The organism is Microbacterium sp. NPDC087591 (assembly GCF_044743625.1).
Taxonomy (GTDB): domain Bacteria; phylum Actinomycetota; class Actinomycetes; order Actinomycetales; family Microbacteriaceae; genus Microbacterium.
Genome location: NZ_JBIUWU010000003.1, coordinates 392,920 through 505,736 on the forward strand (window position 1 = coordinate 392,920; position 112,817 = coordinate 505,736).

The following is a 112,817-nucleotide window of genomic DNA, read 5'->3' on the forward strand; positions in this document are numbered from 1 at the left end:
CGCCGGCCAACTGATCCGGGCTGCCGGGAAGGGACCCCGGCGGGCTCGCCGGGAAGGGACCCCGGCACCTCGACCTCTCGCAGGCGGGGAGGCCCGCGAGAAGGCGAGAAGGGGCGTCGGTGATGCTGTTCACCGGCGCCCCTTCTGTGCGCCCTAGACTAGAAGGCGCGGGCCTCTAGCTCAGTTGGCAGAGCATCGGACTTTTAATCCGCGGGTCGTGGGTTCGAGCCCCACGGGGCCCACCGCATACCGCGCACCGATCGGCGGTCCCCGGAGCGCGCTCCGGGTCACGCGTGAGGATCTCGCGCTTTATCACCCTCGTCGCGCGCTGGCCACCCCCTTCACGGAGTGCGGCTCTCGCGGGAGAGTCTGAGCATCCACTCTCCCCTCCTGAAAGGACGACGATCATGGCGACTCTCACCGGAAACCGCGTGGCATTCCTGGCGACCGACGGCTTCGAGGACAGCGAGCTGACGAGCCCGTGGGAGGCGGTGACCGCCGCGGGCGCGAGCGCGACGCTGATCGCACCGGCGGCGGGGAGCATCACGGGCAAGAACGGGCACGAGCAGACGGTCGACCTCATCTCCGGCGACACGAGCGCCGACGAGTTCGAGGCGCTCGTACTCCCGGGCGGCGTCGTGAACGCCGACCATCTGCGCCTCGACGAGGCATCCGTCGCCCTGGCGAAGGAGTTCTTCGCTCAGCACAAGCCCGTCGGAGTCATCTGCCACGGAGCCTGGATCCTCATCGAGGCCGGCGTCGTCGACGGACGTACGCTCACCAGCTACCCCAGCCTGAAGACCGACCTGCGCAACGCCGGCGCGACCTGGGTCGACGAGGAGGTCGTCGTCGACGCGGGGCTCGTCTCGAGCCGTACCCCCGACGATCTGCCCGCATTCAACGCGAAGGTCGTCGAGGAGATCGGCGAGGGCAAGCACGCGGGACAATCCGCCTGACCAACTCGTCTCCGGTCGCACGGATGGCCCCCTCGGCTGAGGCGGGGCCAATCTGCGACCGGATGCGGGGGGCTCAGGCTCCGCGCGCCCGATGACGCCGCACCGCCGCGCGATTCGCGCAGCGCACCGAACAGAAGCGTTGGCGGCCGTTCCGCGTCACATCGGCCACCACGTTCGTGCACGGAGACGCCTCGCAGCGGCCCAGCCGGCTCATCCCCCGCGTCACCAGATGCAGCGAGGTGCCCAGGTTGATGATCGCCCGCAGCACGAAGGGCAGCGACTGCACGTCATCGCGGTAGTGCAGGTGCCAGCCTTCGCCGTCGTGGTTCGTGAGTCTCGGGTACGCGGCCGCTTCGGCGAGCTGTGCGTTGAGCAGCGCCGCGCGCGCGTCGTGGTCGGGCTCGTCGACGATCGCGAGCCAGTCATCGATGACCGCACGGATCCGCGCGTGATCATCCGGAGCCGGCGGGAAGGTCATCGTCATGCCCATATCGAGGGTGCGCTGCTCGATCGCCGCGCGATCCTCCGGCCAGTCGTTGGCGAGGGATGCCGCCAGCAGCACGGCGTATTCGCCGTAAGGGTTGAGATGCATAAGGCCATTACATCACGCTGGATGCATGACCTCGTCGCACACCCTCCCGATCCCCCGCCTCCCCTCGCCGACGGCGACGCACGAGCACGCCTGGCTCGTGGAGTCGCGTCACCGCACCAGCGAGGGATGCCTGCTCTACGTGCGCTGCGCCGACTGCGGCAGCCGTCGACTGGACGTACAGGCGCATCCCCAGCAGCCTCCCACCGCCCTCAGCCGCACGATCGGCGAGAAGCCCGGCGCCTAGGCCCTAGGCGGTCAGCTCGGCGAGCGTGCGTACCGTCCTCAGATTCCGCGCCGTCCCGGCCACTCCGAGCGCCCGGTCGAGCACGGCCTTGGTGAGCTTGGTCGAGTGCACCCCGCCTTCGCCGTAGTTGATCCAGAGATCCTCGCCCACGAGCGCGATCTCCTCTCGCGGCGCCAGCCGCTCGCGCAGCGCATCCACCGCACCGTCCGCAGGCGGCCCTTCGAGGAACATCGCGTGCAGCAGCTTCTCGACCGGCTCTGCGAAGGGATGAGCAGCGAGGGTCGCCACCAGCGCCCGGTGCGTACGGAGGATCACCGGGGTGTCCACCCCGAACTCCGCAGCGATCAGCTTCCGAACCCGGTCGCAGGCCGCCACGGGGTCGTCAGGATGAGCGCAGATGATGTTCCCGCTCGCGATGTAGGTCGACACGTCCTCGACCGCACCATCCGTCGTCAACGCCTCACGCAACTCCGCCATCGGCACACGGTTGCGCCCGCTGACGTTCACGGCCCGCAGCAGCAGGACGCTGCGGGTCACGCCCGGGCGCTCTCGACCAGCTCCGCACCTGCATGCGCGAGCTCGGCTAGTGCCGCCGCGCTCGACTCGGCTCCGACACCTGCGATCAGATCTGTGAGGATCCGCACGCGCACACCGTGCGACACGGCATCCAACGCGGTCGCCCGCACGCAGTGATCCGTCGCGATGCCCACGACGTCGACATCCAGCGCACCGGAGGCCGTCAGCACGGCACCCACCGTCTCGTCCGCGTCGGTGACGCCCTCGAACATCGAGTAGGCGGGTCTTCCCTGCCCCTTGCGCACGTGATGGGTCACAGCACCGGTCTCGAGCAGCGGGTCGTACTCCGCTCCGTCGGTTCCCGCCACGCAGTGCGCAGGCCACGTGTCCACGAAATCCGCCGCGTCCGCGAAGTGCCCGCCGTTGTCGCCCTCCGGATCGTGCCAGTCACGGGAAGCGATGATCACGCCGTAGTCACCCGCGTGGGCGGAGAGGTACGCGGTGATCGCGGACGCCACGGCATCGCCGCCGGCAACAGCCAGCGCGCCACCCTCGGTGAAGTCGTTCTGGACATCGACGATGAGAAGTGCTCTGCTCATGATCTGAGCGTACGCCGCCGGAACGGGAAAGGCCCCGTGATGTTCTTCGCATCACGGGGCCTGTCGGAGCCGCTTGTCAGAATCGAACTGACGACCTTTTCATTACGAGTGAAATGCTCTGCCGACTGAGCTAAAGCGGCGTGCGACGGACGAACCGGCGCGATCACCGATATTACCCTGTCTCGCCCCCGCTCGCGAATCGAGGCAGACTCACTCGCAGCGCAGCCCGTCTTCGGGCACCACGTCATCGAGCAGGAACGCCTCGACGGCGTCGTCGACGCAGACGTTGCCCTTGTTGTAACCGGTGTGCCCTTCGCCGACGCGCGTGATGAGCACGCCTTCCTCGAGCTGGTCCGCGAGCGACTCCGACCACTCGTACGGGGTCGCCGGATCGTTCGTGGTGCCGACGACCAGAATCGGCCCTGCGCCCTCGGCTGCGATCTTGCCGCGCGTGCCGGTGGGCGGGTACGGCCACACCTCGCATGAGTCCGGGCCATCCCAGTACGGGGCGATGGTGGGTGCGCCCGCGGCGATCTTCGCCCTGGTCGCGGCTTCGGCATCGGGATCGTCCTCGACCGGATAGTCCATGCAGTTGTACGCGCGGAACGCCTCGGAGGAGTTGTCGATGTACGTTCCGCCTTCTCGGCTGTTGTAGAAGTCGGCGAGCAGGAACATCGTGGCCGGGTCGCCCTGCAACGCCTCGTCCAGCCCCTGGGTGAGGTAGCTCCAGCTGTCCTGCGAGTAGAGCGCTGCGATGATTCCGGTCATCATCGAGTCCGCACCCATCCGACGCCCGTCACCGTTCGCAAGCGGAGTGCGGTCGGCGCTCGCGAGCAGCGCGCCGAGGTCGGCCATGGCCTGGTCGACCGTGCCGTTGAACGGACATTCGCCCGAATCGAGGCAGTCCTGCATGTAAGCCCGCAGCGCCGATTCGAAGCCGAGGGCCTGGGTCGCGCCGACCTCGAGACCGGGCACGGACGGGTCGATCGCGCCGTCGAGCACCAGGCGACCGGCCTTCTCCGGGTACAGCTGCGCGTAGGTCGCCCCGAGGAACGTGCCGTACGAGTAGCCCAGGTAGTTGAGCTGCGTGTCGCCCAGCACGGCGCGGATGAGGTCCATGTCGCGTGCGGCGTTGATCGTGGTGATGAACGGCAGGATGCCGTCGCTGTTGGCTTCGCAGGCCTCTGCGAACGCCTTGTGCTTGTCGAGCAGTTCGGCTTCCCACTCCGCCGTCCCCCGTGCTGCGGTCGGGATGCCGTAGAGGTAGTCGTCCATCTCGGCCGCATCGAAGCAGGTCACCGCGGTGGAGGATCCGACGCCGCGCGGATCGAAGCCGATCACGTCGTAGTTCTCGATCAGATCGGCACCGACCGCATAGTCGAGGCTGTTGAGGATCAGGTCGACGCCGCTCGCGCCCGGCCCTCCCGGGTTGGTCAACAGCGAACCGATCGCCGTGCCCTCCGCCTGGTGGCGCACCACCGACAGCGTGATCTCGCCTGCGCCCGGGTTCTCCCAGTCGAGCGGCGCCGTGACATCCGTGCAGTCGAAGCCCGTGCCGCACGCGGTCCAGCTCAGCGTCTGCGAGTAGTACGGCAGTAGATCCGCTGCGACGCCATCGGTGTCGGGGGCGTTGGTCGCCGAGGGTTTCGGATCCGTCTGCTCGGGGATCATCGAGTACAGACACCCGGAGAGAGCGACGGATGCCGCGGCGAGCCCGGCGATGATCGCAGCGGCGCGGCGGAAGCGGGAAGTCGGTCTGTTGTTCACGGTGTCCTCCCGCTCGCGATGGTCACGAGCAAGCTCTCCAGGGCCAGCAGCGGGGCGACGTTGCGCTCCAGCGCCTGCCGCGTCTCGGCAAGGTGGTCAAGTACGACAAGAGTACGGGTCTCGGGCCAGGCCGCCGCGAGGGCGCTGAGCTCCGGCAAGAGCTCGCGGTTGATCAGCTCATCGCCCTGTCCGAACTGCAGCATCACGACGTCACGGAACATCGACTGCAGATCGGTGAGCACCCGGTCGATGCCGTCGCGCAGACTGCGAGTCGCGCGCTTCTTCTGGTCATCCTCGAGCGCAGAGAGCTGCGAGCGCAGCGCCGGCGGGACGGCCTGCCCTTCGGCGACACCGACCATGCGCAGCAAGGATGCGCGCTCCTGCGCATCCCGCTCCGCCGTGAGCGCCTTCGCGTCTTCGGTGGCTGCCTGGATGATGCGGCCGGCCACCTCGACGGCGTCGCCGACGCCGCGGACGCCGATCACGGAGCGCAGCGTCTCATCCCGGCGTCGACGCGCGCCCTCGTCGGTGGCGAGGCGCTGGGCCATGCCGATATGCCGCTGCGCGTGCCGGGCGGCCTGTTCCGCGACGGCCTCATCGACTCCGGTGCGCAGGGTGATCAGTCGGGAGACATCCGCCACATCGGGTTCACGCAGCCGCAGCGACCGCACGCGCGAGCGGATGGTGGGCAGCAGATCGGCCTCGCTCGGCGCGCACAGGATCCAGACCGTGTTCTCCGGCGGCTCCTCGAGAGCCTTCAGCAGCACGTTGGAGGTGCGCTCGACCATGCGATCGGCGTCTTCCACCACGATCACCCGGTAGCGACCGGCCGAGGGGGCGAAGTAGGAGCGTTCGACGAGCGCGCGGGCCTCGGCGATCGTGATGATGACCTTGTCGGTGCGCAGAGCCGTGACGTCGGGATGCGTGCCGGCGAGCACCTGGCGCATCGCCGCCTCATCGTCCGGTCGGTCCGCGATGAGCGCAGCGGCGAAGGCGTAGGCGAGGGTCGAGCGCCCGGAGCCGGGAGGGCCTGTGATCAACCACGCGTGCGACAACGCCGCGGGATCGGATGCCGCTCCGCGCAGCGTCTCGACGGCTGCGTCCTGTCCCCAGACATCGCCCCAGGGAAAAGGGAGCGCGGCGGTGTGGGGCATGCACTCAGCCTAGACGGGAGCACCGACGCTCGTGGCGCGCGCCGTGGTCACGTGCAGAAGCCGGACTCAGCGTGGCGCGAGCAACGCCACGACCCTGGCCCGCACCAGCGCCGCGATCTCCTCCGTGGATGCCGCAGCATCGAGCACCAGGAAGCGCTCGGGCTCTGCGGCCGCGAGCGCGAGATAGGCGTCACGGACGCGTCCGTGGAACTCCGCCTTCTCCGCCTCCAGGCGGTCGAACGGCTTGTCGGCCGAGTCCAGACGTGTACGGGCCGTCGCCGGGTCCAGGTCGAGGAGGACCGTGAGGTCGGGCAGCGCGCCCTCTGCGGCCCACAGCGACAGGTCGCGGATCTCGGTGGCGTCGAGCACGCGCCCGGCCCCCTGATACGCGACGGAGGAGTCGAGGTAGCGGTCCTGCAGCACGACGTCGCCTCGCGCGAGCGCCGGGCGGACGACAGTCGCGACGTGATGCGCGCGGTCGGCCGCGTACAGGAGGGCCTCAGCGCGCGGGGCGATGTCGCCGCGGTGGTGCAGCACGATGTCGCGGATCAGCTGACCGACCTCGGACCCGCCCGGTTCGCGCGTGCGGACGACCGTGTGCCCCTCATCGATCAGCCAGTCGGCCAACAGGTTCGACTGCGTGGTCTTTCCCGAGCCGTCTCCGCCTTCGAGAGTGATCCACGCACCGTGACCTGAGGTCACGAGTCCGCCTTCGCGCCCGCAGCCTCGGCTTCACGCTTGGCCGCATTCGCCGCCCGCGTCGCCGCTGCCTTCTTCGCCGCCGCAGATCGTGCAGCCGACTTCGCCGCGTCGGCCGGAGCCTTCGCCTTCGTGGCCGTCGTCTTCTTCGCAGGAGCCTTCTTCGCCGGGGCTTTCTTCGCAGGGGCCTTCTTCGCCGGGGCCTTCTTCGCCGCGCCGCGCTTGGGCGCGGGGCCCTTGGCGCGCTTGTCGGCGAGCATCTGCACGGCGATCTCGAACGTGATGTCCTCGACCTTCTGGCCGCGCGGAATGGTCACGTTCGTCTCACTGTCGGTGACGTAGGCACCGAAGCGACCGTCGCGGATCCGGATCAGCTTGCCGCTGACCGGATCAGCGTCGAACTCCGCGAGCGCGCTCGACGCCCGGCGTGCGCCATACTTCGGCTGCGCGTAGATCTCGAGCGCCTGTTCCAGGGTCACGTCGAAGATCTGCGACTCGCTCTCGAGTGAGCGCGAGTCGGCGCCCTTCTTCAGGTACGGACCGAAGCGGCCGTTCTGCGCGGTGATCTCCTCACCCGACTCGGGGTCGGTGCCGACGACACGAGGCAGGCTCAACAGCTGCAGGGCGGTCTCGAGCTCGAGAGTGTCGACCGACATGGATCGGAACAGGGACGCGGTGCGGGGCTTGGGCGCCGTCTCCTTCTTCGCGCCGCGCTTGGGCTTGGGCGCCTCGACGACCTCTCCCGTGCTCTCATCGACAGCGGCGTCTTCGGACACCGGGTCGTTCTCCTGCACGTAGGGGCCGAACCGACCGTCCTTCACGACGACGATCTTGCCGTTCTCGGGGTTCTCCCCCAGCACACGGTCGCCGGCGACCGGGGCGTCGATGAGCTCCTGCGCCTTCTCCGCGGTGAGCTCATCGGGAGCGAGGTCTTCGGGGACGTTGACGATGCGCGGCTTGGCCTCGGGGTTCTCGGGGTCCGAGACCTCGAGGTACGGCCCGTACTTGCCGAAGCGGAGAGTCGCTGTGTCGGTGATGGGCGTCGAGTTGAGAGCACGCGCATCGATCTCGCCGAGGTTGTCGACCACCTGGCGCAGACCGACGTGCGAGTCCGAACCGAAGTAGAAGGACTTCAGCCATTCGACGCGGTTCTGCTCACCGCGGGCGATGGTGTCGAGGTCGTCTTCCAGCGCGGCCGTGAAGTCGTAGTCCACGAGGTCGGCGAAGTGCTCCTCGAGCAGACGCACCACGCTGAACGCGAGCCACGTCGGCACGAGCGCCTGTCCGCGTTTGACGGCGTACCCGCGGTCGAGGATCGTCTCGGGGATCGAGGCGAACGTCGAGGGACGTCCGATGCCCTTCTCCTCGAGCACCTTCACGAGCGAGGCCTCGGTGTAACGCGGCTTCGGGGTCGTGCGGTGTCCCTTGGCCTCGGCCTCCTTGACGGAGAGCTCGTCGCCCACGGCGACGGCGGGAAGCGACTGGTTCTCGGCGGCATCGGCGTCGCCGCGCTTCTCGTCGCGGCCCTCTTCGTAGGCCTCGAGGAACCCCTTGAACGTGTAGACGGTGCCTGAGGCCGTGAACTCGGCCTTCCGGCCCGCTGCATCCACGGCGATCGTGACCGTGGTGGTCTCGTACTTCGCGTCGGACATCTGGCTGGCGACCGTACGCTTCCAGATGAGGTCGTACAGACGCTGCTCATCGCGGTCCAGCTCGGACGCCAGCGACGCGGGAGTGCGGAAGTTGTCGCCCGACGGGCGGATCGCCTCGTGGGCCTCCTGCGCGTTCTTGCTCTTCGACTTGTACACGCGCGGCTTGAGCGGCACGGCGCTGTCACCGTAGAGAGCCACGGCCTGACTCCGTGCCGCCTGCACCGCCTGGGTGCTCAGCGACGTCGAGTCGGTACGCATATAGGTGATGTAGCCCTTTTCGTACAGGCGCTGGGCGACGCCCATGGCCTGCTTGGCCCCCATCGAGAGCTTGCGACCGGCCTCCTGCTGCATCGTCGAGGTCGTGAACGGCGCGTAGGGACTGCGCGTTCCCGGCTTCGCCTCGACCTTGGTGACCGTGCCGGCACCCACCGCGTCCACCGCCCGGGCGAGCGCGGTGGCCTGAGCCTCGTCGAGGATGACGACGGCCTTCTTGAGCTTTCCGCTGTCGTCGAAGTCCGTACCGCGGGCGAGCTGACCGCCGTCGACACGGACGAGGCGGATCTTGAACGAGGTGCCGGTCGCCGCGGCCGCGGCATCGACGTCCCAGTACTCGGCGGACGTGAAGGCCATGCGCTCGCGCTCGCGGTCGACGATCAGGCGGGTCGCGGCGGACTGCACGCGTCCGGCCGAGATGCCGGTCTTGACCTTGTACCAGAGGACCGGCGAGACGTCCCAGCCGTAGAGACGGTCGAGGATGCGGCGGGTCTCCTGGGCATCGACCAGATCGTGATCGAGCTCGCGGGTGTTGCCGACGGCCGCCTGGATCGCGTCCTTGGTGATCTCGTGGAAGACCATGCGCTTGACCGGGACCTTCGGCTTCAGCGTCTCCAGCAGGTGCCAGGCGATCGCCTCGCCTTCGCGGTCCTCATCAGTGGCGAGCAGGAGCTCGTCGGCGGTCTTGAGCGCACGCTTGAGTTCGGCGACGGTCTTCGTCTTGCGGTCGGACACGACGTAGTACGGGTCGAAGCCGTTGTCGATGTCGATCGAGTACTTCCCGTATGCCTGCTTGTCGGCAGCCGGAATGTCCTTCTTGTCGGCGAGGTCGCGGATGTGGCCGACCGAGCTGAGCACCTCGTAGCCGTCGCCGAGGTATCCCTGAATAGACCGCATCTTCGTCGGGGACTCGACGATGACGAGCTTCTTGCCTTCAGCCAAGGGTGCGTCCTTTCTTCGAAGCACACCATACACACCACTGTGCGGGGTTGTTCACAGTCAGCGCCTGCTTGTTCGCGGGATCGGTGCTTCGCGCAGCCGTCAGTTCACCTCGGGTGGCCCAGCGCGGGCTCGGGAGACGGCAACGAGTCCAGCGTACGCCGCCTGTACCTCCACGATCGCCACGAAGTCCGTGATCGTGCACCGCGTCACCGTCGCACCGGCAGCCGATGCGACTCGCGCGGCGACCGCGCAGGGCTCTTCCACGACCGGCACCGCACCGCTCGCGGCGTCTGCGGCGGCGAGCGCCGCGGCGTCGGCCGCACCGGCTGCGCGTTGAGCGGTGACGGCGGCTCCCCCGACGACGGCGAGGCCGAGGGTGAGAGCCGCGACCGCCCCGAGCAGACCGGCCGCGACGGCCGACCCCGCCATCAGCCGCCCCCGTCGAGCGCGCAGCTCCTGGCGGTCAGCGGCAGCTGGATCACCCCGCCGATCTCGGCGTACGCACTCGTCGTGGCGCAGACCAGCGCGTCACCGCGCGACGATGACAGCCGCGCGCCCGACACTGCGCCGCTGACGACCCGCGCTGCCGCGTCGTCCTCTTCACCGCGACCGAGCATTCGCGCGGCGTCGGCTGCCGCATCCTGCAGGGCGACCTGTCTCGCCGCCGCCCCCAGAGCTCCGACGCCGAGCGCGAGCGTGAGCACCACGACGGGAAGGGCGACGGCGAGTTCGGCGGCCACGGATCCGCGTTCCTTCTCTTCTCGCGGATGCACAGTGCGCCGCTGTCGCCGCGCGCGGCGCAGCGCCCTGGTCACGACACGGTGAGCGCTCGGCGGACGAGATCGGTGAGGATTCCTCTCACCTCGTCCGAGCGCATGATGACGACCAGCAGACCGGCGAAGGCCACGGCGGCCATCGTCGTGATGGCATATTCGGCCGTCGCCGCGCCGGTGTCATCACCGAACAGCTCGGCCGCACGCCGGCGATCCAATCGGGGAAGAACGGTCATGGTGTTCCTTCTTTCTCTGGGGATGCGTGTGCATCGGGTGGTGGTTCACAGGGGAAGCGGTGTCGAACCGAGGACGCTGAGCAACAGCGGAGCGACGCCGAGCAGGAGGAAGGCGGGCAGCGTGCACGTGCCGAGCGGGAGGAGCAGCCGGGTCGACAGACGTGCGGCGCGCAACCGCCCGTGCACCCGGCACGCATGACGCTCCTGTGCGGCCGATGCGCGCAGAAGCTCCGCGGCCGGGACGCCCGCGGCCCTCGAGAGATCGAGGACTGATCGGATCCGGTTCTCCGAATCGTCCCCGGAGACCGAGCTCGCCGCGACCAGGCGGAGGGCGCGATCGATCGATGCTCCACCGGAGACCGCGATGGCCACGAGCTCGGCACTCATACCCGGGATCCCCGGGCGCGGTGATGCGCGCCTGAGCAGCCGACGAGTCCACAGTCGCGCGACGCCGACCAGGCAGAGACCCATGGCGACGCACATCGTGGCCATCGGGTTGCGTACGACGATGCCGACCGTGTCGAACCCGAGGGCGAATCCGAGGAGGAGACCGGCCAGCGGCATCCACAGCAGCAGTCTCGCCGTCCCCGCGGGCTCGGCGAGAGCGATGCGCACGTCGTCGGCGGCTGATGCCGCATCCCTCACGGTCTCCGCGATCATGCGCAGCACCTCGGCGAGCGGCGCACCGACGGTGGTGGCGATCTCCCAGGCCGCAGCGAGATCGACCCACGCGCCGCCTTCGGCTTCGATCGCCGCGAGCAACGGCATGCCCGCATCGAGGCGCGCGGCCACGGAACGCGCGTGCACGTCACCCGTGTCGGCGAGGTGCCGCCATGCCGCGACAGGAGCCGCACCGGCCTGGAGGAGGACGGCGAGAGTCTGCACAGAGGTCGCCGCGTCGACAGCCGTCGCGCCGTCCCCCGACGCCGTGGAGGCTCGCCGGATGCTGATCACCACGGCCGCACCTCCTCGATCGCCAGACGGTCGCCCTTCATCTCGAAGACGCCCGCCTGAGCGATCCGCCGCACGCCGTCGGGCGTCCGCGCGAGGTGCAGCACGATCGTGAACGCGCTGACGACCTGACGGGCGAGCGCCGTGGCATCCATCCCCGCGAGCGCTCCGAGTGCCTCGAGCCGCGCCGGCACGTCACGCAGGCCGCTCGCGTGGAGCGTGCCGGCTCCCCCGTCATGACCGGTGTTGAGAGCGCTGAGGAGTTCGCGTACCTCTTCTCCTCGGCATTCGCCCACGACCAGTCGATCCGGCCGCATCCGCAACGACTCCCGCACGAGCCGAGCGAGGCTGATCTCCCCCGCGCCCTCGAGATTCGCCTGTCTCGCCTCGAGCGCCACGTGGTGCGGGTGCCGAGGACGGAGTTCCGCGACGTCTTCGATCGTCACGATGCGTTCTCGCGGCGGCGCCTCCGAGAGCAGCGCGGAGAGCAGCGTCGTCTTGCCTGTGCCCGTGCCTCCGGTGATGAGGATGTTGGCTCTGCTGTCGACCAGCCCGTGCAGCCATCGCTGCTGACGCTGATCGACCGTCCCCCTTGCGGCGAGCGCTTCGAGGTCGGCGGCGTGCACGCGCGGGATCCGTATCGACAACGCCGTGCCGGCTGTGGCGATGGGCGCCAGCACCGCGTGCACTCGGATGCCGGAGGCGAGGCGCACATCGACGCAGGCGGCCTGGTCGTCGAGGTGCCGCCCGCCGAGCCCGACGAGGGCCACCGCGAGGTCACGCACCTCACGCTCCGAAGCGCTCCACCCGACGATCTGCTCCGCCCCGTGCCCCTTGTCGACGAAGAGGCCCCGTGCTCCGTTGACGAAGATGTCGGTGACGGTGTCGTCGGCGCAGTACTCGGCGAGCGATCCGAACGCCTCGTCCACCTGGAGCTCCGGTGCGGACGAGAGCGGGTCCGCGGCGGATGCGGGACCCCAGAGACGGGGCTGGATGACGAAGGAATCGGCCATGCCCCGACGCTAGGAGCCGGCACCCGCTCCGCGATGCCGAGATCGCGCGGCGTGTGCAGAACTCCGTGGGACGGTGCCCGGTGCAGAACCGTTCGCGGCCTCGGCCGTCTGCCGAGAAGCGTTCGGAGCGGAGACGGAGAAGGGCGGCATCTCACGGGGGGAATGAGATGCCGCCCACGGCGCTCCACGATCGGGGGAATCGGGGCACGCCAAGGCCGGAATGAGTATTCGGCTGTCGTCGAGTGTACGCAAGGCGACGGTCCTGACAAAACCCGCGGTACTACCTACTTTCGGCAGTATGCGATGTCGGGGGGCGGGACTAGATTCGCCCTGACTTGATCGTGCCCCCTCACGACCATGCCCTGACGCAAAGGAGCGCCTGCTGATGAGCAGCCAGATCGACCATCTTCTCGACGAGACGCGAAAGTTCCCGCCGTCCGAGGAGTTCGTGGCCCAGTCCATCTCCTCTCCGGAGCTGTACGAACGCGCCGCCGCCGACCGCGAAGCCTTCTGGGGAGAGCAGTCACGCGAGCTGCTGCATTGGCACAAGCCGTTCAGCCGGGTGCTGGACTGGTCTGCACCGCCTTTCGCGAAGTGGTTCGACGACGGCGAGCTGAATGTCGCCTACAACTGCCTCGACCGCCACGTCGAGGCGGGCAACGGCGACCGCGTGGCTCTGCACTGGGAGGGCGAGCCCGGCGACTCCCGCACGATCACGTACGCCGAGCTGACCGACGAGGTCAAGCGCGTCGCGAATGTGCTCACCGACCTCGGCATCGGCCACGGAGACCGCGTCGCGATCTACCTGCCGATGATCCCCGAGGCCATCGCCTCGATGCTCGCGGTGGCGCGTCTCGGTGCCATCCACTCCGTGGTCTTCGGCGGGTTCAGCGCAGACAGCCTGCGCGCCCGCATCGACGACGCCGGCGCCAAGGTCGTCATCACGGCGGACGGCGGCTATCGCAAGGGTCGCGTCTCGGCCCTGAAGCCCGCCGTCGACCAGGCTCTCGGTGATCGTGGAGACGGCGAGCAGCAGACCGTCGAGCACGTGCTGGTCGTGCAGCGCGGCGGCAACGAGGTCGACTGGGTCGACGGTCGCGACGTGTGGTGGCATGAGGCCGTCCCCGCCGCATCCGCCGAGCACGTCGCCGAGGCGTTCCCCTCCGAGAACCCGCTGTACATCCTGTACACCTCGGGCACGACGGGAAAGCCCAAGGGCATCCTGCACACCTCCGGCGGATACCTCACTCAGGCCGCGTACTCGCACAAGTACGTGTTCGATCTGCACCCCGAGACCGACGTCTTCTGGTGCACCGCCGACATCGGCTGGGTGACGGGACACTCGTACGTGGCGTACGGCCCTCTCGCGAACGGCGCGACGCAGGTGCTCTACGAAGGCACGCCGGACGCGCCGCACCCGGGTCGCTGGTGGGAGATCATCGAGAAGTACAAGGTCTCGATCTTCTACACGGCGCCGACCGCCATCCGCTCGTTCATGAAGATCGGCCGCGCGGTGCCGCAGAAGTTCGACCTGTCATCGCTGCGCCTGCTCGGATCGGTGGGCGAGCCCATCAATCCCGAGGCGTGGATGTGGTACCGCGAGGTGATCGGCGGGAACAAGGCCCCGATCGTGGACACCTGGTGGCAGACCGAGACCGGCGCCATCATGGTCTCCGCCCTCCCCGGCGTGACCGCGACCAAGCCGGGGTCCGCGCAGGTGCCGCTGCCCGGCATCTCGATCGACGTGGTCGACGAGCAGGGGGTCGAGGTCGGCAACGGCAACGGCGGACTCCTCGTGATCACCGAACCCTGGCCGAGCATGCTGCGCGGCATCTGGGGCGACCCCGAGCGCTACAAGGAGACGTACTGGGAGAAGTTCGAGGACCAGGGGTACTACTTCGCCGGCGACGGGGCGCGTCTCGACGAGGACGGCGACCTGTGGCTGCTCGGACGCGTGGACGACGTCATGAACGTCTCTGGTCACCGCCTGTCCACGGCCGAGATCGAGTCGTCGCTGGTCGCGCACGAGGCCACGGCGGAGGCCGCGGTGGTCGGCGCCTCCGATGAGACCACGGGCCAGGCGGTGGTCGCCTTCGTGATCATCAAGGAGAGCTACCTCGCCGCGCACGATCCGGCGGGCCTCGCCCAGCAGCTCCGGCTCTGGGTCGGCGAGCAGATCGGAGCGATCGCTCGCCCCCGCGACGTCTACATCGTCGGCGAGCTGCCCAAGACGCGCTCGGGAAAGATCATGCGCCGCCTGCTGCGCGATGTGGCGGAAGGTCGCGAGGTCGGCGATACCACCACACTCGCCGACACGGCCGTGATGAGCATCATCTCCGCCCAGGTGAAGTAGATCGCACACGCGAACGGCCCCTTCCGGATCCGGACGGGGCCGTTCGCCGTCAGGCGAGGATGCCGTCAGGCCAGGATGCCGTCAGGCCAGGATGCCGTCAGGCCAGGATGAAGACGACGTCGACCTCGACCGGGCTGTCCAGCGGGAGAACCGCGACGCCGACCGCCGCGCGAGCGTGACGACCGGAATCGCCGAAGATCTCGCCGAGCACTTCGCTGGCGCCGTTGATGACTCCCGGCTGACCGGAGAACGTCGGCTCCGAGGCCACGAAGCCCCCGAGGCGCAGCACACCCGCGATGCGGTCGACGCCGCCGACCACATCCGCCGCGGCCGCGAGGGCGTTCAGCGCGCACGTGCGGGCGTAAGCCTTCGCGTCATCCGCGGAGACGTCCGCGCCGACCTTGCCGGTCGCAGGCAGAGCGCCGTCGACGAACGGCAGCTGCCCCGACGTGTAGACCAGGCCGCCGTGGCTGACCGCCGGCACATAGGCCGCGACGGGAGCCGCCACGGCAGGGAGCTCGATGCCGAGCTCGGCGAGACGGGCACTGACGGTCATGCCGCACCGCCTTCGAACTGGCGAGCGGCTTCGGCAGCGGCAGCGAGACCCGAGTTGTTCGAGCCGTCCTGCGTGACCGGACGCTTGAAGTAGGCGACGAGGCCGCCCTCAGGCCCCTGGACGACCTGCACGAGCTCCCAGCCCTGCTTGCCCCAGTTGTTGAGGATGGCCGCCGTGTTGTGGATCAGCAGCGGCGTGGTGACGTACTCCCACGTGGTCATGGCACTCCTATCGATTCGGCGTCACCGCACCGAATCGGGCGTGCGCTCGTCAAAGCCGGTATTCAGGGAACTCCCCTACGATCAGCGTATGCCTCAAAAGAATCGCACGGTGAACGGCGTGCTCGGCGGCCTCCTCGGGGTCGTCGGTCTGAGCGCCGTCGCCGGTCTCCTCGTCACCGCCAGCGTCACGCCCGTCCTCGCGATGACGGGCGTCGCCGGAACCCAGGCGCTGACGTTGTTCGAGAAGCTCCCGGAGAAGCTGAACCCGATCACGCCGATGGAGCAGTCGACGATCTACGCGACAGGGCCCGACGGCAACGAGGTCGTGCTGGCCTCGTTCTATGAGCAGAACCGCGTCCCCGTGACCTACGAGCAGATCGCGCCGGTGCTGTACGACGCGATCCTCTCCAGCGAGGACAAGAACTTCTACAGCCACGGTGGTGTGAACCTCGGCGCCACGGTGAGCGCCGTGATCGACAACCTCAAGGGCACCTCGTCCCGCGGCGCGTCGACGATCAGCCAGCAGTTCGTCAAGAACGTGCTGATCCAGGAATGCGAGCAGGACGTCGACACGAGCTCCGAGACCTACTCCGAAGACCTCCAGGCGTGCTGGGAGAATGCCACCCAGGCGAAGGGCACCGACGGCATCGAGCGCAAGCTCCAGGAGATGCGTTACGCGATCCAGATCGAGAAGGACTACTCGAAGAACGACATCCTTCTCGGCTACCTCAACATCGCGAACTTCGGCGGCACCGTCTATGGCATCGAGGCCGCAGCGCGTTACTACTTCACCACCTCCGCCTCGAAACTCACGGTCGCCCAGGCTGCGACCCTCGCGGGGATCGTGCAGAACCCGAACACGTACCGCATCGACAAGGTCGGTGGCACCTACACGGACAAGGCCGGCGTCGCGCACAACAGCGCCGAGGACGGCTATGCCGACACCAAGGACCGTCGACACTACGTGCTGGGCCGTATGCTCGCGAACGGCAAGATCACCCAGGCGCAGTACGACGAGGCCGATGCCTCACCCATCGAACCCCTGATCCAGCAGCCGACACAGGGGTGCGCGGCAGCCGGTCACAGCGCCTACTTCTGCCAGTACGCGAAGTCGATCGTCGAGAACGACGAGGCCTTCGGAACGACGCCCCAGGAACGTCGCGACCTGCTCCGCCGCGGCGGACTGAAGATCTACACGTCGCTGGATCTGCGCATCCAGCAGCCCGCCGCGCAGGCCATGGTCGAGATCGTCCCGTCGAACTTCGACAATGACAACTTCGGAGCCGCCGGTGTCTCGATCGAGGTCGGCACGGGGCGCATCCTCTCGATCACCCAGAACACGAACTTCACGGAGACACCCACCGAGGACCTCGGACAGACGTCTCTGGTGTTCGCCGGAGACATGAAGAACGGCGATTCCGGCGGGTTCCAGGTGGGCTCCACCTACAAGCTCTTCACCCTCATCGACTGGCTCGAGAAGGGGCACTCGGTCAACGAGGTGCTCAACGGCCGGGTTCAGACGAACATGAAGTTCACCGCAGCAGCCTGCGGCGGCGGCACGATGGTCGCCAACACCAAGGAGATCGGAAACTTCGGCGGCGGCCAGGGATCCACCGACTCGGTGATGAACTTCACGAGGAACTCGCTCAACAGCGGGTACTTCGCGATGGCCTCCAAGCTCGACATCTGCGAGATCAACAAGGTCGCCGACCGCATGGGCGTGACTCTCGCTGACGGAACCAAGACGACGGACGAGAACGTGCCGTACGACGTGCTCGGCCCGAAGAACATCTCGCCGATCGCGATGGCGAACGCCTACGCGACCGTCGCCAGCGGCGGCACCTACTGCACCCCGCGCGCGATCGATCGCGTCGTCGGCCCCGACGGTACGGAGCGTCAGCTGCCCAAGACGAGCTGCACCCCCGGCGTCATCTCGCCAGAGGTCGCCGCCACTGCGGCCTATGCGCTGCAGGGCGTCATGAACGGCGGCACCGGGCGCACGGCGAACCCGTATGACGGAGTTCCCGTCATCGGAAAGACGGGTACCCACGACCGGTGGTCGACCATGATGATCGAATCGAGCACCGAGGTCGCCACGGCCGTCTGGGCGGGCCGCTCGAAGGGGCACTCGAACATCTTCAACGTGTGGGCCAACGGCTACCGGCTCAACGAGATGCGCTATCCGCTCGCGAAGGCGGCTCAGGCCGCCGCGAACGCGGCCTATGGCGGAACCGCCTTCCCGCAGCCCGACAACAACCTGACCCGTCGAGTGCTCACGAACGTTCCGGACGTCGTGGGAAAGACGATCGATGAGGCGACCGCGGAGCTGCAGGCCGCAGGTTTCTCCGTCTCGGTCGGAGCACCGGCAGATAGCGACAAGGCGACCAACATCGTCGTGGCGCAGGATCCGTCCGGCCAGACGGCAGGCGGCGGCACCGTCACGATCACGCCCAGCAACGGCCAAGGGACGACGGTGCCCGATGTCGCCGGGAAGGAACCGTCGGACGCCCAGAAGCAGCTGCTGGGGGCGGGCTTCACGTCCGTCGACTTCGGCGGATCCTGCGCCGCTCCTGACGCGAAGGTGAAGGCGACGGAGCCGGCCGGAGGGTCGGCAGCGAACAAGTCCACCAAGATCTCGGTGTCGTGCTGACGTCGACCAGGTCGCCCGCTCATCCGGCCCTCATCGCGCTCGGCGCGGTGGGGGCCGCGGGCGTCGCCGCGGCCGTCTGGGGCATCGGCATCGAACGCTACCTGTTCACGGTGCGTGAGGTGACCGCGCCCGCCCTCGCGCCCGGATCATCACCGCTCCGGGTGCTGCACATCTCGGACGCGCATATGGCGCCCTGGCAGCACCGCAAGCAGGACTGGCTGGCGTCGCTCGCGCAACTCGAGCCCGACCTGATCGTGAACACCGGCGACAACCTCGGGCATACGGATGGTCTCATCGGGGTCCGCCGCGCGTTCGAGCCATTCGCCGGAATCCCCGGGGTGTTCGTCCACGGTTCGAACGACATCAACGGACCTGCCCCGCGCAACCCGCTGCGATACTTCTCCGGCCCCTCGCGTCGTCACCGGTCGCCCAGCTTTCTGGACACGGATGCCATGGATGACTTCTTCACCGCCGAGCTGGGCTGGACAGACCTCAACAACGCCGCCGGTCGCCTCTCCGTCGCCGGCCAGACGATCGACCTGTTCGGCGTGAGCGATGCGCACCGCAACTGGGACGAGCTCGAGGTCCTTCCCCACGCACTCGCCGAGCTCGGCCCCCGAGAGGCGGGCACCTCCGTCCTCGGCGTCACCCACGCGCCGTACCAGCGCGTGCTCAACGCGTTCACGGATCTGGGTGCGGACGCGATCTTCGGCGGGCACACGCATGGCGGCCAGGTCTGCATCCCCGGTTTCGGCGCGATCGTTGCGAACTGCGACATCCCGTTGAAGCAGGCCAAAGGACTGAGCACCTGGTCGCACGATGGGCGCACCGTCCCGTTGAACGTCAGCGCGGGATGCGGACACTCCATCTACGCCCCCGTGCGCTTCGCGTGCCGCCCCGAGGCGACGCTCCTGACGCTGACCGCCCGCCCCTGATCCTGGCCTCGATTCGGCGCCAGGGACATTTCCCTGTAGACTCGGAGGGTTGCAAACGGGGTGTGGCGCAGCTTGGTAGCGCGCTTCGTTCGGGACGAAGAGGTCGCAGGTTCAAATCCTGTCACCCCGACCAGTAACACCGGAAGGCCGCCCCACAGGGGCGGCCTTCTCTGTACCGGGACGGCCGACGAAAGGGAAAGCATGGGCCCGTTGCTCTCCTCCCGTCGGCGCGTACGCGTCTGGGCTCTGGCCCTCGGCATCCCGTTCTTCGTCGGCCTGGCGATCCTGACCCTGACCCCGGCGCGCATCGAACGATCGATGCCCAACCTTCTCGACCTGGTGCTCGAGGGTGCGCACCGACTCGGCTGGGCGTCGCTCGACTTCACCAGCCTCGAGATCATCGCGAACGTGCTCGTGTTCGTCCCCGTCGGCGTCTTCGCCTTCCTCTTCATGCCCCGTCGGATCTGGCCGCTCGCGCTGCTCGTGGGACCGGCGATCTCCGGCGTGATCGAGGTGGCCCAGCGTGTGGCCCTCCCTCACCGCACCGCGACCCTGAGCGATCTCGTCGCGAACTCGGCTGGCGCGACCGTCGGGGTGCTTCTCGCCTTCGTCTGCGCTCTGGTGTTCGCACCACGACCGTCATCACAGGGTGCCGCACAGCATCCGTCTCCTACGCTGGAAGCATCATGACCACGCCTGCTCTCGTCGCCTTCGACCTCGATGACACTCTCGCTCCCTCGAAGGGCGCGATCGATCCGCGGATCGCGAGCCTGTTGCGCGCGCTGCTGCGCTCCGTCGAGGTCGCCATCATCTCCGGCGGCAACGAGACGCAGTTCCGCACCCAGGTGATCGCCCAGCTGGGTGACGCCGATGCCGCCGATCTCGCACGACTGCACCTGCTGCCCACCTGCGGCACCCGCTACCTCCGCCACGACGGCGTCGAGTTCGCGCCGGTGTACGCCCACGACCTCAGCGACGAGCAGAAGGCGGCCGCGCTGACCGCGTTGCGCGAAGAGGCGGAGCGCCTGGGCCTGTGGGAATCCGAGCCCTGGGGCGAGATCCTCGAGGACCGCGGCTCGCAGATCACCTTCTCCGCGCTCGGACAGCGCGCACCCCGCGATGCGAAGCACGACTGGGACCCCAGCGGCGCCAAGCGCGCCTCCCTGCGAGACGCCGTCGCCGCCCGCCTGCCCGGCCTCGAGGTCCGCTCCGGCGGGTCGACCTCGATCGACATCACCCAGGAGGGGATCGACAAGGCGTTCGGCATGCGTGAGCTCGCCGAACGCACCGGGATCCCGCTGACCTCGATGCTGTTCTACGGCGACCGGTTGGACGAGGGCGGCAACGACTACCCGGTTCTCGCGATGGGGGTGCCCTCCGTCGCCGTCGAGGGCTGGGAAGACACCGCCGACAAGCTCGACGCGCTGCTGAAGACGCTCTGAGTCGCCGCCCCACCGCCTACGGGCCCTAGCATGGCGTCATGGATGCCCTGCTGATCGTCATCATCGTCGCCGCGGTCGCCAGTCTCGGATGCTGGGTGCTGTCGCTGATCACCCGCGACACGTCATGGGTGGACCGTGCGTGGTCGATCGTCCCGGTGGTCTACGTGTGGATCTTCGTCGGTGGAGCATTCGCGAACGGGGACGGCTCGGCCCGGGTGGTGCTGATGGGCCTCCTCGCCACCGCCTGGGGCGCGCGCCTGACGTTCAATTTCGCGCGCAAGGGAGGCTACTCCGGCGTGGAGGACTACCGCTGGGCCATCCTGCGGGGTCGCATGCGCCCGTGGCAGTTCCAGATCTTCAACGTGCTCTTCATCATCGGCTACCAGATGACGCTGCTCGTGCTGATCACGCTCCCCGCCGCCGTCGCCGCGCAGCATCCGTCCGGCCTGACCGCGTGGGATGTCGTGTTCGCGCTCGCGTTCCTGGCGTTCCTCACGGGAGAGACCGTCGCCGACCAGCAGCAGTGGAACTTCCATCAGCGCAAGAAGCGCGCCGGCGGGACGCTCTCCCCCGGTTTCGCGACCGCCGGTCTGTTCCGCGTCAGCCGCCACCCCAACTTCTTCTTCGAACAGGCGCAGTGGTGGGCCTTCTACGCGATCGGGGCGACCGCGGCCGTGTCGACGGGCAGCGGGGTGATCGGTGGGGCTCTGAACCCGAGCATCGTGGGCGCGGTGCTGTTGACCGGGCTGTTCATCGGTTCGACGATCTTCACCGAGTCGATCACGGCGTCGAAGTACCCCGCCTATGCCGACTACCGGCGCACCACGTCGATGCTCATCCCATGGCCTCCACGCACCCGCGCGGCCGCTCCCCAGTCCTGAGACCGGTCGAAGCGGCCGCACAGGCGGCGCGCGAGGGGATCAGCGGGCGTTCACCTCGGTCGCGGCACGCGAGACCGGCACCAGACGCGTGAGCTGCGTCACGTGCGAGGGCTCGAGCTCGGCGAGCGATGCCACGCCGAGCAGTCGCATGGTGCGCTCGATCTCGGTGCGCAGGATCGCGATGGTGCGATCCACGCCCTGTCGTCCGCCCGCCATCAGACCGTAGAGGTACGCGCGGCCGATGAGCGTGAAGTCGGCTCCGAGCGCGACGGCCGCCACGATGTCGGCACCGTTCATGATGCCGGTGTCGATCATCACCGTGAAGTCGTCTCCGACGGCCTGTCGCACCTCGGGCAGCAGGTGGAAGGGGATCGGCGCACGATCCAGCTGACGCCCGCCGTGGTTCGACAGCACGATGCCGTCGACACCGGCGTCGCGCAGTCGGACGGAGTCCTCGACGTTCTGCACGCCCTTGATGATGAGCTTCCCTGGCCAGATGTCGCGGATCACGGCGAGGTCGTCGTAGCTGATGGTCGGGTCCATCGCCGCATCCAGCAGCTCGCCGACCGTGCCGCCGGTGGTGCTGAGTGAGGCGAACTCGAGCTTCGGCGTGGTGAGGAAGTCGAACCACCACCACGGGCGCGGGATCGCGTTGATGATCGTCCCCAGCGTCAGCTGCGGCGGGATGCTGAAGCCGTTGCGCTTGTCGCGCAGACGGGCGCCGGCGACCGGGGTGTCGACCGTGAACTGCAGCGTGTCGAATCCGGCGGCCGCGGCACGACGCGTGAGCTCGTACGAGATCTCACGGTCGCGCATGACGTACAGCTGGAACCAGTTCCTCCCGGTGGGGTTGGCCGCCTTGACGCCCTCGATCGAGGTGGTGCCGAGGGTGGAGAGCGTGAACGGGATGCCGGCGGCGGCAGCGGCTCCGGCACCCGCGACCTCGCCCTCGGTCTGCATCAGCCGCGTGAAGCCGGTGGGCGCGATGCCGAACGGCAGTGCCGAGGGACCGCCGAGGATGTCGACGCGGGTGTCGACATCCGGGGCCGGGCGGAGGATGCCGGGGTGGAACTCGACGTCCTGGAACGCCTGGCGGGCGCGCGTCAGCGAGAGCTCGCCCTCGGCCGCGCCATCCGTGTAGTCGAACGCGGCCTTGGGTGTGCGGCGCTTCGCGATCGTGCGGAGGTCGTCGATCGTGAGTGCACCGTCCAGACGGCGCGTGCGTCCGTTCAGCTCCGGCTTCTTGAACTTCATCAGCTCGAGGAGTTCTGCAGGATTGGGAACCTGGCGCTGGACCATGGTGTTCCTCTCAGTCGTGGTTCTCGGTAGCGGGTCCCCCCGAGACGGACTCGGGGGCGTTCGGGTGGATCAGGGTGATGGCGGCAGCAGTCGCGAGCCGAGGGCGTTCTCGTAGTAGCCGGTGATGTGACTGTGCACGAGGGCGCGCGCGGTGTCGGCCTCGCCCGCATCGATGGCAGCGACGAGCGCGTGATGCTCGGCACGCAGACGAGAGGCCATTGCGACCCAGTCGGGGATCGAGGCCGCCCCTTCCTGCACGTATGACTCGATCGAGGAGCGCAGCCCCGCCATCATCGCCGCGATCACCGCGTTTCCGCTCGACTCCGCGAGCGAGAGATGCAGTTGCGCGTCGAGCGCGAGGAACTCCCCCGGCGTCAGGTCGGTCTCGTCCATCGCCGACAGCAACTGGTGCGCCCGCGTCGTGTCGCGACCGTCGGCGGCGGCGAGTGCGGCGACCACGGCATCCTCCAGCACCAGTCGGGTCTCGACCACATCGTGCAGCGGGAAGCCCTGTGCGGCCACCTGCAGTCGCAGGAGCGCCGACATGCCCCCGGTGGGCGTCGCGATCACGATCGCCCCGGCCTGCGGTCCTGAGCCGGTCGCGGTGCGGATCAGTCCCATGACCTCGAGCACACGGAAGGCCTCACGGACACTCGAGCGGCCGACGCCGAGCTCGGTGGCGAGATCGCGCTCCGAGGCGAGGCGGTCACCGGGACCGAGACGGCCGTCGAGGAGGTCGCTCTCGATGCGCTCGAGAACGAGTCGCCATGCGCGCGCTGGTTGCTCCGACATCCGTCCTCCTGTGGTCAGACCACAGAGTATCGCGTGTGGTCAGACCACGCAAACGGGACGAGCGTCGCTCCACCGCGGACGCAGCTCAGGAAGAACATGAGGAAAACGGCGCGTGCGCGTCGCTCCGCCGTGTGCGGCCGAACGTCTTCCTGAGTTGTGCACGTGCGCGCGACGACACCGGCCAGCCGTATGAGCTGCCGGAGAGGGCCGGGGCCGCGGGCAGGGGTTCAGCCCAGGCGTCCGCCGGACTCCTCGAGATAGCAGGAGCCGCAGAGCGACTCGTACGTGGTGAGCTCCGGAGCCGAGGAGCCGTCGGCACCCTCGTCGATCGCGACCTGATCGCCGTCGAAGACGAACCTCCCGCCGATCACGCGCCCGTTGAAGACCGCCTTGCGTCCGCAGCGGCAGATGGTCTTGAGCTCCTCCAGGGAGTGCGCGATCGCGAGCAGACGGGCGGACCCGGGGAAGGCGTGGGTGCGGAAGTCGTTGCGGATGCCGTAGGCCATCACCGGGATGCCGTCCTCGACCGCGATCCGGAACAGGTCGTCGACCTGCTCGGGGGTGAGGAACTGCGCCTCGTCCACGAGCAGACAGGCCACGTCGACGGGACCGCTGGGCAGGAGCTCTTCCTCCACAGCGCGTCCCGCCCGCTCGCGATTGCGCGCGAACAGGCTGCGGGCGTCGTCATCCGGCGCGATCAGGAAGTCCACAGCGCGAGTCACACCGAGGCGGCTCGCGATCTCGCCAGCGCCCTTGGTGTCGATCGCCGGCTTCGCGAGCAGAACGTGCTGACCGCGCTCCTCGTAGTTGTAGGCGGCCTGGAGCAATGCGGTGGACTTGCCCGAGTTCATCGCTCCGTAGCGGAAGTAGAGCTTGGCCACGGTCTCTCAGACGTTGATGCCGAGGGTCGCGGCGGTGGCCACCGTCGACTCCTCCGCGCGCGCGGCGTCCGTGTTCAGCTGCTCGCCGAACGTGGGGATCAGCGCCCGCAGCTCCGGCTCCCAGCCCGGGAACTCCTCCGGGAAGCAGGACTTGAGCAGGCTCAGCATGATCGGGACCGCCGTGGACGCCCCGGGCGAAGCGCCGAGGAGGCCGGCGATCGATCCGTCGGACGAGGAGACGACCTCGGTGCCGAACTGCAGCACTCCCCCCTTCTGGGGATCCTTCTTCATCACCTGCGCACGCTGACCGGCGTCGATGAGCGTCCAGTCCTCATCCTTCGCCGTCGGCATGAAGGTGCGCAGGCTGTCGACCTTCTTCGCGTGGTTCTTCAGCAGCTCGCCGATCAGATACGTGATCAGGTCGGGGTTCTTCACAGCCACCTGCAGCATCGGCAGCAGGTTGTGTGCGCGGACCTGGGAGACGATGTCGAGCATCGAACCGTTCTTCAGGAACTTCGGGCTGAACGTCGCGAACGGACCGAACATGAGCGAGGCCTCGCCGTCGACCACACGCGTATCGAGGTGCGGCACCGACATGGGCGGTGCGCCGACGGAGGCCTGCGAGTAGACCTTCGCCTTGTGCTGGGCGACGATCTGCGGGTTGGTGGTCTTGAGGAACTGACCACCGATCGGGAAGACGCCGTAGCCCTTGATCTCGGGGATTCCGGAGTTCTGCAGCAGCTTGAGAGCCCAGCCGCCGGCGCCGACGAAGACGAAGCGCGCCTTGATCTCGTTGGGCGTGTGGCCGATACGGTTGCGGTACTTGACGAGCCAGGTGCCGTCCTTCTGCTTCTTCAGACTGCGCACCTCGTGGTTCGTGCGCAGCGTGACACCCGATGCAGTGAGGTGGTCGAAGAGCTGATGCGTGAGCGCACCGAAGTCGACATCGGTACCAGCCGGCACGCGCGTCGCGGCGAAGGGCTCACCCTTGCGACGCTGCTGCATGAGGAGCGGTGCCCACTTGTTGATGACGCGGGAGTCCTCGCTGTACTCGATGCCGGCGAACAGCGGCTGCTTCTTGAGCACCTCGTAGCGGGCCTTGAGGTACGCGACATCCTTCTCGCCGCGCACGAACGTCATGTGCGGCGTCGCGTTGATGAACGTCGAGGGCGCGTCGAGCACGCCCCGGTCGACGAGAGACGACCAGAACTGACGGCTCTGCTGGAACTGCTCGTTGATCGACACGGCCTTGGCGGGGTCGAGCGGACCGTCGCCCTGCGGCATGTAGTTCAGCTCACACAGTGCGGCATGGCCCGTGCCCGCGTTGTTCCAGGGGTTGGAGCTCTCCTGAGCCACCTCGGAGAGTCGCTCGAAGGCGACGATCTTCCACTCCGGCTGCAATTCATGCAGCAGAGTACCCAGGGTGGCGCTCATGATGCCACCACCGATCAGGACGACATCGACGGTTTCGGTCACCACACCAGTCTAGTTCGGAGGCACAGTGCCCCGAACCATCCGCGGGTTTCGTGATGCGCATCCGAATCGCCGCGTGCCGCGCACACTTCTGCGGCCCGATGCCACTTCTGCGGCCCGATCGCCCGATCACGGCCGCAGAACGTGAGAACGGCCGCAGAAGGTGCGGCCGTTCACAGATCAGGCGGAGACGCTCAGGCGCTCCGCGAGGACCTCGGCGATCTGCACGGCGTTCAACGCCGCACCCTTGCGCAGGTTGTCGTTGCTGATGAACAGCACCAGACCCTTGCCCTCGGGGGCGGACTGGTCTGCGCGGATGCGACCGACATAGCTCGGGTCCTTGCCCGCGGCGTACAGCGGAGTGGGGACCTCTTCGACGACCACGCCGGGAGCGACGGAGAGCACCTCGCGCGCCCGCTCTGGCGTGATGTCGCGAGCGAACTCCACGTTGATCGACAGCGAGTGCCCGGTGAAGACCGGGACGCGCACGCAGGTGCCGGCCACGCGGAGCGCGGGCAGCTCAAGGATCTTGCGGCTCTCGTTGCGGAGCTTCTTCTCCTCGTCGGTCTCGTTCTGCCCGTCATCGACGAGGTTGCCCGCGAACGGGATCACGTCGAATGCGATGGGCGCGATGTACTTCTCCGGCTGCGGGAAGTCGACGGCCGAGCCGTCGTGCACCAGGCGCAGCGTGTCGCCCTGGGCGAGGACGCCCTCGACCTGTCCCAGCAGCTCCTGGGCACCGGCGAGGCCGGAGCCGGAGACGGCCTGGTAGGTCGAGACGATCAGGCGCTCGAGTCCGGCTTCGGCGTCCAGTACCTTGAGCACCGGCATCGCGGCCATGGTGGTGCAGTTCGGGTTCGCGATGATGCCCTTGGGACGGTCGTCGATCGCGTGCGGGTTGACCTCGCTGACCACGAGCGGAACGTCAGGGTCGTTGCGCCAGGCGCTGGAGTTGTCGACGACGACCGCGCCGGCCTCGGCGAAGCGGGGCGCGTAGGCCCGGCTCGCGGTGGCGCCGGCCGAGAAGAGGGCGATGTCGATGCCCGCGGCATCCGCCGTCTCGACGTCTTCGACGATGACCGTCGCTCCGCCGAACTCGATCGCGGTACCTGCGGAGCGCGACGACGAGAAGAGCCGCAGCTCCCGGATCGGGAACGCCCTCTCGGCGAGAATCTCGCGCATCACGGTGCCCACCTGGCCGGTGGCGCCCACGATGGCGACGGAGAGTCCTGAGTCGGAGATGCGGGTCATGATGTTCCTTGGCGTCGTGCAGTGCTGCGTACGAGGCGGAAGGCGCGGCGTCGGGATGCGGATGCTGCGCCTGGCGCCGATGTCAGGGTTCCGGCGAGTCTACCGCGACCCGGGGCGGGCGGATGCCGTGCTGGCGGGCGGTGGGGCCGTCACTGGGGTAGGGGTATTCGCCGGCGTAGGTCGATTCCGCGGGGAAGCTCCTCCCCCGCCGCTTTCGCCTACATCCGAGGTGGAGGATGCGGTCAGCGTCCGGTGCCGGCGTGGACCGTGGCGTCGGATTCGCCGTCGAGACCGTAGGCGGTGTGCACCGTGCGGGCGGCCTCGGCGAGGTCGTCGCCGCGCAGCACCACCGAGATGCGGATCTCGGAGGTCGAGATCATCTCGATGTTGATGCCGCCGGCGGACAGCGCCTCGAACAGCACGGCCGAGACACCCGAATGCGTGCGCATTCCCGCGCCCACCACCGAGAGCTTGCCGATCTGGTCGTCGTGCACCAGGTTCTGGAAGCCGACCTCGGTCTGCTCGCCCGCGAGCGCCTTCAGTGCGGCGGCGGCATCCGCCTTCGGCACCGTGAAGGAGATGTCGGTGCGGCCGGTGGCCGACACGTTCTGCACGATCATGTCGACGTTGGCGCCGGACTTGGCGACGATCTTGAAGATCTCCGCCGCCTTGCCGGGAACGTCGGGCACACCGGCGACGGTGATCTTGGCCTGGCTGAAGTCGGTGGCGACGCCCGCGACGATCGGTTCTTCCATGTCTGCTCCCTCGGCTTCGCGGGGGTTCTTCATGCCCTCGCCCAGAACGTACGTACCCTCGGACGACGAGAACGTCGACCGGGCGTGGATGAGGACGCCGTGACGGCGTGCATACTCGACGGCGCGGATGTAGAGCACCTTCGCGCCGTTGGCGGCGAGCTCGAGCATCTCCTCGCTGGAGATGTGGTCGAGCTTCTGCGCCCGCGGGATGACCCGGGGGTCGGCTGTGAAGATGCCGTCGACGTCGCTGTAGATCTCGCACACGTCGGCGTCGAGCGCTGCGGCGAGAGCGACGGCGGTCGTGTCGGAGCCGCCGCGGCCGAGCGTGGTGATGTCGCGGGTGTCGCGATTGAAGCCCTGGAATCCGGCGACGATGACGATCGCGCCCTCGTCGAGGGCCTCGCGGAGCCGCACCGGCGTCACATCGACGATGCGCGCGGCACCGTGCTGCGAGTCCGTGATCATGCCTGCCTGGCTGCCGGTGAACGAGCGCGCCTCGAAGCCCATCGAGTGGATGGCCATCGCCAGCAGCGCCATCGAGATGCGCTCACCGCTGGAGAGGAGCATGTCGAGCTCGCGCGGCGCGGGGATGGGAGCGACCTCGTTGGCGAGGTCGAGCAACTCATCCGTCGTATCGCCCATCGCGCTGACGGCGACGACGACGTCATGGCCGGCACGGCGCGTGTCGACGATGCGCTTCGCGACGCGTTTGATGCTCTCTGCGTTTGCGACGGAAGAGCCGCCGTACTTCTGCACGATGAGGGCCACGATCACTCCCTGGGATGTCGGGCGGATCCGCCCACGATCATTCTACGATCGGCCCATATGCCTCGGTGCGCATGTGACGCACTCCCGGGGCGTGGCACTGAGTGCACGAGTTCTCGTCGAGTGCACGGGATAAGAGCGTGAACAAGCCGTGCACTCGGCGACAAGCCGTGCGCTCGGGAGCTTCGGCGATGTGCGAAGGCTTCAGAGAGAGGGCGGGAGCGCCTGGGGAGAGACGGGCCGCAGTCGTCCTCCGGTGGCGGCGAACCAGCAGCCGACGATGATGAGCGGGAAGCCGACGACCAGACCGGGCGTCAGCGGCTCGGCCAGCACGAGTGCTCCGAGCAGGATCGCCACGACCGGGTTGACGTAGGTGAACAGCGGAGCACGCACCGGTCCGACCTCGCGGATGAGTGCGAAGAACGCCAGGAAGGCCACCGCGGTGCAGATGACAGCGAGCGCCAGCAGCGCGAAGATCGACGGCAGCGTCGGAACCTCGTGCTGCGTCAACGCGCCGATGGGCAGGTAGAACACACCGATCATCAGCAGCGAGAGGGTGATCGTACCGAGGGAGGGCACATCACCGAGCTTGCGGGCGACGATGAACGGCGCCGTCGCGTAGAGGATCGCGACGAGCAGCACCTCAGCCGCCGCGAGCAGGCTCACCTCACCGCCGAAGAGTCCGGGGCCGGCCACCACGATCGCCACGCCCACGAAGCCGACGATCAACCCGATCGCGCGCGACGGTCTCAGCACCCCGCGGTCTCCCCCGCCGAGCGCGATCAGTGCGGCGAAGAGCGGGACGGTCGCGACGAGCAGCCCGGTCATGCCCGAGGGGAGCGTCATCTCGGCATGTCCGAGCAGCAGGAACGGACCCGCCATCTCGACGGCGCCGAACGCGAGCACCCACGGCCAGTGCTTCCATGCAGCGCGGAGCGCACCGCTGCGGATCGCGAACGGCAGCAGCAGCACGGCAGCGATGAGGGTGCGGCCGGCCACGATCGCCGCGGGCGAGATCGACTCGACCGCGATGCTGATGAACAGGTAGGGCACACCCCACAACAGCGCCATGGCGCCGAACAGCAGCCACCCGCGGCGGGAGAACCCTCGCTGGACGTTCACCGACTCACCGCGCGACGAGCTGCGGGTCCGTTCACAGGACGCGCCGGCCTTCGAAGGCGCGCCCCAGGGTGACTTCGTCGGCGTACTCCAGGTCGCCGCCCACCGGGAGACCGGACGCGAGGCGGGAGACCGTGATCTGCATGGTCGTGAGCAGGCGGCTCAGGTAGCTGGCCGTCGCCTCGCCCTCGAGGTTCGGGTTCGTGGCGAGGATGACCTCCTGCACCGTGCCGTCGGCGAGACGCGTCATCAGCTGCGTGATGCGCAGGTCGTCAGGTCCGATGCCCGCGATCGGGCTGATCGCCCCGCCGAGCACGTGGTACAGCCCGCGGAACTCGCGGGTGCGCTCGATCGCCGACACGTCCTTGGCATCCTCCACGACGCAGATCAGCGTCTGGTTGCGTCGAGGATCACGGCAGATGGCGCAGCGATCCTGCTCGGACACGTTGCCGCAGACCTCGCAGAACTTCACGCGATCGCGGATGTCGCGGAGCAGCTCCGACAGGCGCGCGACATCGAAGGTCGGTGTCTGCAGGATGTGGAACGCGATGCGCTGAGCGGATTTCGGGCCGATGCCCGGAAGACGACCGAACTCGTCGATCAGCTCTTGAACGATGCCGTCGTACATCAGGCGAACCTCGTCGGGGGCTCATAGGGCTCTTCGCGCACGAACGTCGCGCCGAGCACCTGGCGGATCACGGCCTCACCATAGCGCTGCACTCCCCCGACGGTGGGAGCGCGCTCGGTCACGGTCGGGGTGGGTGCGGAACGGGGTGCCGGTGGCGCGACCACCCGGGGAGCGGCGCCCTGGGTCGGGGGCGCACCGGCGCTCTGCGCAGCGTTCTGTCCGGCGCTCTGCGCAGCGTTCTGTCCCGTGCTCTGCGCAGCGTTCTGTCCGGGCGAGACCGGCGCGGATGATGCACCACGCGCGGGCGGGCCCTGACCCTGCGACGGAGCCGGCTCATACGAGGGGTCGTAGGGCGGCTCATCATCGAAGTAGGGCACGTCGTCATCGCCGGGAAGAGGCGGCTCGTCCCTGTCCGCGACACCATCGATGGGCGGCGTCGGCGCGGATGCGGCCGCTTCGACCTCTTCTGGCTCCTCGTCGACCGCCAGCGCGGCCGTGGGGGCGGCGAGCGGAGCCCCGCCTGCTTCGCCCGCGGGGATCGGAGCGACAGCCCATTCGGTGACCGCTGGCGCGGAGGAGCCGTGAGACTGCGGCCGAGAGGACGCGGAAGCCGATGGCTTCGCGGTCGACAGGGTCGAGCCCTGCGAGGCGGGCGCGTCTTTCGACGGGGCGGAGTCTCTCGACGGGCCTGAGTCCCTCGACGGAGCTAAGTTCTTGGGAGCGGCGTCCGACGCCGAACCGGACCCTCCGGGGGCACCGGACGAGCCGGCGGCGGGGAGCGGGGCAGGCAGGTACTTCACGCGCACACCGAGCTCCTGCTCGATCGCGGTGCGTAGGTGATCCGAGGGCCCGGCACCGGGGGTGGTGCCCTTGAACTTGCCGACGTCGTGCTGGCTGGCGAACCCGATGGTGAGCACCTCGGAATCGGTGTCATAGCCCAGCGGCTGCACGGTCGTCACGACCAGCCACGAGATGCGGCTGATGCTCTCGAGCCGGGAGAGGACCGCGGGCCACGCCGCCGTGACGCGCGCGAAGGTCACCGGCCCGGTGGGCGCGGCGGCAGGCTCGGGTTCCGCGATGGGGGCTTCGGCCTCGACCGACACAGGAGCGACAGCAGGCGCCTCAGCGGCGGCAGCGGTCGTCGGCGCCTGAGCGGCAGGCGCGGCGGCCGCAGGCGCGGCGGCGGCGGCAGGCGCGGCGGGTGCAGCAGGCGCGGGAGGAACAGCAGACGCAGCAGAGGCAACAGCCGGTGACGGAGCAGGCGTCGCCTGGGCGACAGCGGCCGGCGGGGCCGACTGCGCCTGGGGCAGACCCGCGGCGGTGGTGCGCGCGACGGGGGCCGGCGCCGACGTCACCGGTGCCGCGGCATCGGCGGACGCCGCGGCGAGGACCCGCGCGACCATGAGCTCGAGGTGCAGGCGCGGCGAGGTCGCTCCCGACATGTCGTCGAGTGCAGCACTGACCACATCGGCGGTGCGCGACAGTCGTGCCGCACCGAAACCCTGCGCCTGACCGCGCATGCGCTCGAGCTCGTCATCGGCGATGCCGCGGAGCACAGCGGACGCCCCGCTTCCCACCGCTGCGATGACGATGAGATCGCGCAGACGCTCGAGCAGGTCATCGACGAAGCGACGCGGATCCTGGCCGGTCTGCACCACGCGATCGATCGCGGGGAAGGCCGCAGCCGCGTCTGCGGCGGCGAGCGCATCGACGATCTCGTCGAGCAGAGCGCCGTGGGTGTAGCCGAGAAGGGCGACGGCACGGGCATAGCCGACCGTGACCGTGGGCGAGTCGGCAGGAGCGTCGGAACCGGCGATCAGCTGATCGAGCAGCGACAGCGTGTCACGCGGAGAGCCGCCGCCGGCGCGCACGACGAGCGGCAGCACACCCTGCTCCACGAGCACGCCCTCTTCCGTGCAGAGCTTCTCGACGTACTCGAGCATCGCGGCGGGCGGCACGAGTCGGAACGGGTAGTGGTGGGTGCGGGAGCGGATGGTGCCGAGCACCTTCTCGGGCTCGGTGGTCGCGAAGATGAACTTCACGTGCTCCGGCGGCTCTTCGACGAGCTTGAGCAGCGCGTTGAAGCCCTGCGGGGTGACCATGTGCGCCTCATCGAGGATGAAGATCTTGTACCGGTCGCGGCTCGGGGCGAAGGTCGCCCGCTCGCGCAGGTCACGGGCATCGTCGACACCGTTGTGGCTCGCGGCGTCGATCTCGACCACGTCGAGCGATCCGCCGCCCGCACGGGAGAGCTCCACGCAGCTCGGGCAGGTGCCGCACGGCACGTCGGTCGGGCCCTCCGCGCAGTTCAGGCAGCGCGCCAGGATGCGGGCGGAGGTGGTCTTGCCGCACCCGCGCGGTCCGGAGAAGAGGTAGGCATGACCGACGCGGTCGCCGCGCAGGGCCGTCATCAGCGGATCGGTCACCTGGGACTGCCCGATCATCTCGCCGAACGTCTCGGGGCGGTAGCGGCGGTAGAGGGCTGTGGTCACCTCACCAGCCTACGGCGTGCCACTGACACGCGCTCCTCCCCCGCTCGTCCCCGGCGGAAGCGGTGTGAGGAGGTCTTCACAAACAGGATTCGAACCCGTAACATCTTCGAAACCATCAGAAGATTCACTAACTTCTGAAAGTTATTTCTTTGTCACGCCGATCGCCATCCGTCGATCCGCGTGCCGAGAGCAGACGCCTCACGATGGCGTCGTGATCGGGATCTCCTTCACCACCCCTGCACCAGCGACAGCAATCGCCCCCTCCCGAAGGAACGTCATGAAGCACAAGCACCTCGCACTCCCCGCCCTCCTGACCGCGACAGCACTCACTCTCACCGCATGCAGCGGCTCCACCGGAACCTCCACCGACGACGCGGCCGCCGCGGAGATCAGCGTCGGCGTGACGGATCCGTCCCTCATCATCCCCGGCCGTCAGACCGTCGCCTATGACATCAACATGGCCGTCTGGGCACCGCTCACCTTCGTCGACTCCGACGGCGAGATCACCTACGTCGCCGCCGAGTCGATCGACACCGACGACTCGCAGACGTACACCATCACCCTCCGCGACGGATGGACCTTCCAGGACGGCACTCCCGTGACGGCTCAGGACTATGTGGATTCCTGGAACGCCGTGGCCTACGGCCCGAACGCGTTCGAGAACTCCGGTCAGCTCGCCAAGATCGCCGGCTATGCGGACGTCACCAGCGACACACCGGCCGCCGAGATGTCCGGCCTCGCGGTGGTCGACGACCTGACCTTCACCGTCACTCTCGTCGGGCCGGACAGCCAGTTCCCCATGCAGGTCTCCCAGGCCCAGACGGCGATGTACCCGATGCCCGCCTCGGCGCTGGAGGACTTCGACGCCTACAACAAGCGTCCGATCGGCAACGGCGCGTTCCAGTTCACCGAGGACTACGAAGAGGGTGAGCCGATCGTCGTGACCGCCTACGACGACTACCAGGGCGAGAAGCCCACGGTCGACCAGATCACGTTCGTGCCGTACACCGACACGGCCACGGCGTACAACGACGTCCTCGCCGGCAATCTCGACGTCGCCGGCCTGCCGGCGTCGAAGATGACGCAGGCGGACAGCGACTTCGGCGAGGACCATGTGTACGCCTTCGAGGCGCCGGGGATCTCCTACCTCGGCATCCCCCTGAGCGACCCGCGCTATCAGGACATCCGCGTGCGCCAGGCCATCTCGATGGCCATCGATCGCGCCACCATCAACGACGTCATCTACGGCGGGCTGTACGCACCCGCGACGGCCTTCACCCCCGACATCGAGCCCGGCACGCCGACCGGCATCTGCGGTGAGTACTGCGAGTACGACCCCGAGGCCGCCAAGGCGCTGCTGGCCGAGGCAGGCGGATTCTCCGGGACGATCGAGATCTACTACCCGGGCGGCGTCGGTCTCGACGACTTCTACGCGGCCATCGCCAACTCGATCCGGCAGGCGCTGGGCGTCGAGGCCATCGCGACACCGAGCGCGGACTGGGCGGAGTTCTACGAGAACCGGTTGAACGGCGCCACCCCCGGGCCGTACTTCTCCCGCTGGGGCGCGCTGTACCCCAGCCAGCAGGCCACGCTGCGGGCGATGTTCATCGAGAACGGCGGATGTGCCGGCTGCGTCGGCGAGTACGACGCCGAGGTCGCGACGCTGATGGATGCGGCCGATGCCGCCCTGACCGACGATGAGGTGGCAGCCGCCTACACCGCCGTCCAGGAGCGCCTGATGGAGACGTTCCCCGTCCCGCCCCTGTTCAACGAGTCCTACGCGTACGTCACCTCGACGCGCGTGGCGGAGCTGAACACCTCGGCTGCCGGCAACCCGAACTACTCGATGACGGTTCTGGCCGGAGACCGGTGATGACGCACTCCCCCGCCCCCGGATCGCTCGAGGACATCCTCGAGCGATCCGGGGGGATCCCCTCCCTCACCGACTTCCCCGGAGTCGATGACCTCCTCGCGTCCTTCACGCACCTTGCGGACCTCCACCCCGAGCTCATCACGACCCGGCGCATCGGCACCTCCCGTCTCGGGGAGCCGATCCCCCTGTTCTCGCTCGGCGACGGTCCCCGCTCCTACCTGCTGTTCGCCGGGGTGCACCCGAACGAGCCCATCGGTTTCCGCACGTTGCAGCATCTGGCCACTGTGCTCGCGACGGACGACGCGCTGCGCGAGGCCTTCGATGCGACGTGGCACATCATCCCCTGCATCGACCCCGACGGGACGCGCCTCAACGAGCAGTGGTATTCCGCGCCGAGCGAGCGCACCCATTACGCCAGGCACTTCTACCGCCCCGCGCCCGATGAGCAGGTCGAATGGACCTTCCCCTTCGCCCACAAGCAGGCCTGGTTCGACCGGGTGCTGCCCGAGACCCAGGCCCTGATGCGCGTGATCGACGACGTGCGCCCCGACTTCATGGTGTCACTGCACAACGCGGAACTGGGTGGCGTGTACTTCTACCTCGGCACGGAGGTCGACGGCGCCGTCGACGCCCTGCACGCGGTGCCGCGATCCCTCGGGCTCCCCCTCGACACCGGCGAGCCGGAGACGCCGACGGTGCGCGCCTTCGGCACGGCCGTGTACAGCATGATCTCGATGAGCGAGGAGTACGACTTCCTCGCCGAGCTGGGCATCGATCCCGTCCCTCTGATCTCCAGCGGCGATTCCTCGTCGTCGTACGCTGCGAAGTACGGGACTGTCTCCCTGGTCGCCGAGCTGCCGTACTGGTCGCATCCCGATGCCGACGACGACACCCCGAGCGAGGAGCCGTACGTCACCGTGCTCCACCGCAAGGCCGATGCCCTCGTCGAGACGGGGGACGCGCTGCAGCGGATCATCGATGCGGCGGACCTGACACTGGACACCCCGTTCCGCCGGGCGACGAGCGCGTTCGTCCCCTACCTCAGCGCGAACGGCGAGACCGAGCACCGTCGTGCCGACGGCGAGAGCATCGCCCGCCTCGCCAGCCGCGCCGAGGTCTTCAGCAATGAAGACGTCGTGCGCTGCTTCCGGCTGCGCTACGGCGGCATGACGCTGCGGATGCTCGACGCCGAGGTCGCGGCGGGCAGCGCCACCCCCGGCACCCGCCGCGCACGCGCCGAGATGCAGGCGCTCTTCGCGCAGTGGTGCGCGGAGTCGGAGACGCAGACCGAGCTCACCGCCCTGCCGATCTCCTCCCTCGTCGGTGTGCAGTTCGGTGCCACCCTCGCCGTGGCGCGCTGCCTGATCGACGCGGAGTCGACCACGTGAAGGTCACGTGGTACGTCGCCCGCCGCTTCGGCGAGCTCGCGATCGTCTTCTTCGGCGTGACGTTCATCATCTACGCCATGGTGTTCGGGCTGCCGGGCGACCCGATCGCGAGCCTCGGCGGCGATCGCCCGCTCCCTGAATCCGTGGTCGCGCAGCTGCGCGCGGAGTACCACCTCGACGAGCCGCTCTGGCAGCAGTACCTCAACTACATCGCGAACCTGTTCCAGGGCGATCTCGGGAGGAACTTCTCGGGTCAGGCGGTGTCCGACAAGCTCGCCGATCGCTGGCCGGTGACCATCACGCTCGCGCTGACGGCGTGGGGCATCGAGGTCCTGCTCGGCGTGGCGCTCGGGCTGTGGGCCGGTGTCCGCAACGGCCGCTGGGACGACAAGCTCGTGCTCACCGGCACGATCCTCGCCAGCTCCATCCCGGTGTTCGTGCTGGCCGTGTCCGCGCAACTCATCTTCGGAGTGCACCTGGGCTGGTTCCCGGTCGCCGGCACGGCCGCCGGATGGCCCGTCGCCTACCTGCTGCCCGCGTTCTGCGTCGCCGTCTTCGGGTTGGCCTCGGTCGCCCGGCTGATGCGCGGCTCCGTCATCGATGCGCTCAACGCCGACTACGTCCGCACCCTGTGGGCGAAGGGGATGCGTCCCCGTGACGTGATCGGCGTGCACGTGATGCGCAACTCGGCACTCCCCGTGCTCACCTTCCTCGCGATCGACCTGGGGTATCTCCTCGGCGGGACCGTGGTCATCGAGGGCGTGTTCAACCTCCCGGGCGTCGGCCAGCTGCTGTTCCAGTCGATCAGGGCCCATGAAGGACCGACCATCATCGGCATCTCGGTCGCGCTGATCGTCATCTTCCTGATCGCGAACCTGATCGTCGATCTCCTGCACACCGTTCTCGACCCGAGGATCCGTCATGAGTGAGGTCGCTGCGACCATGGAGTCGCATTTCAGCAGGATGCCCCGTCGGGGCGTCTGGCGCTCGCTGCGCCGACGCGCGCTGTTCTGGGTGTGCTGCGCCGTGCTCGGGATCCTCACACTCGTGGCGATCTTCCCCGAGTGGTTCGCCCAGCTCAGCCCGACCTCCGACCCGCGCGCCTGCGTGCTCGCCGACTCGGCCAGCCCGCCGAGCGCGGCGCATCCTTTCGGCACGGATCTGCAGGGCTGCGACGTGCTCGCGAACGTGGTCTACGGAACCAGGGCCTCCCTCAGCGTCGGCGTGCTGTGCACCGCGCTCGCGCTGCTCGTCGCCCTCGTGCTCGGAGTGATCGCCGGGTACTGGGGCGGATGGGCCGACCGGCTGATCTCGCGACTCACGGACGTCTTCCTCGGCTTCCCGTTCCTGCTCGGCGCCGTCGTCGTGCTGACGACGCTGGCCGAGCGCACGGTCCTCAGCGTCGCTCTGGTGCTCGCGCTGTTCTCGTGGCCGACGATGGCGCGATTGGTCCGGGGATCCGTCCGCACCATCCGCGGAGCCGACTACGTCGATGCGGCGAGGGCGATGGGCCTGTCGACCTCTCGCATCCTCGGCCGCTACGTCCTCCCCAACGCGATCGGACCGGTGCTGGCCATCGCGACGATCATGGTGGGATCGGTGATCGTCGCCGAGGCGACGCTGACCTTCCTCGGTCTCGGTCTGCGCGCCCCCTCGATCTCCTGGGGCCTGCAGCTGGCCAGCGCCCAGGAGCGATTCCAGACGGCGCCGCACATGCTCCTGTTCCCCTCGCTCATCCTGACCATCACGGTTCTCGCCGTCATCACCCTCGGCGACATCCTGCGCGACACCCTCGACCCCAAGAGCCGTTGACCGCTCATTCCGAAGGAGCACCATGACCGATCTCGCATCCGCCGTCGCCTATCTGCCGGCGCTCGTCGACGCCCAGGTCCGCCACTACCGCGCCACCGGAGCGCAGGTCGCCGTGCGCACGGCAGACGGACTGATCTCCTCGTTCGCCGTCGGCACGGCCGACGCCTCCACCGGGGAACCGCTGCGGACCGACCACCTGTTCCGCATCGCCTCGCACTCCAAGACGTTCACCGGCACCGCGGTCATGCAGCTCGTCGAGGCGGGCGCGATCCGCCTCGACGACCCGATCGGCCAGCACGTCGATGAGCTCGCGGGCTCCCCGATCGGCTCCGCGACCATCCGTGAGCTGCTCGAGCACCAGTCCGGCATCCAACGCGACGGGACGGAGGCCGATTTCTGGCAGCTGGAACGTCCGTTCCCCGACCGCGACGGACTCATCGCAGAGATCCTCGCGCACGGCACCATCGCCGGGCGCAACGAGTACTTCCGCTACTCGAACGTCGGATACTCGCTGCTCGGGCTGGCGATCGAATCAGCCAGCGGGCAGAGCTACGTGGACTACTGCCGTACCCACATCGTCGAGCCGTTGGGACTGACCCGCACGGGTGCCGAGTACGATCCGGCGCGGGCAGCAGAGTACGCCGCAGGACACACCGGGCTGCTGCTCGGCGAGCAGGATCGCCTCACGATCGACCACGTCGACACCCGCGCCATGGCCGCCGCCACCGGGTTCTACTCGACAGCGGAAGACCTCACCGTGTACGGCGCCGCCCACTGGCACGGCTCGGATGCGCTGATCTCCGCAGACTCCCAGCGCATCATGCAGCGCACCGCATCCGTGGTGCACCGCTACGGCAAGGACATCGGACGCTACGGCGTCGGCATCGAGGTGGCCTCCATCCGCGACCGCGCGGTCGTCGGACATTCCGGGGGCTACCCCGGGCACATCACGCGCACCTACATCGACCCGGTCGGCAAGATCGTGGTGAGCGTCCTCACCAACGCGGTGGACGGGCCGGCCGAGCAGATCGCCCAGGCGGTGTTCGCCGTGATCGACGCCGCACAGAGCGCGCTCCCCGGCGCCGAGAAGAAACCCGTCCCCGACGGGGTGACCGCGGCGTCTTTCACGGGTCGATACGCCTCGCTGTGGGGCCTGACGGACATCGTCGAGCTCGGCGGGCGTCTCGTGCTGGTGTCCCCCGGTGCGCGAGACGTCTACGAGAGCATGGAGGAGCTCGAGGTCGTGGATGCCGACACTCTGCGCACATTCCTGCAGCCCAGCTTCGGAGCTTCCGGCGAGCCGGTATCGTTCACTCGCAAGGGTGATGGCACGGTCGCGTCCGTCCGCGTCAACGGCATGACCCAGTGGCCGCTCGACGACTTCCTGGCACGCAGGGAGTCGATGACCCGCATCCTCAAGGAGCCTGCGACGTGACCGAACTGGAACTGACGACAGGACAACGGGTCTTCGTCGAGCAATTCGCGCTGGCGTGGCAGACCACGATGAGCAACCGGATGGAGGCGCGGATCATCGCGCTCCTGATGATCGTGGACCGGCCGTACCTCTCCAGCGGCGAGATCGCCACGCTGCTCGCCGCCAGCGCGGGTTCCGTGTCGACGGCGACGCGGCACCTCAGCGAAGTCGGCTTCATCCACCGCGTCGCCATCGCGGGCGACCGCAGCTACTACTTCGCCGTGGAAGACGACGTCTGGGGCGGATTCCTCGCCTCCGAGCGCGGCTACCTGCGCATGCTCTCCGCCGCGATCTCTGTCGGCATGGACGAGATCGAACCGGGTGGTCTGCCGCAGCGACGCCTGCGCAACGCACGCAACTACATGACCTGGCTGGCCGGGTACCACACCAAGATGCTCAGCGATTGGGAGGCGTACCGCGATGCGGAACTCGCCGAGGAACAGGCGCTCGCGCCGGAGGATGCTGATGAGCGCTGACCGCCCCGTCCTGACCGTGCGCGACCTGACAGTGCGCTTCCAGGTCGACAAGGGCCGCCAGGCCGACGTCGCCGCGGTGACGAGGCTGAGCTATGAGGTCGGCGCCGGCGAGATCCTCGCCATCGTGGGCGAATCCGGTTCGGGCAAATCCGTGAGCTCGATGGCCCTCATGGGTCTGCTGCCCGATACGGCCACCGTCACCGGGAGCGCGCGCATGGGCGACACCGAGCTGCTCGGGCTCAGCCGCACCGCGCTGTCCGACATCCGCGGCAAACGCATCTCGATGGTGTTCCAGGACGCGATCGGCGCACTCGACCCGGTCTTCACCGTGGGGTTCCAGCTGCGCGAGGTGCTGGCGCGTCACCGCCCCGATCTCGATCGCGCGCAGCGAGACGCGCGGGCGATCGAGCTGCTGCGGCTGGTGGATCTGCCCGACCCGGAGGCGCGGATGCGGTTCTACCCTCACCAGTTCTCCGGCGGTCAGTGCCAGCGCGTCATGATCGCCATGGCCCTCGCGTGCGACCCGGAGCTGCTCATCGCGGACGAGCCGACGACCGCGCTCGATGTCACGGTGCAGGCCGAGGTCCTCGATGTGCTCCGCCGGCTGCGCGATCGCACCTCCGCCGCGATCATCCTGATCACGCACGACATGGGCGTGGTCGCCGATCTGGCGGACCGCGTCGTCGTCATGCGACACGGCGAGGCCGTGGAGAGCGCGGAGGTCCACCAGCTGTTCGCCGCACCGGAAGCGGCCTACACCCAGCAGCTGCTCTCCGCCGTTCCGCGCATCGGAGCCCCCGCGCGGCTGTCCTCGTCGCAACCGGGCGCGGTCCTGGAAGTCGACGACCTCGTGGTCGAGTACTCCTCCCGACGTCGTACCGTCCGGGCGGTGGACGGCGTGAGCCTGCAGATCGCCCCCGGCGAGCTCCTCGCCCTGGTCGGCGAATCCGGGTCGGGGAAGTCCACGCTCGGACGCGCGGCCCTCGGCCTCGCGCCCATCACCTCCGGCGCCATCCGCATCAACGGCGTCGACGTCGCCTCCGGGTCCCGCGCGGCGCAACGCGACGTCCGCCGACGGGTCGGCGTGGTGTTCCAGAACCCGCTCGGCTCGATGAATCCGCGCTACACGGTCGCCGAGTCCGTCGGTGAGCCTCTCGCCGTGCACGCGGGTCTGCGCGGAGAGAAGCTGCACGCCAGGGTCACGGAGCTGCTGGAGTCCGTCGAACTGCCGGGCGCCTGGACCGAGCGCTACCCGCACGAGCTCTCGGGCGGGCAGCGTCAACGCGTCGCCATCGCCCGAGCGATCGCGCTGCAGCCGGACCTGCTGATCGCCGACGAGCCGACATCCGCGCTCGACGTCTCGGTGCAGGCGACCGTGCTCGAACTGTTCCGACGCCTGCAGCAGGAGTTCCGCTTCGCGTGCCTCTTCGTCAGCCACGACCTCGCCGTGGTCGACGAGCTGGCCGACCGCGTCGCCGTGATGCATCACGGTCGTCTCGCCGAGATCGGCGACCGGCTGCAGGTGCTCCAGGCGCCACGAGACGCGTACACCCGCACGCTCCTGGACGCCGCGCCCGTCCCCGACCCGCAGGTGCAGCGCGCGCGGCGCGCGTCCTGACCGGGCCGGGGACGGCGCGTCTCAGTCGATGGGCTCGATCACCGGGATCGCGGTCGTGATCACGGGGACGGACGCCGACAGGCGGGTGCCATCCTCGCGACGGGCGTCCGCGAACTGCCGCAGCGTCGGGCGCCCGGGGATCAGCGGCCCCTGGTCGGCGAGCGGCACGACGACCTCGGCCTCCACCGTGGCGATGTACGCCTCGTCACGCACGGTGAACGGCACCGGATCGCCGGAGCGCACCTGCACCCGCAGCTCGTCCTTCGTGATCGTCACCTGCACCGCCGACCCCTGCCACTGCAGCGGGTACGACAGCGAGGGCCAGCCCGCGGGGAGTCGCGGGTCGAAGCTGAGCTCGCCGGCGTAGTCGCGCATGCCGCCGAAGCCGCACACCAGTGCCGTCCACACACCACCGGCGGAGGCCACGTGCACGCCGTCAGCCGCATTGTGGTGCAGGTCGTGCAGATCGACGAACAGCGACTGCGAGAAGTACTCCAGCGCGAGGTCCTGATAGCCGACCTCGGCCGCGAGGATCGACTGCACCACGGCCGACAGCGTCGAGTCGCCGGTCGTCAGCGGGTCGTAGTAGTCGAAGTCCGCGCGCTTCTCCTCCGGCGAGAAGTGATTGCCCTGCAGGAACAGCGCCAGCACGACATCCGCCTGCTTCAGCACCTGGAAGCGGTAGATCACGAGGGGGTGGAAGTGCAGCAGCAGCGGGCGCTGCGAGTCGGGCGTGTGCGCCAGATCCCACACCTCGCGCTCGAGGAAGAGCGAGTCCTGCGGGTGGATGCCGAGGGCTTCGCTGTAGGGGATGAACATGGCCTCTGCCGCGCGCTCCCACGCTTCGGCCTCGCCCTCGCCCAGTCCGGTGCGTTCCACCAGCAGGGCGTAGTCCTCGGGGTAGCTCTCGGCGATCTCCCGCACGATGCGGCTGGCGTAGCGCAGGTTGTAGCGCGCCATGACGTTCGTGTAGAGGTTGTCGTTCACCACCGTCGTGTACTCGTCCGGTCCGGTCACGCCGTGGATGTGGAAGGTCTGGATGCCGTCATCCGCTCCGACCTCCTCGACCAGGCGCGAGCTGCGCCAGAAGCCCAGCGTCGCCCACAGGCGCGCGGTCTCGACCGCGACGTCTGCGCCCTCGCGGCGCAGGAACTCCTCGTCGCCCGTGGCGCGCACGTACTTGCCGAGCGCGAAGCTGACGTCGGCGTTGATGTGGTACTGCGCGGTGCCGGCGGCGTAGTAGGCCGAGGCCTCCTCGCCGTTGATCGTGCGCCACGGGAACAGCGCGCCGGCCTCGTTGAGCTGCGCGGCGCGTCGGCGCGCGGCAGGCAGCATGTGCACACGAGCGCGCAGAGCGTTGCGCGCCCACTGCGGCGACGTGTACGTGAGGAACGGGAGCACGTAGATCTCGGTGTCCCAGAAGTAGTGACCGCTGTAGCCGGAGCCGGAGACGCCCTTGGCCGGCACCCCGGTGCCGTCGGCGCGCGCGGAGGCCTGCGCGAGCTGGAACAGGCACCAGCGGGTGGCCTGCTGCAGGTCGTCGCGACCACCGATCTGCACGTCGCTGCGCTCCCAGAACGCGGAGAGCCACTCCTGCTGGCGCTGGAACTGCGTCTCGACGCCCTCGACGATCACCCGGTCCAGCGACCGGCGGCAGCGGTCGACGAGCTCACGCGGCGGCACGCCGCGCGAGGTGTGGTAGCTCACGAGCTTCGTGACGTGGATCGGGACTCCGGCCTTCGCCTGCACGCGGAACACGTTCTTGGCGATGTCGGCTTCGATGAGCGTGCGGGCGTTGTACTCGTTCTCGGTCTCGATGATGTGGTCGGCCACCACAGCCACCGTCATCCCGGAATCGGCGACGTGGTACGACAGCGCTGAGCGCAGTCCGTCCTGCCAGTGCTCGGCCGGCTCCAGCACCCGGTCGGCGATCTTCTCGGCCTTGCGCGGGTCGAATCCGGCCGGCTTCTTGGCCGCGGCGGGAGTGCCGGCGTAGACGCCGGCGCCGTCCTGGCGGTTCAGCAGCTGGCAGCTGATCGTGACGGGGGCGTCGGAGTTCTCGACGACGACCTCGAGGCGGAGCACCGCGAGATGGCGCTCCTCGAAGCTCACGATGCGCTCGTCGCGGATGCGCACCCGCTTGCCCGACGGCGTCTCCCACACCACGATGCGCTCGAGCACACCCGTGCGCATGTCGAGCGTGCGGCGGTACTCGCGCACATCGGCGACGTCGAACGAGATCGGCTCGTCGTCGACGTAGACGCGCATGACCTTCGCATCCGGCGCGTTGACGATCGTCTGGCCGACCTCGGCGAAACCGTACGCCTGCTCCGCGTGGCGGATCGGCCAGGTCTCGTGCAGTCCGTTGATGAACGTGCCGTGCTCGTGCGCACCTCGTCCTTCTATGTGGTTGCCACGCAGGCCGAGGTAGCCGTTCCCGACGGAGAACAGCGTCTCGCCGACGCCCTCCTCCGAGTAGCGCGTCTCGACGAGACGCCACGGGTCGACGGGGAAGCGGTCGCGGTCGATCATGCGGTCTCCGTGGTGAGGTTCGGGGTGAGCGGGAGGAAGCGGGAGAGATCGTCGACGACGACCGTGGCACCGGCGGCGGTCAGGGCGTCGGCACCGGCGCCGCGATCGACGCCGATGACGTCGGCGAACCCGGCGGCTGCGGCCGAGGCGACGCCGGAGGTGGCGTCCTCCACCGCGATGCTGCGTGCCGGGTCGACGCCGAGGTTCTCGGCACCGGCGCGGAACATGTCGGCGGCGGGCTTGGAGGCGAGGTTCTCGCGCTCGGCCACGACGCCGTCGACGACCACGCGGAAGTAGGAGCGGAGTCCGGCAGCGCCGAGCACCTCTTCGGCGTTCTTCGAGCTCGACACCACCCCGAGCGGGACTCCGGCCTCGTGCAGGCGCTGCACGACCGCGAGCGAGCCCGGATACGGGGCGATGCCCTCCGCGCGCAGCGAGGCGGCGAACGCATCGTTCTTGCGGTTGCCGATGCCGCAGATCGTCTCGGCCTCCGGCGGGTCGTCGACCGCGCCCCAGGGCACCTCGACATTGCGGCTGTGCAGCAGGCTGGCCACGCCGTCATAGCGCTTCTTGCCGTCGACGTAGTCGTAGTAGTCGGCGTCGGTGTAGGCGGGGGTGATCCCCCACTGCGCGAACACCTGATCGAACACCACCTTCCAGGCGCGCATGTGCACCTCGGCGGTCGGCGTGAGCACGCCGTCGAGGTCGAACAGCACGCCGTCGGCGGCGAGCAGATCGGGAAGGGCTTCGGGCACAGGAGCCTCCAGGAGAAGGGGCGAAAGGTCGGCACCTCTCCGTGCCACTGTGCAAGCGTAGTTGCCCAGTGCCATCGGGGGTAACCCCTCGGATGAGCGGTTGTTCAGAGCATCGCCGAGGTCTGCCTGGCGATCTGCAGCTCCTCGTTCGTCGGCACCACGAGAACGGTCACCGCGGAGGCATCCGTGCTGATCCGGCGGATGCCGCGCTCACGCGCCTCGTTGCGCGCGTGGTCGATCTCGACACCCGCGAATCCGAGCGTCTCCAGGGCCGCTGCGCGCACCCGCGCCGCGTTCTCCCCGACGCCGGCGGTGAACGAGATGACGTCGACACCACCGAGCTGGGCGATGTACGCACCGGCGTAGCCGCGCAGCCGATGCACGTAGACGTCGAAGGCGAGCGTGGCCGCCTCCTCCCCCGCATCGACGCCGGCGAGGATGTCACGCATGTCGCTGCGACCCGCCAGCCCCTGCAGCCCGCTGCGGGTGTTGAGCAGGGCGTCGAGGTCGTTGATCGTGAGACCGGCGCGGCGCGAGAGGTGAACGAGCGCGGCGGGGTCGAGGTCTCCGGAGCGCGTGCCCATCACGAGACCCTCCAACGGCGTGAGCCCCATGGACGTCTCGACGGAGCGTCCGCCGTCGATCGCGGTCACGGATGCGCCGTTGCCGAGGTGGAAGACGATCTGCCGCAGCTCCGCGATGTCGCGCCCGAGGTGCGCGGCGGCCGCTTCGCTCACGAACTGGTGGCTGGTGCCGTGGAAGCCGTACCGCCGCACCCGGTGGTCCTTCGCCAGCTGACTGTCGATCGCGTACGTGTAGGCGGCAGGAGGCAGCGTCTGGTGGAACGCCGTATCGAAGACCGCGACGTGCGGCACTCCCCGGAACACGGCCTTCGCCGCGAGGATGCCGGAGAGGTTCGCCGGGTTGTGCAGCGGCGCGAGCACCGAGAGCTCCTCGATCTGGCGCTCCACGTCGGCGTCGATCAGAGTCGGGGCGAAGAACCGGGCGCCCCCGTGCACCACGCGATGTCCGACCGCGACGGGCGGATGCGTGGCGAGCGAGGGGCCGTGCTCGGCGAACTGCTCGAGCATGACCGCGAAGGCCGCGTGATGGTCGGCGATCTCGCGCTCGTCGCGGTAGGTCGCGTCGAGCATCGTGGGAACCGCATCCGCATCCGTCTCCGGACGCACCGTGTGCGCGACGGGGCTGACGGGCTGTCCGATGCGCTCGATGAGACCGCTGGCGAGCTCGCTCTCGCGCTCGACGTCGATCAGGCTGTACTTCAGCGATGACGATCCGCTGTTGATCACGAGGATCGCGCTCATGCCGCCCCTCCCTGGGCCTGGATCGCGGTGATCGCGACGGTGTTGACGATGTCGTCCACCAGGGCTCCGCGCGAGAGGTCGTTGATCGGCTTGTTGAGCCCCTGCAGGACCGGGCCGATCGCCACCGCGCCCGCCGAGCGCTGCACGGCCTTGTAGGTGTTGTTGCCCGTGTTCAGGTCGGGGAACACGAACACGGTCGCGCGCCCTGCGACCGCGGAGTCGGGCAGCTTGGCCTTCGCGACCGCGGCATCGGCCGCCGCGTCGTACTGGATCGGACCCTCGACAGGCAGTTCGGGCGCCCGCTCGCGCACGAGGGCGGTGGCTTCGCGCACCTTGTCGACATCGGCGCCGGAACCGGACTCCCCCGTCGAGTACGACAGCATCGCGACACGCGGCTCGATGCCGAACTGGCGTGCGGTGGCCGCCGACGAGATCGCGATGTCGGCCAACTGCACGCTGGTCGGGTCGGGGATCACGGCACAGTCGCCGTAGACGAGCACACGGTCGGCGAGCGCCATCAGGAACACGCTCGAGACGACCTCCACCCCGGGCTTGGTCTTGATGATCTCGAACGAGGGACGGATGGTGTGCGCCGTGGTGTGCGCGGCGCCGGAGACCATGCCGTCGGCGAGACCGAGATGCACCATCATGGTGCCGAAGTACGACACGTCGGTGACGGTGTCCGCCGCCTGCGAGACCGTGATGCCCTTGTGGGCGCGGAGCCGGGCATACTCCTCCGCGAAGCGCGGCACGAGCTCCGGATCGTTCGGACTGATGACCTGGGCACCGGAGATGTCGATCCCCAGCTCGACCGCGCGGGCACGGACGGCCTGCTCATCGCCGAGGATCGTGAGGTCCGCGACCTCTCGGGCGATCAGTGTGGCGGCGGCGCGCAGGATGCGGTCGTCATCGCCCTCTGGCAGCACGATGCGCCGCCGGTCGGCGCGCGCCCGCTCGATCAGGCCGTACTCGAACATCAGCGGCGTCACGACCCGCGACTCCGCGAGCCCGAGCTGCGTGGTCAGCGAGGTGTAGTCGACGTGCGTCTGGAAGAGCCCGAGCGCGCGGTCGTAGCGGGCTCGCGAATCCGGCGAGATGCGTCCGCGGGCACCCATCACGCGCACGGCCGTGTCATAGGTGCCGAGGTCGGTCGCGATGATCGGCACCGTCGACGAGAAGCCGTCGAGGAGCCGCACGATCGGCTCCGGCAGCGGGAAGGGGCCGTTCAGGATGATGCCGGCGACGCGGGGGAAGGTGCCGGAGGCGTCGGCCAAGAGCGTCGCGAGCAGCACCTCGGTGCGGTCGGCCGGGATCACCACGACCGCCTCCTCGGTGAGGCGCGGCAGCACGTTCACCATCGACATCCCCGCCACGACGATCGTCAGCGCCTCGCGTCCGAGCCGGTCGGCGTCGCCCTTGATCAGGCGCCCGTCGACCGCCGACAGGATGCCGCGGATCGACGGGGCGACCAGCGTGCGGTCCTCCGGGAGCGCCCACACCGGGGTCTGCTTCTGCGGACGGATGCCGCGCACGGCGGCGATGATGTCGGGGAGCGCATCGGGGTCCGCCCTGTTGACGATGACGGCGAAGAGCTCCGCACGTTCCGCGTCGAGCTCGGCGAGCGCGAGGGCGGCGATCTGACCCACCGCTCCGGCGGCGCGCGCCGTCGTCGTGCCGAGCTGCTCCGCCTGACGCTGCTGGTCGCGTCCGCTGAGGACCAGCAGCACGGGGGCGCCGAGGTTGGCGGCGATGCGGGCGTTGAACCCGAGCTCGGCGGGGCTGGCGACATCGGTGTAGTCGCTGCCGATGATCACGACCGCGTCGCACTGCGCCTCGACGGCCTTGAACCGCGCGACGATCGTCGACAGCGCGGCCTCAGGGTCGTGGCGCACGTCGTCATAGGTGACCCCGATGCAGTCCTCGTAGTCGAGGTGCACCCCGTCGTGCGCGAGCAGCAGTTCGAGGATCTCGTCGCGCTCGGCGACCGAGCGGGCGATCGGCCGGAAGACCCCGACGCGAGGGCTGACGCGCATCAGCGCATCGAGCACTCCGAGCGCGATCGTGGACTTGCCGGTATGACCTTCGGCCGAGGTGATGTAGATGCTCCGCGCCACCCCTCCAGCTTAGGCGGGTCCCGCAGACGGCGCGCCGGTCAGCAGCCGCGGGAGAGGCCGTCGACCACGGCGACGGCATCGGCCTCGTAGCGGGAGTAGTAGTCGCGGTCGGTGTTGATCTGCACCCGGTGGATGGCGTGCGACCGCTCCATCCGCTGCCAGTCGGGCAGCCGTGCCAGTCGGGTGAAGAACAGCGTGGCCGAGGTCGCCGGGTCCATCCGCTGCTCCACGCTCCCCCACCAGTCCTGCTGCTGGAAGAGCCCGATGCTGCTGGTGCGCGTGCCGTCGGGATTGGTGAAACCGCTGGTCTCCCAGTCGCCGTAGTCGATGTTGCGCAGGCTGCTCTCGCCCATCGCCGTCATGACGCCCAGGACCTGCCCGTCGCGGCCGAGTCCGAGAGCGGATGCCGTGGTCATGATCGTGGCGGCGTTCTCCAGCTGCTCGCCGTGCCATCCCTCGATCCCTGCCTCGGGGAAGGTGCCCGGATCGTCGGCGCACACGACGACCGGATCGTGGGCGATGCGGAGCGGGATCAGCACCGCGGCCCCGACGACCGCCGCGACCACGGCAGTGGAGATGAGGATGCGGCGCAGCGCCCGTCGGCGCCGCAGCCGGATCGCGGCCCGGGCGCGCGCGCCCGGCTTGCGCTTGGTGGCGCGCTTCCGCGGCCGCGCGCGGCTCTTGGCGCGCGGGGCGCTCATCCGCTGCGGTCCCGAAGCGCCGCCGGACCTCGGCGACGTCCGGCCAATGCCGCGACGCCTCCTCCGATCGCACCGAACAGGTGCGCCTGCCACGAGATCCCCTCGCTCACGCCGACGACGCCGGCGAGCATGGATCCGCCGTAGAGCGCGATCACGATGAGCGCCACCGCGGCGTACAGGATGCGGTGCGCGACCCTGGCCGGTGCGAACACCCGCATCACGATGTAGCCGAAGTATCCGAACACGAGCCCGGAGGCGCCGACGGTAAGGGTGCCGGGGGTGTTGAACACCCAGGTGCCGAGACCGCCGATGACAGCGATGAACGCGGTGACGGCCCAGAAGCGGCGAGCGCCTTCCACCGCGACCAGGCAGCCGAGCACCAGGAGGGGAAGGGAGTTGGCCAGCAGATGACCCCAGCTCGCATGCAGCAGCGGTGATGCGACGATGCCGCCGAGACCCGCGAGGTCCCACGAGCGCAGACCGAACCCCGAGAAAGACCCGGGCAGGAGCGCGTCGGCCAGCTGGATGATCCACATGAGGGCGAGCAGGATGACCGGCGAGGCGAAACGGCTCAGCGCGGTCGAGCGCGGGGAAGCGGCGGGGCTGGTCACGTCACGATCCTCGCAGTGCCGCCCCGGAGGACGCTGAAAAAGAAAGTGACCCTCCGCGCACCCAGCAGAGCCCGGTTACCCTTGCTGCGTTTCCGCCCTGGGGGAATTGGCCTGGATGCCGTCACGCGGAGAGCCGTCATCCATCCTAACCCGATGACGGCCGATGCTCCGACACCGGTCGCCGCCGACGCCCAGGCTCAGGGCAACCTGCCAGAGCGGCGCCCTCCCCCTCGGGTTACGATCGAGTAACGCGCACAGAAGCGCCTCACGCGAGAGGGAACGCATGCCCGACAACTCCCCCCTGATCACAGCCGAGCAGTTCGCGGCGCAGACCTCCGCGATCCTCGGCTCGGTGGGCCAGGTGATCGACGGAAAGCCCGACGCCGTCCGCAGCGCGCTGGTCTGCCTCCTCGCCGAGGGCCACCTGCTGATCGAGGATGTTCCGGGCGTCGGCAAGACGATGCTCGCCCGCGCTCTCGCCGCCAGCGTGGATGCGACGGTGCGGCGCATCCAGTTCACCCCCGACCTGCTCCCCGGCGATGTCACCGGCGTCTCGGTGTACAACCCGGTGGATCGGGAGTTCGAGTTCAAGCGCGGCGCCGTGTTCGCGCACATCGTGATCGCCGACGAGATCAACCGCTCGTCGCCCAAGACCCAGTCCGCGCTCCTGGAGGCGATGGAGGAGGGGCAGGTCACGGTCGACGGCTCCACGCACCTCCTCCCCGATCCGTTCCTGGTCGTCGCGACCCAGAACCCGCTGGAGATGGAGGGCACCTACGCGCTCCCCGAGGCCCAGCGAGACCGCTTCATGATGCGCATCTCGATGGGATATCCGGATGCCGCCGCCGAGGCCCTCATGCTGCGCCAGCGCGATGTCGTGAATCCGTTGAGCGCGGTGTCCCCCGTCGCCGATGCGACCTCCATCGCGCACCTCATCGCCTGGGGGCGGTCGGTTCACGTCGCCCCCGCGCTCGAGGAGTACGCGGTCGCCCTGGCCCAGGCCACCCGCTCCGACCCCAACCTGCACCTGGGCGCGAGCCCGCGCGCCACCCTGCAGCTCGTCAGGGCAGCCAAGGTGTGGGCGGCGCTCGACGGACGCGACTACGTCATCCCCGACGATCTGACCGCACTGCTGATCCCCGTGTTCGCGCACCGCCTGCTGCCCGCACGCGGAGCGCACCGAGCCGGCGCACAGCCGGTGGAGGCGGCACTGACCCAGATCGTCGAGCGCGTACGGGTCCCCGTCGCCACCCGTTCCTGATCGAGACGCCATGAGACGCCGTCGAGCACTGACCTTCCGCGGGGCGGGTGCGCTGGTCGCCGCACTGGGCTGCATCGTCGTCGCGAATCTGGTGGGTGCGCCCATCCTGGTCTACATCGGCGTGCTGCTGGTCCTGCTGACCGGCTTCTCGCTGATCGTGGTGCACGCGCCCCGACGCACCGGCACGGTCTCGCGGCAGGTCTCGACCGATCTGCTGACCGTCTCCGAGACGTCGAGGGTCACGCTGCGCTTCACCCTCCGCTCCATCCGCGTTCCCCACGGCCTCTGGCACGACGTGCTGCCGGATGCAGTCTCCGGCGATTCCAGCGGAGAGTATCCGCCGGAGTCGGGCCGGCTCGACTATCAGATCACGGGCATCCGACGCGGCGTCTGGCCGATCGGCCCGCTCATGCTGCGCACGGTCGACCCCTTCGGCCTTGCCCAGAGGGAGCAGGCGTTCGGAGAGCACCGCACGGTGACCGTCGTCCCCGAGGTCGTCGCCCTCGCCCCGCTCAGCGTGAAGGTCGGCGCCGCAGGCGGGACCGCTCAGACCTCGTCGAGCCGACTGGGTCAGGGCAGCGACAACCTCTCGCCCCGCCGCTACATCCCCGGCGACTCGATGCGCCGCATCCATTGGCGGGCAACCGCGCACCGCGGTCAGCTGATGGTGCGCCAGGAAGAGGAGGAGTCCAGCCCGGATGCCCTGGTGGTGCTGGACCGCAGCAGCGCGCACTGGGACGTCCCCGGAGCGGAGGCGGATGCCGCCTTCGAAGCGGCCGTCTCGCTCTGCGCCTCCGCCGCCATCCACCTGGCCGGCGAAGGCTACGGCGTCGAGGTGATCGACAGCACCGGATTCTCGCTCGGCACGCTGCGCGGGCATGAGGACGACCGCGACGGACTGCTGGTCGCTCTGGCGATGGTGTCGCCGCGCGGTGACTCCCGTGATCTGACGACCCTGATCGGCGGCACTCCCCCGGGACCGCTCGTGTACATCACCGGACGCATCGACGAGGAGGACGCAGCGCTGCTGCGCCCCTCCGGTGCGGCCGCGGCTCTGCTGTTCAGCACGGATCCGCTCGCCGGTGCGAGTGCCGCGGCGGCGCAGCACGGCTGGACGGTGGCCACTCTCGGCGATGACATCGCGGAGGCGTGGGAAGACGCTCTGCCCACGCAGATCGGAGTCGCCGATGTTCCGCGCTGAGGACGGTCGGACCGCACGCACGATGGCGGAACGCCCCGCTCCCACCTGGCACCGAGACCATGAGGACGAGAACGGGGTGCTGGCACCGGCCGCCCTCGCCGCAGCGGCCGCCCTCGTCGCGATGTGGCCGTACACCTCGGTCATCGAACCGGGCGCGTGGTCGTTCATCGTGCTCGCCGTGATCACCGCGGTCGGTGTCACCGGCGCGCTCGTTCGCACCTGGATGCGGCGGCGCGCCGAATGGCTCCGCGATCTGACCGCCTTCGCCGTGCAGATCGCCGTCGCCGTCGCCGTCCTGACCAGGCTCGTCGCCGGGGACTCCGCGATCCTCGGGATCATCCCCACCCCCACGACCTTCTCCGTGTTCCGCACGCTCGCCGCAGCGGCCTGGGAGGAGATCGCCTTCGGCGCGGCTCCGCTGGCGGCGACGGCGGGGCTCGCCGCCGTGCTCGGCGCCGGGTTCGCACTGGTCGCGATCCTGCTCGACCACCTCGTCTTCCACCGCGCGGCGATCCTCTCGATCGTCCTCACCGGCGTGCTCGGGGCGGTGCCGATGATCGTGACCCTGGGCGACGCGAACGTCGTGTGGTTCGTGCTCCTCGGGCTCCTCGCCCTGGTGCTGCTGCGCTTCACTGCGCGCCGGCATCCGCTCGCGCCCCGCCGATCGTCCGCCTCGCTCGCTGCGGGCGTCGGAGTCGCCGCGCTGGCCGTGACGATCGTGGTCGCGCCGGGCCTCCCGGTCGCTGCGACCCTCGCCGGCACCGGAGCGGGGATCACGGTCGACGCCTCCCTCCGGCTCGGAGACGACCTGCGCCAGCCCAACCCCGTCGAGGTGCTGACGGTGGCGACCAAGAACGATGTCGCACCGTACCTGCGCCTGACCACGTTGTCTCACTTCAACGGCAGGGTATGGGAGCCCGACCGCGGCGACCTGAACGCGCAGAGCGAGGGTTTCGGTGACCCCGAGTGGGGCGAGGAGATCGCCACGAAGGACACGTCGACTTCGATCCGCGTGCTGCGGATGTCGAGCTCCTGGCTGCCGCTCCCCTACCCGGCGACCGGAGTGCAAGGCGTGTCCGACACCTGGCGGGTGATGCCGGACAACCGCACCCTGGTGTCGCGCAATGCGGATGCCGTGGGCAACGACTACACCGTGGCTTCCACGCGCGTCTCGCCGACCCTCGAGCAGATCCGCGCCATCGATGCGGCCCCGCGGGTGGTCGACGAGGACGAGGATGCGGTCGAGCTTCCCGCCGTCATCGGTGACCTCGCTGCAGAGGTGACCGCGGACGCGACGACGGACTACGACCGCCTCGTCGCTCTGCAGAGCTGGTTCCGCAGCTCCTTCACCTACTCGCTGGAGACCCCCGTCGAGGAGGGTTTCGACGGCACCGGCGCCGACGCCGTCGCCCAGTTCCTCGACGTCCGCTCGGGGTACTGCGTGCACTTCGCCGGGGCGTTCGCCTTGATGGCGCAGAGCCTCGACATGCAGGTGCGGATCGTGGTCGGCTACCTCCCCGGTTCCCTCACCGACGAGAAGCGGGGTGAGGAGTCGATCTTCTCGGTCGAGAGCGACCAGTTGCACTCGTGGCCGGAGGTGCTGTTCCCCGGCGTCGGCTGGGTACCCTTCGAACCCACCGCTTCGCTCGGCGTGCCGACCGCCTTCGCCGCCGCCCCGACCCAGGGCACGGGAACGGACGGGCCGTCCGCGCCGGCGCCGACGGCCACGCCGCGACCCGAGCAGACGACCGGGCCAGAGGCGGACCGCCCCGATGCGGGTGACAACAGCTCGTCCGCCGGCACGCAGCGCCGCCTGGATCCGACGCCGGTCCTGTTGACCGTCGTCGGCGCCCTCGTGCTGCTGCTCCTGCCCGCCCTCGTGCGCGGCGCCGAGCGCGGACTGCGGCTGCGGCGTGCCCGCGGAGGCGACGCGGGAGCGGCCTGGGCCGAGCTTCGCGACACCATGATCGATCTGCGGCTTCCGGTATCGGATGCCGACACCCCCCGCGTGCGCGGAGCGGCGCTGGTCCGCGAGTGCGGTGTCGATCCTGCGGAGATGCGCGCCCTGACCGACGCGGTCGAGCAGGCGAACTACGCACGCCCCGGCGCCCTCGCGGAGGATCTCGCCGGGCCGCTGCGCAGCGTGCTGGGTGCGATGCATGCCCGCGGCGATCGACTCACCCGGACGAAGGCACTGCTGGTGCCGCGGTCGCTGTTCGCGAGCCGCGACGTCGACGCGGCGACGGTGGTCTGACGAGAGCCCGATCGCCGCGAGATCAGACGGCGGCGTGCTCGGCGCAGTACACCGCGTCGCAGTCCTCGCACACCACGGACTGCACGCGGCAGCTCAGGTCGGGGCAGTTCGCCGTGCGCTTGGTCGCGGCTCCGCATCCGACGCATTCTCCGATCACGGCCGTGTGATCGGAGAAGTCCACGGATCCACGCTTGTCGAACACGTAGAGCGAGCCGTCCCAGTAGCCGTCGTCGCCGTACTTCTCGCCGTAGCGGACGATGCCGCCCTCCAGCTGATAGACCTCACCGAACCCCCGAGCAGTCATCAGGCTCGACAGCACCTCGCACCGGATGCCGCCGGTGCAGTACGTCACCACCGGCTTGCCCTTGAGATCGTCGTACGCGCCGGAGTCGAGCAGCCGCACGAAGTCGCGGGTCGTCTCGGTATCGGGCACGACGGCTCCGCGGAACCGGCCGATCTGCGCCTCCAGGGAGTTGCGGCCGTCGAAGAACACCACGTCGTCGCCGCGTTCGTCCATCAGCGCGTGCAGCTCCTCGGGACTGAGCCTCGTGCCCCCGCCGACCACTCCGTGCTCGTCGACGCGGAGCTCGCCCGGCGCTCCGAACGACACGATCTCGTCGCGCACCTTGACGCTGAGCTTGGGGAAGTCCAGGCTCCGCCCGTCGGCGTCGACACCGGTCCCTTCGCTCCACTTGATGTCGGCATCCGCGAACGGCGCGTACGAGCGGAACGACCGAGCCCACTTCTTGAGCGCGGGCAGATCGCCGCCGAGGGTGCCGTTGACGCCGTCCTTCGAGATCAGGAGACGCCCGCGCAGCCCGAGCGCTTCACCGAGGTCCCGTTGCCAGAGCCGGATGGCCTCGGGGTCCGCGAGCGGGGTGAAGGCGTAGAAGAGCACGATCTTGGGGGTTGCCACCTAGGGATCCTACGTCGTCGAGTCCCGTCGCCACTGCTCGGCGAGCACTGACGCGTCCTCGGGATCCGTCACGATGCCCGACACCTCGTCGAGCCCGACGACGGGGAACCGCGACGCCGCGCCGATCTTCTCCGCGCTGCCCAGCACGTACACGTCGGCACTCCGGGCGGCGAGGGCCCGCTTGACGACGGCGTCGTCGAGGACGCCGGTGGTGAGTCCGTGGTCCGGGTGGATTCCGGTGACACCCAGGAAGAAGGCGTCGGCGCCGAGACGCGCGATCGCCTCCAGAGCCAGCGCTCCACCGGCGACGAGCGAGTGCCTGCTCACCTCACCGCCGACGATCAGCACGCGCGCCGGGGAGTGCTCGGCGACAGCCACGGCCACAGCGGGGCTCGGGGTGATCACGGTGAGCGAGGGGTCCTGCGGCAGCATCCGCGCCATCGCGAGCGTGGTCGTGCCCGCGTCGAGGATGATCGTCGACCCCGGATGGATCAGCGCGACGGCCGCGCGCGCCACCCGCTCCTTGCTGTCGGTCGCGACCGTGCTGCGCTGCGCGACCGGTGCCTCGGCCGCCGGCACGGGGAGCGCCCCGCCGTACACGCGCACGCACAGGCCCGCGTCGGCGAGCTCCCGGAGATCGCGGCGGATGGAGTCCTCCGAGACTTCGAGGTCGACGGCGACGTCCTTCGCGACCACCCGTCCGTCCTTTACGAGGAGTGCGAGCAGATGATCCTTGCGCTGTGCACCGAGCATTCACGCTTCTTCCTGTTATTTCACGTTTCTGCATGGTTAACGCTACAGTCTCCGACATGCAGAAGCCACTCCTGATCCTGATCGCCGGCCCCTATCGCTCCGGCACCGACGGCGACCCGGCCGCCATCGCCCGCAACCTCGCACGGCTCGAAGAGGCGGCGGCCCCTCTGCACCGCCTCGGACACATTCCGATGATCGGCGAATGGGTCGCGCTCCCCGTGCTCCGCGGCCTCGACGCGGCCGAAGAAGCCGAAGGGGACGTGATGTACGACGTCGCCGCCCGACTGCTGCAGCACTGCGACGGCGTTCTGCGGCTCCCCGGCGCATCCACCGGCGCGGACAACGACGTCGCGATCGCCCGCGAGCGCGGGCTTCCCGTGTACTTCTCGATCGACGAGGTCCCGGCCGCGAACGGCGCTTAGGTGCGGGGCGGCGTGCGGATCCTCGTTCCGTTATCGCACGTCGCTCTTCAGGAACGAGACCCCTCCGGCGACGAGGGCCACCACGACCCAACCGGCCGTCACCAGCACCGCGAACGAGCTGTCGAGCGCATGGCCCGCTGGAATCCCCAGGGCGGCGACGTCGAAGCGGAAGGCTTCGAGCATCGCGAGCAGGGGCAGATAGACGGCGCCGGCCTTCCAGATCATCGCGACGAGCACCGCCGAACCCAGCGACAGCGGGGTCACGAAGAGTGCGACCAGGTGCGCCCGCACGACGATCCCCCATCCCAGCCCCCAGAGACCTGACGCGGCGCCGAGTGACAGCGTCGCTCCGACAGCCACCCAGTCCACCGGAATCCCGCCCATCGTCAGCCGCAGCGCCGTATGACCGCCGATGACCGCCGCGAGAGCGACGATCGCTCCACCGATTCCGGATGCGGGCACCCTGGCGACGAGGGTCGCCCACCGCGGCTGCAGCATCAGGCGCTGAGCGATCACGCCATCACGCCGGTCCACCGTGTATCGGAAGGAACCGTAGACGGCCGCGAGGACCCCTCCGTACATCGCGAGCACCGCGCTGTACGGCGCGATCAACGACTCGCGAACCTCCGCTGTCGCATCCGCGAGATCGGGCGGGATGCTCGTCGCCAGAGAGAGCGACATCACGAACCCCGCGACCGCCATCCAGACGAGAACCCTGTCGCCCAAGAAGCTGCGCGCCTGGGCACGGAGCGCCTGCCCGATCACCCCGCACCTCTTCGCCCGCGCACCCACGCGATCGCAACCAGGCCGAAGGTCCAAGCGACCCCGAGACCGAGAGCGGGCACGAACCCGAGCAGCGCGTCCTGGTATCCCGGAACGCCGAGAGCCGCCAGGACGAGACCCGGAGAGAACTTCGCGACGTCCGGCGCGGTGCGCAACAGCGCGAAGTCCACGGCCATTGGAAGAACGATGACGATCGCCGCAGCCAGGTAGTAGTTCCGAGTGATCCACCCGATGGCTCCTCCGATGAGCGCCCCGAGAACCGAGCCGAGCAGCGCGCCGGCATAGATGCGCCACGCGTCAGGGGTGAGCACGAGGGCCATACCGTCGAGCCCCAGCAGCACGGAGGCGCCCACCGTCCACACAGCGAAGATGCAGACGGCGAGCGCGACCGCGACGAGGACGCCGGCTGCGAGCTTCGCGGAGAACGCGCGCGAGAACCCGACCCCCGTGAGCGTCCTGTCGATCGACGTGTAGTAGCACTCGCGGGTGACGCCGTACGCCCCGACGAACGCCGCCGAGATCGCGACCCAGGCGAGCGGCTCGAGAAGTCGAACCGTGGCCGACCCCGGTTCGACACCGGCGAGCTCGAAGCGTGAGCCGTCGGAGACCAGCACGAAGAAGGGCATGAGCACCGCGACGAGGTAGACCGCCAGGACCGAGAACCCGCTCACGGAACGCAGGGCTTCGCTGCGGATCGCGTTCCTCATGCGGATGCTCCTTCCACGAGGTCGAAGTATCTGCTCTCCAGCGAGTCCGCTCCACCTGTGACGAGGTCTTCGAGCCGACCAGCGAAGAGGATGCGCTGCTTGATGACGACCACCTCATCCACGACCTGTTCCAGCTCCGGGAGCTGATGACTGGCGATCAGGACCGTGCCGCCGCGTTCCGCGAAGCCGCGGAGGAACCGGCGAAGCCAGCGGATGCCGTCGGGGTCCAGACCGTTCGCCGGCTCGTCGAGGATGAGGGTCCGGGGAGAGCCGATGAGCGCTGCGGCCAGCCCGAGCCGCTGCGCCATCCCTGTCGAGAACGTCTTCACCCGACGGTGGGCATCAGCGGTGAGCCCCACCTCTTCGAGCACCTCGTCGGTTCGGCCCCGTGGTGCCCCGGCGGCGAGCCGGCAGATCTCGAGGTGTCGCCTCGCCGTGATCCCGCCTTCGAAGCCGAACCCGTCCATATGGACGCCGACGTGCGTCGCCGGATTGTCGAGTGCGGAGAACGGCGACCCGTGGATGAGGCACTCACCCCCGGTCGGCTCCAGCAGTCCGACGAGCGCACGGAGCGTCGTCGACTTGCCGGCGCCGTTCGGACCGAGAAGACCCACGATCGACCCGCGCGGTACCGCGAAGGACAACTCGTCGACGGCCGTCCGATGACCGTACCTCTTCGTGAGCCCTCTCACCTCGATCGCATTCTCGTTCGCCTTCTGATTCATCGTGATTCCCCTTCCTCCTGGCTCTGGAAGGTCGAAAGGGGTGACACCACACCTGTCGCCCAGAGCATCTGCCATAGGTTTCCCGCACCGGTCTCGACCCGCGCCTGCCCTGTCACGGGCAGCGTCCCGTGCGTGGCGGACACGTGCACCTCGGCGACGATCGCCGCAGGCACCGACGCATCGGCTGCCGTGATCGGAAAGAACGCATCGAGCGGAACAGTCGTGGTCGCAGGCGGCAGCGGGTGCGCCGTTCCTTCGCCGAGCTGCTCATTGATGAGGATGCCGTTGCTCATGAGGATGACTCGGGCACCCTCCGGCACCTCCACGTCGGCGATGTCGCCCGCATGCACGAGGACGACTCGGTCACCCGACGTGGTGAAACCGAGAGTGGTCGACACCGGCACGGAGATCGCGGCTCCTGCGATCGCGACACCCGCGATCAGAGCGGCACCTACCGACACGAATCGGAGTCGCGAGACTCCCGATCTGAGCACGCGGTGCAGCGACGTCGAGACGAGCACGACGCCGACGAGGAGGACGGCGGCCTCCAGCGCGACCACGAGCAGCCCGAGGATCGGCCCACCGCCGGCGAGCGCGCGATTCACACGAACCACCGCGAACAGCACCAGGACGATCGGTGCGACGAGGCTCGCAAGGCCGAACGGCACGCTCCACCACGTGTTCACGCTCTTGCTCTCCCTGCGACCGCCGAACAGCAGGCGAGTCAGGAAGTCCGCACCGTCCCGCATCGTGCGTCGTCGGAGGTTCGGTTCGTCCAGAGCGCTCATCAGCGCGATGTAGCCATCGAACCGCACGAACGGGATCAGGTTCACGACGACGACGACGGCGCACGCGAGACCGAGGACCAGCAGAGTCCTGCGCGGTTCCTGATGAGGAACGAGGAGCGCCGCGCTCAGGGCGATCGCGCCGAGCGCGGCGTGCACGGCAGGACCCGCCAGCGCGATCGCGACGCGCTGCCTGCGATCCGCGAGGCGCCAGCCGTCCGTGACGTCCACGAAGAATGCGGGTGCGAGATAGAACAGCATGAAGCCTGCGCGTCTGGCTCTGCCGCCGAACCTGGTGAGGGTGGCTCCGTGTGCGCCCTCGTGCAGCAGAGTGATGAGGGAGAGGGCTGCGACGACAGCCACGACATCGAAGAGCGGCATCGGCGTGGTGACGGCGTCTCGCAGTCCACTCACCTGGACGGCTGCTGCAAGAGCACCCGCGACCACCAGAACGCCCATCGACACCAGAACTGCTCGGGGAGAGAGCGGGGGGAACAGGGCATCGAGTCGTCCGAAGAGGACAGGGGCGCGAAGCGTCGCGACCTGCAACGTGAATGGCGGCCGATAGGAGACCCGACCGGGTGGACGCCTCGACTCCCCGGCCAGCAGTCCACGGCGTTGGAAGCGTCGGGCCAGCTGGAGAAAGCTCTCCAGGGTGTCGGATGCCGCGAAATCGCGATGCAGATCCCGAAGAGAGGTTTCGCCGTTCATGGCCGTGAGCAGATCGACGACCGAGCGGGAGACCCTCGAGGACGGCACTCCGTGGAGCAACGCGATCCAGACCGTCCGGTCGGCGCCTTCCTCGAACGCGACTCCGGGCGCGAGAAGCGGACGGTCCTCGGCCGTGAGGGACGGTGAGGAGCGAGAGTGCCGTCGGCGGATGAACTTACTCGTCGGCATCGTCATCCATCACGCTCGAGCGCCCTGCCCAGCTCGTGGTCAGGAGCAGGATCTCCTGACCGCGATGCGTGCGGACCGGAGAGACGACGGGATAGGCGAAGCCTGCGGCGACGAGCTCCTGTGCGAGATCCGCATGGCTGAGCACCCGCAGACGACTTGTGAGCACCGTCACCTCGCCACCGCCAACGAGGTCGGAGGCACGGATCCAGTTGACCAGCCTGACCGCACCGCCCTCCTCCGGCTGTTGCACGAAGAGGTAGGTCTCCTCTCCTTCCGGTCCGGGAACGCGGACCTTCTCCTCTCGCGAGACGGCCAGGGTCTCCGCCGACGCGCCGGCCGCGACGGTGAACGCGAAGACGCCTCCGACCGCGAGGTGGCGTCGCACGTTCGCGTACAGCAGCGATCTGCCTTCGCGGTCGAGCAGAGTGATGGATGTCGCGCCGATGATCACCAGCTCGTATCGCTGTCCGAGCGCGACGTCTCGCATGTCGGCCACGATGCACTCGAGCAGCGGATGGTGCGGCAGCGCTCGGCGAAGGTGCGAGAGCATGTCGTCGGAGAGATCGACCGCGGTCACCCGCTTGCCCGATCTCACCAGGGGGATCGTCACTCTCCCGCTCCCTGCCGCGAGATCGAGGACCGGCCCATCGGTTCCCCGCGCGAGCCCCAGCATCTCTCTGATCTCCGCGCGGTCCGAGCCGACCAGCCGCTCGTAGAAGTCGGTGCCCGCTCCCTCGTACAGATCCAGCTCTCTGGCAACCGCACCCGCTTCTCGGAGCCTCGCCGATACAGCGTCGGCGATCGAACCTGACACCACACATCACCTCTCACTCACATGTCACAGGGTGCGGGCGCGCTGTCCCCGCCCGCACCCCTCGGTTAGGTCGCGATGGCTGCCGCACCGCCGATGATGGCGATGATGTAGCTCGCGTGCTGCCACCACTCGAGTGGGGCATCGATCTGTTCGAGTTCGACGAACTCGAGCGACTCTGTCTGCAATTCACACCTCCTCGGTGCACCCTGCGAATACCGCTCCTACGTCAGAGCGAGGATCCCGATGATCACGCCCACGGCGAAGCCCCGAATCCAGTCGGTGGCATCGTCCAGCGCTTCCATGTCCTCGAGTTCTGTGAACTCGAGCGTCGGCATTGCGACTTGCATATTCACCTCCTCCGGTGAGGTCTCCTCCTGCGATGGATCACGTCGCCGCGGCGGCGCCGATCCCGATGAGCACGAGTGCCCCGATCACGCCCTGATAGAAGCTCTCCCAACTGGGAGCATCCATCTCCTCCAATTCCTGGAACCGGATTCGCTGTTCGGCATCTCTCTTCATTCCCTCACCTCCTTCGCGCTAGTCGTCGAAAGTCGGTCGGTGCAGCCGCCGTGAGCGGGCTCCAACGAGAATCACGAAGGACGCCCCGGATGTCCTCTTCGACGAGCCCGGGGAGCATCGGGTATCGGTGTCCCCACGACCTCTCCGTGGCGACCGCAATGGCGCCGAACTCGTGAGCGGTCGGCCGCCGTGGAAGAGAGATCTCCCACCGGTCGATCAATGCGGAGATGCCGCGGGATGGATCGAGAGGCAGCGCCAGACCGCCTGCGACTCTTCGCCAGAAGCTCTCGAGGCTCGCGCGGTCTCCCCACCGCGCGTCTCCTGCGCGGATACGACGCCAGATCGGAGGGATGACCGCCACGGTGGCGACCATCTTGCGAACCCCCAGGGCGAACGCGACTTCATTGGCGACGTACCAGTGCCTGGCGCTGTAGGGATCCTCCCCGCGCAGCGCCGCACTCCGCTGCGTCAGCGCGCTCAGACGGGCGAGACGCAACCGCGAGGCAGCAGAGGCCGTGTCCCGGGCGGCGGTGTTGAGCAACGCTCTGCCGATGGCGACAGCATCGCTGTCTCCCCTGCGGCTTCTCCGCGAGCTCGTCGCGGCGCCGGCGAGACGGAGGAACGCCTCCAGCGCGCCTTCTCTCACGGCAGCGGGCGAGAGGGTCATCAGGTTGCGGGGATCGATGACGGCATGGCGCGGCCTCAGGGAGCGCCCGCAGATGAGGCGGTAGCCGTGATCGTTCTTGAGGATGCCGACGCTGTTCGTCTCCGATGACGTGCCGAGCGTCGTCGGCACGGCGACGACGTCCACCGGTGGCGGGGCATCGGGCAGGAAGACCAGCGCAGACGTCGACGCACGCTCGATGGCGTAGTCGAGCAGCCGTCCAGGAGCGAGCGCGAGAGCCGCGATCTTGCTGGCGTCGAGAACGCTTCCTCCGCCGATCGCCACGATCAGGTTCGGCGATCGTCGAGCGATCTCGGCAGCGAGGTCGACGACAGTCGTGACGTCCACCGCACGAGCATCCAGCTCGATCGTCCCGACGCCGCGACCGGGTGGATCGGGGATGGCGACCGCCGAGTCTGCGATCACGAGGGTCTCGCGTCCTTCCGCGAACTGCGTCGACAACCGGGCCGCGGCCCCCTGCCCGTGCCAGAGCGTCGGAACCCGTCCGGCGAAGGCGGATCTCATGCTGCCGCCTCCTGCACCTGCGCCAGGCCGGCACGCACGGCCGACTCGACGACGAGGAGCTCGTCCGCACGGAATCCGTACGCCGGGATCAGTTCGATCGCGCTGGGGCCCGGCTGCACGAGAACACCGTTCTGCGCGATGGCGGAGACGACGCGAAGGACCTCGGCAGCAGACAACCGGCCTCCGTTGCTGTCGCGCAGGCCGAGGCCGACGAAGCACCCCTTGCCCGTGACCTCTTGCACGACGCCGTCCGACGTCAACCGAGCGGCCAGGCGTTCCAGCTCGGCTCCGAGCTCGAGCGTGGTCGACATCACGTCGATGCGGTGCAGTTCCTCGATCACCGCGACGATGGCCGCCGCACACACCGGGGTTCCCGCCTGCGTCTCGCCATGAACGAAGGTCCAGGCACCGCGCACGAACTCGGAGGCGACGCGGGGTCCGACGAGGACGGCAGCGGCGCTCGCTGCACCGTTCGTCAGGGCCTTCGAGACGATGAGGAGGTCCGGGGCCGCGGCCCAGTCGTCGGTGGCGAACATGGTTCCGGTCCGGCCGAATCCCGTCGCCACCTCATCGGCGACGAGCAGGAAGCCGTACTCCTCCCGCAGAGCGAGAAGGCGGGAGACGAAGGCGCCCGACAGCGCATGCGCTCCACTGCCCAGAACAGGCTCCACGACCACCGACGCCACCCTGGAGCCTTCCCGCTTGAGCAGCGTCTCCAGCTCATCGGCCCCATCGCTGTGCGAGACATGCCGCACGGATCTGCGATCCACGCAGTAGACGGACTGGAGCAGGTCGTCGCCGCTGAGCGCGTGGCTGCCGTACATCGTGCCGTGGTAGCTGCCCCGGAGACCGACGACGAGAGAGCGGGATCCGGCCCCCTTCTGCGACCAGTACTGCCGTGAGAGCTTCATCGCGAGGTCGTTCGCCGCACCACCCGAGGTGGAGAAGATGACCCGGCTGTACCGGTTCGGGTTCGCGAGGTCGATGAGTGCTTCCGCGGCCTCTTCCGCGTATCGGTGCGGCGCTCGGAACAGGGAGAGGTAGGACGCGTCGCGCGTCGCCCTGTGCACGGCTTCGGTGACAGCCGGGTTGCCGAAGCCGAGGGGCACGTTCCACAAGCCGCTGGTCGCGCACAGACGAGTGGACCCGTCAGCGAACTCGACCTGATTCCCCTCGGCGCCGACGGCGACCTGTTCCGGCGCGAAGGTGACGTCTGCGGGGAGCATCGACGTCCACAGGGCGTGCGGAGCGCTCACTCGGCGACGCCCGTCGCCCGGGAGCCCATCGCAGCGACTCTGCCGACATGGATGTTCAACGCGCTGACCGCATCGCGGCACAGGGCACCGGCGGCGGAGGCCGTCATCCCGCATCGCCGAGCGACCCGCTCTGCCGCCGCCTCGAGCGAACGGGAGGTCTGCGTCGCCGCGACGACCGTGACTGTCAGTGGAGAGAGCAGCTGGCGGCGCCGAGTGGTGACATCCGCGAGCACGACGCCGTCTGGTGTCTCCAGCAGGAACGGATCAGCGGGCAGCGGTTCGGCATCCGCTCGGTCATCGTCGAGGGGGGACCATCCGAAACCCGCGATCCTGGCCGAGCCGTTCACGAGGCGGAGCATCTTCATGAGGTCGGTCGCGAGGAGGTATCGTTCGACCCGGTCGCGATCTGCCAGGTCTGCGGCCATCGTCGTGATCGACGCAGCGCCTGCCCACTCCGCGGACTTCGGCAGCCGCGCCGTGAGCGCAGACCGCAGGTCATCGACATTGCCGATGACCTCGCCCCGCACACCGACGCTGACCCGACCGTCGGCGTGGACCCTGAGGGCGCTCGGAGTCGCGATTCGTTCGGGGGTGGCGAGAGCGCCGCGGTACGCGAGAATCACGCGCGGATCGAGCAAGGCCGAGGGGAACACGCCCGTTCGACGAGCGACTCGCGCGTCGTCGAGGAAGGCCTGCCAGCTGGCGGCATCGGGGAAGCACACCGCCGTGGGTCCGATGATCTGGACGAACTCGGCTGCCACATAGTCCTGGAGTTCGACGCCGTGTTCCCCGAGGAACAGTTCATCGCCGATCTCGCTGAGCGCGCCGCTGTAGTAGACGGTGGTGGCAGCGCCCCGGAGCGATTCGGTTCCGGCTGCCAGAAGAACCACATCGCTTTCGACTGCCACCTCGTCGATCGGCGCCGCGTTCGCACCGCTCTCGACGAGGAACACCCGCGAATACGCCTGAGGCTCCCCGATGATCCACTCGCGGAGCGCGCGGGCACCGACGGTTTCCGCGAATGTCTCGCCCTGCGTGGCTGCGTCGATCGAGCTCGCCTGCATATTCTCCCCCGGAATCATCGGGTGCCACACGACACTCGCCTGTACTCGTATGAGGCTAAACAGCAGTCGTGCGGAATGCAATATTCTCCGTTTCGGCAGGGCCCGCGACCGGGAGAGCGGCGGTCACGACCACGCCACATGATCGGATAGACTGTTCAGGTTGTTCCCTGGTGACGTGTCCGAGCGGCCGAAGGAGCACGCTTGGAAAGCGTGTGTTGTGCAAGCAACCGCGGGTTCGAATCCCGCCGTCACCGCCACACACGAAAAAGGGCTCCGCACCAGCGGGGCCCTTTTTCGTCTCTATCGAGCTCTGGGGATTCGGGGAGCGAGCGCAGCGAGCACCGGAGTCCCGCCGTCACCGCCACACAGAAGAAGGGCCCCGCGTGAGCGGGGCCCTTCTTGTTTGCATCCGGACCGGTCAGTTCGGGACGGGCTCGTCGCCGGTGAAGGTGACCGTCACCGAGGCGAGAACGGCGGACGAGGCGGGGTCGATCACCCGCACCACGTAGGGAGTGAGGTCGGTCACCAGCGGTGTCTGCGTCTGGAACCAGAAGTTCGGCATCGCCGTGTCGAGCCGGTAGGTGGCACCGGAGGTGAAGTCCCCTGACAGGTGGACGATGTTCACACTCTGATCGAACAGGCCCCAGTCCGTCGTCGTCGCCGGGATCCACTCGATCGTCACGATCTCGGGCAGCGGTCCGGAAAGCGCGAAATCGACGCGATAGTCGCGGAAGGAGCCGTCGTCGCCGTTGCGGTTCACGGTGAAGCCGAGAAGGGCTGCCGGTCCACTGGCGGCCGCCAACGGGGTGCTCACCGCGACCGCGATCACCGGCGCCGACCACGCCGCCGCTGCAAGTACCGTACGACGCGAGACGGAGCCCTCGCCGATCCTGTCAGTAGTGCTCTTCGTCATACCAGTCCTCTGCTCAGGCGAGAATTGTCAGCAACCGAGCCTACTAGCCACGCGCCATGAGCCATGAGCCATGAGCCATGAGCCATGAGCCATGAGCGGCGCTGCCACAAATCGCATCGCCTGACGTCTTCGCGCTCGAGAAGCTCATCGGACGCACCACCGAAGAGTGAGCGCATCGCCGCTGCCATCTCACACAAAGAGAAGACCCCTCACCCGGCCGAACGGCCAGGCGAGAGGTCTTCGTGGGCGCAGAGCGTCAGGCTCCTTGGATTGCGCGGATTCGGTCGGTGAGGCTCACGTCCGTTCCGCTGCCGCCGATACGGGTCTTGAGCCAGGAGACGTCCTGGCTGATGTTCGGCGTGGAGCCCTCGCCACCGATGCGCGAGCGGATCGTTTGGAACTCGCTGGACAGCGACGGGGAGTTCGTGGTGGTACCGCCGATGCGGTCCTTGATCCACCGGACGTCCGCGGCGACCTGGGCGAGAAGAGCTGCTTGTTCGGGAGTCATCTGAGGTTCCTGTCCTGCGGGAGGTGCTTCTTGAATGTAGGGAATGGGGTCGACGGGCGTGCCGTTGAGTCTGAGTTCGATGTGGAGATGATTCACGTCAGAGTTGCCAGTGCTACCGACGTTGCCCACAAGGTCACCTCGTCGGATGGTCTGACCGCGAACGAGCGGGGAGGGCCTGACCATATGCCCGTATCGGCTCGACCACCCCTCTGCGTGATCGATATAGACGGCATTACCATAGCCACCGAGCACGCCACGACTTGCGACCGTCCCGTCAGCAACCGCGTAAATCGGCGTTTCGACGGGAGCGATGTAGTCCTGCCCTTCATGCATTCTTCCGTTGCGCATTCCGAAGGGCGAGTCCGGCGTCTCTCGGTAATCGAAGGGGTGCCCCCACGTGACGGCAGCGGAAGCCGCCAGGGGCCTGCCGAGGTCTGCCGCGACGGCTGTCGCTGCGGCCAAGACTCCGGCGACGGTGAAGAGGGTTCGTCTGGAGAGCGGTGGCAGTCCGCTCTCAAACTCGTTTATTGGTGGGCTCATAGGCCAGATGCTAGCGGTAGCATCTCGGCCATTGCGAATTTGTGTAATAACGACCTCATCTGACAGATATTTCCCACAGGAAATGGGGACTGATGACGATCTGGACTGCTGGCGTCTTGTCGACTCGCCTTTTCTGAGGTTTTCCGTCCGCGTGAGTGGCATGCATTGTGCATTTTGTCGAACTCGATGGGAGCGAGGCTTTGTTGAGGACATTCCCGGGACGAGCGCAGTGTTCCTGAGCTACGCCCAGGGCACAGCCACGCGAACCGCAAAGCATACCCCACCAATTGGAGAGCGTTATTGGGATGAATCCAAACACTCTCATCTGTGTCACGTGCGTAAGCGTGTTGTGTGCAGCGTCGCCGCCCTTGCGATGACTGCACTTGTTGTTTCAGGTACGACCGCGGTAGCGGCCCTCGAGTCTCTTCTTCATTGCTGTAGGACTCGGCACCTGCTACGACCTGGTCCGCGGCTACTGAGAGGGATGCGATGACCTTTCGTCGAGCCATTGTGGCTGCACTACGTCCTGGTCGTCGTCGTCCCCGCCATCATCGGGTTCGTCGGACTGTCGGTGCTGATCAGACCCGGGGGCACCAACGGTCCTGGATGACGGCAGACCCACGTTCGCGTGTGCCGTCACCGCGAGGAAGGTTTCCGCGAAAGCGGGGCCCTCCTTCGTCTGTCCTGAGGTGTGAACCCGGCAACCCTGATCCGGAAGACTCTCACTCCGCGAAGCGCACGCCGAAGCTCTGTCCACCGGGGGCCGTCGGCAGCGGCCGCATGCCCAGTCGCTCGTAGAACGCGGCGGCACCGGTGTTGTTCGGGTCCATACCGAGGTGGAGCCCGGTGACCCCGCGACTGGTCAGCTCGGCGAAGAGCGTCTCGATCAGGCGACGCCCGAGGCCCTGCCCCTGCGTCTCCGGCAGCAGATCGATATGGAGGTGCGCGGGGTACTCCCCCGCGTTCGGCTCCCGGCCAGGACCTCGGCCGTAGGCATAGGCGAGCATCTTCTCCTCGCGAGAGGTCGGATCGGCAGGCAGCGGGAAGCGGTCGTGGAATGCCGGCCACCACTCGTCACGGAACCACTGCTCGAAGGCGTCGGTGTCGTCCGTCGCGACGATGTAGCCGATCACGCGCTCATCGTCGGACTCGACGACCCACGCCAGATCCGGGTGCCGCTGCGCGTAGGGCACGGCGAAGAGGTCGCCCCAGAGACGATCGTCGGAGAAGATCCCGGTCGCATCTCCGCCCGCGTCCGCTGTCTTCACGCACACCTCGTACAGGGCGTCGCGGTCGGCGGGACGGTACTGACGGATGCGTGACACGGCGGGCTCCTCGCAGGGGTCGGAAGCCCTCAGCCTATCGCCGGTTCCTTGGTCTCCCGCCGCTGCAGCACCCATGGCAGCAGCCAGGCACCGAGCACGAGGACGACCCCGGCGCCGACCAGCGCTCCGCCCAGCGTGTCCGTCGCCCAGTGGACGGAGAGGATGGTGCGCGACAGCGCCATGACGAGGATCCAGACCGCTCCGACGATGGCGATCCACACACGCGGGAACACCAGCCAGAGGACCAGGGCGATCGTCGCGGCGTTCGCCGTATGCCCGGACGGGAACGACCCGAAGTCGCTGACCACCAGCATGTCCTCAGGGCGCGCACGCCCGAAGAGCTGCTTGAGCAGCTGCACCGCTCCGGCGCTGGCGGTGAAGCAGATCGCGGCGAACACGGCGGTGCGCCAGCGGCGGGCGAGCAGGAACGCGACGATCACGAGCAGCGGCACCACGAAGATCGCGATCCATCCGCCGCCGATCTCGTTGGTGAGGTGGGCCACCGCGAGCATCCAGTCGGCGCGATGGGCGGCGATCGTGGTGTTCCACCAGACGTCGAATCCCGGCGGCTCGGCCAGACCGAAGACGACGGCCGCACCGAGGGCGGTGGCCAGCGCCAGGAAACCCGCGCCCCACCAGAGCATCGTCGATCTGTTCATCGTCCTATTCTGGCGGACGACACCTGTGGACTCAGGGAGTGAGCATCCCCACGGTGCGCGGGCGCACGATCAGCCACAGCGAGAGGATGCCGATCGCGGCGCATCCGACCATCACCGAGGCCATGGTGGTGGCGGTGATCCCCGCGTCCTTCGAGATCCAGCCGACCACGGGCGAGATGAGCCCGGCGACACCGAAGTTCGTCGCACCGAGGATGGAGGCCGCGGTTCCGGCCGCCTTTCCGTGGCGGTCGAGCGCCAGCACCTGCACGTTCGGGAACGTGAACCCGCACGAGGTCATGAAAACGAACAGCGGCACGACCGTGCCCCACAACCCGAGACCGAGCTGGTCGGCGACCACGATCGCGACTCCGGCGATCAGCAGCACCGAGGTCGAGTACGCCATGACCCACTGCGGTCCGAAGCGTGCGGCCAGCCGCGAGGCCGTCTGCACGCCGAGCACGACGCCGAGCGAGTTGACGGCGAACAGCAGCCCGTACTGCTGCGCGTCCAGGCCGTGCGTCTGCTGGAACAGGAAGGGCGAGGCCGACAGGTACGAGAACAGTCCGGAGAAGGTCATCCCGCCGATGATGAGCACGCCGATGAAGACCCGGTCCGACAGCACGGAGCGGTAGCGCTGCAGCACCGTCGATCCGCCGCGCTCCTGGCGGCGGGCCACCGGCAGCGTCTCCGGGATGAACAGGATCGTCGAGAGCAGCATCAGCACGCCGTAGGCGGCGAGCACCACGAAGATGCCCCGCCACGGCATGAGGGTGAGCAGCCAGGATCCGATCAGCGGCGCCACGACCGGTGCCACCCCCGACACCAGGGCCAGGCGGGAGAGCATGACCACGAGCCGGCGTCCGCCGAACAGGTCGCGCACGATCGCCATCGCCACGACACCGCCGGCTGCGGCTCCCATGCCCATGAGGACGCGGGCGACGCTGAGCAGCTCGAGCGAGGGCGCGAACGCGGCTCCGACACTGGCGAGCACGTGCACAGCGGTGACCACGATCAGCGGGATGCGACGGCCGACCTTGTCGCTGAGCGGGCCGACAACGAGCTGACCGATCGCGAAACCGATCATCGTTCCGGTCAGGGTGAGCTGGATCGCCGCAGCCGTGGTCTGGAAGTCCTCCTCCAGCACCGGGAAGGCGGGGAGGTAGAGGTCGATCGTGAACGGCCCCAGCGCCGTGAGTGCGCCGAGCAGCAGGATGTAGAGGATCCTCCGCCGATTCGGGATCGAGTCGCCGGGGTGCAGCATGATCGGCGCGGTCGCCGGGTTCGACCCGAGCGTGCGGATGGCCCCTGTCGCCGTCGAGGTGCGGATCGCACCGGTCGTGGTGGGGATGCTCGTGTGCTCCGGCTGGGGAACCGTCGGCGGGGAGTCGGGGCGGGGGGCGTCGGACACGGAGGTCCTTCCGGAATTCGAGGGATGCGCAGTCGAATCGATTCGACCTAGGGGGAAGCATCCATGTTACCGCCGTCACGGCATCTCCCGCCCCGCTGCACGCACGAAGAAGCACCTCCCCGAGGAGAGGTGCTTCTTCGGGCCCGCCCGCAGCGGGCGGAGATCAGCGTGCGAGCCGGGCGAGCCCCTGCTCGAGATCCGCGATCAGGTCGGACACGTCTTCGATGCCGACCGACAGCCGCACGATGTTCTCGGGCACGGCGAGCTCGGTGCCGCGCACCGAGGCGTGCGTCATGTCCGGCGGGTAGCCGATGAGCGACTCGACCCCGCCGAGCGACTCCGCGAGCTGGAACAGCTCGGTGGACTCCGCGAACGCCCGGGCGGCATCGGCACCGGCGGCGAGACCGAGCGACAGCATGCCACCGAATCCGCTCATCTGCTTCGCCGCGATCTCGTGCCCGGGGTGCGAGGCCAGGCCGGGGTAGAAGACCTGCGCGAACTCCGGGCGCTCAGCCGCCCACTCCGCGATCGCCTGCGCGTTCTCGGAGTGCTGACGCACGCGCAGCGCCAGCGTCTTGATGCCGCGCGTGGTGAGCCAGGCGTCGAGCGGCGCCGAGACGGCACCCACCGCGAACTGCTGGAACTTCACCTGGTCGAAGAACCGATCGTCGCCGAAGACGACGGCACCGCCGAGCACGTCGGAGTGGCCGCCCAGGTACTTCGTGGTGGAGTGCACGACCAGGTCGGCGCCGAGGGCGAGGGGCTGCTGCAGCGCGGGCGAGGCGAAGGTGTTGTCGACGACCACGATCGCCCCGGCGGCGTGCGCCACCTCGGCGATGGTCGCGATGTCGACGACCTTGAGCAGCGGGTTGCTGGGGGTCTCGAGCCAGACGATCTTCGTCTGCGGACGGATGGCCGCGCGGACGACATCGAGGTCGGCGAGCTCGACCGTGGTCGTCTCGACGCCCCACGGCGCCAGCACCTTGGTCAGCAGGCGGTAGGTGCCGCCGTACACGTCGTTGCCGAGCAGCACGTGGTCGCCGGGCTTCAGGATGCCGCGCAGCAGCGCGTCCTCCGCGGCGAGGCCCGAGGCGAACGAGAGGGCGCTCGCGCCGCCCTCGAGCGCGGCCAGCTGCGTCTCGAGCGAGGAGCGCGTGGGATTGCCGGCGCGGTTGTACTCGTACCCGTCGCGGAACCCTCCGATGCCGTCCTGCACGTGCGTGGAGGCCTGGTAGATCGGCGGGATGATGGCGCCGGTCGTCGGGTCGGGCGCTTGGCCCGCGTGGATGGCTCGGGTGGCGAAAGCGTGGTCGGACATCTTCCCAGCCTACGTCCGGGCCCGGTGACACCTCCGGTCCTGTTACGTCGCGCGTCCCTCGGCTCAGCGCGTCGTCAGCGGGACAGGTACGCGAGCAGGTCCTGGCGGGTGAGCACCGTGTGCGGCTTGCCGTCTTCGGTCACCAGCAGCGCATCGACATCGGCGAGCGCGGCCCGCGCCTGAGCGATCGGGGCGTGGATGCCGATCAACGGCAGTCGCTCCCCCGTGTGCGCGCCGACCGCGTCGGTCGGCTTCGCCTCGCCGCGGAACAGCAGATCCAGCAGGCCCTTCTCATCGACGGTGCCGACGACCTCGCCCATCATGACCGGAGGCTCGGCGCTGAGCACCACGAGCTGAGACACGTCGTACTCGGTCATCATCCCGATCACGTCGAGCACGGTGTCGGTCGGGTGCGCGTGCACGAGGTCCGGGATGCCCTCGCCCCGGCGGGTCGTGCGGGCCCCGATCACATCGGCGACGGTCTCGCCCTCTTCGACATCGCTGAAGCCGTAGGAGCGCATCCATCCGTCGTTGAAGATCTTGCTGAGGTAGCCGCGCCCTCCGTCCGGCAGCAGCACCACCATGACGGCATCCGCGGGGAGGTCCTTCGCGATCCGCAGCGCCCCGACCACGGCCATGCCGCTGGAACCGCCGACGAGGATGCCCTCCTCGCGTGCCAGGCGCCGGGTCATGGCGAACGACTCGGCATCCCCCACCGCCACGATCTCGTGCGGCACACTCGGGTCGTAGGTGCCGGGCCAGATGTCCTCGCCGACGCCCTCGACCAGGTACGGCCGGCCGGTGCCGCCGCTGTAGACGCTGCCCTCGGGGTCGATCCCGATGATGCGCACGCGGTCGTCCGAGACCTCGCGCAGGTAGCGCCCGGTGCCGGTGATCGTGCCGCCGGTGCCGACGCCCGCCACGAAGTGCGTGACCGTGCCGTCGGTGTCGCACCAGATCTCCGGACCGGTGGTCTCGTAATGGCTGCGGGGTCCGTTCGGGTTCTCGTACTGGTTCGGCTTGAATGCACCGGGGATCTCGCGGGCGAGCCGATCGCTCACGCTGTAATAAGACTCCGGGCTGTCGGCCGGAACGGAGGTGGGCGTCACCACGACCTCGGCGCCGTACGCCCGCAGCACGTCGTTCTTGTCCTCGGCGACCTTGTCGGGCACAACGAAGACGCACTTGTAGCCGCGCTGCTGCGCGACCAGCGCGAGTCCGACACCGGTGTTGCCACTGGTCGGCTCGACGATCGTGCCGCCCGGCTTCAGGTGCCCCGCGGCCTCTGCCGCATCGATGATGCGCGACGCGATGCGGTCCTTCGCCGAGCCGCCGGGGTTGAAGTACTCCAGCTTCACCAGCACCGTGCACGCGATCCCCTCGACGACACGGTGGAGCTTCACGAGGGGCGTGTTGCCGACGAGGTCGACGATGGAGTCTGCGTACTTCATGGTCTCAGGGTACGTGCGCGGATGCCGCGACCGGGCGCGTGTTGCACCCGATCGCGGCATCCGTGGTCGACGGCAGCGGAGTCCGACGGAGGATCAGCCCTTCGTCGACCCGGCCAGCAGTCCTCGGACGAAGTAGCGCTGCAGCGAGAAGAACACGATCAGCGGCACGAGGATCGACACGAAGGCACCGGCGGTGAGCAGGTACCAGCCCTCGCCGCGACCGGTGATCTCGGCGAGCACCTTCGTGATCGGCGAGGCCGCTCCGTCGGCGAACACCAACGCCACGAGCAGGTCGTTCCAGACCCAGAGGAACTGGAAGATGGCGACGGATGCGATGGCGGGCATCGTCAGCGGCAGCACGACGCGGAAGAAGATCTGCCCGCGGGAGGCACCGTCGACGCGTGCCGCCTCGATGATCTCGCCCGGGATCTCCGACATGAAGTTGTGCAGCAGGTAGATCGCCAACGGCAACGCGAACATCGTGTGGGCGAACCACACCTGCGCGTAGCCGCCGGCGACGTCGAGTCCCAGCGTCACCTGCAGGCCGAACAGGTTGATCCCCCGCGAGAACGACGACAGCAACGGGACCAACGCCATCTGGATCGGAACGATCTGGAGTGCGAACACGAAGATGAACAGCGCGTTGCGTCCCTTGAACTCGATCCACGAGAACGCGTAGGCCGCCATCGCCGCGATCATCAGCGGGATGATCGTCGCCGGGATCGTGATCACGATGGAGTTGAAGAACGACTGCAGGATCGTCAGCTGCGTGGTGCCGGACTGCAGCACGGCCACGTAGTTGTCGAGGGTCACCTGCGGGTTGGCGAAGAACGTCCACCAGCCGCTGGAGTCGATCGCATCCCTGTCGCGGAACGACGAGATGAACAACCCGAGCGTCGGGACGGTCCAGACGACCGCGATGAGGATCGCGGCGACGCTGGCCCACGGCCTGCTGAGACGCTTGCGGACGCGACCGGCGGAGGCATCGAGCCGGCCCCCGGTCGTGAGCGCCCGGGTGGAGGTGCCGAGTTCTGACTTCACGGTATCGGTCATCGGATCTCCCGCTGCTTCTTGATCTGGCGCGCGTTGTAGATGACGATCGGCAGCACCAGGATGAACAGGATGACGGAGAGCGCCGCGCTGCGTCCCGCCTCGAACTTGGAGAACTGCGTGTACATCTCGTTCGCGAGAACCGATGTGCCGTAGTTTCCACCCGTCATGGTCCGGACGATGTCGAAGACCTTCAGGGAGGCGATCGAGATCGTGGTGAGCACGACGATGAGCGCCGGACGGATCGACGGGACCGTCACCGAACGGAAACGCTCCCAGGCGTTGGCGCCGTCGAGCTCCGCCGCCTCGAGCAGCTCCTGCGGCACGCCCTTGATGGATGCCGAGAGCACGACCATCGCGAAACCGGTCTGCACCCAGATCAGCACCACGATCAGAGCGAGGTTGTTCCAGGGGCCGTTCAGCAGGAACTGCTGCGGCTCTCCTCCGAACCAGACCAGGATCTGGTTCAGCAGACCGATCTGCTCGAACTCCGGTCCGCGGTAGGCGTACACGAAGCGCCAGATGATGCTGGCGCCCACGAACGAGATCGCCATCGGCATGAAGACCAGGAGCTTGTAGACCTTCTCACCGCGGGTCTTGTCGATGAAGACCGCGTAGGCGAGACCGATCAGCGTGGACAGCGTCGGCACGAGCAGCACCCAGACGATCGTGTTGATCACGGAGGTGACGCCGTCGGACTGCGTGAAGATCCAGAGGTAGTTGGACAGACCGACGAATTCGCTGCCCGTCGAGTTCCAGAACGACGCATACACGGTCTGGATGGACGGGAGGATGAGTCCGGCCAACAGGAGCAGCATCGCCGGGGCCATGAACGCGACGAGCTGGATCAGGTATCCCGCGCCATCGCGGGAGCGATAGTCGAGGAAGAAGAACAGTGCGCCGACGAGGACCGCGACTCCCATCGCCCAGTAATAGGAGTTGAAGAACCACATCACGGCGAGCGGGATCAGCAGGCACATCGCCAGCCGCACCCAGGTGTAGAGCGCGCCCCTGCGCGGCGCGATATCGACGAGAAGCAGGATGATCACCACGACCACCGCGAATGCGATGACCACGGCGACGGCTTGGAGGATCGGCGGCAGTGCCCCGATCCATTGGAAGAACTGAGTCGCGTTCACGGAATCCCCTTCATGAGACGGCTGATCAGCGGGCCGTGCGACGATGCACGGCCCGGGTGTGAGAAGGAGGGCCGCCCCGCGGGGCGGCCCTCCTCATCGGATCAGCTGGAGGGCCAACCGGTCTGGATCTGAGAGAGGACCTCGTCCGTCGACGTCCCGTTGATCCAGGCGACCATTCCCTTCCAGAAGGTGCCGGAGCCGACCGCGCCGGGCATCTGGTCGGAACCGTCGAAGCGGAACGTCACCGAGTCGTCCTGGAGGAGCTTGATCGACTCCTGCAGGATCGGGTTCTCGACCGCGTCGATGTTGACGCCCTTGTTCGCGGAGGTCACGCCGCCGAGTGCCAGACGGCTGTCAGCCCACTCGGGGCTGGAGAGGTACTCCAGGACCTTCTGCGTGGCCTCGGAGTCGCTGAACGCGCCGACGATCTCGCCACCACCTGTGATGAACGTCTCGTCCGGGCTCTTGCTCGGCAGCAGGAACGCCCACACGTCGCCGTCCTCGGCGATGTTGGTGCCCTCGGGGAAGAAGCCAGAGAGGAACGACGCCTGGTGCGTCAGAGCGCAGTCGCCCTTGGCCAGAGCCGGTGCCACGTCACCGAATGCGGTCGAGTTGATCGAACGCACGTCGCCGAAGCCGGCGTTGACGTAAGCCGGGTCGAGCAGGATCTCGCCCGTGGCGTCGAACGCCTCCTTGATCTGCGGGTCGGTGAACGGGATCTCGTTCTTGACCCACTGATCGTAGACATCGGCGCCGGCGTTGCGCAGCACGAGGTCCTCGATCCAGTCGGTGCCGGGCCAGCCGGTCGCCACACCCGACTCGAAGCCGGCGCACCACGGTGCCTTGCCGCTCTTCTCCTGGATGGTCTTCGTGAGCGTCAGCAGCTCTTCCCAGCTCGTGGGCTCCTCGACGCCCCACTCCTTGAACTTGGTCGGCGAGTACCAGACCCAGCCCTTGACGCTGGCCATCAGAGGTGCGCCGTAGAAGGTGCCGTCGTACGTGCCGAAGTCGACCCAGCCCTGGGTCCACCCCTCCTCCGCGTTCTTCTTCACGGCGTCGGGCGCGGGCTTCAGCAGATCGCGCGACGCGTAGTCGGCGAAGAGACCCGGCTGCGGGAAGATGGCGATGTCGGGCGGGTTGCCGCCCTGTGCGCGGGTGCCGAGCTGCGTCTCGAAGTCCTGGCTGCCCTCGTACTTGATGTCGATGCCGTTCTCCTTCTCGAAGTCGGCCCACGACTTCTGAAGGAGCTTCGCCTCGTCGTCGACGATCGTGCCGTAGATGGTGACCGTCTTGTCGTCGCCGCCACCGCCGCCGCCACCCGAAGGCGCACCGCCCGGAGCACCACACCCTGCGATCGCGATACCCGCGACACCCAGCAGTGCGAGCGGCACCAGCCGCCTGGAACGCTGCGAAAGACCCATGTGAATTCTCCTCTTCGAGTTCACGGCCCCTACCTCGTCCGACGCCACCCCCGGCGTCGTTCGGGAACCGATTCCAGGTAAACCTACTGGCCTTCCACACCCGCGCACAATGGGGAAGTATCACAAGCTCGCAACCTTTCCGGATGCCGGAGCGCCGGCGATGGGAGCGCTCCCGCACTTCTTGTGTGGAACCGGTTCCTTTCGGGGCCTGGAACAGCTACCATGACATCCGCGAGCCGCCTTCGGCGCATCGCTCGGCGCGCAGGCGTCACCTGGTCGAGGAGGACCGATGAGCACGATCGCGGACGTCGCCGCGCGAGCAGGCGTGTCGAAGGCGACAGCGAGCCGTGCGCTCAGTGGACGTGGATACGTGTCCGAGGAGACGCGGCTGCGCGTGGTCGATGCCGCCGATGCCCTCGCCTACGTCGCGCACTCCTCCGCAACGAGCCTCGCCACCGGTCGCACGCAGACCGTCGGCATCGTCATGCCCCCGGTCGATCGCTGGTTCTTCGCCGAATTGCTCGCCGGCATCCAGGAATCGCTGTTCGCGCTGGACTATGACCTCTCGCTCTACGGCGTCCCCGAGGGGTCCGAGACCAGAGAGCGCCTGTTCGAGAGCGTGCTGCCCCGCCGCCGCTTCGACGGCATCATCGCGGTGGGCATCCAACCGAGCGCCCGCGAGCTCGAACGCCTGCAGCGCACCGGACGCCCGCTGGTGAGCGTCGGGCCGTACAGCGCCGGGTCCAGCTCGATCTCGATCGATGACACCGCGGCGGCCCGCATCGCCACCGAGCACCTCATCGAGCTCGGCCACAGGGACATCGCCTTCGTCGGAGGATCGACGGACTCGGGCGAGCTGAGCTTCGGCGACGCGCGCCGGCTCGACGGCTATCACGGAGCCCTTCATGCGGCAGGGCTCTCGGCGCATGCCAGGGTCGCCGGTGCGGCCCCGACCATGCCCGGCGGATACGCCGCGGCTGCGGGGCTGCTGGGCGACCGGCGACGGCGACCGACGGCGATCGTCGGCGTGTGCGACGAGGCGGCGATCGGCGCCGTGATCGCCGCCAGACGCCTCGGCATCGCCGTGCCGACCGAGCTCAGCGTGGTCGGCATCGATGACCACGAGCACGCCGAGATGTTCGCCCTGACGACGATCGGGCAGTCCCCGCGCGAGCAGGGGCATGAGGCGGTACGACTGCTGACACTGCGGATGAAGGACCACGACGCGACGCTCGAGCACGTGGCCGCGGCATCCGCTCTGGTGGTGCGCAGCTCCACGGCACCACCGCGCTGACCGCGGGGTCGGCACGGGAGACGCACGAAGGCCCCGGGCGAACCCGGGGCCTTCGGTGAAGCGATGAGACGCCGGGTCGGCGCGCTGGACGCGTCGACCCGGAGACGATTACTTGAGGGTAACCGTGGCGCCTGCCTCTTCGAGAGCAGCCTTGGCCTTCTCGGCGGCTTCCTTGGTCGCGCCCTCGAGCACAGCCTTCGGGGCACCGTCGACGACAGCCTTGGCCTCGCCGAGGCCGAGCGAGGTGAGCTCGCGGACCGTCTTGATGACCTGGATCTTCTTGTCTCCAGCAGCCTCGAGGACGACGTCGAAGGAATCCTTCTCCTCGACCTCTTCCGCGGCGCCTCCACCTGCGCCGGCAACGGCGACGGGGGCAGCAGCGGTGACCTCGAACTTCTCCTCGAACGCCTTGACGAAGTCGTTGAGCTCGACGAGGGTCAGGCCGGCGAACTGCTCGAGCAGCTCCTCAGTGGTGAGCTTAGCCATGATGTATCTCCTAGATAGATGGGGTTAGTAGACGAGATCGCCGGTCGCTTACGCGGCCTCTGCGGTCTCCAGCTTTTCGCGAAGAGCATCGATGGTGGCCGCAGCCTTGCCCATCGTCGCCTTCATCATGCCCGCAGCCTTCGCCAGCAGAACCTCACGGCTCTCGAGCGCGGCGTACTTGTTGACCTCGTCGGCAGAGAGGGCGTTGCCCTCGAAGATGCCGGCCTTGATCACGAGAAGCGGGTTGGCCTTGGCGAAGTCACGAAGAGCCTTGGCAGTGGCGACGAAGTCACCGTGCACGAAAGCGACGGCCGACGGACCCTTGAGGTCGTCATCCAGCGCAGTGATGCCGGCCTTGTTGGCGGCGATCTTGGTCAGCGTGTTCTTCACCACGGCGTACTCAGCGTCCTGACGGATGCTGTTGCGCAGCTCCTTGAGCTGGGCAACCGTCAGACCGCGGTACTCGGTCAGCAGAACGGCGGACGAGTTCTCGAATGACTTCGTGAGCTCGGCAACCGATGCATCCTTCTGCGCCATGGTCACTCCTTGGTGTGTACGAGGCGCCCCACGGTGGTGAGGCGCCGACCCCGACCGCCTGCAAAAGAAAAAGCTCCGGCGCAAGCGCACGGAGCTTCAGAAGTTCGTGACACCTGCGCGGGCCCCTGCGGTGCAGAGTTTCAATCTCCGTGCACTTGCGCGCACGACGATGACCAGCGGTCTTCGGTTGCTACCAGCGTACCCCACCCGCTCCCCTCCCCCAAAATCCGCGCCCGCCCCACCCGAGATCGCCGAGTGCACGACAACGCGTCGAGTGCACGACCTGCCCCCGTCGGTGAGCCGTGCACTCGGCAACAGGCCGTGCACTCGGTTGACCAGGGCGGAGCACGAGTCAGGGAGCACGGATGCCGAAAGCTGCGAGGCGCGCAGCGAGGGCAGCCGGGGTGCCGATGTGCTCGGAGCCCCACCGTGCGAAGCGCCACTGGGTGCGGCCGCGGATCCAGTCCTCGCGCTGCTTCTCCTCGAGAAGCACCTGTTCGAGTGTCTTCCCCGATCGCATCGCCTCGTCGAGGTACTTGGTCTTGCCGTCGAACTCGCCGAAGCTCCGGACCTCAGCGAGACCGAAATCGACGAAGTAGTCCCGACCATGAGGGCCCTCGACACGGACCTGCAGGTCGGGATCGATGAAACCGAGTCTCCGCAACTGCACCCTGCTCACGCTCTCCCCCGGCAGTTGTGCGCGACCGTCCGCGAACTCGGCCACCCACCGTGCCTGACGGATCCCCCTTGCGCCGTCTGCTGCCGCCAACCGCTGCTCCAGTCGGGTCCGCCACGAGAACACCGCGTCGAGGTCCCACTCCCGTCCGCGGTCCGCCATCTGTCTCTCGGCGGCGTCGGCCACAGCCACGGCTGCCTCCAACGGCAGAGTGCGGACGAGGTCGAACACGGTGCGCGACAGGCTCGTGCAGCGGATCCCGTCCCGCAGCGCCAGGTCGGACTCCGGGAGTGGCGCGAGATGCCGCATGACGTCGGGGCCGCTGGATATCCGAGATGGCAAGGCGCAGGTGAGGTGGACGCGCGTGCAGCGGATGCCGTACAGCGGCAGACCCCACAGCACCGCGGCCGAGCTGTGCGACATCACCACCTGCGCCTTCGCGTCTCGCGCGACGGCGATCACGTGTGCGTGATGGCGCTGTTCGGGCCAGAGCTCGTCGTACTCCCGAGAATGTATGAACCATCCCCGACGGAGCGACACGAGCGTTCCGCTCCGCGCGGCCGCAGCGATGGCGCGATCGGTCCAGCCGTCGAGCGCAAGAGCGGCGCGAGACCGCACGAGCTGGGAGATGACGGGTGCTGGCGACGACGGCATCCCTCATCCTGAGCCGCCTCGCCACCCCGCACTCTCACGCATTCCCACGATCCGTGGACATCGCCCCCACCCTCGCTCCCCGTGCAGTCGCACTCCCGTGTCGCGCCACCGCCGCGCCACCCTCGCGCCGAGTGCACGGGCTCCTGCCGAGTGCACGGGGGAGCACCGTTGATAGGTCGTGCATTCGACGCATACCCGTGCACTCGGCGCGACGAGACCTGCGCGCCGCAACGCAGGGGGCGGGATGCGGGGAAGGCGGCGTGTATGGGGAGCGGGGTCCGTGGGCGGGGTTAGGGTCGAGGAGTGAACCAGGACCTCGCCGCACGCATCGTCGCGGACTCCCGCGACCGCGTCGCCTGGCTGCGAGCGCGATCCCGGGGCATCACCGCGACCGACGTCGCCGGGCTCACCAGCGAACGCTCGATCGCCCGCGCCGCCGACGCCAAGCTCGGCGGGGGCCCGCGGTTCGGCGGCAACGCCTACACCGACCACGGCCGGCGCCGCGAGCCCGAGATCGCCGCATGGGTCGCCGCGACCCACGGCATCCTCCCCTCCTCTGCACTGTTCCGGGCCGAGGTCGAGCACCGGCACCTGGCGACTCCCGACGGCATCGCCGTCGACGCCGACGGCCGCGTCAAGCTCGCCGAGATCAAGACGACCAACAAGGCGTTCCGCGGCATCCCCCGCACGTACCTCCGCCAGATCTGGTGGCAGCAGCACGTGCTCGGAGCCGAGCGCACCCTGTTCGTCTGGGAGGAGCACGTCGACTTCGCGCCGATCCACGACGAGCCGCGCTGCGTGTGGATCGACCGTGACGACAAGGAGATCGCGAAGCTGGTCGGCCTCGCGACCGACCTCATCGACGAGCTCTACCGCCGCACCACCGGGCAGCAGATCCCGACGCGGATCGCGGATGCCACGGCTGCCGCGGCGGCGAGTCGGCGCGAGCACCTGCGCGAGCGCGACGCGTTCCGCGCCCTCGCTCTGGCCGACTGACGCCGAGCGTCTGCGGGCAGGCTCCCGCGATGCTCCGCTAGGCAGCGGCGAAGGTGCACGTCGTCGCCCCACCCGCGAGAAGAGCGGCGTACGTCACCGTGATCTTCACCTTGGTCGGCGAGCGCCAGGTGACACCTCCGGCCGTGACCCACGTCGTGCCGAAATAGACGACGTACTGTCCGCCGGTGAGGACGAAGCCCAGTCCACCGAGGAGCCCATCGAGCACGCCCTTGCTCACCGAGGTCGTGTACACGCCGGCCGTCGCGGTCCCCGGTGCCAGGATCGATCCGCCCGAGCCGTCGGCTGCTGAGGTGAGGTACACGTTGAGGGCGGTGTTCGCCGGGTAGCCGGTCGGTGTGGTGGGCCAACGCCACTTGATCGTCAATGCCGTGCCACCCAAGATCGTGCTCAACGGGTTCGGGCAGGTCAGTCCGCCCGGCAACGGCTCCACGGCCGGCGGCAACAGCGCCAGCGCGGTGACCGTCGCTCCCGCGTGCTCCTCGTCCGTGAAGGTCGCCTCGGTGTCCTGCACGGGTGGCGCCACGACCAGCCCCAGCAGCAATGCGAGCCCCGCCGTACCGGCGAGCATCCGTCGGCCGGCACTCCGCATCATCGGGCGTCCTCCTTGTCGCGCACCGTGCGCCGCCGATGATCGAGCACCAGCACGGCTCCGGTCGCGACCAGCAGCGCGCCGACTCCGAACGCCACGGGCACGATGGGCGAGAGCCCGGTCGTCGCGAGCCCGCCCCCGGGGCCGACGACCGCCGACTCCCCCGCGCCCTGCGCGTGCACGCGGACGTCGGTGGTGCCGCCCTCGTCCCCCGTGTTCAGCGTGATGGAGAGCCGGAGATGTGCGACTTCGGTGTCGGCGACCTCGACGAGCGCGATCTCGGAGCCGTCGCGCGGAATGCTCCAGGCCGTGCGCAGCTCGGTCGCGCCGCCGGGGCAGCCGCTGGGCCCCCACGCCCTCATGCAGAGCGAGGCGTCGAGGGTCAGCGGCGCGTCCCCCGTCGCACTGACCGCGATACGGACGGTGCCGGGGTCAGGAGCATCCGCGCTGATCGCGACATCCCACTGCACCGGCTCGCCCGGCAACAGACGGGATGCCGCGTCCCAGTCGGCCACCGAGACCAACCGGAGCACGTCGCCCTGGATCACCTGCGTGGTGGGTGCCGCCCATGCCGCTGTCGGCACCAGGAGCGCACCCCCTGCAGCCAGCGCGGAGAGCAGAGCGATGGACCGGCCTCTGCTCATGGGCTGCCGCCGTCTCTCCCCCGCCGCTCGGCTCGCTCCGCCCTCTCCGCCCGGGGCCAGAAGGCCCAGACGACCACTGTCGTCGCGGCGAGGGTGAGCGCGCCGAGCACGTAGGGGTTGCCCATCCCGGCGATCACCGTGGCGATGCCGGGGATCGAGAACAGCACGGTGCGCACCGATGTCACGGTGTACGGGAACGGATCCTCCTGCGCGTTGGCGTCTCCGCGCATCGTGATGATGCGCTCATCGGCGGTCGCGCCCGGCTCGACCGAGGTGACACGGTGCGTGATCGGCAGCTCATCCGCCCGGTCGACCGTGACGACATCGCCGATCGCGATGTCGGACGCCGGCACACGCTGCACGACGGCGACCGACCCCGCGGGGATCGTGGGCGACATCGATCCGGTGCGGAACATGATCAGGGTGATCTGCGCCGTGAAGGCGAGCACCACCAGCACGATGCAGATCACACCGCCGACCGCCGCGAGCCAGAGCAGCGCATCCGCGATGAGCCGCCCGGGATGCCGTCGTCCGGCGGCACCGGTCGGCACGGCAGGCACGGCGGCGGGCGCGACGGACGAGGGCGACTGCTCGCGCAGACTCCGTCTCGTCACCGGCGTCGCCATCCCGATCCTCCCGTCCTGTGCTGCGCGCGTGTCACGCTCACGTCACTGCCGCCATCACGCTCACGGTGCCGCTGCCGTGCCGAGCACCTGCCAGGTGAGCGTGGTGCTCGCCCCCTGCACCGTGTTGTCCGCGGCCGCCTGGAGGGTCACCGCGATGCAGTAGTTCACCGTCGATCCCCCGTTGGCCGACACCGGCTGCGTCGCCGTGCCGTTCGTGGCCAGCACGGAGAGGTCGGGCACCACCGACGTGCCAGCGGCGTAGCTGGTGGAGGTGCACGCGGTCGCCGCGGGGATCGTGCGCACCCCGTACCGCAGGTACACCGCGAGTCCGGTGGCCGACGGCGTCACGGCGTTCCACTGCAGACTGCCCGCCACTGACGGGTTCGCGGTCTTCACGCTGAACAGCGCATACGTCGTCGCCCCCGGCACCATCGACGACGGGGTGGCCGCGAACGTCAGTGCCGCCGGCGCCCCCGCGGTCGCATGACTGGCGAAGGTCGTGCCGTCGGCCGCGCCGACGATCTCGAAACGACCGGCGGTGAAGGTCGCTGAGCCGTACTCGGAGTCGTTCCAGGCAGCGAGCGTCGCCCCCGCGCCGATGCCGAGCACGAGCCCGCCCGCGAGGACGGCTCGTATGCGGCGGGAGCGGTTGCGCTTCGCCTCCCGCACGCTTCGGCGGGTGTTCATGACGAGCTCAGTTCGTGGAGGTCGCCGTGAACGTCCACGTCGCGGTCGTGGCGAGTCCCTGCTCCAGATTCGCATCGGCAGAGACCGCGAAGCACAGTTGCACCGCTGTCCCGGCCGTCGTCGCATCCGCACCCTCCAGAAGCGTGACGGTCGTCGTGCCGGTCTGAGCGTCGAGCGTCGCTCCTGTCGCGATCGGCGTGCCGGTCGCGGATGCGGCGTTGCACGTCGCGCCCGGTGCGAGCTGATAGATCGCGTACGAGAGGTGCTCGGAGTTCGAGCTGGCCGCCGCATCCGCGGTGGTCCCATCAGCGACGAGGTCGGCACCGGTGGTGGTCCCTGCGGCGAGACGCACCCAGAATCCGGCGTAGACGGAATCGCCCGGCGCCATGCTGTCGACCACACCGGTCGGAAGAGTGAAGGCGAGAGTGGCCGCGGTGTCGCCGTCATCCACGTTGTGGTCGCTGTAGTTCGCGTTGCCGGTGCTCGACCCCTCGAGGTTGAACGTCCCGGCGGTGAACGTTCCCGTCGCGAACTCGGAGTCGTTCCACGCGGCGAGCACGGCAGCGACGCCGACGCCGAGAACGAGGCCGCCCGCGAGCACGGCGAGAACCTTGCGCTGATTCTGCTTTGTGACCATGGCCAATTCCCCCTCAGGAATCCATCGACCGTGCGAAACGCCTGGGAATGGTCGCCCCTCAGAGACCTGCGTGTACAGCCGAACTCAATCCTCTCCAGACGAATCCCAGACGACAAGGCAATTCCGCGCAGGAAGGGCACTCATTGCGCGCAGGCGATCACAACCTCATCACGACGATGGTTGACATACATCAACCAGATATCTATAGTTGACGAAGTTCAACTATCTTGTGGGCGCCAGCGCCGTCGCCACCACACCCGCGACTCACACGAAAGGCCCCGCATGACCACGGATTCCCCCGTCAAGATGACGCATCGCCAGGTGCTCGAAGCCCTCACCGGTCTTCTGCTCGGCATGTTCGTCTCGATGATCGCCACCACGGTGGTCTCGACGTCGATGCCGGTCATCGTGCACGACCTGGGCGGCGACCAGGCCGCCTACACCTGGGTCATCACGGCCACCCTGCTCACCACGGCCATCTCGACTCCCATCTGGGGCAAGCTCGCCGACCTGTTCAACCGCAAGCTGCTCATCCAGCTCGCCATCATCATCTTCGTCGGCGCCACGGCTGCGGCCGGCTTCGCGCAGGACACCAACACCCTGATCGCGTTCCGCGCCATCCAGGGCATCGGCGGCGGCGGCCTCGCCGCCCTCAGCCAGGTCATCATGGCCGACATCATCAGTCCCCGCGAGCGTGGCCGGTACATGGGGCTGTTCGGTGCCGTGATGGCCGTCGCCACGGTCGGAGGCCCGCTCCTGGGCGGATGGATCACGGATGCCGCGAACTGGCGCTGGAACTTCTTCGTCGCGCTGCCGTTCGCGATCGCCGCGTTGATCATCCTGCAGAAGACCCTGCACATCAGCACCGAGCGCACGCGCAAGGCGTCGATCGACTACGCCGGGATCGTGCTGCTGTCGACCGCCGTATCGCTGCTGCTCATCTGGATCACGAACGCCGGCTCGACCTTCGACTGGTGGGGCATCGAGACCATCCTCATGGTGGGCGGCGCGCTCGTCGCGACGGTGGTCTTCATCATCGTCGAGATCAAGGTGCGCGAGCCCCTCATCCCGCTCTCGCTGTTCCGTGGTCGAACGTTCACGCTCTCGGTCATCGCGTCAATCTCGATCGGTGTGGCGATGTTCGGCACCTCGGTCTACCTCGCGCAGTACATGCAGCTGTCCCGCGGCGCCTCCCCGACCGAGGCCGGTCTGATGACGCTGCCGATGATGGCCGGACTGCTGATCTCCTCGATGGTGGTCGGCCAGCTGGTCACCCGATTCGGCAAGTGGAAGGGCTACCTGATCCTCGGCTCCGTGCTGCTGATCGCCGGATCCAGCCTCCTGTCGACGCTGCACTACGACACCGACTTCGTGCTGGTCTCGCTGTACATGTTCCTCACGGGCGCCGGCGTCGGGATGACGATGCAGAACCTCGTGCTGATCGTGCAGAACGTGGCGAAGCCGAGCGAGATGGGCGTCGCGAGCTCGGGAGTGACCTTCTTCCGCAGCCTCGGCGGCACGATCGGCGTCTCGGCCATGGGTGCCGTACTGGCCAACTCGCTCACGACGCTGTTCTCCGACGGCAAGGAGCGCATCGGTGCGGCGATCGCCGAGCTCGGCTCCAAGGGAGCGGATGTCGCGGCGCAGCTGTCCAGCGGCACGATCCCCGAGGTCCGACTGCTGCCTGAGCCCGTGCGGTCGATCATCGAGGACTTCTACGCCCAGGCGATCTCCCACGCGTTCCTGATCGGCATCCCGCTCGCGGTGATCAGCCTCGTCGCGATCCTGTTCCTGCCGAACCGTCCGCTCACGACCATGACGACGACGGAGCGCGCTCAGGCCGATGCGGCGAAGGCCGAGTCCGAGTCCGGCGCCGGTGAGGACGGCAGCCCGGTCGACGAGGCGGCCGATGTCGCGATCGCCGACGCCGCCGCCCTCTCCGGAGCACCGACCGGAACCATCACCGCGGTCACGGGGTCGCATGATGACCGCCGCTGACCACACCTCCGATACCCCCGAGGCGCGGGCCGCGGCGGTGCGCGCCCTCGAGGCGGAGTTCGGCGAGCTGATCACCCACTTCCGCCGACTCATCCTCGAGAACGCCAACCGCGTCAGCCCCGGCATGCTCCCCGGCGCATACAAGGCGCTCACCACGATCGCGCGTTGCGAGCAGGTGACGGCCTCGGCACTGGCCGAACGGATGCTGATGGACAAAGGACAGGTGAGTCGCACGGTTCGCGAGTTGGAGGACCTCGCGCTCATCGAGCGATCCCCCGACCCGAGCGACGGACGCTCCTCGCTGCTGCGGCTGACCGCGCTCGGCACCGAACGGCTCGCCGCGGCTCGCGCCCCCCAGGAGGGGATGCTGATGAGCACCCTCCACGACTGGAGCCTCACCGACATCGGCAACCTCACCCGCCTGCTGCATGCCCTCGCCTCCGGGGTCACGCCCGCGTAGTTCCCGCGGCGCCCGCCGAGTGCACGGGAAGCAGTCGATTGCACGACCTCACGACGCCAGCATCCTGTTCACTGGGCAGGATGCCGTGCACTCGGCGACTGCCAGCGTGTGCGCGCGGGGCTAGGGGCGCAGGACAGTGCGTGCCTCGGCGGCGACCTCGGCGGCGATGGTGTCGAGCAGGGCGGAGCGCAGGTTCCACTGCTGCCAGTACAGCGCGGTCCGCACCGCCGGGCCTCCGAGCCGCACGAGACCGGCGGAGCCCTGCGGGAGCGGCAGCATCCCCCAGCCGAGACCGAGCTCGACCGCGAGCGCGTAGTCATGTGATGCCGGTACGTAGTGACGCGGCACGCCCTGATGCGACACCCCCTGCTCCCGCAGCCACTCGTGTTGGAGCGTGTCGCGTCGGTCGAAGTCGACGAAGGGAGCCCGCGCCAGGGAGTCTGCGGTCGCCCCGTGCGGGAACCAGCGGTCAGCGAAAGCCGGCGCGGCGACCGCTTCGTACTCGAGCACGCCGAGCGGGGTGACCGAACATCCGGCGACGGGCACGCTCTCACTCGTCACCGCTGCCATCACGGTGCCGGACTCGAGCAGCCGTGCGGTGAAGTTCTGGTCGTCGCGGTGCAGATCGAAGTCGATGTCGTGCTGCGCCGACAGCCGAGCGAGCGGGGCGAGGAACCACGTCGCCATCGAGTCGGCGTTCACGGCCAGCGGCACGGTGATGCGCCGCGCGCCGCCCTCGTCATCCAGGCCGACCCCGGCGAGGGCGTCGTGCTCCAGGAGCGCGATCTGGCGGGCCAGCCGCACGACGGCCTCCCCTGCTTCCGTCAGCCGCGCCGGCTTGCTGCGCACGATGAGGATGCGGCCGAGCTGCTGCTCGAGCGTCTTGAGTCGCTGACTCACCGCCGAGGGGGTGATGCGCAGCAGCCGGGAAGCCGCATCGAGCGTGCCTTCGTCGGCGACCGCGGCGACGGTGGCCGCCAGTTCGGGATCGATCCTCACATAAGCGATGCTAATGGTTCGGTAGGAATCCTCGCTGGTGTTGATGTTGTCCGGTTCCTACGCTGGATACATGCTCTCCGTTCTCGCAGGCCTCGGCCTGGGCCTCTCGCTGATCGTCGCCATCGGCGCACAGAACGTCTTCGTGCTCCGCCAGGGCATCCGGCGGGAGCACGTGCTCGCGGTCGTCATCATCTGCGCCGTGTCCGATGCAGTGCTGATCATCGCCGGCGTCGCCGGACTCGGCTACGTGATCTCCGCCGCGCCGTGGTTGGTGGTGGTCGCGCGATGGGCTGGCGCCGTCTTCCTGCTCGTCTACGGGCTGCTGGCGGCCCGCCGCGCGTGGAGGGGCACGGGCGAGGCGCTGCAGGTCGAAGCCGAGGAGGACACAGTCGCCCAGGCGCCGGGGACCACGCTCACCCGCACCCGCACGCGCACTCCCCTGGCCGCGGTCATCCTCACGGTCCTGGCGCTCACCTGGCTCAACCCGCACGTGTATCTCGACACGGTGCTGATGCTCGGCTCGATCGCCGCGACGCACGGGGAGGAGCGCTGGCTGTTCGCCGCCGGCGCTGTGGCGGCGAGCATCCTGTGGTTCACCGCGCTCGGATTCGGCGCGCGCTATCTGGGTCGCTGGCTGCGCACGCCGCTCTCCTGGCGCATCCTCGACGCCGTGATAGCCGTCGTGATGATCGCGATCGCCGTGAGCCTGGTGCTGCCGGTCCTGACCGCCTGAGCGCCACCCCGTCGCCGCCGCGGAGACGCGCGGTGCCGCTCAGATCCCGTCGAGCGGGCGGAGGATGCGGGTGAGGAAGCGCTGCGTGCGCTCGTGCTGCGGCGCCGTGAAGACCTGCTCCGGAGTGCCCTGCTCGACGACGACGCCGCCGTCCATGAACAGCACATGGTCGGCGGCCTCGCGCGCGAAGCTCAGCTCGTGCGTGACGACGGCCATGGTCCAGCCCTCGTCGGCGAGCTCCTTGATGACGACGAGCACATCGCCCACGAGCTCGGGGTCGAGTGCGCTGGTCGGCTCGTCGAACAGCAGCAGGTCCGGCTTCAACGCGAGCGCACGGACGATGCCGACACGTTGCTGCTGCCCACCGGAAAGCTGGTGCGGTCGAGCATCCGCCTTGTCGCTCAGGCCGACCCGATCCAGCAGCGCCAGCGCCTCGGCGACCACCTCATCCTTCGGACGGCCCTGGACGCGCCAGGGACCCTCGATCACGTTCTCCAGCACCGTGAAGTGCGGGAACAGGTTGTGATGCTGGAAGACCATCGCCGAGCGGTCACGCAGGGCGAAGCGCTCCTTCTGCGACGGACGGGTCGCGAAGTCGATCTCCGGACCGCCCTCGACCGAGATCACCCCGGCATCCGGGGTCTCCAGGCCGTTGAGTGAACGGAGCACGGTCGTCTTCCCCGAACCGCTGGGGCCGATCAGCACGACCACCTCGCCACGGTGCAACGTCAGATCGATGCCGCGCAGCACCTCGTTCGAGCCGAAGCTCTTGTGCAGTCCGCGGGCGGTGAGCAGGGGTTCGGCGGGGCTAGTTCGCGACACGGCTGTCCAGCCTCCTCTCCAGGAAACTCTGGCCGGTCGACAGCACCAGGCAGAACACCCAGTACACCAGCGCCGCCGTCAGGTAGACGACCATGAACTGATAGGTCGATGCGGCGATCTGCTGCGACACCTTGAACAGCTCGGTCACCAGGATCAACGACGCCAACGAGGTGTCCTTGACGAGCGAGATGAAGGTGTTCGACAGCGGCGGCACCGAGACGCGTGCGGCCTGCGGGAGGATGACCCGGGTCAGCGTGCGCGTGCGGCCCATGCCCACCGTGTAGGCGGCCTCCCACTGGCCCTGCGGTACCGAGATGATCGCGGCGCGGATGACTTCGGCCGCGTACCCGCCGACGTTCAGCGAGAACGCGATGATCGCGCACGGCCAGGGGTCGATGGTGACGCCGATGGACGGGAGCCCGTAGAAGATCACGAACAGCTGCACCAGGAGCGGCGTGCCGCGGATGATCGAGATGTAGACGCGCGCGATGCCGGAGACGACGGACCGCGTCGAGATGCGCATGAGCGCGACCCCCAGCGCGATCACCAGTCCCAGCGCGAACGAGCTCAGCGCCAGCGGGATGGTGCCGATCAGCCCACCGAAGGCGATCGGGCCCACCGACGCGAGGAACAGCTCCCAGGGCGACATCGACTATTCGGTGACGTCGGCGCCGAAGTACTTCTTGCTGATCTCAGCCAGGGTGCCGTCAGCGCGGAGCTCGTCGAGCGCACCATCGACGGCGTCGACCAGGCTCTGCTTGTCCTTGGTGAACACGAACGCCTGCTTGCCGGCATCCTCGGTCTCGGCGGCGATCTTCAGGCCCGTCGGGCCATCCGTCTTCTCGTAGTCGAGGAACGTGAGCTTGTCGTTGATGGTCGCATCGACGCGGCCCTGGCGCAGCAGCGTGACGGCCTGCGCCCATCCCTCGACGCCCTGGACCTTCGCGCCGGACTCCACCGCGAGGTCGTTCCAGTTGCTGGTCAGGGACTGCGCCGTCGTCTTGCCGTCGAGGTCGGCGAACGAGGTGATCGAGTCGTCGTCGTCCGCGACCACGATCACACCGGGCGACACCGTATACGGGGCGCTGAAGAGATAGGCGGCTTCCCGCTCGTCGTTGATCGTGACCTGGTTGGCGATCACGTCGAAGCGACCGGCATCGAGACCTGCGAAGATCGCGTCCCACTGCGTCTCCTCGAACTTCACCTCGAGGTCGAGCTTGTCGGCGACCGCCTGGATGATCTCGACGTCGAAGCCGGTGAGCTCGCCGCTGCCACCGTCGTCGTGGAAGCTGAACGGGCGGTACGTACCCTCGGTCGCGACCGTGAGCGTGCCATCGGTGACGAGGCCGAAGTCGGACGATGCGGAGTTGTCACTGCCACTCGTCGACTCGGGGGCGCTGGATCCGCTGCAGGCGGTGAGCGCCGCAGCGGTGAGGACGAGAGCCGTGACGGCGATCAGGCGACGAGACATGGGCGGACCCTCCTGGGGGTGCGGATCGCGCGAGTGCTGTGGCACGCGATTGTTGGACTCATCACAGTATGCGGTGCGCTCGCGGACTCCGCATCGCATGACGGCGAGTTTCACCGTCCTGACCACTGTGAACGCAGAAATGCCCCCGGGCGGGCCCGGGGGCATTTCAGAGAGTCAGACTCAGATGGCGTTGACGTCCAGCGGGATGCCGGGACCGAACGTGGTCGACACCGCACCCTTCTGGATGTAACGGCCCTTGGAGCTCGACGGCTTGAGGCGGACGATCTCCTCGAGAGCGGCGTCGATGTTCTCGTTCAGCTGCTCGGCGGTGAAGGAGGCCTTGCCCACGACGAAGTGCACGTTGGCGTGCTTGTCGACGCGGAACTCGATCTTTCCGCCCTTGATCTCCTCGACGGCCTTGGCCGTGTTCGGGGTCACGGTGCCGGTCTTCGGGTTCGGCATCAGGCCGCGCGGACCCAGGACCTTTCCGAGACGACCGACCTGGCCCATGAGCTCAGGGGTGGAGACGGCCGCGTCGAACGCGGTCCAGCCGGCGGCGACCTTCTCGATGAGCTCGGCGCCGCCGACCTCGTCTGCACCTGCGGCGATCGCTGCCTCGGCCGCGGGGCCGGTGGCGAACACGATGACGCGGGCGGTCTTGCCGGTTCCGTGGGGCAGGATGACGGTGCCGCGCACCATCTGGTCTGCCTTGCGGGGGTCGACGGCGAGCTTCAGCGCGACCTCGACGGTCGAGTCGAACTTCGCCGAGCCGGTCTCCTTCGCCAGGGCGACAGCCTCAGCGGGAGTGTAGAAACGGTCTGCCTCGATCTTCTCGGCGGCAGCCTTGTAAGCCTTGGACTTCGTAGCCATGATTATTCTCCTCAGCCCTCGACCGTGATGCCCATGGAACGGGCGGTGCCGGCGATGATCTTCGAGGCGGCCTCGATGTCGTTCGCGTTCAGGTCGGCCTGCTTGGTCTCGGCGATCTGACGGACCTGGTCCTTGGTGATCTTCGCGACCTTGACCGTGTGCGGGGTCGCAGAGCCCTTGGCCACGCCTGCGGCCTTCTTGATGAGCTCCGCAGCCGGCGGGGTCTTCAGGACGAAGGTGAAGCTGCGGTCCTCGTAGACGGTGATCTCGACGGGGATGACGTTGCCGCGCTGCGACTCGGTCGCGGCGTTGTACGCCTTGCAGAACTCCATGATGTTGACGCCATGCTGACCGAGCGCGGGGCCGATCGGCGGCGCCGGGTTGGCTGCACCGGCGTTGATCTGAAGCTTGATCAGGCCGGTCACCTTCTTCTTCGGTGCCATTCTCTTTCCTTTCATCGAATCGGATGCCTGCGCATCCGCTTCTCCCACAGATCCGGCATCTCCGGACCGTGGTCGTCTCTGCGCACGCCGAAGCGGCACACAAACCACGTAAGTCTACCTGACACACGGTCGCATCGCACATCCCGTCAGAGAGGTGACAGCGCGCGGTCGCACAGTGCCGCAACACCCGCGCCCGGGCGACCGTTCGCGACCACTCCCCGCAGGGAGAGGCCGAAGGCTGTCGCCTCGGGCCCGCGGATGCGACCAGTCCCGACCACCACGCTGCGAGCACGCGTTCGCGACCACGCCCCGCACGCGAGAACGGCCGCCCCGGAAGGGACGGCCGTTCTCGTGAAGAGTGTGTCAGATCATCTTCGTGACCTGGTCGAACGACAGCTCGACCGGGGTCTCGCGCTCGAACAGGGAGACGAGCACGGTGAGCTTGCCGCTCTCCGGCTTGATCTCGCTGATCGAACCGGGCAGACCCGCGAACGAGCCTTCCTTGATCGTGATGGTCTCGCCGACCTCGAAGTCGACCTCGGCCGGGAGCGGACGGGCCACGGCCACGCCGCCCTTCGACGCGATGTTCTTCGCGGTGGGAAGGTCCTTGACCTCGACGAGGGACTTCAGCATGTTGAAGGCCTCTTCGAAGCGCAGCGGCGTCGGGTTGTGGGCGTTGCCCACGAAGCCGGTGACACCGGGAGTGTGGCGCACGACCGACCAGGTGTCTTCCGTGAGCTCCATGCGCACGAGCACGTAGCCCGGGATGCGCACACGGGTGACCATCTTGCGCTGGCCGTTCTTGATCTCGACGACGTCCTCCATCGGGACCTCGACCTGGTAGATCTCGTCCTCGACCTCGAGCGTCGACTTGCGCTGCTCGATGTTCGCCTTGACCTTGCGCTCGAAACCGGCGTAGGAGTGGATGACGTACCACTTGCCCGGGAGCATGCGGAGGTCCATGCGGAAGGCCTCGTACGGGTCCTCCTCCGCATCCTCGTCGTCCTCGTCGGCGGAGGAGTCCTCATCGCCGTTGACGTCGGGACCGTCGTAGGGGGTGACCTCGTCGGCCGCAGCGGCCTCCTGGTCAGCCGTCTCTTCGGCCACAGCATCGTTCAGGACCTCAGCGGCGGCCTCAGACTCAGCCGCTTCGTCCAGGTTGAGAGCGTCGTTCACGATCGCGTCCGCCTCCGGGTCTTCGATGACGATGTCGTCATCGGTGTCAGTGTCTTCTTCATCGCCGTCCTCGTCCTCGATGTGCAGAGCGACGTGCTCTGCCGAGGTCACGGAGAATTCTTCTGCGGCGAGGACGTTGCCCTCCTGGGCCTCGTCCTCCTCGCTGGACTGCTCAGCCGCGGTCGCCCAGTCGGCGTCGTCGGAATATCGTTCAGACACGTTGTTTCTTCTCCATAGCTGCGGCGCGAGCCGCGGGCATCATCAGCCGGGGATTCCGAAAACCCAGTGCGTCACGAATGCGAACAGAGTGTCCAAGCCGTAGACGATGCCCATCACGATCAGAACGAAGACGAGCACCACCCCGGTGAACTTGAACAGCTCCTTGCGAGTCGGGGTGACGACCTTGCGGAGCTCGGAGATGACCTGGCGGATGAACAGGGCGATGCCCCCGAAGAACCGGGAGAAGGGGTTGCCCTTCTTCTCGCGGGTGGCGCCAGCCGCGACGACCTCGCCGCGCGGTTCGTCCTGATCCATCCTGAATGTACCTTTCGTGTGTCAGCGTTGCGCTGACGCGCAGGGCGGACAGGAATCGAACCTGCAACCTGCGGTTTTGGAGACCGCTGCTCTGCCAATTGAGCTACCGCCCTAGAGACCGTGTGGCCTCGGGGTGTCCTCCCCACTCTGCCACCGATTCCAGGATCGAGGATCCCAGGCATGGCGAAAGAATGCAGAAAACAACTGCCACATCAGTGTACGGCATCCGTCCGCTGCTGCCGAACCGGGGCATGCCCGCGTGTTGTTGTTAGGCTCGGCGAGCGGATGCATCAGGAGGGAGCGCCGGTGAGCGCTGAAGTACAGCAGTTCCAGGTGGATCTGCGCGGGGTCGTCGATCTGCTCAGCAGGCACATCTACTCCAGTCCGCGCGTGTACCTGCGCGAGCTTCTGCAGAACGCGCGCGACGCCATCACCGCCCGACGCGAGGTCGATGGCGGGGGCGGACACATCCGGATCACCCCGCTGACCGCCGAGAACGGCGAGTTCGTGCTGCGCGACGACGGCGTGGGTCTCACCGCGTCCGAGGTGGCCGACCTCCTGGCGACCGTCGGCCGCAGCTCCAAGCGCGATATCTTCGACCTCCCCCGCAGCGACTACCTCGGCCAGTTCGGCATCGGGCTGCTGAGCTGCTTCATGGTCGCCGACACCATCGTCATCCGCTCCCGCAGCGCGCGCGGCGGGGCCTCTGTCGAGTGGACGGGCAGCTCCGACGGCACCTTCCAGGTCTCCGAGATCGACGAGGAGCTGCCGATCGGCACCAGCGTGCACCTCGTCCCCCGCTTCGACGCCGACGAGCTGCTGCGCCCTGCCGCGGTGCACGAGCTCGCCTCGACCTTCGGCGAGTTCCTGCCGGTACGCGTCACGATCGACGCCCCCGGCGACGACATCGAGATCACCCGCACCCCGCCGTTCCTCGACGTCGCTGACGACATCGACGCGGCCGTGGGCTACGGACGCTCGCTGCTCGGCGCCGGTCCGCTCGACGTCATCGAGCTCAGCGAGCCCGCCACCGGCACGCGCGGCCTGGCGTACGTGCTGCCCTATGCGCCTCCCCCCGGTGCGCGCCAGGCGACCCGCATGTACCTCGGACGGATGCTGCTCTCGGAGCGCGTCGACGACGTGCTCCCCGACTGGGCCTTCTTCGTGCGCGCCGTGGTCGACTCGACCGGACTCGCCCCCACCGCCAGCAGGGAATCGCTGGTGGAGGACGCTGCCCTGGAACGGGTGCGCGAGCAGCTCGGCGCCGGCATCCGTCGCTGGGTGCTCGAGCTGGGCCTGCGGGAACCGCACCGGCTGGCGCAGTTCGTCGCGATCCACGAGGTCGGCCTCAAGTCGCTCGTGCGCCACGATCCGGAGCTCGCGCAATTCATCACGCGCTGGCTGACGCTGGAGACCACGCACGGCACGATCCGCATCGGCGACCTCGTCGAGCGCTACCCGCACGTGCGCTACGCCGCATCCGTCGACGAGTTCCGTCAGGTGGCTGGCATCTCGCCGTCGTCCGAGGTGCTCGTCAACGGCGGCTACCTGTTCGACGCCGACCTGGTGCGGATGCTCCCGGAGCTGTACCCGAACGTCACGATCGAGCAGGTCGACGTCACCGGCGAGCTCGACCGCCTCGACCCTCCCCCTCTCGACGACCGTGACGCCGCCGTCGCCCTGGAAGCCCGTGCCGGCGCGGTACTCGCATCCGCCGAGTGCTCGGTCGTGGTGCGCGCGATCGATCGACCGGAGCTGTCGGCCCTCTACGTCGCCGACCCCGAGGTGCTGCGCGCGATCGACCGCACGCGCACCAAGGGCATCACCGGCGCGCTGTGGGGTGGGGTGCTCGACAAGATCGATCAGACCCGCTCGCTCGGCCGCGACGACGACCTGCGCGCACGGCTGTGCCTGAACTGGAGCAACCGCGTCGTCCGGGCGCTCGTGCGCGTGCAGGATGACGCCGTGTTCGCCCGTACTCTGCAGCTGCTCTACATCCAGGCCCTGCTCGCGGGGCACCATCCGCTCACCGACGCCGACCGCAGTCTGATGACCACAGCGCTCAGCGATCTCGTCTCCCTCTCGGCCGGGCTCGAAGGGGACACCATCCCCTTCGACGAGACCCGCTGACCCCCCACGTACCGACCCATCGAAGGGACCCGTCCATGGCACGTCCGAAGAAGCGCTTCCAGCAGCTGCTCGAAGAGATCGACCGCACCCCGTGGGGTCCTGCCGAGCAGGCTCTCGTCTCCGAGGCCGTCGCCCTGGCGCAGGAGATCGGCGACGAGCGGCTCGAGTACGAGGCGCGCATGCGGCAGACCGCGTCGGCGAACATGAACGGCGCGACCGACGTCATGCTGAACTCCTTCGCCTGGTGCCTCGCGCATCACGACGCCGACCCGCAGCGCTTCCCGAGCGACCTCGACTACGGTGGCGCCGACCTGATGTGGCAGTTCAAGTGGATGGCCTCGTCGCTGCGTTCCTCGCCCGCGTTCTCGCAGGAGCAGATCGTCGCGGTTCTCGACGACATGGAGTCCCACTACCGCACCGCCGGGCTGGGCCTCAGCGGCGTGCTGACGGCGCGTTTCGAAGACGCATGGGACGCCGGACGGATCGCGGATGCCGAGGCGCTGCGCGTGCAGCTCGAAGCCACTCCGCGCGACGAGCACAGCCACTGCGACGCGTGCGGACGCAGCCAGTTCGCGGGCTTCTTCGCCGAGACGGGCCGGGATGCCGACGCCATCCGCCTGGTCGAGGAGATGATCGAGGGCGGTTTCTCCTGCGGCGAGGAGCCGGAGCACGCCCTGTCGCGCGTGCTGCTGCCCTATCTGCGTGCCGGCCGCGGCGAGGAGGCGAAGACCGCGCACCTGCGCAGCTACCGTCTCGCCAAGGACAACCCCGACAACCTCCGCATCGTCGCCAACAACATCGTGTTCGCGGCACTGACCGGCAACGAGGCGCGCGCGCTGTCGCTGGTCGAGCGGCACATCTCCTGGCTCGCGCACGACGGGCTCAACGTCGACGCGCACTTCGCCGCGCTGGCCGCCTTCGCATTCGCCCTCGACCGCGTCACCGCGACCGGTCATGGCGACACCCCGGTGCGCGGCGCCGACGCCCCGGCCCTGGAGCAGTTCTTCGGCGCGCACGATGGCGCCTGGACGGCGCAGGAGCTCGCCGCGACGGCATGGGCCACGGCCGAGCGCATCGGCGCGGAGTTCGACCGGCGCGACGGCACCGACGGCCACGCGCAGGCCCTCGAACGGATGCGGGCCCTGGCGACCGAGCAGTACGACGTGCCGATCCGCTCCGACGCCTTCGTGGCGACGCCCGCGGCCACGAGCCCTGTCGACGCCGACGGCTGGTTCGACCGCGCGATGGAGCTCGCGCAGTACGGCGCCGAGCACGAGACGCTCGAGGCCCTCCCCCGTGCGAGCGGTGTGGAAGACCCCTACAAGCGGGCTCAGCTGCTGTCGATGCGCATCGGCATCCTGGTCGCGCTCGACCGCGCCGAGGAGGCCGCCGAGCTGCTCCCCGCGCGCGTGGCCGCACTGCGCGAGGCCGGGAAGGACGTGCAGGCCGGGCTCGAGGAGCGTCTGGGCCTGGCCACGTTCGGCCTGAACACCCCGGAGACCACCGCGGACCTCGAGGACGCACTGGCCGACGCCGCGTCGCTGCCCGCCTGGTCGCGCGGCGACCTCGCCATCAGCCGCGCGTCACTGCACCTGCAGTCCGACGAGGCGGATGCCGCGCTCGACCTGGCAGAGCACGCCGCGCGGGCGTTCGCCGAAGCGGAGGACACCCGGCTGTCGAACACGACCACGCTCGTGGCGATCCACGCCGTGCTGAGCAAGGGCGACATCGAATCGGGCGCCTCCCTGCTCGATCGCTTCCTGGCGCAGGACGACCTCAGCATCGGCCACCGTGCCCAGGCGCTGCAGACGCGTGCCCGCGTGCGTGGCGGCTCCGATGCCTACGTGGATGGCGCGACGGATGCCGATGAGGCCTGCCGCCTGCTCGCCGGTCTCGGCGCCACCCGGGCTCTCGCCGCAGCCCATCTGCTCGCCGGCGCGCTCTGGGAGGATGCCGGCCAGCCGGAGAAGTCTCTGGCCCGCTACCGGGTGACCGCGCGTCTGGTCGCGCAGGAGGGCGGTGACCTCGCCGGGGCGAACTTCCGTCTGGCGCGCGCCATGCTCGCGGTGGGCGATGCCGAAGAGGCGGCGGAGCTGTTCGGCACGGTGCTCGAGCAGGAGGAGCAGGCGGAGGTGCCCGCCGGCTCCCGCGCCATGACCGCGTCGATGCTGGCGCGGGCCCTGACCGGCGCGGGCGAGTACGGCCAGGCCGTCGGCGCCTTCGGCTACGCGGCCACGCTGTACGGAGAGGCCGAAGAGCACGCGGACCAGGCGATCTCGATGACCGAGCAGGCCAAGATCCTCGCCCGGTTCGACGAGAACGACGACGCGCTCGCGCTGCTGGAGTCCGCCGCGGAGATCGTGCGCCGCGCACCCGATGCGGTCGGCGCCCACGTCGAGGTGCTGCACAACCTCGGCCAGGTCTACGGCGGACGGCAGGACGAGCGCGCGTTCGCGCTGTTCGACGAGGTCGCCGCACTCGCGCAGGAGCACGAGGCCCACTGGCTGCTCGCCGACGTCACCGACTCCCGCGGCCGGGCGCTGGCCGAGATCGGCCGCGTCGACGAAGCCGTCGCCGCCGCGCTGACCGCCGCGGATGCGTTCGCGGAGATCGGTGACACCGGCGCGGCAGGAGGCTCGGAGCTGTTCGTCGCCCGTCTGCTCGTCGGAAACGACCGCGCGGGCGACGCCGTTGCCGTGTACCGCAGCGCTCTCGAGCACGGCGCCGCCCACCCGCCCCTGCGACAGGTGGCCGGTTTGGAGCTCGGCGACACGCTCGAGGCGCTCGGCCGTCACGGCGAGGCCGCGGAGGTGCGCGCGCTCATCGAGAGCTGAGCGCGGCGCCCTTCGTCTCCTCGCTGCGCTCGTCGCTCAGGGAGCGGACTCCGCACCCTGAGCGAGCGGAAGGGCACCCCACCGCCCCGGAGCCAGCGCAGCGCCCTGCGTCTCGCTCCGCTCGCTCAGGATCCGACGAAGGGCACCCCCGCCCGCGCTCTCAGAACAGCTGGCGCCAGTTCGCGCGAGCGAGATCGAGCAGCTCGTCGCCGCGGCCCGACATGACCGTGCGGATGGCGTAGAGCGCGAAGCCCTTCACCTGCGCCGCCTCGATCGCGGGCGGCATCGACAGCTCCTGGCGCTCGGTGACGACGTCGAGCAGGGCGGGACCGTCGTGGGCGAGGACTTCGCGGACGGCATCCGGCAGGTCCTCGCTGCGCTCGACGCGACGCGCGAAGATGCCCATGGCCTCGGCGATCGCGGCGAAGCTCGGGTTCTTCAGGTCGGTGCCGTAGGTGACGAATCCGGCGGCCTTCATCTCCAGCTCCACGAAGTTGAGCGAGGAGTTGTTCACCACGATCGTCTTGACCGGCAGATCGTTCTGCGTCAGGGTGATGAGCTCGCCGAGCATCATCGCGAGTCCTCCGTCGCCGGCCAGGGCGACCACTTGACGATCCGGATGCGCGACCTGCGCCCCGATGCCGTGCAACAGCGCGTTCGCCATCGAGCCGTGGGTGAACGAGCCGATCAGGCGACGGTGCTCGCTCATCTTCAGGTACCGCGCGGCCCAGACGGTGGGTGAACCGACATCGGCCGTGAAGATCGCGTCGTCCGCGGCCTGCTCGTTCAGCAGCCGCGCGAGGTACTGCGGGTGGATCGGACGCCCGGCCTTGGTCGGCACCGCGAGGTCGTCGAGCTTCGCCCTGGTCTTGCGGTAATGGGCGGTCGAGTCGTCGAGGTGGGAGCGGTCCTGCCTCTCGGCCAGTCGCGGCAGGAGCGCCTCGGCGGTCGCGCGGACGTCGCCGACCAGCCCCAGATCGAGCGGATGCCGCTTGCCGAGCTGAGAGCCCCGGATGTCGACCTGGATGGTCGTGGCGTGCTCCGGGTAGAACTGCTCGTACGGGAAGTCGCTGCCCAGCACGAGCAGCGCATCCGCCGCCTCCATCGCCCGGTAGCCGGAGGCGAAGCCGAGCAGGCCGGTCATCCCGACGTCGAAGGGGTTGTCGTACTCGATGAACTCCTTGCCGCGGAGTGCGTGCACGATCGGCGCGCCCAGCCGGTCGGCCAGTGCGATGACCTCGTCATGAGCCCCCTCGACTCCGGCGCCGGCGAGGATCGTGACCTTCTTCGCCGCGTTCAGCAGCGTCGCCGCCTGCTCGAGTTCCGCCCCGCTCGGGACGATGACCGGACGGGCGCGCTCGATCACCACGGCACGGTCGTCGGCGATCTCGGCCAGCGCCACGTCGCCGGGGATCACGAGCACCGCGACTCCGCGCTGCTCGATGGCGGCGCGCATCGCGATCTCCAGGAGTCGCGGCATCTGCTTCGGGTCCGCGACGTACTCCACGTACACGCTGCACTCGCGGAACAACTCCTGCGGATGCGTCTCCTGGAAGTACCCGGTGCCGATCTCGGTGGTCGGGATGTGTGCGGCGATGGCGAGCACGGGCACGCGCGAACGGTTCGCGTCGTAGAGGCCGTTGATGAGGTGCAGGTTGCCCGGCCCGCAGGAGCCCGCGACGACCGCGAGCTCTCCCGTGGTGGCGGCATCCGCTGCGGCGGCGAATGCGGCAGCCTCCTCGTGTCGCACATGCACCCAGCGGATCGTGCCGTCCTTGCGGAGGGCATCCGTGAATCCGTTGAGCGAATCACCGGGAAGGCCGTAGACACGGTCGATCCCGTTGGCGTGCAGAGTCTTGACGATGTTCTCAGCGACATTGGCCATGCTTCGACCCTACGCCCGGCCCGGTCGAGGGGCCTCGGAGTTCTGCCGCGCTTCGGACCCGAACCGGCACTATTCTCCGAGATCCGGTCGATCTCCGAGATCCCGCTGCGCACACACGACAGGGGCGGATGCCATGCAGCATCCGCCCCTGTCGTGAGAAGTGCGAAGACTCAGCCGACACGGATGAGCTTGCGGTTCACGAACTCGTCGGCGGCCAGGTGTCCCAGCTCGCGCGACGTGCCGCTGCGCTTCACGCCGCCGAACGGCAGCTCCGGGCTGTCGGCCAGCACGAGGTTGACGTAGACCATGCCCGCCTCGATCTGGTCGGCCACGCGCTCGGCCTGCTCGGCATCCGTCGTGAAGACGTAGGAGCCGAGGCCGAACGACGTGTCGTTCGCGAGCGCGACCGCAGCCGCCTCATCCGCGACGCGGTAGACGACCGCTGCGGGGCCGAAGAGTTCCTCGCGGTACACGTCCATCTCCGGCGTGACGTCGGCGAGCACGGTGGGCGCGAAGAAGGCGCCGTCTCGGGTGCCTCCGGTGAGCAGCGTCGCCCCCTGCTCCACGGCACGGTCGATCTGCTTCTGCAGGTTCTCGGCCGCGGTCTCCGACGCCACCGGCCCGAGCACGGTGTCGTCGAGGGTGGGGTCGGTCGCCTGCACGGATGCCATCGCCGCCGTGAACTTCTCGACGAAGGAGTCGTAGAGACCGTCGACGATGATGAAGCGCTTGGCGCCGTTGCAGGCCTGGCCGTTGTTGTCCAGTCGCGCGTCGACACCCGCCTGCACCGTCGCGTCGAGGTCGTCGGTGGACAGCACGATGAACGGGTCGGAACCGCCGAGCTCGAGCGCGACCTTCTTGAGGTTGCGACCGGCGATCTCGGCCACCGCCGCCCCCGCACGCTCGGAACCCGTGAGCGAGACACCCTGCACGCGGGGGTCCGCGATCATCGTGGCGATCTGCTCGTTGGTCGCCAGGACGTTCTGGTAGGCGCCCTTCGGGAATCCCGCATCGTGATAGATCGCCTCGAGCGCGGTCGACGACTCGGGGCACTGCGGTGCCGGCTTCAGCAGGATCGTGTTGCCGACGATGAGGTTCGGCGCCGCGAAACGCACGATCTGGTAGGCCGGGAAGTTCCACGGCATGATGCCGACGAGCGGGCCCAGCGACGAACGACGGATGATCGCCGAACCATCTCCGAGGATCGCGATCGGCTGGTCGGCCATGATCGCCTCGGCCTGGTCGGCGTAGTACTCGGCGATGTCGGCGGCGAAGTCGACCTCGCCCAGAGCGGCCTCGCGCGGCTTGCCCATCTCGCGCACGAACACGTCGGCGAGAGCCTCGCGACGCTCGCGGTGCAGCTCGGCGGCACGGCGCAGCAGCGCGGCACGCTCCGCGACGGTCGACGAGCGCGACCACTCCCGGTGCGCGTCGTCGGCGGCCGCGACGGCCTCCTCGATCTGCGCGTCGGTGAAGGTGTCGAAGGACGCCAGCGTCTCTCCGGTGGCGGGGTTGATGACGGCGTAGTCGGTCATGTCTCGTCCTCTCTGCAGGCCGGTCAGGAGACCGGGATCAGCGTGTACTTGGTGGACAGGTACTCGTGGATGCCCTCGAAGCCACCCTCGCGGCCGACGCCGGACTGCTTGACGCCGCCGAAGGGAGCTGCCGCGTTCGACACCACGCCCACGTTGAGACCCATCATGCCGGTCTCGAGAGCGTCGATCATGCGCTGACCGCGCTGCAGGCTCTCCGTGAACACGTACGACACCAGTCCGTACTCGGTGTCGTTGGCCAGGCGCACGGCCTCTTCCTCGGTCTCGAAGGTGGCGATCGCGAGCACCGGTCCGAAGATCTCCTCGCGCAGGATCGCGCTGCCGGCGACCACGTCGGTGAGCACGGTCGGCTCGTAGAAGCTGCCGACGCCGTCGAGCGCCTTGCCTCCTGCGAGCAACGTGGCGCCACGGCCCACGGCCTCGTCGACGAGCTCGCCGGCCTTGGCGACGGCGTCGTCGTCGATGAGCGGTCCGATCGCCACGCCGTCCTCGGTGCCGCGACCGATCTTCATGGCGTCGACGCGCTCGGTGATGCGCTTGGCGAACTCACCGGCGATGTCCTTATGCACGATGAAGCGGTTGGCCGCCGTGCACGCCTGGCCGATGTTGCGGAACTTCGCGGCCAGCGCGCCCTCCACTGCCTTGTCGAGATCGGCGTCGTCGAAGACCACGAACGGCGCGTTGCCGCCGAGCTCCATCGACACGCGCAGCACGCCCTCGGCAGCCTGCGCGATGAGCTTGCGGCCCACCTCGGTGGAGCCGGTGAAGGAGAGCTTGCGCAGACGAGGGTCGGCGATGATCGGAGCAGACAGCGCGCTCGAACGCGAGGTCTGCACGACGTTGACGACGCCGGCGGGAAGTCCGGCCTCCTCCAGCAGCGACACGAAGAAGATGGTCGTCAGCGGCGTGAGTGCCGGGGGCTTGATCACCACGGTGCATCCCGCGGCGAGGGCCGGAGCGATCTTGCGCGTGGCCATCGCGAACGGGAAGTTCCACGGCGTGACGAAGAACGACGGGCCGACCGGACGCTGCGACACGACCATGTGGCCCGTGCCCTCGGGGTTGAGTCCGTAGCGGCCGTTGATGCGCACCGCCTCTTCGCTGAACCAACGGAGGAACTCGCCGCCGTAGCCGACCTCGCCCCGCGCCTCGGCGAGCGGCTTGCCCATCTCGAGGGTCATGAGCAGCGCCAGGTCCTCCTTGCGCGCCTGCACGAGGTCGAACGCACGACGCAGGATGTCGCTGCGCGTACGCGGGGCGGTGGCTGCCCACGAGTCCTGTGCGGCGACCGCGGCGTCGAGTGCACGGATGCCGTCGCCCGGCGTCGCATCCGCGATCGTCCGGATGACCTCGCCCGTCGACGGGTCCTTCACATCGAAGGTGCCGCCGGTCTCGCCGTCGACCCACTGACCGCCGATGAAGAGGCCGGTGGGGATGCTGTCGAGCAGCGCCTGCTCTGCCGGTGCGATCTGAGTGCTCATGGATTCTCTTTCTGTGGGGAGTGGGGGTCAGCGACGGCGGGCGCTCGGCGGGGCGTCCATGCTCAGCGTCTTGCCGCGGAAGAAGTCGGGATTCACGATCCTCTGGACGAGCATCAGCACGGCGCCGAAGACGAGCAGACCGACGCCGATGAAGAACACGATGCCGATGCCGCCCTCACCGTTCGCATCGGCGCCGATGGCGATCGATCCGAAGTCGGGTGCGAGGCTGTCGATCGCGGTGATCACGAAGAGCACCAGCAGGATGACTCCACCGACGAGGGGGCTCGCGAGCTTGAAGAAGAAGTCCTTGCCCGAGTCGAACCACTGGTGACGGAAGTACCACACACACGACAGCGCGGTGATGCCGTAGTAGAAGCAGATCATCATGCCCAGCGCGAGGATCGTGTCCCACAGCGCGTCCTCGCTGAGGAAGCGCATCACGGCGTAGAACCCGCCCGCGACGATGGCCGAGGCGATCGTCGCGAATCCCGGCGTGAAGAACCGCGGGTTGACACCGGCGAATCGCTGCGGCATCGCCCCGTAGTGCCCCATCGCGAGCAGAGTCCTGGCCGGGGAGATGAACGTCGACTGCAGCGACGATGCCGACGAGGTCAGCACGGCCAGCGAGAGCAGGAACGCAAGGCCCCCCATCACCGGGCCGGACAGGGCGAAGAACACGTTGCCGCCGATGTCCTCGTTCATGAGCCCGAGGCCCTCGTCGCCGATGCCGGAGTACATCAGGCTGCTGACCGTGAGCAGCAGGTAGATCGCGATGATCGAGAGCACCGTGAGCATGGCCGCGCGTCCGGGCGTGCGCTCTGGATCCTTGGCCTCTTCGTTCATCGTGAGGGTGACGTCCCATCCCCAGAACATGAAGACCGAGGCGGAGAGGCCCATCACGATCACCGAGATCCCGCCCTGGATCGCGAAGGGGTTGAACCACGAGAGTTCGGGCATGTGCGGCTCGAAGGCGCCACCCTGGACGGTCTGCACGATCGCCATCACGGCGAACACCACCAGGATCACGATCTGGAACGCCACGAGGCCGTACTGCAGCTTCTGCGAGGTCGAGACGTCCCGATACGACACCCAGGCGGCGAGAGCGACGAAGATCAGACACACGGCCACGTTCACGAACGGGTTGCGAGTGATCTCGGCGATCGCCTCATTGCCGGAGATCTGCGAGATGAGCAGGAAGAGGAAGTCCACGGCGATGCCGGCGAGGTTGGAGAGCACCAGGATCGTCGCGACGATCAGACCCCACCCCGCCATCCAGCCGACGTACGGTCCGAATGCCCTGGTCGCCCAGGTGAAGCTGGTGCCCGAGTCGGGCATGGCCTTGTTGAGTTCGCGGTACCCGAAGGCGACGAGGAGCATCGGGATGAACCCGAGCAACAGGATCGCGGGCACTTGGAATCCGACGGCGCCCACCGCGCCGCCGATGCCGGCCGTGTACGTGTACGCCGGGGCGATGCACGAGATCCCCATCACCAGCGCACCGAGCACGCCGACGGTGCCGACGCTGAGTCCCTTGCGGGAGATCCCCCCGGTCACCGGCGCCGCGGCGTCGGTGGCTCCGCCGAACTCGGGCTCCATTGCCCGACCTGTCGTGGTCATCAGAGGGTTCCTCCCTCGCCACGCGTACGCGGGACGACGATCATTGGTACGGGAAGCTCGTGCAGCATCTTCGCTGCCGTGGAGCCGAGGAAGAGCCGACGCGGCTGGGCGAGCCTGCTCGATCCGACGAGGACGACCTCGCCCGGAAGCCAGGAGAGATGAGCGACGGCATCTTCGACGCTGTCGCCGGGCGCATCCACGGAGGAGGCGTCGAGGCCGCTCGGCAGTGCCGAGGCGACCTTGGCGAGCGCCTCATCCGCGTGCGCGTTTCCGACCAGCCGGATGGCGCCGGTGTCGAGCCCCGGGGGGACATCGAACGGGACGAGGGAGACGAGGCGGATGCCGCTGCCGCTGTCCCTCGCGACGGCGACGGCCTCGTCGAGGAGCGCATCGGCGCCCGGACGGGTACCGACGGCGACCGTGACCCGGGAGATGACGTGATCGTCGGTCGAGGCCGTTCCGGCGGGAGCGAGCGCGACGGGGATCGTGGAGGAATGCAGCAGCTCGGAGGCGACGCTTCCGAGGCGGTGGCGCCCGAAGATGCCTCCCCCTGCGGCTCCGACCACGATGAGGCGCGCGCCGAACTCCTCACCGGCGGCGATCAGCCCTTCGGCGAACGACTCGGCGATGCGCACGTGACCGCTGCGAGCGATCTCCTGAGGCAGCCGGACGATGGCGTCCTGCAGCCATTGCCTGGCCTGGGCCTTGATGTGATCCTCATAGGCGCGCTCGGGCGGGACCACCGACGGGCTGCGCGTCCCTTCGGACGGGAGTACGAGCACGAGGTGCAGCTGCGCGCCGAGGCTGCGGGCGAGGCGCGCGCCGAGAGCGGCCGCGTCGGCCCCCGCATCCGTCGCCGTGTAGCCGACGACGATCGACCCCCCGGGCATCAGCTGCCCTCGGCGGAGCCGGCGTCGCGGCTCGACTCCACGATCTGCGAGGCGACCAGGCGCCCCATGCGGATCGCGCCGTCGACGTGCTGGTAGCCGGCTCCGGCCATGTCGCTGCAGGCGAAGCTGATGGGTCCGACCGGGGTGCGCAGGTCGGCACCGTAGCGGTGCAGGCCCCCCATGTCGAAGCTCGCTGCGTAGGCACCCCGGGTCCACTCCTCGCTGCCCCAGTCGCTCTCGTAGTACACGACAGGGTTCTTGGCCTCGGGGCCGTAGTAGTGCGAGAGCGACTCGAGGATGCGCTCCTTGCGCTCCTCCGCCGAGAGCTCGAAGACACCGTCCGCGTTGCGGTCGGAGACGAAGCCGACCAGGGTTCCGCGCTCGTCGCCGTGGTTGGTGTTGTCGTAGGCCTCGTGCGAGAGCTCGTACGGGCTGAACGCGGTGCCGCTCAGACCCTGCTCGCGCCAGAACGGCCGGTCGTAGACGGCGTGCACCTTGATCACGAAGCCCATCGAGAGGTGCTGGTGCAGCTGGTGCTGACGCCGTGGCAGCGGCGGCACGAACGAGATGCGGTCGTACAGCACCGGGGCGTGCGCGAGGATCGCGAAACGGGCGCTGACGGTCAGGTCGTCGGTGGTGGCCCGCACGAACTGGGCCCCTGAGCCTGTCGAAGGGTCGCCCCATTCGAGCGTGCGCACCGGCTGGTTCAGGAACACGTCGTCGCCCAGGCGCTCGGCGAGCCGGATCGGCACCTGCTGCAGCCCGCCCACGACGCGCTTGTCGAGGATGAAGTCCGCGTCGACCAGGTGCGAGTAGGAGCCGGCGGATGCCGCCATCAGCAGCGACTGCAGCAGAGAGAACGCGTGAGTCGGCTTGGTGAGCATCGCGGAGCCGGTCGCGAAGGCCAGGTTGCGCACGGCCTCGTCGTCATCGGTCTGCGCGCGCAGCCAGGCGTCCCAGGTGACGGAGTCCCACTCGGCGGCGTTCGGGTGCTCCCAGGGCTTGTCCGGGTCGATCTCGGCGACCATCGCGTCGAGCCGCTCGGTGATCTCGGCGATCACACGCTCGGTCTCCGCCGATACCGGGAACATCTCACCCGTGAAACGGTGACTCTGGCCGTCGGGTCCGACGTAGACGCTGTCCCCTTCGCGGTAGCGGCTGTACGTCTCCAGGCCGAGCTCGGCGACCGTGTCGATCAGCGCATCCTGATCGGGCGAGACCCACTGTCCGCCGATCTCGAGCATGGCGCCGTCGATGACGTCGGTCCAGAGTCGCCCTCCGACCCGGTCCCTCGCCTCGAGGACGGCGACCGAGAGGCCGGCCTTCCGCAGGTCGTTCGCCGCTGTGAGCCCTGCGGCTCCGGCGCCGACGATGAGCACGTCGCGTGTGATCTCAGCCATCTGCAACTCCTTCGTTGGGAAAAATGCCGGTCGCGACCCGAAATCCCCCGATTGGGGTCGCGACCGGACGTGGGGTGGGGCCGCGCGGGAGCGCGACCTCGGGCTTCTCCTAGGCCGCAGCGAGTGCCGCGGCGACGACGTCGAGTCCTTCGCGCAGGAGATCGTCGCCGATCGCGAGCGGAGGGAGGAAGCGGATGACGTTGCCGTACGTACCGCAGGTGAGGACGATGACGCCCTGTGCGATGCACGCCTTCGCGACGGCCGCGGTGAGTGCGGCGTCGGGAGCGTTGGTCTCGGGGTCGACGAACTCGGCCGCGATCATCGCGCCGTGACCGCGGACGTCGCCGACGCGCGGGTCTTTCTGCTGGATCGCGGTGAGACGCTCGGTGAGGATCGCGCCGATCTCGCGGGCGCGCTCGATCACTCCGTCGTTCTCGAAGACGTCGATCGCGGCGAGCGCCGCAGCGCAGGCGATCGGGTTGCCGCCGTAGGTGCCGCCGAGTCCGCCGGCGTGCGAGGCGTCCATGATCTCGGAGCGACCGGTCACGGCGGCGAGCGGAAGCCCGCCGGCGATGCCCTTGGCCGTCGTGATGAGGTCGGGCTCGATGCCGAAGATCTCGCTCGCGAACATGTGACCGGTGCGGGCGAAGCCGGTCTGCACCTCGTCGGCGATGAAGACCACGCCGTTCGCGCGGCACCACTCGACGATCGCGGGCAGGAAGCCGTCGGCCGGGACGATGAAGCCGCCCTCGCCCTGGATCGGCTCGATGATGACGGCGGCCAGGTTGTCGGCGCCGATCTGCTTCTCGAGCTGCAGGATGACACGGGCTGCGGCCTCCGGTCCTGCGAGTCCGTCGCGGAACGGGTACGACATCGGGGCGCGGTACACCTCGGGGGCGAAGGGCCCGAATCCGCTCTTGTACGGCATGGACTTGGCGGTCAGCGCCATGGTCAGGTTCGTGCGGCCGTGGTAGCCGTGGTCGAAGGCGACGACCGCCTGGCGGCCGGTGTGCTTGCGGGCGATCTTGATCGCGTTCTCGACGGCCTCTGCGCCGGAGTTGAACAGCGCGCTCTTCTTGGCGAAGTCGCCGGGGGTGACCCGGTTGAGCGCTTCGGCGACCTCGATGTACGACTCGTACGGCGAGATCATGAAGCAGGTGTGGGTGAACTGCGCCGCCTGCGCGGCCACGGCGGCGGCGACCTTGGGGTGCGCGTTGCCCACCGTGGTCACGGCGATGCCGGACCCGAGGTCGATGAGCGAGTTGCCGTCTGCGTCGACGACGACTCCGCCGCCGGCGGCTACGGTCGCGACGGGCACGGTGTGACCGACACCGGCGGCGACGGCATCCGCCTTGCGCGCCAGGATCTCGGCCGAGCGGGGCCCGGGGAGTTCGGTGACCAGACGACGCTCCTGGGGGAGGTCGGGTCCGCCGAGGGGAACTGCAACAGCTGCGGTGTCGAGGAGTGCCATGTCGCGAGCGTACGGTCACCCTCCGACATGCCGCATTCGCCACCTTGTACAATCTGACTGTTCCGCTGTACGTCCTGTACAGCGGAGCAGACGCCCAGGAGGAACCATGGCCAGCGCAGAGCAACCGACGCTGCGGGCCCTGCTGTCCCGCCGCGATCTGGGGCTGCGTCTGGTCTCCCCCGACGACTCCCTCCCCGCCGAGGCGCTCGACCGCCCTCTGCGGTGGGTGCACAGCTCCGACCTGGCCGACCCCACGCCGTTCCTGGCCGAAGACCTCGTGCTGCTCACCACCGGCACCCAGTTCGACGACGCCGAGGCGATCGACCTCTATGTGAGCCGCCTGATCGACCGCGGCGTCCTGGGGCTCGGCTTCGGCACCGAGGTGCATCGCACCGGCATCCCGGAAGAGCTCCTCACCGCCTGCGTGACCCGCGGCCTCCCCCTGTTCGAAGTCCCCTACCGCACCCCCTTCATCGCCGTGGCGCGCGCGCACTCCGAGGCGATCGCCGCGCAGGCGTACGCGCGCCGCTCCTGGGCCCTCGACACACAGCGCGGCCTCGCCCTCGCCGCCCTCCGTCCGCGCGGACTCGACGCGACGCTGGACGAACTGGGACGCCGCCTCAGCGCCTGGGTGGGGATGTTCGACGCCGCCGGCGCCCTGGCCGTGACCCATCCACGCGATGCGATCGGACGCGCCGTGCTCGACCGGCTCGGCGAGCGCGTGATGGAGATCCTCGCGCGCGGGCTCGAAGCGGGCCAGTCGCTCACGATCGACGAGCACACCTTCATGCTGTTCACGATCGGACGCGGCGGGCAGTTGCGCGGAGTGATCGCCCTCGCGATCGATGCGCTCGACCAGGAGGCGCGTTCCGTCGTCACCTCGGTGATCGCGATGGCCGGACTCTCGATGGAGCAGAGCGAGCAGCTCGCCCGCAGCCGCCGCCGCTTGAACACGCAACTGCTGGTCTCGCTGCTCGACGACGACCCGACCCTGGCTCGACGGGTGCTCGGCGGACTCCCCCAGACCCCGATGGTCGTGGCTGTCGCGGCAGACGCTCCCGCCGGCCCGCTCGCCGACTGGTGGGAGCGGCAGCGTACCGAGCATGGCACCGCCTACTTCCTCGCCGAAGCGGACGACGGCCTCACCCTCTGCGTCTCCGCGAATGACGAAGCGCTCCTCGACGAGGTCGCGACGCGCTTCGGCGTCCGGATCGGCGTCTCGGAACCCGAGGGCTTCGACGCCTTCTCCCGCGCGCACGCCCAGGCGCTCACCGTGCTGCGCCAGCACGGGACCACCGGCGCCGAGCGCTACGCCGACACGATCGGCGCCAGCATCCTGTCCGCACTGGCCACGGATGAGGCACGACTGGTGGCCGAGTCGCGGCTGGCTCCGCTGCGCGAGCACGATGCCCGCACGGGGTCCGAACTGGAATGGTCGCTGCGGTGCTGGTTGGAGCACGACGCCCGCGCGGAGTCCGCAGCGGTGGTGCTCGGCGTGCACCGGCACACGCTCCGCGCCCGCATCTCCCAGGCCGGCTCCCTCCTGGGCACCGACCTATCGACCTTCCCCGCTCGAGCGGAACTGTGGACGCTGCTGCAGACGGCCAGGGAGTGACCGCGTCCTCAGCGGGCGAGGGCGGCGTCGCTGTCGGCGATGTCGATGACCGACTGGGCGATGAGGGCATCCGCGTCGGCGAAGCACAGCGTGGGGCGCAGGTAGGCCACGAGCTCCACCGCGAGCGTGCGACCGTACAGGTCGACCTCGGTCGCGTGCAGGTGCACTTCGACGCGGCGCTCCCGCACACCGGCGAAGGTCGGGTTGGTCCCGACGCTCACCGTGCCGGCCCGGGGCGTCGGATCATCATCGATCCGCACCCACGCCGCATAGATCCCGTCGTCCGGCAGCTGACCGTCGCGGCACCGCAGATTCGCGGTCGGGAATCCGAGGAGGCGTCCGCGGCCGTCGCCCGGCACGACGTCGCCGCGCAACATCCGCGGGGCCTGGGCGGTCACCCCGGAAGTTCGGATGCCGCGATCGAGCGGTAGCGACTCTGCTGGAAGACCAGCGGCTCGATGTCGTCGAACACGGTGATGTCGGCGATCTCGTAGAGCGCCACCTCGTGGTCGCCGCCGTCGAAGGTGCTGTGCAGGCGGCAGGTGAGCCACAGGGCGGCATCCTGTACGAGCACGGCGCCCTGCTCGCTGCGATGCCAGCCGTGGGCGCCGAACCGGTCGTCCTCCCGCGAGGAGAGCAGGCGGCTGAGCGGCTCGTGATGCGCAGCGAGCACGCTCATGCCGAGCTCGGGCACGGCGCGCAGCACCGGCCAGGTCTTCGAGGTGCGCGCCGCACTGATCGCCACCAGCGCGGGCTCGAGCGAGATCGACGTGAACGAGTTGACGGCCATCCCCACGGCTCGACCGTCGACCTCGGCGGCGAGGGCGACGACACCGGTCGGGTACACAGAGAAGGCACGGCGGAGGGCGCGGTCCCTGGGCAGGGTCTCAGTCGCGGCAGTCGTCATTTCTGCATCCTTTCGTTAGTCAACTTTGACTAGTTCTGATCATAGGCAACTTTGACCATGCAAACAACCACGACTTCCCGCCCCCAGCCGTTAGCATGAGGGCATGTCGACCACCCGCCTCGTCGTCCTCGGCGCCGTGAAGCAGTTCCAGCCCGTGCACGGGTACTTCCTCCGCCGCGAGCTGATGACCTGGCACGTCGACGAATGGGCGCACATCCAGCCCGGCTCGATCTACAACGCCCTTCGCGCGCTCGAGGTCGACGGCTACATCACCGAGAGCGGCACCGAGACCGAGGGCAAGCGCCCTGCCCGCACCACCTACAGCATCACGCCGGCCGGCGAGGTGGAACTGCAGCGGATGCTGCGCGAGAACCTCTGGAACGTCGCCGCCTTCGACACCCAGGCCATCATGACGGTCGCCTCGTTCATGTTCGTGCTGAGCCGGCAGGAGGTGATCGCCGGCCTCGAGCATCGCCTCATCAAGAGCGACGCGATCATCACGCAGAACGGCTTCGACGTGCAGGACACCCTGCGCTCCGAGACCACGCCGAAGTACGTCCGCGAGATCTTCGACCTCTCCACCGCGCGGCTCACGGCGGAGAAGCAGTGGCTGCTCGACCTGCTCGGGCGCCTGCGCGACGGCGAGTACGTGTTCGCCGGTGAGACCGTCGCCGAGACCGCCGCAGCGAGCGAGTAGCCGCCTCAGGCTGGGCCCGAGCCGTCAGCGGCTCGAGCCCAGCTCGCGATCACCGAAGGGTTCAGCGACGCAGTGATTGCCCCGAATCAGAGCTGTCGAGGAGCGAGGGCCTCCGCTCGCAGTTGCCGTCGTCGCTGGACGAACCGAACAATCCCGCGCACCGC

Annotated in this window: 107 protein-coding genes, 5 tRNA genes, 1 other RNA gene and 1 pseudogene (2 of these 114 only partly in view); 32 read left to right on the top strand and 82 right to left on the bottom strand. The window is 68.7% G+C overall.

Features of this window, described 5'->3' with window-relative positions; all coding sequences use genetic code 11:
- From ACIOVG_RS16370 to ACIOVG_RS16380, 3 genes are all read left to right on the top strand, one after another.
- Window positions 1-14: the 3' end of a fasciclin domain-containing protein gene (locus ACIOVG_RS16370; RefSeq protein ID WP_400875766.1), read on the top strand. The gene continues 643 nt to the left of window position 1, outside the view; the window shows 14 of its 657 coding nt (coding positions 644-657); its start codon lies off the left edge, out of view; the stop codon is at window positions 12-14.
- Window positions 15-169: 155 nt separating this feature from the next.
- A tRNA-Lys gene (locus ACIOVG_RS16375) sits at window positions 170-242 on the top strand.
- A gap of 165 nt (window positions 243-407) precedes the next feature.
- Window positions 408-956, top strand: a complete 549-nt coding sequence (locus ACIOVG_RS16380) for a type 1 glutamine amidotransferase domain-containing protein (protein WP_400875769.1) — start codon at window positions 408-410, stop codon at window positions 954-956.
- Window positions 957-1,029: 73 nt separating this feature from the next.
- Here ACIOVG_RS16380 and ACIOVG_RS16385 read toward each other — a convergent pair whose 3' ends face one another.
- A complete protein-coding gene (locus ACIOVG_RS16385) occupies window positions 1,030-1,548 on the bottom strand; it encodes a CGNR zinc finger domain-containing protein (protein WP_400875772.1) in 519 nt (172 codons plus the stop codon).
- Window positions 1,549-1,573: 25 nt separating this feature from the next.
- Between ACIOVG_RS16385 and ACIOVG_RS16390 the strand changes: the two genes are divergently transcribed.
- On the top strand, window positions 1,574-1,792 hold the full coding sequence (locus tag ACIOVG_RS16390) for a hypothetical protein (RefSeq protein ID WP_400875775.1): 219 nt from the start codon (window positions 1,574-1,576) through the stop codon (window positions 1,790-1,792).
- A 3-nt stretch (window positions 1,793-1,795) separates the two neighbouring features.
- Here the strand turns inward: ACIOVG_RS16390 and ACIOVG_RS16395 are convergent, their stop codons facing one another.
- The 12 genes from ACIOVG_RS16395 to ACIOVG_RS16450 form a co-directional block, all read right to left on the bottom strand.
- A complete protein-coding gene (locus ACIOVG_RS16395) occupies window positions 1,796-2,329 on the bottom strand; it encodes a DUF1697 domain-containing protein (RefSeq protein WP_400875778.1) in 534 nt (177 codons plus the stop codon).
- On the bottom strand, window positions 2,326-2,907 hold the full coding sequence (locus ACIOVG_RS16400; RefSeq protein ID WP_400875781.1) for an isochorismatase family protein: 582 nt from the start codon (window positions 2,905-2,907) through the stop codon (window positions 2,326-2,328). The genes ACIOVG_RS16395 and ACIOVG_RS16400 overlap by 4 nt, the downstream gene beginning before the upstream one ends.
- A 67-nt stretch (window positions 2,908-2,974) precedes the next feature.
- Window positions 2,975-3,047 (bottom strand) — tRNA-Thr (locus tag ACIOVG_RS16405).
- Between the two features lie 70 nt (window positions 3,048-3,117).
- Window positions 3,118-4,674 (bottom strand): alpha/beta hydrolase, encoded by a 1,557-nt coding sequence (locus tag ACIOVG_RS16410; protein WP_400875784.1) that lies wholly within the window; start codon window positions 4,672-4,674, stop codon window positions 3,118-3,120.
- Window positions 4,671-5,828, bottom strand: a complete 1,158-nt coding sequence (locus ACIOVG_RS16415) for a DNA polymerase III subunit delta' (RefSeq protein ID WP_400875787.1) — start codon at window positions 5,826-5,828, stop codon at window positions 4,671-4,673. The genes ACIOVG_RS16410 and ACIOVG_RS16415 overlap by 4 nt, the downstream gene beginning before the upstream one ends.
- A 66-nt stretch (window positions 5,829-5,894) precedes the next feature.
- Window positions 5,895-6,530: a dTMP kinase gene (gene tmk / locus ACIOVG_RS16420; RefSeq protein WP_400875790.1), complete on the bottom strand. Its 636-nt coding sequence runs from the start codon at window positions 6,528-6,530 to the stop codon at window positions 5,895-5,897.
- Entirely contained in the window at window positions 6,527-9,394 is a 2,868-nt protein-coding gene (gene topA, locus ACIOVG_RS16425; RefSeq protein ID WP_400875792.1) for a type I DNA topoisomerase, read from the bottom strand. Before topA ends, tmk begins: the two co-directional genes overlap by 4 nt.
- A gap of 99 nt (window positions 9,395-9,493) precedes the next feature.
- Window positions 9,494-9,823, bottom strand: coding sequence for a helicase (locus tag ACIOVG_RS16430; protein WP_400875794.1), 330 nt, complete (start codon window positions 9,821-9,823; stop codon window positions 9,494-9,496).
- Window positions 9,823-10,134, bottom strand: a complete 312-nt coding sequence (locus ACIOVG_RS16435; RefSeq protein WP_400875796.1) for a TadE family type IV pilus minor pilin — start codon at window positions 10,132-10,134, stop codon at window positions 9,823-9,825. Before ACIOVG_RS16435 ends, ACIOVG_RS16430 begins: the two co-directional genes overlap by 1 nt.
- Before the next feature lie 71 nt (window positions 10,135-10,205).
- Window positions 10,206-10,403 carry a DUF4244 domain-containing protein gene (locus ACIOVG_RS16440; RefSeq protein ID WP_400875799.1) on the bottom strand — a complete coding sequence of 66 codons (198 nt, stop codon included), beginning with the start codon at window positions 10,401-10,403 and terminating at the stop codon, window positions 10,206-10,208.
- Between the two features lie 45 nt (window positions 10,404-10,448).
- Window positions 10,449-11,360 carry a type II secretion system F family protein gene (locus tag ACIOVG_RS16445; RefSeq protein WP_400875802.1) on the bottom strand — a complete coding sequence of 304 codons (912 nt, stop codon included), beginning with the start codon at window positions 11,358-11,360 and terminating at the stop codon, window positions 10,449-10,451.
- Window positions 11,354-12,367 carry a TadA family conjugal transfer-associated ATPase gene (locus tag ACIOVG_RS16450; RefSeq protein WP_400875804.1) on the bottom strand — a complete coding sequence of 338 codons (1,014 nt, stop codon included), beginning with the start codon at window positions 12,365-12,367 and terminating at the stop codon, window positions 11,354-11,356. Before ACIOVG_RS16450 ends, ACIOVG_RS16445 begins: the two co-directional genes overlap by 7 nt.
- Window positions 12,368-12,752: 385 nt before the next feature.
- Here ACIOVG_RS16450 and acs point away from each other — a divergent pair, with 385 nt between their 5' ends.
- Window positions 12,753-14,720 carry an acetate--CoA ligase gene (gene acs / locus ACIOVG_RS16455; protein WP_400875807.1) on the top strand — a complete coding sequence of 656 codons (1,968 nt, stop codon included), beginning with the start codon at window positions 12,753-12,755 and terminating at the stop codon, window positions 14,718-14,720.
- A gap of 97 nt (window positions 14,721-14,817) precedes the next feature.
- Here the strand turns inward: acs and ACIOVG_RS16460 are convergent, their stop codons facing one another.
- Together ACIOVG_RS16460 and ACIOVG_RS16465 are read right to left on the bottom strand one after the other, a co-directional pair.
- A complete protein-coding gene (locus ACIOVG_RS16460) occupies window positions 14,818-15,276 on the bottom strand; it encodes a RidA family protein (RefSeq protein WP_400875810.1) in 459 nt (152 codons plus the stop codon).
- Window positions 15,273-15,497 carry a hypothetical protein gene (locus ACIOVG_RS16465; RefSeq protein WP_141871058.1) on the bottom strand — a complete coding sequence of 75 codons (225 nt, stop codon included), beginning with the start codon at window positions 15,495-15,497 and terminating at the stop codon, window positions 15,273-15,275. The genes ACIOVG_RS16460 and ACIOVG_RS16465 overlap by 4 nt, the downstream gene beginning before the upstream one ends.
- Before the next feature lie 88 nt (window positions 15,498-15,585).
- On the opposite strand from ACIOVG_RS16465, the gene ACIOVG_RS16470 reads away from it, so the two are divergent.
- The 6 genes from ACIOVG_RS16470 to ACIOVG_RS16495 all read left to right on the top strand — a co-directional run bounded on the left by ACIOVG_RS16470 (window position 15,586) and on the right by ACIOVG_RS16495 (window position 21,405).
- Window positions 15,586-18,147 carry a transglycosylase domain-containing protein gene (locus ACIOVG_RS16470; protein WP_400875813.1) on the top strand — a complete coding sequence of 854 codons (2,562 nt, stop codon included), beginning with the start codon at window positions 15,586-15,588 and terminating at the stop codon, window positions 18,145-18,147.
- The gene (locus ACIOVG_RS16475; protein ID WP_400875815.1) at window positions 18,141-19,082 is read left to right on the top strand and encodes a metallophosphoesterase; all 942 of its coding nucleotides are present in this window, start codon (window positions 18,141-18,143) and stop codon (window positions 19,080-19,082) included. Before ACIOVG_RS16470 ends, ACIOVG_RS16475 begins: the two co-directional genes overlap by 7 nt.
- Before the next feature lie 56 nt (window positions 19,083-19,138).
- Window positions 19,139-19,215 (top strand) — tRNA-Pro (locus ACIOVG_RS16480).
- Window positions 19,216-19,283: 68 nt separating this feature from the next.
- On the top strand, window positions 19,284-19,772 hold the full coding sequence (locus ACIOVG_RS16485; protein ID WP_400875817.1) for a VanZ family protein: 489 nt from the start codon (window positions 19,284-19,286) through the stop codon (window positions 19,770-19,772).
- A complete protein-coding gene (locus tag ACIOVG_RS16490; RefSeq protein WP_400875820.1) occupies window positions 19,769-20,524 on the top strand; it encodes an HAD-IIB family hydrolase in 756 nt (251 codons plus the stop codon). The genes ACIOVG_RS16485 and ACIOVG_RS16490 overlap by 4 nt, the downstream gene beginning before the upstream one ends.
- A gap of 38 nt (window positions 20,525-20,562) precedes the next feature.
- Window positions 20,563-21,405 carry a DUF1295 domain-containing protein gene (locus tag ACIOVG_RS16495; protein WP_400875822.1) on the top strand — a complete coding sequence of 281 codons (843 nt, stop codon included), beginning with the start codon at window positions 20,563-20,565 and terminating at the stop codon, window positions 21,403-21,405.
- A 39-nt stretch (window positions 21,406-21,444) separates the two neighbouring features.
- Here the strand turns inward: ACIOVG_RS16495 and ACIOVG_RS16500 are convergent, their stop codons facing one another.
- From ACIOVG_RS16500 to ACIOVG_RS16540, 9 genes are all read right to left on the bottom strand, one after another.
- The gene (locus ACIOVG_RS16500) at window positions 21,445-22,704 is read right to left on the bottom strand and encodes an alpha-hydroxy-acid oxidizing protein (protein WP_400875825.1); all 1,260 of its coding nucleotides are present in this window, start codon (window positions 22,702-22,704) and stop codon (window positions 21,445-21,447) included.
- 69 nt (window positions 22,705-22,773) lie between these two features.
- Window positions 22,774-23,496, bottom strand: a complete 723-nt coding sequence (locus tag ACIOVG_RS16505) for a FadR/GntR family transcriptional regulator (protein WP_400875827.1) — start codon at window positions 23,494-23,496, stop codon at window positions 22,774-22,776.
- 227 nt (window positions 23,497-23,723) lie between these two features.
- Entirely contained in the window at window positions 23,724-24,377 is a 654-nt protein-coding gene (locus ACIOVG_RS16510; protein ID WP_400875830.1) for a thymidine kinase, read from the bottom strand.
- 6 nt (window positions 24,378-24,383) lie between these two features.
- Window positions 24,384-25,811, bottom strand: a complete 1,428-nt coding sequence (mqo, locus tag ACIOVG_RS16515; RefSeq protein ID WP_400876432.1) for a malate dehydrogenase (quinone) — start codon at window positions 25,809-25,811, stop codon at window positions 24,384-24,386.
- 219 nt (window positions 25,812-26,030) lie between these two features.
- Complete coding sequence (locus ACIOVG_RS16520) at window positions 26,031-27,101, bottom strand: aspartate-semialdehyde dehydrogenase (protein ID WP_400875833.1); 1,071 nt, start codon at window positions 27,099-27,101, stop codon at window positions 26,031-26,033.
- A 242-nt stretch (window positions 27,102-27,343) separates the two neighbouring features.
- Entirely contained in the window at window positions 27,344-28,624 is a 1,281-nt protein-coding gene (locus ACIOVG_RS16525; protein ID WP_400875835.1) for an aspartate kinase, read from the bottom strand.
- Window positions 28,625-28,825: 201 nt separating this feature from the next.
- Window positions 28,826-29,743 carry a DMT family transporter gene (locus ACIOVG_RS16530; protein WP_400875838.1) on the bottom strand — a complete coding sequence of 306 codons (918 nt, stop codon included), beginning with the start codon at window positions 29,741-29,743 and terminating at the stop codon, window positions 28,826-28,828.
- Window positions 29,744-29,774: 31 nt separating this feature from the next.
- Window positions 29,775-30,368, bottom strand: a complete 594-nt coding sequence (gene recR, locus ACIOVG_RS16535; protein WP_400875841.1) for a recombination mediator RecR — start codon at window positions 30,366-30,368, stop codon at window positions 29,775-29,777.
- Window positions 30,368-32,860 (bottom strand): DNA polymerase III subunit gamma and tau, encoded by a 2,493-nt coding sequence (locus tag ACIOVG_RS16540; RefSeq protein ID WP_400875844.1) that lies wholly within the window; start codon window positions 32,858-32,860, stop codon window positions 30,368-30,370. Before ACIOVG_RS16540 ends, recR begins: the two co-directional genes overlap by 1 nt.
- 277 nt (window positions 32,861-33,137) lie before the next feature.
- Here ACIOVG_RS16540 and ACIOVG_RS16545 point away from each other — a divergent pair, with 277 nt between their 5' ends.
- Genes ACIOVG_RS16545 through ACIOVG_RS16575 form a run of 7 tightly spaced genes read left to right on the top strand, consistent with a single transcriptional unit; the run spans window position 33,138 to window position 41,501 of the window.
- Window positions 33,138-34,733 (top strand): ABC transporter substrate-binding protein, encoded by a 1,596-nt coding sequence (locus ACIOVG_RS16545; RefSeq protein WP_400875847.1) that lies wholly within the window; start codon window positions 33,138-33,140, stop codon window positions 34,731-34,733.
- Entirely contained in the window at window positions 34,733-36,121 is a 1,389-nt protein-coding gene (locus ACIOVG_RS16550; protein ID WP_400875850.1) for a M14 family zinc carboxypeptidase, read from the top strand. Before ACIOVG_RS16545 ends, ACIOVG_RS16550 begins: the two co-directional genes overlap by 1 nt.
- The gene (locus tag ACIOVG_RS16555; RefSeq protein WP_400875853.1) at window positions 36,118-37,050 is read left to right on the top strand and encodes an ABC transporter permease; all 933 of its coding nucleotides are present in this window, start codon (window positions 36,118-36,120) and stop codon (window positions 37,048-37,050) included. The genes ACIOVG_RS16550 and ACIOVG_RS16555 overlap by 4 nt, the downstream gene beginning before the upstream one ends.
- Window positions 37,043-37,933: an ABC transporter permease gene (locus tag ACIOVG_RS16560; protein ID WP_400875855.1), complete on the top strand. Its 891-nt coding sequence runs from the start codon at window positions 37,043-37,045 to the stop codon at window positions 37,931-37,933. The genes ACIOVG_RS16555 and ACIOVG_RS16560 overlap by 8 nt, the downstream gene beginning before the upstream one ends.
- A 22-nt stretch (window positions 37,934-37,955) precedes the next feature.
- Window positions 37,956-39,368: a serine hydrolase domain-containing protein gene (locus ACIOVG_RS16565; protein ID WP_400875857.1), complete on the top strand. Its 1,413-nt coding sequence runs from the start codon at window positions 37,956-37,958 to the stop codon at window positions 39,366-39,368.
- Entirely contained in the window at window positions 39,365-39,883 is a 519-nt protein-coding gene (locus tag ACIOVG_RS16570) for a GbsR/MarR family transcriptional regulator (protein ID WP_400875859.1), read from the top strand. The genes ACIOVG_RS16565 and ACIOVG_RS16570 overlap by 4 nt, the downstream gene beginning before the upstream one ends.
- The gene (locus tag ACIOVG_RS16575) at window positions 39,873-41,501 is read left to right on the top strand and encodes a dipeptide ABC transporter ATP-binding protein (protein ID WP_400875861.1); all 1,629 of its coding nucleotides are present in this window, start codon (window positions 39,873-39,875) and stop codon (window positions 41,499-41,501) included. The genes ACIOVG_RS16570 and ACIOVG_RS16575 overlap by 11 nt, the downstream gene beginning before the upstream one ends.
- A gap of 21 nt (window positions 41,502-41,522) precedes the next feature.
- Here ACIOVG_RS16575 and ACIOVG_RS16580 read toward each other — a convergent pair whose 3' ends face one another.
- The 7 genes from ACIOVG_RS16580 to ffs all read right to left on the bottom strand — a co-directional run bounded on the left by ACIOVG_RS16580 (window position 41,523) and on the right by ffs (window position 49,677).
- Window positions 41,523-44,033: a glycoside hydrolase family 65 protein gene (locus tag ACIOVG_RS16580; protein ID WP_400875864.1), complete on the bottom strand. Its 2,511-nt coding sequence runs from the start codon at window positions 44,031-44,033 to the stop codon at window positions 41,523-41,525.
- Window positions 44,030-44,788: an HAD family hydrolase gene (locus ACIOVG_RS16585; RefSeq protein WP_400875867.1), complete on the bottom strand. Its 759-nt coding sequence runs from the start codon at window positions 44,786-44,788 to the stop codon at window positions 44,030-44,032. Before ACIOVG_RS16585 ends, ACIOVG_RS16580 begins: the two co-directional genes overlap by 4 nt.
- 104 nt (window positions 44,789-44,892) lie before the next feature.
- Entirely contained in the window at window positions 44,893-46,113 is a 1,221-nt protein-coding gene (locus ACIOVG_RS16590) for an acetate/propionate family kinase (RefSeq protein ID WP_400875870.1), read from the bottom strand.
- Entirely contained in the window at window positions 46,110-48,227 is a 2,118-nt protein-coding gene (gene pta, locus ACIOVG_RS16595; protein WP_400875873.1) for a phosphate acetyltransferase, read from the bottom strand. The genes ACIOVG_RS16590 and pta overlap by 4 nt, the downstream gene beginning before the upstream one ends.
- A 38-nt stretch (window positions 48,228-48,265) precedes the next feature.
- The gene (locus ACIOVG_RS16600; RefSeq protein WP_400875876.1) at window positions 48,266-48,928 is read right to left on the bottom strand and encodes a hypothetical protein; all 663 of its coding nucleotides are present in this window, start codon (window positions 48,926-48,928) and stop codon (window positions 48,266-48,268) included.
- The gene (locus ACIOVG_RS16605) at window positions 48,925-49,539 is read right to left on the bottom strand and encodes a rhomboid family intramembrane serine protease (protein WP_400875879.1); all 615 of its coding nucleotides are present in this window, start codon (window positions 49,537-49,539) and stop codon (window positions 48,925-48,927) included. The genes ACIOVG_RS16600 and ACIOVG_RS16605 overlap by 4 nt, the downstream gene beginning before the upstream one ends.
- Window positions 49,540-49,580: 41 nt before the next feature.
- Window positions 49,581-49,677: signal recognition particle sRNA small type (ffs, locus tag ACIOVG_RS16610), an RNA gene on the bottom strand.
- Window positions 49,678-49,822: 145 nt separating this feature from the next.
- On the opposite strand from ffs, the gene ACIOVG_RS16615 reads away from it, so the two are divergent.
- The 3 genes from ACIOVG_RS16615 to ACIOVG_RS16625 are packed head-to-tail and all read left to right on the top strand — an operon-like array spanning window position 49,823 to window position 54,255.
- On the top strand, window positions 49,823-50,800 hold the full coding sequence (locus tag ACIOVG_RS16615; RefSeq protein WP_400875882.1) for an AAA family ATPase: 978 nt from the start codon (window positions 49,823-49,825) through the stop codon (window positions 50,798-50,800).
- A 10-nt stretch (window positions 50,801-50,810) separates the two neighbouring features.
- The gene (locus ACIOVG_RS16620; protein WP_400875884.1) at window positions 50,811-52,001 is read left to right on the top strand and encodes a DUF58 domain-containing protein; all 1,191 of its coding nucleotides are present in this window, start codon (window positions 50,811-50,813) and stop codon (window positions 51,999-52,001) included.
- Window positions 51,988-54,255, top strand: coding sequence for a transglutaminaseTgpA domain-containing protein (locus ACIOVG_RS16625; RefSeq protein ID WP_400875887.1), 2,268 nt, complete (start codon window positions 51,988-51,990; stop codon window positions 54,253-54,255). Before ACIOVG_RS16620 ends, ACIOVG_RS16625 begins: the two co-directional genes overlap by 14 nt.
- A 22-nt stretch (window positions 54,256-54,277) precedes the next feature.
- Here the strand turns inward: ACIOVG_RS16625 and ACIOVG_RS16630 are convergent, their stop codons facing one another.
- On the bottom strand, window positions 54,278-55,171 hold the full coding sequence (locus ACIOVG_RS16630) for a rhodanese-related sulfurtransferase (protein ID WP_400875890.1): 894 nt from the start codon (window positions 55,169-55,171) through the stop codon (window positions 54,278-54,280).
- A gap of 9 nt (window positions 55,172-55,180) precedes the next feature.
- A complete protein-coding gene (locus ACIOVG_RS16635; protein ID WP_400875892.1) occupies window positions 55,181-55,924 on the bottom strand; it encodes a DeoR/GlpR family DNA-binding transcription regulator in 744 nt (247 codons plus the stop codon).
- Between the two features lie 56 nt (window positions 55,925-55,980).
- Here ACIOVG_RS16635 and ACIOVG_RS16640 point away from each other — a divergent pair, with 56 nt between their 5' ends.
- A complete protein-coding gene (locus ACIOVG_RS16640; RefSeq protein WP_400875895.1) occupies window positions 55,981-56,346 on the top strand; it encodes a DUF4406 domain-containing protein in 366 nt (121 codons plus the stop codon).
- 30 nt (window positions 56,347-56,376) lie between these two features.
- Here the strand turns inward: ACIOVG_RS16640 and ACIOVG_RS16645 are convergent, their stop codons facing one another.
- From ACIOVG_RS16645 to mpaB, 11 genes are all read right to left on the bottom strand, one after another.
- A complete protein-coding gene (locus ACIOVG_RS16645) occupies window positions 56,377-57,111 on the bottom strand; it encodes a hypothetical protein (protein WP_400875898.1) in 735 nt (244 codons plus the stop codon).
- Window positions 57,108-57,836: an ABC transporter permease gene (locus tag ACIOVG_RS16650; RefSeq protein ID WP_400875901.1), complete on the bottom strand. Its 729-nt coding sequence runs from the start codon at window positions 57,834-57,836 to the stop codon at window positions 57,108-57,110. The genes ACIOVG_RS16645 and ACIOVG_RS16650 overlap by 4 nt, the downstream gene beginning before the upstream one ends.
- Complete coding sequence (locus tag ACIOVG_RS16655; protein WP_400875904.1) at window positions 57,833-58,561, bottom strand: ABC transporter ATP-binding protein; 729 nt, start codon at window positions 58,559-58,561, stop codon at window positions 57,833-57,835. The genes ACIOVG_RS16650 and ACIOVG_RS16655 overlap by 4 nt, the downstream gene beginning before the upstream one ends.
- Entirely contained in the window at window positions 58,558-60,246 is a 1,689-nt protein-coding gene (gene mpaP / locus ACIOVG_RS16660) for a daptide biosynthesis intramembrane metalloprotease (protein WP_400875907.1), read from the bottom strand. The genes ACIOVG_RS16655 and mpaP overlap by 4 nt, the downstream gene beginning before the upstream one ends.
- Window positions 60,233-61,060, bottom strand: a complete 828-nt coding sequence (mpaM, locus tag ACIOVG_RS16665) for a daptide-type RiPP biosynthesis methyltransferase (protein ID WP_400875909.1) — start codon at window positions 61,058-61,060, stop codon at window positions 60,233-60,235. Before mpaM ends, mpaP begins: the two co-directional genes overlap by 14 nt.
- Window positions 61,061-61,125: 65 nt before the next feature.
- Complete coding sequence (mpaA3, locus tag ACIOVG_RS16670; RefSeq protein WP_400875912.1) at window positions 61,126-61,245, bottom strand: MpaA3 family daptide-type RiPP; 120 nt, start codon at window positions 61,243-61,245, stop codon at window positions 61,126-61,128.
- 36 nt (window positions 61,246-61,281) lie between these two features.
- Window positions 61,282-61,407, bottom strand: a complete 126-nt coding sequence (gene mpaA2 / locus ACIOVG_RS16675) for an MpaA2 family daptide-type RiPP (protein WP_400875915.1) — start codon at window positions 61,405-61,407, stop codon at window positions 61,282-61,284.
- A gap of 37 nt (window positions 61,408-61,444) precedes the next feature.
- Window positions 61,445-61,579, bottom strand: a complete 135-nt coding sequence (mpaA1, locus tag ACIOVG_RS16680; RefSeq protein WP_400875918.1) for an MpaA1 family daptide-type RiPP — start codon at window positions 61,577-61,579, stop codon at window positions 61,445-61,447.
- Window positions 61,580-61,583: 4 nt separating this feature from the next.
- Entirely contained in the window at window positions 61,584-62,768 is a 1,185-nt protein-coding gene (mpaC, locus tag ACIOVG_RS16685; RefSeq protein WP_400875921.1) for a daptide-type RiPP biosynthesis dehydogenase, read from the bottom strand.
- Entirely contained in the window at window positions 62,765-64,024 is a 1,260-nt protein-coding gene (gene mpaD, locus ACIOVG_RS16690; protein ID WP_400875923.1) for a daptide-type RiPP biosynthesis aminotransferase, read from the bottom strand. The genes mpaC and mpaD overlap by 4 nt, the downstream gene beginning before the upstream one ends.
- Complete coding sequence (gene mpaB / locus ACIOVG_RS16695; protein ID WP_400875925.1) at window positions 64,021-65,088, bottom strand: daptide biosynthesis RiPP recognition protein; 1,068 nt, start codon at window positions 65,086-65,088, stop codon at window positions 64,021-64,023. Before mpaB ends, mpaD begins: the two co-directional genes overlap by 4 nt.
- A 169-nt stretch (window positions 65,089-65,257) precedes the next feature.
- Between mpaB and ACIOVG_RS16700 the strand changes: the two genes are divergently transcribed.
- Window positions 65,258-65,345 (top strand) — tRNA-Ser (locus tag ACIOVG_RS16700).
- A 161-nt stretch (window positions 65,346-65,506) separates the two neighbouring features.
- Here ACIOVG_RS16700 and ACIOVG_RS16705 read toward each other — a convergent pair.
- The 11 genes and pseudogenes from ACIOVG_RS16705 to ACIOVG_RS16755 form a co-directional block, all read right to left on the bottom strand.
- Window positions 65,507-66,001, bottom strand: a complete 495-nt coding sequence (locus ACIOVG_RS16705; protein WP_400875927.1) for a hypothetical protein — start codon at window positions 65,999-66,001, stop codon at window positions 65,507-65,509.
- Window positions 66,002-66,257: 256 nt separating this feature from the next.
- Window positions 66,258-66,509, bottom strand: coding sequence for a hypothetical protein (locus ACIOVG_RS16710; RefSeq protein ID WP_400876435.1), 252 nt, complete (start codon window positions 66,507-66,509; stop codon window positions 66,258-66,260).
- A gap of 57 nt (window positions 66,510-66,566) precedes the next feature.
- Window positions 66,567-67,262, bottom strand: a pseudogene (locus tag ACIOVG_RS16715) (M23 family metallopeptidase); the annotation flags it as partial.
- A gap of 509 nt (window positions 67,263-67,771) precedes the next feature.
- The gene (locus ACIOVG_RS16720) at window positions 67,772-68,374 is read right to left on the bottom strand and encodes a GNAT family N-acetyltransferase (RefSeq protein WP_400875928.1); all 603 of its coding nucleotides are present in this window, start codon (window positions 68,372-68,374) and stop codon (window positions 67,772-67,774) included.
- A 29-nt stretch (window positions 68,375-68,403) separates the two neighbouring features.
- On the bottom strand, window positions 68,404-69,033 hold the full coding sequence (locus tag ACIOVG_RS16725) for a phosphatase PAP2 family protein (protein WP_400875930.1): 630 nt from the start codon (window positions 69,031-69,033) through the stop codon (window positions 68,404-68,406).
- Between the two features lie 31 nt (window positions 69,034-69,064).
- Window positions 69,065-70,441, bottom strand: a complete 1,377-nt coding sequence (locus tag ACIOVG_RS16730) for a multidrug effflux MFS transporter (RefSeq protein WP_400875932.1) — start codon at window positions 70,439-70,441, stop codon at window positions 69,065-69,067.
- 163 nt (window positions 70,442-70,604) lie between these two features.
- Window positions 70,605-71,759 carry a cystathionine gamma-synthase gene (locus ACIOVG_RS16735; RefSeq protein WP_400875934.1) on the bottom strand — a complete coding sequence of 385 codons (1,155 nt, stop codon included), beginning with the start codon at window positions 71,757-71,759 and terminating at the stop codon, window positions 70,605-70,607.
- A gap of 74 nt (window positions 71,760-71,833) precedes the next feature.
- Entirely contained in the window at window positions 71,834-73,210 is a 1,377-nt protein-coding gene (locus ACIOVG_RS16740) for a cystathionine beta-synthase (protein ID WP_400875936.1), read from the bottom strand.
- Window positions 73,211-73,303: 93 nt separating this feature from the next.
- On the bottom strand, window positions 73,304-74,263 hold the full coding sequence (locus tag ACIOVG_RS16745; RefSeq protein ID WP_247631033.1) for a carbohydrate ABC transporter permease: 960 nt from the start codon (window positions 74,261-74,263) through the stop codon (window positions 73,304-73,306).
- Window positions 74,260-75,399, bottom strand: coding sequence for a carbohydrate ABC transporter permease (locus tag ACIOVG_RS16750; RefSeq protein ID WP_400875938.1), 1,140 nt, complete (start codon window positions 75,397-75,399; stop codon window positions 74,260-74,262). The genes ACIOVG_RS16745 and ACIOVG_RS16750 overlap by 4 nt, the downstream gene beginning before the upstream one ends.
- Window positions 75,400-75,500: 101 nt before the next feature.
- On the bottom strand, window positions 75,501-76,820 hold the full coding sequence (locus tag ACIOVG_RS16755; RefSeq protein ID WP_400875940.1) for an ABC transporter substrate-binding protein: 1,320 nt from the start codon (window positions 76,818-76,820) through the stop codon (window positions 75,501-75,503).
- A gap of 289 nt (window positions 76,821-77,109) precedes the next feature.
- On the opposite strand from ACIOVG_RS16755, the gene ACIOVG_RS16760 reads away from it, so the two are divergent.
- Window positions 77,110-78,114, top strand: coding sequence for a LacI family DNA-binding transcriptional regulator (locus ACIOVG_RS16760; protein WP_400875942.1), 1,005 nt, complete (start codon window positions 77,110-77,112; stop codon window positions 78,112-78,114).
- Window positions 78,115-78,222: 108 nt separating this feature from the next.
- Here the strand turns inward: ACIOVG_RS16760 and rplL are convergent, their stop codons facing one another.
- The 3 genes from rplL to ACIOVG_RS16775 all read right to left on the bottom strand — a co-directional run bounded on the left by rplL (window position 78,223) and on the right by ACIOVG_RS16775 (window position 80,467).
- On the bottom strand, window positions 78,223-78,600 hold the full coding sequence (gene rplL / locus ACIOVG_RS16765) for a 50S ribosomal protein L7/L12 (RefSeq protein WP_141871027.1): 378 nt from the start codon (window positions 78,598-78,600) through the stop codon (window positions 78,223-78,225).
- 48 nt (window positions 78,601-78,648) lie between these two features.
- The gene (gene rplJ, locus ACIOVG_RS16770) at window positions 78,649-79,137 is read right to left on the bottom strand and encodes a 50S ribosomal protein L10 (RefSeq protein WP_141871026.1); all 489 of its coding nucleotides are present in this window, start codon (window positions 79,135-79,137) and stop codon (window positions 78,649-78,651) included.
- A 352-nt stretch (window positions 79,138-79,489) separates the two neighbouring features.
- Window positions 79,490-80,467: a hypothetical protein gene (locus ACIOVG_RS16775; RefSeq protein WP_400875945.1), complete on the bottom strand. Its 978-nt coding sequence runs from the start codon at window positions 80,465-80,467 to the stop codon at window positions 79,490-79,492.
- A 303-nt stretch (window positions 80,468-80,770) separates the two neighbouring features.
- On the opposite strand from ACIOVG_RS16775, the gene ACIOVG_RS16780 reads away from it, so the two are divergent.
- Window positions 80,771-81,463 carry a YqaJ viral recombinase family protein gene (locus ACIOVG_RS16780; RefSeq protein ID WP_400875947.1) on the top strand — a complete coding sequence of 231 codons (693 nt, stop codon included), beginning with the start codon at window positions 80,771-80,773 and terminating at the stop codon, window positions 81,461-81,463.
- A gap of 37 nt (window positions 81,464-81,500) precedes the next feature.
- On the opposite strand, the gene ACIOVG_RS16785 is transcribed toward ACIOVG_RS16780, so the two are convergent.
- Genes ACIOVG_RS16785 through ACIOVG_RS16805 form a run of 5 tightly spaced genes read right to left on the bottom strand, consistent with a single transcriptional unit; the run spans window position 81,501 to window position 84,667 of the window.
- Complete coding sequence (locus tag ACIOVG_RS16785; protein WP_400875950.1) at window positions 81,501-82,076, bottom strand: hypothetical protein; 576 nt, start codon at window positions 82,074-82,076, stop codon at window positions 81,501-81,503.
- Window positions 82,073-82,717, bottom strand: a complete 645-nt coding sequence (locus ACIOVG_RS16790) for a hypothetical protein (RefSeq protein WP_400875953.1) — start codon at window positions 82,715-82,717, stop codon at window positions 82,073-82,075. The genes ACIOVG_RS16785 and ACIOVG_RS16790 overlap by 4 nt, the downstream gene beginning before the upstream one ends.
- Entirely contained in the window at window positions 82,714-83,343 is a 630-nt protein-coding gene (locus tag ACIOVG_RS16795; protein WP_400875956.1) for a signal peptidase I, read from the bottom strand. The genes ACIOVG_RS16790 and ACIOVG_RS16795 overlap by 4 nt, the downstream gene beginning before the upstream one ends.
- Window positions 83,344-83,403: 60 nt before the next feature.
- Window positions 83,404-84,030 carry a SipW-dependent-type signal peptide-containing protein gene (locus tag ACIOVG_RS16800; protein ID WP_400875959.1) on the bottom strand — a complete coding sequence of 209 codons (627 nt, stop codon included), beginning with the start codon at window positions 84,028-84,030 and terminating at the stop codon, window positions 83,404-83,406.
- 7 nt (window positions 84,031-84,037) lie between these two features.
- Entirely contained in the window at window positions 84,038-84,667 is a 630-nt protein-coding gene (locus ACIOVG_RS16805; RefSeq protein ID WP_400875962.1) for a SipW-dependent-type signal peptide-containing protein, read from the bottom strand.
- 282 nt (window positions 84,668-84,949) lie between these two features.
- Here ACIOVG_RS16805 and ACIOVG_RS16810 point away from each other — a divergent pair, with 282 nt between their 5' ends.
- Complete coding sequence (locus tag ACIOVG_RS16810) at window positions 84,950-86,665, top strand: MDR family MFS transporter (protein WP_400875965.1); 1,716 nt, start codon at window positions 84,950-84,952, stop codon at window positions 86,663-86,665.
- Entirely contained in the window at window positions 86,649-87,125 is a 477-nt protein-coding gene (locus ACIOVG_RS16815) for a MarR family winged helix-turn-helix transcriptional regulator (RefSeq protein WP_400875971.1), read from the top strand. Before ACIOVG_RS16810 ends, ACIOVG_RS16815 begins: the two co-directional genes overlap by 17 nt.
- A 120-nt stretch (window positions 87,126-87,245) precedes the next feature.
- Here ACIOVG_RS16815 and ACIOVG_RS16820 read toward each other — a convergent pair whose 3' ends face one another.
- Window positions 87,246-88,124, bottom strand: a complete 879-nt coding sequence (locus ACIOVG_RS16820; RefSeq protein WP_400875974.1) for a LysR family transcriptional regulator ArgP — start codon at window positions 88,122-88,124, stop codon at window positions 87,246-87,248.
- Between the two features lie 70 nt (window positions 88,125-88,194).
- Here ACIOVG_RS16820 and ACIOVG_RS16825 point away from each other — a divergent pair, with 70 nt between their 5' ends.
- A complete protein-coding gene (locus ACIOVG_RS16825) occupies window positions 88,195-88,857 on the top strand; it encodes a LysE/ArgO family amino acid transporter (RefSeq protein ID WP_400875977.1) in 663 nt (220 codons plus the stop codon).
- Between the two features lie 39 nt (window positions 88,858-88,896).
- Here ACIOVG_RS16825 and ACIOVG_RS16830 read toward each other — a convergent pair whose 3' ends face one another.
- The 8 genes from ACIOVG_RS16830 to ACIOVG_RS16865 form a co-directional block, all read right to left on the bottom strand.
- Window positions 88,897-89,679, bottom strand: a complete 783-nt coding sequence (locus ACIOVG_RS16830) for an amino acid ABC transporter ATP-binding protein (protein ID WP_400875980.1) — start codon at window positions 89,677-89,679, stop codon at window positions 88,897-88,899.
- A complete protein-coding gene (locus ACIOVG_RS16835) occupies window positions 89,666-90,328 on the bottom strand; it encodes an amino acid ABC transporter permease (protein WP_400875983.1) in 663 nt (220 codons plus the stop codon). Before ACIOVG_RS16835 ends, ACIOVG_RS16830 begins: the two co-directional genes overlap by 14 nt.
- Before the next feature lie 3 nt (window positions 90,329-90,331).
- Window positions 90,332-91,150 carry an amino acid ABC transporter substrate-binding protein gene (locus tag ACIOVG_RS16840; protein ID WP_400875985.1) on the bottom strand — a complete coding sequence of 273 codons (819 nt, stop codon included), beginning with the start codon at window positions 91,148-91,150 and terminating at the stop codon, window positions 90,332-90,334.
- A 180-nt stretch (window positions 91,151-91,330) separates the two neighbouring features.
- Window positions 91,331-92,020, bottom strand: coding sequence for a 50S ribosomal protein L1 (rplA, locus tag ACIOVG_RS16845; RefSeq protein WP_400875988.1), 690 nt, complete (start codon window positions 92,018-92,020; stop codon window positions 91,331-91,333).
- 11 nt (window positions 92,021-92,031) lie between these two features.
- On the bottom strand, window positions 92,032-92,463 hold the full coding sequence (gene rplK / locus ACIOVG_RS16850; RefSeq protein WP_247631051.1) for a 50S ribosomal protein L11: 432 nt from the start codon (window positions 92,461-92,463) through the stop codon (window positions 92,032-92,034).
- A 363-nt stretch (window positions 92,464-92,826) separates the two neighbouring features.
- Complete coding sequence (gene nusG, locus ACIOVG_RS16855) at window positions 92,827-93,858, bottom strand: transcription termination/antitermination protein NusG (protein WP_400875992.1); 1,032 nt, start codon at window positions 93,856-93,858, stop codon at window positions 92,827-92,829.
- Between the two features lie 42 nt (window positions 93,859-93,900).
- Entirely contained in the window at window positions 93,901-94,173 is a 273-nt protein-coding gene (gene secE / locus ACIOVG_RS16860; RefSeq protein WP_141871008.1) for a preprotein translocase subunit SecE, read from the bottom strand.
- Window positions 94,174-94,213: 40 nt separating this feature from the next.
- Window positions 94,214-94,286: transfer RNA gene (locus ACIOVG_RS16865), tRNA-Trp, on the bottom strand.
- Between the two features lie 172 nt (window positions 94,287-94,458).
- Between ACIOVG_RS16865 and ACIOVG_RS16870 the strand changes: the two genes are divergently transcribed.
- Both ACIOVG_RS16870 and ACIOVG_RS16875 read left to right on the top strand, forming a co-directional pair.
- A complete protein-coding gene (locus ACIOVG_RS16870) occupies window positions 94,459-96,303 on the top strand; it encodes an HSP90 family protein (RefSeq protein WP_400875995.1) in 1,845 nt (614 codons plus the stop codon).
- Between the two features lie 35 nt (window positions 96,304-96,338).
- The gene (locus ACIOVG_RS16875) at window positions 96,339-99,137 is read left to right on the top strand and encodes a hypothetical protein (protein ID WP_400875998.1); all 2,799 of its coding nucleotides are present in this window, start codon (window positions 96,339-96,341) and stop codon (window positions 99,135-99,137) included.
- Between the two features lie 160 nt (window positions 99,138-99,297).
- Here the strand turns inward: ACIOVG_RS16875 and poxB are convergent, their stop codons facing one another.
- The 7 genes from poxB to gabT all read right to left on the bottom strand — a co-directional run bounded on the left by poxB (window position 99,298) and on the right by gabT (window position 109,434).
- Complete coding sequence (gene poxB / locus ACIOVG_RS16880; protein WP_400876001.1) at window positions 99,298-101,022, bottom strand: ubiquinone-dependent pyruvate dehydrogenase; 1,725 nt, start codon at window positions 101,020-101,022, stop codon at window positions 99,298-99,300.
- Window positions 101,023-101,192: 170 nt separating this feature from the next.
- Window positions 101,193-102,557 (bottom strand): NAD-dependent succinate-semialdehyde dehydrogenase, encoded by a 1,365-nt coding sequence (locus ACIOVG_RS16885; RefSeq protein ID WP_400876003.1) that lies wholly within the window; start codon window positions 102,555-102,557, stop codon window positions 101,193-101,195.
- Between the two features lie 23 nt (window positions 102,558-102,580).
- Window positions 102,581-104,056 carry an NAD-dependent succinate-semialdehyde dehydrogenase gene (locus tag ACIOVG_RS16890; RefSeq protein WP_400876006.1) on the bottom strand — a complete coding sequence of 492 codons (1,476 nt, stop codon included), beginning with the start codon at window positions 104,054-104,056 and terminating at the stop codon, window positions 102,581-102,583.
- A gap of 27 nt (window positions 104,057-104,083) precedes the next feature.
- Window positions 104,084-105,673, bottom strand: a complete 1,590-nt coding sequence (locus tag ACIOVG_RS16895; RefSeq protein ID WP_400876009.1) for an APC family permease — start codon at window positions 105,671-105,673, stop codon at window positions 104,084-104,086.
- Window positions 105,673-106,563 (bottom strand): universal stress protein, encoded by an 891-nt coding sequence (locus ACIOVG_RS16900; protein ID WP_400876011.1) that lies wholly within the window; start codon window positions 106,561-106,563, stop codon window positions 105,673-105,675. Before ACIOVG_RS16900 ends, ACIOVG_RS16895 begins: the two co-directional genes overlap by 1 nt.
- The gene (locus ACIOVG_RS16905) at window positions 106,563-107,963 is read right to left on the bottom strand and encodes a flavin monoamine oxidase family protein (protein ID WP_400876013.1); all 1,401 of its coding nucleotides are present in this window, start codon (window positions 107,961-107,963) and stop codon (window positions 106,563-106,565) included. Before ACIOVG_RS16905 ends, ACIOVG_RS16900 begins: the two co-directional genes overlap by 1 nt.
- A gap of 109 nt (window positions 107,964-108,072) precedes the next feature.
- Complete coding sequence (gene gabT / locus ACIOVG_RS16910) at window positions 108,073-109,434, bottom strand: 4-aminobutyrate--2-oxoglutarate transaminase (RefSeq protein WP_400876016.1); 1,362 nt, start codon at window positions 109,432-109,434, stop codon at window positions 108,073-108,075.
- 106 nt (window positions 109,435-109,540) lie between these two features.
- On the opposite strand from gabT, the gene ACIOVG_RS16915 reads away from it, so the two are divergent.
- Window positions 109,541-111,049 carry a PucR family transcriptional regulator gene (locus tag ACIOVG_RS16915; protein WP_400876019.1) on the top strand — a complete coding sequence of 503 codons (1,509 nt, stop codon included), beginning with the start codon at window positions 109,541-109,543 and terminating at the stop codon, window positions 111,047-111,049.
- 8 nt (window positions 111,050-111,057) lie between these two features.
- Here the strand turns inward: ACIOVG_RS16915 and ACIOVG_RS16920 are convergent, their stop codons facing one another.
- The gene (locus ACIOVG_RS16920) at window positions 111,058-111,447 is read right to left on the bottom strand and encodes a riboflavin kinase (RefSeq protein WP_400876021.1); all 390 of its coding nucleotides are present in this window, start codon (window positions 111,445-111,447) and stop codon (window positions 111,058-111,060) included.
- The gene (locus tag ACIOVG_RS16925) at window positions 111,444-111,956 is read right to left on the bottom strand and encodes a flavin reductase family protein (RefSeq protein ID WP_400876024.1); all 513 of its coding nucleotides are present in this window, start codon (window positions 111,954-111,956) and stop codon (window positions 111,444-111,446) included. The genes ACIOVG_RS16920 and ACIOVG_RS16925 overlap by 4 nt, the downstream gene beginning before the upstream one ends.
- Window positions 111,957-112,059: 103 nt before the next feature.
- Here ACIOVG_RS16925 and ACIOVG_RS16930 point away from each other — a divergent pair, with 103 nt between their 5' ends.
- Window positions 112,060-112,653 (top strand): PadR family transcriptional regulator, encoded by a 594-nt coding sequence (locus tag ACIOVG_RS16930; protein WP_400876026.1) that lies wholly within the window; start codon window positions 112,060-112,062, stop codon window positions 112,651-112,653.
- Window positions 112,654-112,739: 86 nt separating this feature from the next.
- Here ACIOVG_RS16930 and ACIOVG_RS16935 read toward each other — a convergent pair whose 3' ends face one another.
- Window positions 112,740-112,817, bottom strand: partial view of a hypothetical protein gene (locus tag ACIOVG_RS16935; RefSeq protein ID WP_400876029.1) — the end only. 81 nt of this gene lie beyond the right edge of the window; 78 of the gene's 159 nt are visible here — the last part of the coding sequence; its start codon lies beyond the right edge, outside the window; the stop codon is at window positions 112,740-112,742.

Excerpts from the sequence above, each read along its gene's own strand:
- ACIOVG_RS16620 (WP_400875884.1), top strand. The coding sequence starts at position 50,811 with ATGAGACGCCGTCGAGCACTGACCTTCCGCGGGGCGGGTGCGCTGGTC.
- ACIOVG_RS16895 (WP_400876009.1), bottom strand. The coding sequence starts at position 105,673 with ATGACCACGACAGGTCGGGCAATGGAGCCCGAGTTCGGCGGAGCCACC.
- ACIOVG_RS16415 (WP_400875787.1), bottom strand. The coding sequence starts at position 5,828 with ATGCCCCACACCGCCGCGCTCCCTTTTCCCTGGGGCGATGTCTGGGGA.
- ACIOVG_RS16560 (WP_400875855.1), top strand. The coding sequence starts at position 37,043 with ATGAGTGAGGTCGCTGCGACCATGGAGTCGCATTTCAGCAGGATGCCC.
- ACIOVG_RS16930 (WP_400876026.1), top strand. The coding sequence starts at position 112,060 with ATGTCGACCACCCGCCTCGTCGTCCTCGGCGCCGTGAAGCAGTTCCAG.
- ACIOVG_RS16915 (WP_400876019.1), top strand. The coding sequence starts at position 109,541 with ATGGCCAGCGCAGAGCAACCGACGCTGCGGGCCCTGCTGTCCCGCCGC.
- ACIOVG_RS16655 (WP_400875904.1), bottom strand. The coding sequence starts at position 58,561 with ATGAATCAGAAGGCGAACGAGAATGCGATCGAGGTGAGAGGGCTCACG.
- ACIOVG_RS16485 (WP_400875817.1), top strand. The coding sequence starts at position 19,284 with ATGGGCCCGTTGCTCTCCTCCCGTCGGCGCGTACGCGTCTGGGCTCTG.
- ACIOVG_RS16575 (WP_400875861.1), top strand. The coding sequence starts at position 39,873 with ATGAGCGCTGACCGCCCCGTCCTGACCGTGCGCGACCTGACAGTGCGC.
- rplA (WP_400875988.1), bottom strand. The coding sequence starts at position 92,020 with ATGGCTACGAAGTCCAAGGCTTACAAGGCTGCCGCCGAGAAGATCGAG.
- recR (WP_400875841.1), bottom strand. The coding sequence starts at position 30,368 with ATGTACGACGGCATCGTTCAAGAGCTGATCGACGAGTTCGGTCGTCTT.
- ACIOVG_RS16500 (WP_400875825.1), bottom strand. The coding sequence starts at position 22,704 with ATGGTCCAGCGCCAGGTTCCCAATCCTGCAGAACTCCTCGAGCTGATG.
- ACIOVG_RS16635 (WP_400875892.1), bottom strand. The coding sequence starts at position 55,924 with ATGCTCGGTGCACAGCGCAAGGATCATCTGCTCGCACTCCTCGTAAAG.
- acs (WP_400875807.1), top strand. The coding sequence starts at position 12,753 with ATGAGCAGCCAGATCGACCATCTTCTCGACGAGACGCGAAAGTTCCCG.
- ACIOVG_RS16775 (WP_400875945.1), bottom strand. The coding sequence starts at position 80,467 with ATGCCGTCGTCGCCAGCACCCGTCATCTCCCAGCTCGTGCGGTCTCGC.
- gabT (WP_400876016.1), bottom strand. The coding sequence starts at position 109,434 with ATGGCACTCCTCGACACCGCAGCTGTTGCAGTTCCCCTCGGCGGACCC.
- ACIOVG_RS16600 (WP_400875876.1), bottom strand. The coding sequence starts at position 48,928 with ATGAGCGCCCCGCGCGCCAAGAGCCGCGCGCGGCCGCGGAAGCGCGCC.
- ACIOVG_RS16785 (WP_400875950.1), bottom strand. The coding sequence starts at position 82,076 with ATGATGCGGAGTGCCGGCCGACGGATGCTCGCCGGTACGGCGGGGCTC.
- ACIOVG_RS16755 (WP_400875940.1), bottom strand. The coding sequence starts at position 76,820 with ATGGGTCTTTCGCAGCGTTCCAGGCGGCTGGTGCCGCTCGCACTGCTG.
- ACIOVG_RS16745 (WP_247631033.1), bottom strand. The coding sequence starts at position 74,263 with ATGACCGATACCGTGAAGTCAGAACTCGGCACCTCCACCCGGGCGCTC.
- ACIOVG_RS16710 (WP_400876435.1), bottom strand. The coding sequence starts at position 66,509 with ATGACTCCCGAACAAGCAGCTCTTCTCGCCCAGGTCGCCGCGGACGTC.
- mpaA2 (WP_400875915.1), bottom strand. The coding sequence starts at position 61,407 with ATGCAAGTCGCAATGCCGACGCTCGAGTTCACAGAACTCGAGGACATG.
- ACIOVG_RS16870 (WP_400875995.1), top strand. The coding sequence starts at position 94,459 with ATGCATCAGGAGGGAGCGCCGGTGAGCGCTGAAGTACAGCAGTTCCAG.
- ACIOVG_RS16460 (WP_400875810.1), bottom strand. The coding sequence starts at position 15,276 with ATGACCGTCAGTGCCCGTCTCGCCGAGCTCGGCATCGAGCTCCCTGCC.
- ACIOVG_RS16810 (WP_400875965.1), top strand. The coding sequence starts at position 84,950 with ATGACCACGGATTCCCCCGTCAAGATGACGCATCGCCAGGTGCTCGAA.
- ACIOVG_RS16800 (WP_400875959.1), bottom strand. The coding sequence starts at position 84,030 with ATGAACACCCGCCGAAGCGTGCGGGAGGCGAAGCGCAACCGCTCCCGC.
- ACIOVG_RS16490 (WP_400875820.1), top strand. The coding sequence starts at position 19,769 with ATGACCACGCCTGCTCTCGTCGCCTTCGACCTCGATGACACTCTCGCT.
- ACIOVG_RS16925 (WP_400876024.1), bottom strand. The coding sequence starts at position 111,956 with ATGACGACTGCCGCGACTGAGACCCTGCCCAGGGACCGCGCCCTCCGC.
- ACIOVG_RS16790 (WP_400875953.1), bottom strand. The coding sequence starts at position 82,717 with ATGAGCAGAGGCCGGTCCATCGCTCTGCTCTCCGCGCTGGCTGCAGGG.
- ACIOVG_RS16625 (WP_400875887.1), top strand. The coding sequence starts at position 51,988 with ATGTTCCGCGCTGAGGACGGTCGGACCGCACGCACGATGGCGGAACGC.
- ACIOVG_RS16890 (WP_400876006.1), bottom strand. The coding sequence starts at position 104,056 with ATGAGCACTCAGATCGCACCGGCAGAGCAGGCGCTGCTCGACAGCATC.
- ACIOVG_RS16450 (WP_400875804.1), bottom strand. The coding sequence starts at position 12,367 with ATGGCCGATTCCTTCGTCATCCAGCCCCGTCTCTGGGGTCCCGCATCC.
- ACIOVG_RS16740 (WP_400875936.1), bottom strand. The coding sequence starts at position 73,210 with ATGAAGTACGCAGACTCCATCGTCGACCTCGTCGGCAACACGCCCCTC.
- mpaA1 (WP_400875918.1), bottom strand. The coding sequence starts at position 61,579 with ATGAAGAGAGATGCCGAACAGCGAATCCGGTTCCAGGAATTGGAGGAG.
- ACIOVG_RS16795 (WP_400875956.1), bottom strand. The coding sequence starts at position 83,343 with ATGGCGACGCCGGTGACGAGACGGAGTCTGCGCGAGCAGTCGCCCTCG.
- ACIOVG_RS16825 (WP_400875977.1), top strand. The coding sequence starts at position 88,195 with ATGCTCTCCGTTCTCGCAGGCCTCGGCCTGGGCCTCTCGCTGATCGTC.
- ACIOVG_RS16390 (WP_400875775.1), top strand. The coding sequence starts at position 1,574 with ATGACCTCGTCGCACACCCTCCCGATCCCCCGCCTCCCCTCGCCGACG.
- ACIOVG_RS16735 (WP_400875934.1), bottom strand. The coding sequence starts at position 71,759 with ATGTCCGACCACGCTTTCGCCACCCGAGCCATCCACGCGGGCCAAGCG.
- mpaB (WP_400875925.1), bottom strand. The coding sequence starts at position 65,088 with ATGCAGGCGAGCTCGATCGACGCAGCCACGCAGGGCGAGACATTCGCG.
- ACIOVG_RS16835 (WP_400875983.1), bottom strand. The coding sequence starts at position 90,328 with ATGTCGCCCTGGGAGCTGTTCCTCGCGTCGGTGGGCCCGATCGCCTTC.
- rplJ (WP_141871026.1), bottom strand. The coding sequence starts at position 79,137 with ATGGCGCAGAAGGATGCATCGGTTGCCGAGCTCACGAAGTCATTCGAG.
- ACIOVG_RS16380 (WP_400875769.1), top strand. The coding sequence starts at position 408 with ATGGCGACTCTCACCGGAAACCGCGTGGCATTCCTGGCGACCGACGGC.
- ACIOVG_RS16520 (WP_400875833.1), bottom strand. The coding sequence starts at position 27,101 with ATGACCCGCATCTCCGACTCAGGACTCTCCGTCGCCATCGTGGGCGCC.
- poxB (WP_400876001.1), bottom strand. The coding sequence starts at position 101,022 with ATGGCCAATGTCGCTGAGAACATCGTCAAGACTCTGCACGCCAACGGG.
- ACIOVG_RS16615 (WP_400875882.1), top strand. The coding sequence starts at position 49,823 with ATGCCCGACAACTCCCCCCTGATCACAGCCGAGCAGTTCGCGGCGCAG.
- mpaP (WP_400875907.1), bottom strand. The coding sequence starts at position 60,246 with ATGCCGACGAGTAAGTTCATCCGCCGACGGCACTCTCGCTCCTCACCG.
- ACIOVG_RS16565 (WP_400875857.1), top strand. The coding sequence starts at position 37,956 with ATGACCGATCTCGCATCCGCCGTCGCCTATCTGCCGGCGCTCGTCGAC.
- ACIOVG_RS16760 (WP_400875942.1), top strand. The coding sequence starts at position 77,110 with ATGAGCACGATCGCGGACGTCGCCGCGCGAGCAGGCGTGTCGAAGGCG.
- ACIOVG_RS16815 (WP_400875971.1), top strand. The coding sequence starts at position 86,649 with ATGATGACCGCCGCTGACCACACCTCCGATACCCCCGAGGCGCGGGCC.
- ACIOVG_RS16725 (WP_400875930.1), bottom strand. The coding sequence starts at position 69,033 with ATGAACAGATCGACGATGCTCTGGTGGGGCGCGGGTTTCCTGGCGCTG.
- ACIOVG_RS16505 (WP_400875827.1), bottom strand. The coding sequence starts at position 23,496 with ATGTCGGAGCAACCAGCGCGCGCATGGCGACTCGTTCTCGAGCGCATC.
- ACIOVG_RS16385 (WP_400875772.1), bottom strand. The coding sequence starts at position 1,548 with ATGCATCTCAACCCTTACGGCGAATACGCCGTGCTGCTGGCGGCATCC.
- ACIOVG_RS16900 (WP_400876011.1), bottom strand. The coding sequence starts at position 106,563 with ATGCCCGGGGGGTCGATCGTCGTCGGCTACACGGCGACGGATGCGGGG.
- ACIOVG_RS16545 (WP_400875847.1), top strand. The coding sequence starts at position 33,138 with ATGAAGCACAAGCACCTCGCACTCCCCGCCCTCCTGACCGCGACAGCA.
- ACIOVG_RS16840 (WP_400875985.1), bottom strand. The coding sequence starts at position 91,150 with ATGTCTCGTCGCCTGATCGCCGTCACGGCTCTCGTCCTCACCGCTGCG.
- ACIOVG_RS16640 (WP_400875895.1), top strand. The coding sequence starts at position 55,981 with ATGCAGAAGCCACTCCTGATCCTGATCGCCGGCCCCTATCGCTCCGGC.
- ACIOVG_RS16705 (WP_400875927.1), bottom strand. The coding sequence starts at position 66,001 with ATGACGAAGAGCACTACTGACAGGATCGGCGAGGGCTCCGTCTCGCGT.
- ACIOVG_RS16440 (WP_400875799.1), bottom strand. The coding sequence starts at position 10,403 with ATGACCGTTCTTCCCCGATTGGATCGCCGGCGTGCGGCCGAGCTGTTC.
- ACIOVG_RS16905 (WP_400876013.1), bottom strand. The coding sequence starts at position 107,963 with ATGGCTGAGATCACACGCGACGTGCTCATCGTCGGCGCCGGAGCCGCA.
- secE (WP_141871008.1), bottom strand. The coding sequence starts at position 94,173 with ATGGATCAGGACGAACCGCGCGGCGAGGTCGTCGCGGCTGGCGCCACC.
- ACIOVG_RS16430 (WP_400875794.1), bottom strand. The coding sequence starts at position 9,823 with ATGGCGGGGTCGGCCGTCGCGGCCGGTCTGCTCGGGGCGGTCGCGGCT.
- ACIOVG_RS16470 (WP_400875813.1), top strand. The coding sequence starts at position 15,586 with ATGCCTCAAAAGAATCGCACGGTGAACGGCGTGCTCGGCGGCCTCCTC.
- ACIOVG_RS16885 (WP_400876003.1), bottom strand. The coding sequence starts at position 102,557 with ATGACCGACTACGCCGTCATCAACCCCGCCACCGGAGAGACGCTGGCG.
- ACIOVG_RS16590 (WP_400875870.1), bottom strand. The coding sequence starts at position 46,113 with ATGAGCGCGATCCTCGTGATCAACAGCGGATCGTCATCGCTGAAGTAC.
- rplK (WP_247631051.1), bottom strand. The coding sequence starts at position 92,463 with ATGGCACCGAAGAAGAAGGTGACCGGCCTGATCAAGCTTCAGATCAAC.
- ACIOVG_RS16580 (WP_400875864.1), bottom strand. The coding sequence starts at position 44,033 with ATGATCGACCGCGACCGCTTCCCCGTCGACCCGTGGCGTCTCGTCGAG.
- ACIOVG_RS16400 (WP_400875781.1), bottom strand. The coding sequence starts at position 2,907 with ATGAGCAGAGCACTTCTCATCGTCGATGTCCAGAACGACTTCACCGAG.
- ACIOVG_RS16465 (WP_141871058.1), bottom strand. The coding sequence starts at position 15,497 with ATGACCACGTGGGAGTACGTCACCACGCCGCTGCTGATCCACAACACG.
- ACIOVG_RS16875 (WP_400875998.1), top strand. The coding sequence starts at position 96,339 with ATGGCACGTCCGAAGAAGCGCTTCCAGCAGCTGCTCGAAGAGATCGAC.
- rplL (WP_141871027.1), bottom strand. The coding sequence starts at position 78,600 with ATGGCTAAGCTCACCACTGAGGAGCTGCTCGAGCAGTTCGCCGGCCTG.
- mpaC (WP_400875921.1), bottom strand. The coding sequence starts at position 62,768 with ATGAGATCCGCCTTCGCCGGACGGGTTCCGACGCTCTGGCACGGGCAG.
- ACIOVG_RS16495 (WP_400875822.1), top strand. The coding sequence starts at position 20,563 with ATGGATGCCCTGCTGATCGTCATCATCGTCGCCGCGGTCGCCAGTCTC.
- mqo (WP_400876432.1), bottom strand. The coding sequence starts at position 25,811 with ATGAGCGCCACCCTGGGTACTCTGCTGCATGAATTGCAGCCGGAGTGG.
- ACIOVG_RS16805 (WP_400875962.1), bottom strand. The coding sequence starts at position 84,667 with ATGGTCACAAAGCAGAATCAGCGCAAGGTTCTCGCCGTGCTCGCGGGC.
- ACIOVG_RS16650 (WP_400875901.1), bottom strand. The coding sequence starts at position 57,836 with ATGAGGAACGCGATCCGCAGCGAAGCCCTGCGTTCCGTGAGCGGGTTC.
- ACIOVG_RS16550 (WP_400875850.1), top strand. The coding sequence starts at position 34,733 with ATGACGCACTCCCCCGCCCCCGGATCGCTCGAGGACATCCTCGAGCGA.